This window comes from Allochromatium palmeri, assembly GCF_009720725.1.
Classification (GTDB): domain Bacteria; phylum Pseudomonadota; class Gammaproteobacteria; order Chromatiales; family Chromatiaceae; genus Thermochromatium; species Thermochromatium palmeri.
Map to the genome: position 1 here is coordinate 1 of NZ_WNKT01000002.1, position 115,343 is coordinate 115,343.

Consider the following 115,343-nt stretch of genomic DNA (forward strand, 5'->3'; position numbering starts at 1 on the left):
GATCCGGCCTCGCGCATGGTCGCCGACGGCGCCACCACCACCTTCACCGTCACCCCCGACAGCGGCTACACCGCTAGCGCCACCGGCTGCGACGGCAGTCTCTCCGGCACCACCTACACCACCGGCCCCATCACCGCCGCCTGTACCGTCAGCGCCAGCTTCGAGCAGGCCGGCTTGAGCGTCAGCGAGAGCGCTGGCAGTACCCTGGTCGACGAAGACGGCAGCAGCGACAGCTTCACCGTCGTGCTCACGGCCAAGCCCAACAGCGACGTCGTGCTCGACCTCAGCAGCGCCGACACGGGCGAAGCCACCGTCAGTCCCGCCACGCTGACCTTCACCAACGCCAACTGGGACGCGCCCCAAAGCGTCACCGTGACCGGTGTCGATGACGCCCTGGTCGATGGCGATCAGCGCACTGACATCACCCTCAGCGTGGTCGACGCCAGCTCCGACGATGCCTTCGACGGTCTCGCCAACGAGACCCTCAGCGTGACCACCACCGATGACGACACGGCCGGGCTCGACATCGTCGAAAGCGACGGCAACACCCAAATCCAGGAAAACGGCAGCAGCGACAGCTTCACCGTGCGTCTCACCAGTCAGCCGCTCAGCGCTGTCGTCCTCGACGTCAGCAGCCCGGACAGCGGCGAGGCCAGCGTGGATCCGGCCAGCCTGACCTTCACTAACACCAACTGGGATCAACCCCAGACCGTGACCGTCACCGGCGTCAATGACGACCTCATCGACGGCAACCAGACCACCCAGATCCAGCTCGCCGTCGACGCCGACGCCTCCGACGACACCTACGACGCGCTCGGCATCCGCCAGGTCGCTACCACCACCCTCGACGACGACACCGCCGAGTTCACCGTCGCCGAGACCGATGGCGACACCTTGATCAGCGAGGACGGCAGTACCGACAGTCTCAGCGTCGTGCTCAACACCCAGCCCGACAGCGACGTCACCATCGCCGTCGGCAGCGACAACACCGCCGAGGCCACGGTCAGTCCGAGCCGCCTCACCTTTACCAGCTCCGACTGGGATCAGGCGCAAAGCGTCACGGTCACCGGCGTTGACGATGCCTTCATCGACGGTCCCCAGGAGAGTCGACTCACCTTCAGCGTCGCCGCCGACTCCGATCCGAACTTCGTCGGGCTATACGACTGGGAGATCGGTGTCACCACCCGTGACGACGACACCGCCGGCTTCACCCTCAGCGAGACCGACGGCGACACCCAGGTCAGCGAGGGCGCCACCACCGACCTCATTGAGGTGGTGCTCAACGCCCGCCCGAGCAGCGACGTCATCCTCCTGGTCAGCAGCACCGACACCGACGAGGCCAGCGTCAGCCCGGCCAGCCTCACCTTCACCAGCGCCAACTGGGACAGTCCCCAACAGGTCGTGGTGACGGGCGTCGACGACACCCTCATCGACGGCGAACAGCGCACCCTGCTGACCTTCAGCGTCGATCCCGGCTCCGATACCGACTTCCTCGGCGTGGCCGACGAAGCGGTCAGCGTCACCACCAGCGACGACGACAGCGCCGGTCTCACCCTGACCGAGACCGCCGGCACCACCCAAGTCAGCGAGAGCGGCACCACCGACAGCGTCACCCTGGTGCTCAATGCCGGCCCCGCGAGCGACGTCGTCGTCCAGGTCAGCAGCGCCGACACCGGCGAGGTCACCGCCAGTCCCGCCAGCCTCACCTTCACCCCCGCCAACTGGGACCAACCCCAAACGGTCACCCTCACCGGCGTTGACGACAGCGCGGACGACGGCGACCAGACCACGACCGTCACCTTCGGCATCGATGCCGCCCGCTCCGACGACGCCTACGACGGCCTCGCCAACCGCGAGCTGCTGGTGGGCACCACTGATAACGACTTCACCGTCACCCCCAGCGCCGGCCTGAACGGGCGCATCAGCCCGGACACGCCCCAGGTCGCGACCGCCAATACGCAAGTCACTTTCACCGTCACGCCCGACAGCGGTTACACCGCCAGCGCCACCGGCTGCGACGGCACCTTAAGCGGGACGACCTACACCACGGGGCCGATCACCGGCGCCTGCACCGTCACCGCGACCTTCAGCCAGGACAGTTACACGGTCAACGCCACCGCCGGCGAGCACGGCAGTATTGATCCGGCCTCGCGCACCGTCGCCCACGGCGGCACCACCACCTTTACCGTCACGCCCGACAGCGGCTACACCGCTAGTGCCACCGGCTGCGGCGGCAACCTGAGCGGTAACACCTACACCACCGGCCCCATCACCGCTGCCTGTACGGTCAGCGCCAGCTTCAGCCTGACACCGGTCACCCACAGCGTCACCGCCACCGCTGGCGCCCACGGCGGCATTGATCCGGCCTCGCGCACCGTCGCCGACGGCGCGACCACCACCTTCACCGTCACCCCCGACAGCGGCTACACCGCCAGCGTGGGTGGCACCTGCGGCGGTAGTCTGAGCGGCAGCACCTACACCACCGGCGCCATCACCGCCGACTGTACGGTCAGCGCCAGCTTCAGCCTGACACCGGTCACCCACAGCGTCACCGCCACGGCGGGCGACCACGGCAGTATCGATCCGGCCTCGCGCATGGTCGCCGACGGCGCCACCACCACCTTCACCGTCACCCCCGACAGCGGCTACACCGCTAGCGCCACCGGCTGCGACGGCAGTCTCTCCGGCACCACCTACACCACCGGCCCCATCACCGCCGCCTGTACCGTCAGCGCCAGCTTCGAGCAGGCCGGCTTGAGCGTCAGCGAGAGCGCTGGCAGTACCCTGGTCGACGAAGACGGCAGCAGCGACAGCTTCACCGTCGTGCTCACGGCCAAGCCCAACAGCGACGTCGTGCTCGACCTCAGCAGCGCCGACACGGGCGAAGCCACCGTCAGTCCCGCCACGCTGACCTTCACCAACGCCAACTGGGACGCGCCCCAAAGCGTCACCGTGACCGGTGTCGATGACGCCCTGGTCGATGGCGATCAGCGCACTGACATCACCCTCAGCGTGGTCGACGCCAGCTCCGACGATGCCTTCGACGGTCTCGCCAACGAGACCCTCAGCGTGACCACCACCGATGACGACACGGCCGGGCTCGACATCGTCGAAAGCGACGGCAACACCCAAATCCAGGAAAACGGCAGCAGCGACAGCTTCACCGTGCGTCTCACCAGTCAGCCGCTCAGCGCTGTCGTCCTCGACGTCAGCAGCCCGGACAGCGGCGAGGCCAGCGTGGATCCGGCCAGCCTGACCTTCACTAACACCAACTGGGATCAACCCCAGACCGTGACCGTCACCGGCGTCAATGACGACCTCATCGACGGCAACCAGACCACCCAGATCCAGCTCGCCGTCGACGCCGACGCCTCCGACGACACCTACGACGCGCTCGGCATCCGCCAGGTCGCTACCACCACCCTCGACGACGACACCGCCGAGTTCACCGTCGCCGAGACCGATGGCGACACCTTGATCAGCGAGGACGGCAGTACCGACAGTCTCAGCGTCGTGCTCAACACCCAGCCCGACAGCGACGTCACCATCGCCGTCGGCAGCGACAACACCGCCGAGGCCACGGTCAGTCCGAGCCGCCTCACCTTTACCAGCTCCGACTGGGATCAGGCGCAAAGCGTCACGGTCACCGGCGTTGACGATGCCTTCATCGACGGTCCCCAGGAGAGTCGACTCACCTTCAGCGTCGCCGCCGACTCCGATCCGAACTTCGTCGGGCTATACGACTGGGAGATCGGTGTCACCACCCGTGACGACGACACCGCCGGCTTCACCCTCAGCGAGACCGACGGCGACACCCAGGTCAGCGAGGGCGCCACCACCGACCTCATTGAGGTGGTGCTCAACGCCCGCCCGAGCAGCGACGTCATCCTCCTGGTCAGCAGCACCGACACCGACGAGGCCAGCGTCAGCCCGGCCAGCCTCACCTTCACCAGCGCCAACTGGGACAGTCCCCAACAGGTCGTGGTGACGGGCGTCGACGACGCCCTCATCGACGGCGAACAGCGCACCCTGCTGACCTTCAGCGTCGATCCCGGCTCCGATACCGACTTCCTCGGCGTGGCCGACGAAGCGGTCAGCGTCACCACCAGCGACGACGACAGCGCCGGTCTCACCCTGACCGAGACCGCCGGCACCACCCAAGTCAGCGAGAGCGGCACCACCGACAGCGTCACCCTGGTGCTCAATGCCGGCCCCGCGAGCGACGTCGTCGTCCAGGTCAGCAGCGCCGACACCGGCGAGGTCACCGCCAGTCCCGCCAGCCTCACCTTCACCCCCGCCAACTGGGACCAACCCCAAACGGTCACCCTCACCGGCGTCGACGACAGCACGGACGACGGCGACCAGACCACGACCGTCACCTTCGGCATCGATGCCGCCCGCTCCGACGACGCCTACGACGGCCTCGCCAACCGCGAGCTGCTGGTGGGCACCACTGATAACGACTTCACCGTCACCCCCAGCGCCGGCCTGAACGGGCGCATCAGCCCGGACACGCCCCAGGTCGCGACCGCCAATACGCAAGTCACTTTCACCGTCACGCCCGACAGCGGTTACACCGCCAGCGCCACCGGCTGCGACGGCACCTTAAGCGGGACGACCTACACCACGGGGCCGATCACCGGCGCCTGCACCGTCACCGCGACCTTCAGCCAGAGCCGCTACAGCATTACCCCCGCAGCGGGCGCAAATGGCAGCCTCAGCCCGGCTGGGGCGCAAACCGTCATCCACGGTGCGACGACCACGTTCACGGTGACGCCCGCCAGCGGCTATGGCATCGCCAGCGTCAGTGGGTGCGGCGGCACCCTCAACGGCGGCCTCTACACCACCGGCCCCATCACCGGTGACTGCACCGTCAGCGCCAGCTTTAGCGCCACCAACACCACCACGGCCATCACGCGCGTCAACCCCTCGCCCTCCAAGATCGGTCAGGCGGTGACGGTGAATTTCGGTGTCACCTCAACTGAGACGGGCTTGAACGGCACGGTCATGGTGACCGCCCAGGACGGGACGACCTGTTCCGATGCGGTTACAACCGCCGGGACTAGCGTCACTGGCAGTTGTCAACTGACCTTCGCTACCGCCGGGGCCAAGACCCTGATCGCCCGCTACAGCGGCACGGCTGATTCCAGCGCCTCGGCGGGCACCAACCATCTGGTGGCGGACACTCCGACGCTGGCGACTCCGAGCCTCAACAGCGGCGTGGTCGGCGTGCCCTATGCGATGCAACTGGTCGCCAGCGGCGGGGTCGCGCCTTATACCTTTAGCTCCAGCGATTCGGATCTGGCTGGCACGGGTTTGACCCTGAGCGGCAGCGGCCTGCTGTCCGGCACCCCGGCCAGCCCGCAAACGCCCACGCTGACCCTCATCGTCACCGATGCCCTGGGCCAGACCAGCACGCGCGATTATCCGCTGACCCTGATCAACCAACTCACCGTCGCCACCACCAGCCTGCCCGACGGCTTGGTCAACGCGCCCTATATCCAGACCCTGGAAGCGGTCGGCGGGCAGACGCCCTACGTCTGGAGCCTCGCCAGTGGCAGCCTGCCAGTGGGCTTGACCCTCGACCCGGCCACCGGCAGGCTGAGCGGCACCCCGACCGCGATCGGCACCAGCGCCAGCTTCACGATCCGGGTCACGGATGCCGCCAACCGCCGCGCCGATCAGGCGTTGACCCTGACCACGACGGCACCGAACGTGGTGAAAACGGGTACGGTCGATGGCGCCGCGTTCACGGTATCGGGCAACCTGACACCCGAGGGCGGCGGGGCGACCTGCACCCTAGACGACCAGACCACCCGGATCGTCAATGTGGCGACACCGGGCGATCCCGATGCGCCACCCGTGGCGCCTGACGACACGACCCTGCCCTATGGCTTGCTCAAGTTCACCGTCCAGGGCTGCACCCCCGGCGCGACTCGGCTGACCGTGCGACTGGTCTATCCCGACGCCCTGCCGGTGGGGACGCGCTACTGGAAATACGGCAAGACCGCCGACACGCCGACCGACCACTGGTACGTCCTGCCCACGGCCGTCATCGCCGGCAACACCGTCAGTTTCAGCATCACCGACGGCGGATTGGGTGACGACGACCTGAGCGCCAACGGCAGCATCACCGACCCGGGCGGCCCGGGCGATCCGATTCTGACCATCGGTGGCACGCCGGGCGCGGGCCGGGTCGGCAGCGCCTACAACGCAGCGCTGACGGTGACCGACGGATCTGGCCCGAACAACTACGTTTGGAGTCTCGCTGCCGGCGGCCTGCCGCCCGGCGTGACCCTCAACGCCGTTACCGGCGCCTTGACCGGCACACCAACCCTGGCAGGCACCTTCAACTTCAGCGTGCAACTGGTCGATATCGGCAACGCCAACGCCAGCACCACGCGCGCCTTTGGCGTGACTATCGCCGCTGCTGGCGGCGGGGGCGCCGTCAACGGCACCTGCGGCAGCGCCCACAACGGCCTTTTCGACGACCTGCCGACCAACCCGAGCGCCCTCTGCGCCAGCGGTACCCCCAGCACGATCAGCGGCAGCGGCCCCTGGAGCTGGAGCTGTCTCGGCAGCAACGGCGGCAGTCCCGCCAGTTGTAACGCCAGCCTCGCGACTGTCGCCACCTATACCGTGACGACGAGCGCCCGCACCGGCGGCACTCTCAGCCCGCCCTCGCGCGTGGTGAATGCGGGCGACACCGCCACCTTCACCCTCATCCCCGCCACGGGCTATGCGATCAGCAGTGCCAGCGGCTGCGGCGGCACCCTGAGCGGCAGCACCTACACCACCGGCGCCATCACCGGCGCCTGTACGGTCAGCGCTACCTTCAGCCAAGTCAGCTACAGCGTCACCGCCACGGCCGGCGACCACGGCGGCATCGATCCGGTCGCGCGCACCGTCGCCCACGGCGGCACCACCAACTTCACCGTCACGCCAGACACCGGCTACACCGCCAGCGTCGGCGGCACCTGCGACGGCAGTCTGAGCGGCACGACCTATACCACGAGTGCCATCACCACCGATTGCACGATCGTGGCGAGCTTTAGTGCTGTGCCTACCGCAACCGCCATCCCCACTCTATCGACGTGGGGCATGATGCTGCTCATGGGGCTCTTGGTGTTGTTGGGAGCGGTTTGGAAACGACCGCCTGTTTGATCCCGCGCATGCCAAGCGTTCAGCGGGGCCAAAGCAAGACGGGGCCAGCGCTGGGAGTGCTGGCGTCCGGCGCACAACACCATGATCGACCGGCCTTGAGGACTGATCGCCTCCTAGCCGGCTGTGCGCTCGGCAATCGGCGGCTGTCCCGACCGCCGGTCGAAGATCACCAGCCAAGCCAGGGAGTCCACTTCGTCGAGCAGCAGCACCGCCGGTGCGCGGATCAATGCCGGCCCAGAAGTCCAGCATTGCCGTCAACCGATATTTCTTCTGGTCGATCAGGCTGAGGATCTCGTCGAGATCCCAACGCGACAGCGGCGGCAGACTGTAATGATCGTCGGTTCGATTCGGACCTTCGGTGTTGAAGAAGCGCATGGCGGGGTCTCCGCAGCCTGGCATCGAGTCACCTAAGGAAACACTGAACAATTCCTTTTTGGCGAAGGGGCCTGAGTGATATCCTTGCGCCCTGTGTTCGCCACCGAAGCCAGACGGCCATGCCCAAGAGACACGCCCCGAAGCAGAAGTACCAGATGCGCCGTGAACGGTTCTTGTCGGAGATGGAACAGGTGGTGCCGTGGTCGGCGTTGCTGGAGGCTGGAGCCGTCGTATTATCCGAACGCGGCGGGTCGGCGCGGGCGTCCGCCGGTGGGTCTGGAGCGGAGCTGTGAGTCGGTGCCGGATGCCACGACGCTGTTGAAGTTCCGCCGCTGGCTGGAGGCGCACGCGTTGACAGAGAGGATCTTCGAGACGATCAACACGCGGCTGAGTGAACATGGGCTGTTGAGGCGCCAGGCGACCTTGGTGGATGCCACGATCATCGCCGCGCCCTCCTCGACGAAGAACAAGGCGAAGGCGCGCGATGCGCAGATGCACGCCATGCGCAAGGGGAATCAATGGTACTTCGGGCTGAAGGCCCATATTGGGGTCGATGCTGAGTCGGGGCTGGTGCCTACGCTGACGGCCACACCGGCCAACACGGCCGATATCACCGAGACCTCCAAGCTGTTGCATGGTCAGGAGGAGGCGGTGTTCGCCGATGCGGGCTACATTGGAGCCGAGAAGCGCGAGGAGCTGGCCAAGTGCCAAGTCACCTGGTACATCGCCGCCAAGCGAAGCCAGGTGGAGGCCATCGAGGATGAAGAACTCAAGGGCCTGGTCAAGCACGTCGAGCGCCTGAAAGCCTCGGTGCGGGCGCGCGTCGAACATCCGTTTCACATCGTCAAGAACCTGTTTGGCTACCGCAAGGTGCGCTACAAGGGGCTGGCTAAGAACCGCGCTCAATTCCACGCCATGTTTGCGCTGGCGAACCTGGTGCGCGCCAAGTCGGCGCTGTTGGCCGCCTGACAGGGCCTTACCGCCGCAGATCAGACGACAAAACCGCCCACACGCCATCGAAGTGGACCAAAGCGGTGGCTGAATGGAGCGCGAAAGGCTCATGACAGAGCGACTGGAAACAAAATGTTTGTGAAAAATGGCACTTTAAGTGTTAACGAGTGGTGAGCGTGATTTGATCAGCGTTTCCCCAAAAGTAATTTGACCCTCCCATGAATCCAAGCCAAATTCAGGACTTCTTCCGTAACGACCGTTTCGCCGCCCATGTCGGCATCGAGCTGCTGGAGGTCGGGCCGGGGCGCGCGCGTGCCCAGTTGATGATCGACGACCGGCATCTGAATGCCGTCGGCGTGGCGCATGGCGCGGCCATCTTCAGCTTGGCCGATCTGGTGTTCGCGGTCGCCTCCAACTCGCATGGCACAGTCGCGCTCGGCGTGAACGTCTCGGTCTCCTTCATGAAGGCCGCAAAGCGCGGACGCCTGATCGCCGAGGCCGAAGAGGTCTCGATCAATCCCAAGCTCGCCACCTATCTGATCCGCGTCAGCGATGAGGCGGGGCAGCCCGTCGCGCTGATGCAGGGGACCGTCTATCGCAAGCAGGAGTCACTTGATGACTATGTCGGTCGCTGATGAACGCTCGCCCGCTGCCGGGATCGAGCCGCTGGACGAATCAGATGAAGAGGCCCGCGAGCCGACGGCCTTCGGCCTGATCGTCATCGGCGACGAGGTGCTCAATGGCGCGCGTGTCGATGCGCATCTAGCGGCCTTCAAGCGCCTGATCGGCGAGCGCGGCCATACCCTGGCCTGGTACTGGATGCTCCCCGACGACCCGGATGGGCTGACAGCGCATCTGCGCTTCTCGATGCGGCGGCCCGATCCGGTCTTCGTCTGCGGTGGCATCGGTGCGACCCCGGACGATCACACCCGCGCCTGCGCTGCCGCCGCGGCGCATGTCGAGCTGATGCGCCATCCCGAGGCCGCGCGTCTGATCGAGGATAAGTTCGGCGAGTCGGCCTATCCGCATCGCATCCTCATGGCCGATCTGCCCGCCGGGGCCGAGCTTATCCCGAATCCGGTCAATCAGATGCCTGGATTCACGCTGGCACGGCACTGGTTCCTGCCGGGATTCCCCAAGATGGCCTGGCCGATGGCCGAATGGGCGCTGGATCAGCACTTCGGGCGCTGTGTTCAGGTGCGCGAATCGGCCGTGCTGGTGCGCGGCGTGCCCGAGAGTCAGTTGATCCCGCTGATGCGTCGTCTGACGCTGGAGTATCCCGAACTCAAGCACTTCAGCCTGCCGCACATGGGCGATAATCCGCATATCCGGTTCGGCTTTCGCGGGCGCGATGGACTCGATGCGGCCATGCGCGATCTGCGTCAGGCACTCGATGAGGCGGCGATCGCCTATGTCGAGGCGCCGGACGAAGACACGTCGAGCGCCTGAGTATCGGCGTCGTCGTTCAGGAATGCCCGCTGTCGCGATAGGCCCGCTGCATGCGGCTGAGCTTGTCGATGCGGCTCTCGCCCTGAAGCTCAGCGATGGCCTCGCTCAGAGCCTGCCGCTGGGCGCTGGCGAGCGCGGCCACGGTCGCCTCCTGCCGGCGCACTGTGCGCAGACGCTCAGCATCCGATTCGCTCAGAGGTTCGTGCTCAGCGCGCTCGACGATCGACTCGATCAGGACGCGGCGGCGTTTCTGTAAACGCTCGACCATGTCCCAGTCGTCGCCCTGGGCAGCCGGCTTCATCTGCTCCGTTGCAGCGACCAGGTCAGTGATGAGATCTGTCAGATTGGCCATCTGTACCCTCCAGCGGTACCCGATCCAGGGGTGTCGGTTTAATATGCCAGCTTCGCTCACGCCCGACGAGGATCTCAGATGTCTACCCAGACCGCCATGCTGGAACGCCGGATCTCGCCTGCTCGCTTGTCTTTGCGCTTAGGTTTCCCGCCGCCTATCCTGACATCCGTTCGGCGTCTCCAGGTCGCGGTACTCGGCGTTGCACTCGTGCTGGCGCTCAGTGCCTGTGAACCCGCGAAGCCCACGGCAACCCAGCGCGAAATGCCGCCGCCGAGCGTGATCGCGGTCGCGGCCGAGACCAAGACCATCGAGCAGGAGGCCAGCTTCGTCGGGCGTGTGGTCGCGGTCAATCGGGTCGAGCTGCGTGCGCGGGTCGAGGGCTTCCTCAAGGAACGGCTTTTCAAGGAAGGCCAGACAGTCGCCGTTGGCGATGTGCTGTTCATGATCGAGCCGGATCAATACGAAGCCGTCGTCGAGCAGCGCGCCGCCGATCTGGAGAAGGCCAAGGCCGATTCGCAGAACGCCGATGCCCAGCTCGCGCGCGGTCTGGAACTGCTCAAGCAGAAGAACATCGCTCAGGCCAAGGTCGACGAACTCCAGGCCGCTGCCGCCGTCGCCAAGGCCAGTATCGCCCAGGCTCAGGCCGCCCTGAACGCCGCGCGCCTGGATCTGAGCTACACCCAGATCACCGCGCCAATCGCCGGGCGCGTCGGTCTGTCCAGCCTGAGCGTCGGCAATATGGTCGGCCCGTCCTCGGGCGTGCTGGCCACTCTCGTCAGCCGTGATCCGATCCATGTCCAGTTCCCCGTTACCCAGCGTGATCTGCTCGCGGCACGACAGCAGATCGCGGCCAAGGGCGGTGATCCGCGTCAGGTCGTGATCCAGGTGCGTCTGCCCAACGGCCAGCTCTACGCGCAGTCCGGGCACCTGGACTTCGTCGATGTGACGACCGATCAGACGACCGATTCGGTGACCCTGCGCGCCGAGCTGCCCAATCCCGATGGCACACTGGTCGATGGTCAGTATGTCGGCGTGGTGGTGCAGAGCGGCACGCCGGAGTCGGCGATCCTCATCCCGCAAGCCGCGCTCCAGATCGATCAGCAGGGACTCTATGTGCTGATCGTCGATACTGAGAGTAAGGCTCAGGTGCGCCGCGTCAAGACCGGCCAGTCCAGGGGCGCCGAGATCGTCATCACCCAGGGGCTGGCCGCTGGTGAGCTGGTCATCAGCGAGGGTGTCCAGGGCGTCACCCCCGGCCAGCCGGTCAAGGCGGTGCCGCCCCAATCGGTTAAAGCGGAGACACAGCCATGATCTCCGACGTTTTCATCGACCGCCCACGGCTGGCGATCGTCATCTCGGTGGTCCTGACCCTCGTCGGTCTGGTCGCCATCACCCAGCTTCCGGTCGCCCAGTTTCCTGACATCGTCCCGCCCCAGGTCTCGGTGAGCACCAGCTATCCGGGCGCGAGCGCGTCCGTGGTCGAGTCGACCGTTGCTCAGCCGATCGAGTCGCGCGTCAACGGCGTCGACAACATGCTCTACATGAAGTCGTCGAGCAACAATGACGGCAGCTATACGCTCACCGTCACCTTCGCGCTCGGCACCGACCCGGACATCAACACGGTCAATGTCCAGAACCGCGCCAATCTGGCCATGGCCCAGCTCCCGGAGGAGGTCAAGCGCCAGGGGCTGATCGTCAAGAAGAAGTCCTCGGCCATGTTGCAGGTGGTGGCGCTCTATTCGCCCAAGAACGCCTATGATGCGCTCTTTCTGAGCAACTATGCCGCCATCAACATCATCGACACCCTGGCGCGCGTGACCGGTGTCGGCGAGGTCGCGCAGTTCGGGCCGCTCGACTACAGCCTGCGCATCTGGCTCGATTCTGACCGGCTGACCGCGCTGGATCTGACACCCTCGGACGTGGTCTCGGCGATCCAGAGCCAGAACGTCCAGGCGGCGGTCGGGCGCATCGGCGCCCAACCCATGACCTCGGATCAGCAGTTCCAGATCACGCTCCAGACCCAGGGTCGGCTGAGCAGTGTCGAGGAGTTCGAGCAGATCCTGGTGCGTGCCAATCCGGACGGCTCGCGCATCCTGGTGCGTGATCTCGGGCGGGTGGAACTCGGTGCCAAGCAGTCCGATGCCGTCAGCCGGCTCGACGGGGGGCCCACGGCGGCCATGGCGATCTATCTGGCCCCTGGAGCGAACGCGGTGGCGGTGGCCGAGGGTGTCGACGCCGCCATGCAAAAGCTCGCCGAGCGCTTCCCGGACGATCTCGATTACGCGGTCGTCTATGACACCACGGACTTCGTCAAGGCCAGTCTGGAGAAGGTGGTCCACACGCTCTTCGAAGCCTTCGTGCTGGTCATCCTGGTGGTGTTCCTGTTTCTTGGCAGTTGGCGTGCGACCCTCATTCCGCTGATCGCCGTACCCGTGGCCCTGATCGGCACCTTCGCCTTCCTGCTGCTGATCGGTTTCTCGGTCAATACCATCTCGCTGCTGGCCATGGTGCTGGCCATCGGCATCGTGGTCGACGATGCCATCGTGGTGGTCGAGAACGTCGAGCGCCTCATGGAAGAAGAAGGGCTGTCGCCGCGCGAAGCGTCCAAGAAAGCGATGGGCCAGATCACCGGACCCATCATCGCCATCAGCCTGGTGCTGCTGTCGGTGTTCCTGCCGGTGGCCTTCATTCCGGGCATTACCGGGCAGTTGTTCCAGCAGTTCGCGGCCGTGGTCGCTTTCTCGATGCTGATCTCGGCGATCAATGCGCTCACGCTCTCGCCGGCGCTGTGCGCCATCCTGCTCAAACCGACCCATCACAGGCGCGGACCCATGCGCTATGTCCTGGGCGGCATCGACCGGGTGCGCGACGGCTATGCGTCCGTGGTGCGGCGTCTGGTGCGCTTCTCGCTCCTGGTGCTGGTGCTGATCGCCGGCGTTGGGCTGGCGACCGGCTGGCTGTTCAAGATCACGCCGACCGGCTTCCTGCCGACCGAGGATCAGGGCGCCTTCATGGCCCATGTTCAGTTGCCCGAAGGGGCCTCGGTCAATCGCACCCTGGCGGTCGTCGAGCAGATCGAGCAGATCGTACTCGCCGATCCGGCCGTGGAGCATGTCGTCGCCATCCCTGGCTACAACATCGTCGATGGCAGCATCCAGTCCAATGCCGCCGCGATCGTCGGCCGGCTCAAGCCGTTCGATGAGCGCACCACGCCCGACCTCAAGGCGCCGGCAGTCATCCGGCGCATCGCTATGGAGACGGCTGGGCTGCCAGCGGCGCGTGTCATGCCCTTTAATCTGCCGCCCATCGTGGGTCTGGGCACGGGCAGCGGTTTCGAGTATCAGTTGCTCGATCTCCAGGGCAGTGAGCCGGCCGATCTGGCGGCGGTGATGCGCGGTCTGGTGCTGGCCGCCAATCAGGATCCGATGCTCGCGCGTGTCTATTCGACCTGGAACGCCAACAATCCGCAGATCGATCTCAAGCTCGACCGCGATAAAGCGCAGACGCTCGGGGTGCCGATCAACAGTATCTTCAATGCGCTCCAGTCGATGCTCGGCGGCTACTATGTCAACGACTTCAACCGCTTCGGGCGGGTGTGGCAGGTCAAGATCCAGGGCGAGGCGTCCGATCGCGCCGCCTTCGAGGACGTCTACCGCATCCATGTCCGTAATACCGAGGGCGAGATGGTGCCGCTGCGCGCCCTGATGTCCGCTGAGCTGATCGTCGGCCCCCAGCTCATCCAGCGCTATAACAACTATCGCAGTGTCACGCTCCAGGGTGGTCCCAAACCTGGCTACAGCTCGGGCGAGGCCATCGACGCCATGGAGCGCGTCTCATTCGAGACCCTGCCGAACGGCTATGGCTTCGACTGGACCGGAACGGCCCTGCAGGAGAAAGAGGCCAGCGGCAAGACTTCGATCGTGCTCGGACTAGCGGTGCTCTTTGCCTATCTGTTCCTGGTTGGACTCTATGAAAGCTGGTCGATGCCGGTGGCGGTGCTGCTCTCGGTCACGGTCGGGGCGCTTGGAGCCATGGTCGCGCTCGTGATCGCCCAGTTGCCCAATGATCTCTATGCCCAGGTCGGACTCGTGGTCCTGATCGGACTGGCGAGCAAGAACGCCATCCTCATCGTCGAGTTCGCCATGGAGCAGCGCGCCTCGGGAAAATCCATCCAGGAGGCGGCCGCCACGGGCGCGCGTCTGCGTATCCGTGCCGTGCTCATGACCAGTTTCGCCTTCATTCTGGGACTGGTACCGCTGATTCTGGCCAGCGGGGCCGGGGAGGCCAGTCAGCGTGCGGTCGGCACGGCGGTCTTCGGCGGCATGCTGGCGGCGGCCATCATCGGCATTTTTCTGATCCCGATGCTCTATGTCGTCTTCCAGCGCCTGCGCGAATGGGTGCACGGCGGCGCATCCCGGCGCGACAGTGGTGAAGGCAGCGCCGTTCAGCCAAGCAAGACTCATTCATGAGCAGGCCTGAAATCCGCCCTGTCCTCGGCCTTGCAGGTGTCACGATCTCCGTTGAGCGTGTGCCGTTGTTTCTGGGCTGAACCGCCACCAATCCTGTCTATTGCATACTGTATCCATCAACCGACACGATCCTCATCAAATGACCATGCTGTATCGAACCATCAAACGTTTTGTCACACTCATCGCCACCAGTCTCGTTTTTGTCGCCTGCTCCCAGGCGGCCAGCCCGGATTTCAGCCCTGAGGAGGCGCTCGCCAAGACCCGCTCGGGCGAAATTCTGTTGATCGACATCCGGACCCCGCCCGAGTGGCGCGAGACTGGTGTGGCTCCCGAGGCCCATCGGATCGACATGACCGACCCCAAATTCGTCGAACGTCTGCTTCAGGAGATGGGCGGCGACAAGTCAGCCCCCATCGCCCTGATCTGCCGCACCGGCAATCGCAGTGGCTATGCGCAAAAGCAGTTGCAGTCCATGGGGTTCGACAACGTCCACAACATCCCCGAGGGCATGGCAGGCAGCCGCTCCGGTCCCGGCTGGATTCGTCGCGGTCTGCCGGTGGAGTCCTGCTCCAACTGTTGATCCGGCCCTCGCTCGATCCCTGTCCACCCATCCCAATCGCTGAAAATCACGCCTAAAAGGAAACTCGATGAACACCTCCTCTCTGTTGTTTGCCGCCGCTCTGCTTGCCACCGCCAGCCTTCCAGTCTGGGCCGCCAACCCCGAGGTCGCGCTGGATGTCAGCATCGACGGCAAGCCCGCCGGAACCATCACGATCGAACTCTTCGCCGACGTGGTACCCAAGACGGCCGAGAACTTCCGCGCGCTCTGCACCGGCGAGAAGGGCGAGGGGCTGGCCTATGCCGGCAGTCCCTTTCATCGCATCATCCCCGGCTTCATGATCCAGGGCGGCGACTTCACCAACGGCAATGGCACCGGCGGCAAGTCGATCTATGGCGAGAAGTTCGAGGACGAGAACTTCACCCTCAAGCACGAGTCGGCCGGCACCCTGTCGATGGCCAACGCCGGTCCCAACACCAACGGCTCGCAGTTCTTCATCACGGTCGATTCGACACCCTGGCTTGACGGTCGTCATGTCGTCTTCGGCAAGGTGGTCGAGGGTATGGACGTGGTGCGCGCCATGGAACAGCAGGGCAGCCGCTCGGGCCGCACTCAGACGCCGGTCATGCTCGAAGCCTGCCGTCAGCTCTAAACGACTCGGCCCTGTCATCGCTGGCGCGGTTCGAACGGCGATCCTTGTCGCGACGCGCCAGTCAGGCCGAGATTCAACGCACAGTGAGATAACCGGAGTGGCTCTGTATGCGTTCCAGACAGTTTCCAAGATGGCGGATCGCGTGAGCCTTGGCGAAGGCGATCCGGATTCTGCACGGACCGCGTAAAGCAGGGATATGATGCCAGCCCTATCGAAGTAACGAGCCCGTCCGCGCCATGCTGAATATCCAGAACCTCGCACGGACGGCGGGTGCTGGTTCGACGATCTGAGCGAGACGATTCTGGCCGGCCATCATCAGCCACGGCGAGTACGCTCGCGATGAGGCGGTGGATCGAGCGGGATGAGAGGAGTGCTCAGTCGCGCACGCGCAGAAAACTGGCGAAGCGAGGCACTCCGTTACGGGTACGACCATGATATTTGAAGGTCACTGTACGGCCGATGGGTGGGGGCGAGCGCCGTTCCGCATCGCTGAAACCAGTCCCGAGACGAAAGCGCTGTCCCGAGGGTTCTTCGACCAGGAGTGCGCCCATCATTCCCGCGTATTTGCCCTTGCCGGGCAGATGCGCGATCACCTGCGCTTCGGCATCCAGATAGAGCTTGACCTTGATGAGATCGTCGCTGCGCCCGGCGCGATAGGGGGCGTCCTCGTGATGCAGCATCAGTCCTTCGCCATCAGCCGCGACGATCGTTTCCAGGCGGGCCATCAGGTCGGCATGATCGGCGACCCGGAATTGCTCGACAGGGGCAATGTGTGGATTCTGCGTATCGGCCAGCAGGCGTTCGAGCGTCTGGAGCCGCTCGCCGAAGGGCGCCTCCATCCCAGGCAGATCGAAGACCCTGTAGCGCACCGCGCGCCAGGCATCGTGGTCCGGCTCCAGACGTCGCACCGTCCCTGACAGGGTCTCGAAGGTGCCACGTCCCATCCAGAGTTCGCCGTCCAGCGCGAGGGTTGGAAAGCCCGCCGTGAACCAGTCGGGCGCCGCGATCGGATGGCCGCCGCGCGTGATCAGTCGGCGGCCGTCCCAATAGGCGCGCACACCATCGAGCTTCTCGCTCACCCAGTAGCGCGAAAGATCGATGCCCTCGCGGTAGACATTGGCCAGGGTCAGTCCAGGTGGACTCGCGGGCTGTTCAGTCGCGGTTTCCGTCTCGGTGACGGATCGTGCTGACAGATCCGCCAGGGCCAGCGGTGCGCTGAGGGCCAGGAGTAGCGCCAGGAACGCCCCGCTCCAGACCAAGGAGCGGGCATGGCGTTCTCGGTGCGCAGACGCTCTGTTGTCGAACATGGCGGACAAGAAATGTAAGGATTCTTAGGTCATGACCCCAGGCGCAACGCTGTAGCTATCGAGCACATTGATGTAGTTGGCGCGCTCGAGCTCGGCGGGGTTGGGGACGCTGAGCGCGCTGACCCGACCCCGGAAATCCTCGACCGACTCGAAGCCCTGGTCCTCCATCCAGTCCTCGATACCGCGCAGGATCAGACCCGTATAGGCCGGACCCTTCTGCAGCAGCACACTGCACAGATGCACCACGTCGGTGCCGGCGAGCAGGAGCTTGATGGCGTCCTCTGCGGTATGGATACCGCCCGTGGCACCGAGCGAAAGACCCTGGATACGCCCATACAGGAGCGCGATCCAGCGCATCCCCAGTAGCGCCTCAGCCGATGTCGAGGGATGCAGCCGTGCCTGGAGTCGTAGACCATCGATGTTGATATCGGGCTGATAGAAACGGTTGAACAGCGAGACCCCATTGGCCCCGCTGGCCGCCAGTCGTCCGACGAAATGCCCGATGGAGCTGAAACTCGGCGAGAGCTTCATATTGATCGGGATCTGAATCTGGCCCCGCAGTTCAGTCAACAGATCCAGATAGCGCTGTTCGACCTGCGCGCCGCTCTGGCTGATATCGCCAGCGATATAGTAGACATTGAGTTCGAGCGCATCGGCGCCGGCCTGCTGGAGTTCGAGCGCGTGCTTGACCCAGCCGCCGGCCGTGACCCCATTGAGACTGGCAATCACCGGGATATCCAGACTCTCCTTCAAGCGCCGGATCTGTTCGAGATACCGCTCCAGCCCGTTTTCGAAGTCCTGATGATCCGGCAGGAAGCCGTCTGTGGACTCAGCGAATCCAGTCTCCTGATGATGCAGGAAGCGGGTCATGGATTCAGCCTCGGCGGTGATCGCCTCCTCGAACAGCGAATACATGATGATGGCCGCCGCGCCGTTGTCCTCCAGCTCGCGCGCCGAGCTCAGGCTCTTGGAGAGCGGCGAGGCGGATGGAACCAGGGGGTTCTTGAGAGGCAGTCCGAGATACTCAGTCTTCAGGTTCATGGCCGTCGAAACCTCGTGCTAGAGACGTTGAAATCGGACGGCGGACGGCTGGGCATACCGTCCGCCGCTACGCTTTACTCGGATGCCGGGCCTTTCTGGACGGCCAGATGCGCGAGCTGTTCATAGAGACTGAAGCGCGTGTTCACATGCTTCTGCGCCAGATCGAGGAAGCGCTCGGCGGCCTCGGGATGGGTCCGGGTCAGCAGACTGAACCGGGTCTCGGAGTTGATGAAGTCGCGATAGGGAATACTCGGCGCCTTGTTATCGATGATGAGCGGATTCTCACCGCGCGCGGTGCGGCGCGGGTCATAGCGCAGCAATGGCCAGTGTCCCGAATTGACCGCCATGTCCTGCTGGCGCAGGTTGTTGGACAGATCCACGCCATGGGCGATACAGGGCGAGTAAGCGATGATGATCGAGGGACCGTCGTAGGACTCGGCCTCCAGGAAGGCGCGCACCGTCTGCACGTCCTTGGCGCCGAAGGCAACCTGGGCGACATAGACGGTCTCGTAGGCCATCGCCATCATGGTCAGATCCTTCTTAAACGTCGGCTTGCCGCCGGCGGCGAACTTGGCCACAGCACCGAGCGGCGTGGCCTTGGACTTCTGACCGCCCGTGTTGGAATAGACTTCGGTGTCGAGGATCAGCAGGTTGACGTTGCGCCCGCTGGCGAGCACATGGTCGACGCCGCCATAGCCGATGTCATAGGCCCAGCCGTCGCCGCCGATGATCCAGACACTCCGTTTGACGAGCTGCTCGGCGAGTGCGAGCAGGGTGCGCGCCTCGGCCGAGTCGATCCCGGCGAGCTTGGTCTTGAGCGTCGCGACCCGTTCGCGCTGCTCGTGGATGCCGGATTCGCTCGACTGATCGGCGTGCAGCAGACCATCAACGAGCGTTTCACCGATCTGGCTCGCCAGGCGCACGACCAGTTCGTGCGCCTGCTCGGCTTGTTTGTCGACCGCCAGCCGCAGACCCAGACCGAACTCAGCGTTGTCCTCGAACAGCGAGTTGTTCCAGCTCGGCCCGCGTCCCTCGGTGTTGGCCGTGTAGGGCGTGGTCGGCAGGTTGCCGCCATAGATTGATGAGCAGCCGGTGGCATTGGCGACCAACATACGATCGCCAAAGAGCTGGGTCGCGAGCTTGATATAGGGCGTCTCGCCACAGCCGACGCAGGAGCCGGAGAACTCGAACAGCGGCTGCATCATCATCGCGTGCTTGATCTTGGTCGCGTCGAGCTGAGTGCGGTCATACTCGGGAAGCGTCAGGAAGAAGTCCCAGTTGACTTGTTCAGCGTGCTGAATGTCCTCGACGGGCACCATGTCGAGTGCCTTGTGATTGGGGTCCTGACGGTCGCGGATCGGACAGACCTCGGCGCACAGCCCACAGCCAGTGCAGTCGTCAGGCGCGATCTGGTAGGTGACGCGATAGCCTTCGGGGAAGTCCTTGCCCTTGATCGGGACATGCTTGAAGCTCGCGGGGGCGTGCTCGGTCAGCGCCAGCGGATAGACCTTGGCGCGGATCGCGGCGTGCGGACAGACCAGCGGACACTTGCCGCACTGGGTGCAGAGGCTTTCGTCCCACTTGGGCAGTTGCAGCGCCAGTTGGCGCTTCTCGAAGCGCGTGGTGCCGGTCGGCCAGGTGCCATCGGCGGGCATCAGGCTCACCGGAAGCCGGTCGCCCTGGCCGGCCATGAGTGTCGCTGTGACCCGGCGCACGAACTTGGGCGCGTCATCGGGCACCACGGATGGGCGATCGAAGGTACTGGTGACCTGCGCTGGAATCTGGACCTGGTGCAGCCCGGCAAGCGCGGCGTCGATCGCCTGATAGTTGCGATCGAGCAGTGCTTGGCCCTTCTTGCCATAGGTCTTCTCGACGGCGTGCTTGATGTGGGCGATGGCCTCATCTTTCGGCAGGATGCCTGAGATGGCGAAGAAGCAGGTCTGCATGATGGTGTTGATGCGCCGACCCATGCCAGTCGCCGCCGCGAGGCCGTAGGCGTCGATGACGTAGAAGGACAGCCCCTTGTCGATGATGGTGCGCTGCATGCGCCGTGGCAGGTCGTCCCACACCCGATCGGGCGGGGTGGCCGAGTTGAGCAGGAACACCGCGCCCGGACGCGCCTTGTCGAGCATGTCGTAGCGGGTCAAAAAGGTCGGCTGATGACAGGCGACGAAACTGGCCTCGTTGTCGCCGATCAGATAGGTGCTCTTGATCGGGTTGGGGCCGAAGCGCAGATGGCTGATGGTGACGGCTCCGGCTTTCTTGGAGTCGTACTCGAAATAGCCCTGGCCGTGGTTGGGCGTCTCTTCGGCGATGATCTTGATCGAGTTTTTGTTGGCCGAAACAGTGCCGTCCGAGCCGAGTCCGTAGAAGACGCAGGCGGTCACGCCCTGGATCGCGTCGGCTTTGAAATCGGGATCCCAGGCCAGACTGGTGTGACCGACATCGTCGAGGATGCCGACGGTAAAGGGGTTTTTGGGTGTCTCCTGGGTCAATTCGTCGAAGACCGCCTTGACCATCGTGGGCGTGAATTCCTTGGAACCCAGGCCATAGCGCCCGCCGATGACGCGCGGCATGGCTGGCAGTTCGCCCGCCGAGAAGGCGCGAGCCAGCGCGGTGAGCACGTCCTTGTAGAGCGGCTCGCCATCGGCGCCTGGCTCCTTGGTGCGATCGAGCACGGCGAGATGGGTGGCCGTGACGGGTAGGGCGGCGATGAGGGCCGAGGCATCAAAGGGGCGGAACAGCCGGACCTTGAGCAGTCCGACTTTTTCACCACGCGCGGTCAGATGCTCGACCGTCTCTTCAGCCGCACCGAGTCCCGAACCCATGAGCATCATTACCCGCTCGGCGTCCGGTGCGCCGACATACTCGAACAGCCGGTACTGGCGCCCGGTTAGGGCGGCGAACCGATCCATGACGCCCTGCACGATCGCGGGCGCGGCGGCGTAGTAAGGATTGACGGACTCGCGGCCCTGGAAATAGACGTCCGGGTTCTGCGAGGTGCCGCGCAGCTTGGGATGATCCGGATTGAGTCCGCGCTCGCGATGGGCCTTGACCAGGTCTTCATTGATCAGGGCGCGGATGGTCTCGACCGGCAGACGCTCGATTTTGTTGACTTCGTGCGAGGTGCGGAAACCGTCGAAGAAATGCACGAACGGCAAACGGCTTTCGAGCGTGGCGGCCTGGGCGATGAGTGCGAAGTCCATCGTCTCCTGCACCGAGCCAGCGCACAACATGGCGTAACCAGTGGCGCGACAGGCCATGACATCCGAGTGATCGCCGAAAATCGACAGGGCCTGAGCCGCCAGCGCGCGCGCCGAGACATGAAAAACCGTCGGGGTCAGTTCCCCGGCGATCTTGTACATGTTCGGGATCATCAGCAGCAGGCCCTGTGAGGCGGTGAAGGTGGTCGCCAGCGACCCGCCCTGGAGTGCGCCATGGATGGCGCCGGCGGCGCCGCCCTCGCTTTGCATTTCCACGACATCGGGGACCGTGCCCCACAGATTCCGGACCCCCAGCGAGGACCATTCGTCGGCCCATTCACCCATATTGGAGGAGGGCGTGATGGGATAGATGGCGATGACCTCATTGGTCAGGTGCGCGACGTAAGCGGCGGCCTCGTTGCCGTCGAGTGTGACCAGGCTCTTGTGCGACATCAGACTGTCCATTGGTGTGGGTGGAACGGGATGAGCGCGAAGCGGAATGCCAAGCGCGGCACTCAAGGGCACACTATAGACCGAAAACAGGTCGCGTTGGTGACAGCTCTCGACGAGCGGCGGCACGAATCGGCGTTATCCTGATCGAGATCAAGTGTGCGTGGTGCTGGTTTTGAGCGATGATCCGGCCTTGGGTTCAAATCTTGGGGGACAGAAATAGATGACTTTGGACGCGACGGGCACGCGCCTGCGCTTGCGGCCTCTGTGTCAGTCAGATCTGGACGCGGTGCTCGCGGTCGAGCGCGCGGCCTATGCTTTTCCCTGGAGCCGGGAGATCTTCGAAGACTGTCTGAGGGCGGGTTACAACGGCTGGCTGGGCGAGATCGACGCGACCATCGTCGCGCATGGTGTGATGTCGGTCGCGGTCGGCGAGTGCCAGATATTCAATCTCGGTGTTCATCCCGACTGGCAGGGGCGCGGGCTGGGACGTCAGATGCTGCGCCATCTGCTGAGGGTGGCGCGTCGGCGCGAGGCAACGACGGCTTTTCTGGAGGTGCGCGTCTCGAATACAGCCGCCCTGGAACTCTATCGCGCCGAAGGTTTTTGCGAGATCGGCTATCGGCGCAACTATTATCCGGCACCCAAGGGACGCGAGGATGCCGTGGTGCTGGCGCTCGACTTGATGGTGCTCAAATTTGCCGAGTCGCCGCGCAAGCTCGCTCAATGACTGCATCGGAAAGAAAATAACCGGCGGCTTTCAGATCCAGCAACAGGGTACGCACATCTTCGATCAGCCCCCGCCGCTGCGCCTCGACCAGTAATCCTGCCGTGCCCTTGAGCGGCAGGCCATAGACGTGGCGTGCGATGCGGCGTCCACGCTTTTCGTCGATGATCGCCATACACGGTGATAGGTGGCGCGCCAGCGTGATTACGGAGGCTTCACCGGGATCGAGTTCGACGACCAGCAATGGATCCGGCTCGGGCGCCGAGCGCACATGCGTACGCCAGCGCGATTCCGCAAGGCTGAGGCTTCCCGGTCGCCCAACTCCAGCCACGACGACTTCCTGGAAAACGACTTCCGGAATCCAGAACTCGGAAAACACGGCTTCCAGCAGATCGAGCCGCCCAATGAGGGACAGTGCGACCAACGGCCCGGCATTGATAACCGCGCGTTCGATGAGCATCAGGCGAACTCGTCGTCCAGGTCGTCGCTGCTCAAGTCGACCACTGGCACCCCGGCGCGGCTCGCGGCCAGCAGAAAGGCGACTCGCCCTATGCCGCACAGCACGGCGGCTTTGCCCGAGGAAATGCGTCCCTGCTCGAACAGCTTGAGCGCCAGCAAAAAGCGCGCCTCATCAGCAAAGCCGTCAGTCAATTCAGCGGGTGAGGGTAACCCAGCCATTGGTAGATCCAATCTCAAAGTGTTCATTGGCTCTGCTCATGATGGCATCCCGCCGGATTCCTTTCTGCCGGGAAAGTGCCGGGTTAAGGGGTTTTTTCCGTGCGCCCGATTAGGCCGCTCGAACCCCATCGAGCAGCTTGATGAAGTTGCGCTTGGCTTTGTAACGCGCGCGCAATCCTTCGACATACTCCCTGAACTCGGGCATACGATCCTGCTGCTTCATCAAATCGCCGACGCGCCGGATCAGTCGGATGGCGTCCTCATAAGCGCGGTTGTTGGTCTGCTCGATCGTGGGCTGGATGATCCGGCGGTAGATCTTCATAGCCTCGTCCGGCTGCCCGGCTTCCAGTTGACCGGCGAGCTGGATCAGCAATCGTTGGTCACAGGTACCACGCCCGATGGCTTCCAGTCCCGCCTCGGGATCCTCTTCCCAGAGCGCGATCTCGAACCGCGACGAATAGTTGGGCTCCGAAGGTCGGGGCCGCCATTGACTGGTCTTGGCGGCCTCGGCCTGCATGAGATCGGTGAGCCTGGACCGAGTGCGACACAGTGCTTGCAAAAGTAGCCATCGGCCGCGTGCGGGCAGGTACAGTCGTAACCCAGTCTGCCGTCAGCCTCCCAGAGTTCGACCTGATAGACCTCGGTGCCCTGGACCCTGGCTTTGATCCGGTCGCCCATCACATGCACCCGGCCGACCGCGTTGCCAGAGAAATAGCTCTCGCCACGCCAGAAGACCTTGCTGCCGGCCAGATCCATCAAGCTATCGACCGTGATGACGGTATCGAGCATGGTGATGATCTCCGAACTGATTTCAGACGCGCTTCATGCCGCAGCCATAGCGGTCGATTCCAACCTCGGCGGCGGTGACGGCGCGAAAGATCGCCCGGCCCTTGTTCATGGTCTCCTGCCATTCAGACTCAGGCACTGAGTCGGCGACGATTCCGGCGCCAGCCTGGATGTGCAGGGTGCCGTTCTGAATGACAGCCGTGCGGATGGCAATCGCCGTGTCCATATTGCCGTTCCAGGACAGATAGCCGACCGCGCCCGAATAGATGCCGCGCTTGACCGGCTCCAGTTCGTCGACGATCTCCATGGCGCGGATCTTGGGCGCACCCGAGACGGTTCCGGCCGGGAAGGTGGCGCGCAGCACGTCGATGGCGCTCAGTCCCTCCTTGAGCTGGCCGATGACATTGGAGACGATATGCATCACATGCGAATAGCGCTCGACGATCATCCGGTCGGTCAGACGCACACTGCCGATCTCGGAGACGCGCCCGGCGTCATTGCGCCCGAGATCGATCAGCATCAGATGCTCGGCCAGCTCCTTGGGATCGGCCAGCAGCTCGGCTTCGAGCGCCTGGTCCTCGGCCTCGGTGTGGCCGCGCCGTCGGGTGCCGGCAATCGGGCGCACCGTGACGACGCCGTCTTCCAGCCGGGTCAGGATCTCGGGCGAGGAACCGACGATCTGGAAATCATCGAGATCGAGGAAATACATATAAGGCGAGGGATTCAGACCCCGCAGCGCGCGATAGAGATCGAGCGGCGGCGCACCGAAAGGGATCGAGAGCCGCTGCGAAAGCACCACCTGCATACAGTCGCCGGCGAGGATGTAGTCCTTGATGCGCTCGACGGCCTGCTTGAACGCCGTCTCGGTGAAGCCTGAGACGAAATGCGATTCGTCGACATCACGCGGCGGGGCGCTCTGACCATTGGGGATCGGCTGGCGCATCAAGGCGTTCAGTTCGCCGATGCGCGCCTCGCCGGCTTCCAGGGTATCCCCGGCAGTCGGGTCCAGATGCAGGATGATGTAGAGTCGCCCGCTGAGGTTGTCGAACACGACCACCTCATTCGAAACCATCAACAGGATGTCAGGCGTGCCGAGTTGATCGGGATTGGGACAGACGGCGAGTTTCGGCTCGATATAGCGGATGGTGTCATAGCCGAAATAGCCAACCAGACCGCCGGTGAAGCGCGGCAGGCCCTCGATCTCGGCGACCTGGAACCGGCTCTGGTACTGCTCGACCCAGGCCAGCGGGTCGGTGCTCTCGGTCGACTCGATCACCTCGCCGTCGCGCTCGACCTGGATCTGATAACCGCGAATCTTGATGACGGTGCGCGCCGGCAGACCGATGATGGAGTAACGGCCCCATTTCTCGCCGCCCTGCACCGACTCGAACAGATAGGAATACGGCCCCTTGGCCAGCTTGAGATAGACGCTCAGCGGGGTTTCGAGGTCGGCGAGTACCTCGCAGGCGACTGGAATGCGATTGTAGCCCTGCTCGGCGAGGGCGTTGAAAGTCTTCGGGGTCATCGGGATCTCCGGACGCTGGGAAATGACTGGGGGTATGAACGCGACCTCAGCGTCGCCATCGCCAGGCTCTCATGCCCCCTCCCAGATTCAAATCGAACCCGAATTCCATCACCGGCTTGCCCTCGGTCCTGTCGCCTGTCGTCCTTAGCTTGCCAGCAACGCACGCAGCTCGACGAATGAATCGATCACGGCATCCGGGTTGGAGTCACGGATATCGATCCCGTGGTTGTAGCCGTAGCTGGTGCAGATGACTTTGAACCCGGCCGCGCGCGCCGCGTTCACATCGCTCACCGAGTCGCCGATCATCAGCGACTCCTCGGGCTTGATGCCGAAGTGACCGGCGGCATGGATCAGCGGCAGCGGATCGGGCTTCTTGCGCGGCAATGTGTCGCCGCTGATGACGATGCCGAAATAGTCGTGGATCCCGAGATGCTGGAGCAGCGGTTCCGTGAAGCGCGCGGCCTTGTTGGTCACGCAACCGAGTGGATAGCCGGCGGACTGAAGGAACTCCAGCCCCTCGCGCACGCCCGGATAGAGTCCGGAGCGGTTGAAGGTGTTTTCGGCATAGAGTTCGAGAAAGATCGGATAGGCGCGCTGATAGTCGGCCTCGTCCGGCTCGCCGTCGAGCTGGCCGATCAGGGCGCGGCGCACCAGACGCTCGATGCCGTTGCCCACCCAGGTGCGCACGGCGGCCTCGCCGCGCGCCGGGTGCCCGAGCCGCGCCATCATGGCATCGACGCAATAGGTCAGATCCGGAACACTGTCGACCAGGGTTCCATCAAGGTCGATCAGGATCATCTTTGGCTGCAACAACGGCAACGACATCAGCGGGCACTCCAGGGGCGAAAGGAATCAGCGACCGACGCTGGCGAGCGCGCGCCGCATCTCGGCGACGATGCTGTCGTAGCGGTTGGGGTCGGAGTCACGGCCATGACCGAAGAGACCCGAGCCGGAAACGAAGGTGTCGGCCCCGGCCGCCTTGATTTCGGCGATGTTGTCGGCCTTGACCCCGCCGTCGATCTCCAGCCGGATGTCGAGTCCGGAGTCGTCGATGATCTCACGCACCTCGCGCAGCTTGTCGAGCGCCGAGGGGATGAAGCTCTGACCACCGAAACCGGGGTTGACCGACATCAGCAGAATCATGTCGATCTTTTCCAGCACATAGTCAAGATAGGTCAGGGGCGTGGCTGGGTTGAACACCAGCCCCGACTTGCAGCCCGAGTCGCGGATCAGTTGCAGGGTGCGGTCGACGTGCTCGCTCGCTTCCGGGTGGAAGGTGATATAGGTCGCGCCCGCCTTGGCGAAGTCGGGGATGATCCGGTCGACCGGCTTGACCATCAGATGCACATCGATGGGGGCGGTGACGCCATGCTTGCGCAGTGCCTCGCACACCAGCGGGCCGATGGTCAGATTCGGAACATAGTGATTGTCCATGACATCGAAGTGCACGATGTCGGCCCCGGCGGCGAGGACGTTGTCGACCTCTTCGCCGAGCCGGGCGAAATTCGCCGATAGAATGGACGGTGCGATCAGATCAGCCGGCATGGTGTGTCCCCCAGATGACCCTGGACCGGGTCCGAATGCCCGTGCCAGGATCAGGATATTTGATGTTGTGGATGAGGATGCTCGGAAAGTCGCCAACTCTAACCCATGCCGAGCCGTTTTTCACTCGCGCTGAAGCGCGTCCGGCCCCATGTCAGGGGTCTCGGCTCGCACTCCGACAGTGTGCCAGACCCGGCACGCTCGACACTGACGGAATTTAGGTTTTTAATTTTTCTCATCTTTTGGAATCAGTCACCACTGGAGGGCAACCGCCATGCAATACAGACGTCTTGGCCGTTCGGACATCGACGTGAGCGCGCTCTGTCTCGGCACGATGACCTTTGGACAGCAGAACACCGAGTCCGAGGCCCATGCGCAACTGGATCTGGCGCTCGCCGTCGGGATCAACTTCATCGACACGGCCGAGATGTATCCGGTGCCGCCTATGGCCGAGACTCAGGGGCTGACCGAGACCCATATCGGCACCTGGCTCAAGGCGCGCGGCTGTCGGGAGCGGGTGGTGCTGGCGACCAAGGTCGCGGGTTCAGGCGACTGGCTACCGCATATTCGGGAGGGGAAGAACCGGTTGGACCGGCCCAATATCGAGGCGGCGCTCGACGCCAGTCTCAAGCGGCTCCAGACTGACTGGATCGATCTCTATCAGCTGCACTGGCCGGATCGTCGGACCAATTTCTTCGGCCAACTCGGTTATCAGCCGGTCGACGACAACACTAGCGTGCCCTTGCTGGAGACACTCGACGTGCTGGGTGATCTGGTCAAGGCCGGTAAGGTGCGCCAGATCGGGGTCTCCAACGAGACGCCCTGGGGGCTGATGCGCTATCTGGCGCTCGCCGAGCAGCACGGCCTGCCACGGATGGTCAGCATCCAGAACCCCTACAATCTGCTCAACCGCAGCTTCGAGGTCGGTCTGGCCGAGGTCGCCATCCGCGAACAGTGCGGACTGCTGGCCTATTCACCGCTGGCCTTCGGCGTGCTTTCGGGCAAGTATCTCAATGGCCAGCGTCCGCCGAACGGGCGCGTTACGCTGTTCGAGCGCTTCAGTCGTTACTCCAACAGCGAGGCTGAACGCGCTACGGCTGAGTATGTCGCTCTGGCCGAACTGCATGGTCTGGACCCGGCGCAGATGGCGCTGGCCTGGGTCACGGGCCGGCCTTTTGTTACGTCCAACATCATCGGGGCTACGACGCTCGCACAGCTTGAAAGCAATATCGGCAGTCTTGACCTGAGGCTCGACGATGCGGTGATCGCCGGGATCGAATCGATCCATACCAAGCAGCCGAATCCGGCGCCCTGAGGCTGATCGAGGTCGGCCATCGCCTCGTGCCCTGGATGTTGCGGTGGGCGTAGGGTCCGCATCGCGGACCCTACGCGGCTTCAACTGCCCTGTTGCGGTGTGCTCAAGACCTTGAGATTGACCCGTGCGATACCGCGATCAATGATGCCGAGTTCCTTGGCGGCTTCTTTGGAGAGATCGACGATCCGACCCTTGACGAAGGGACCGCGATCATTGACCCGAACGACGATACTGCGTCCGGTCTTGGCGTCTGTGACCCGGATCTTGGAGCCGAGCGGCAGTGTTTTGTGTGCGGCGCTCAGACGATTTTTGTTGTAGACCTGGCCGCTGGCGGTTTTGCGACCGTGCAGACTGTCGTGATAGTAGGAGGCGATGCCTTTCTGGACATGACCGATTCCGCTGTCGGCCGTGGCACTGCTAGCGAAAGGTATGAGAGCGGCCAGCAGACCGGCGGTGAGGAGAGTCTTGTTCATGGAGCCAAACCTTTGTTTTCGAAGGGCGCGCCCAAGCGTTCAGGCGCGATAAAACCCCTCTCTGACTTAAGAAAGGCGCCAGTTTAGGGGGAAACCCTATATGGGGTAAACCCTAATTTAGCTCGAAGAATCGAATTGTGTAATAAAGTGGTCCGTCACACCTCGCGGCTCACCGGCTGATCCACTCCATTGGTCTCCTGACAATCCATATCGGGCATGGGACCGATCAGGTCAGCCGACAGATGCGTCCAGGCGCTCATCAGCGACACCAGCACCGTGGCCAGATAGGGAATCGCCTGCACCACCAGCACTGCCACCCAGATGCGCACATCGAGCATGAAGGCGTCATCGCGCTGCATCACCGACACCCCCGCGAACAGGAAGGCGAAGGCCAGCAGCGCCTCCTCGCGCGCATCCGCCAGCGCGCGGATCACCGCCGGCGCCTCGGCCATCTTCGGCGTGCGGAAGAAACCGAGCTTGCCCGTCACCAGCCCGCCGAACATGGCACGCGCGATGGTATGCGAGAGCGCCAGCCCCGCCAGCCCGGCGGCCAGACTCTGACGCAGCGTCGCCGTGACCCGACGCCGATACAGAAACAAACTCTTGGACATCTTGAAGACGAAGAGCACCAGCGGCACCAGGGCCACCGTGATATAGGGCGGCGTGACGGTCTCCGGGAACATGACCATGGCCACCGACCAGCCCAGTGCCGCGAAGTTGAACAGCAGATTGAACCCGTCGGCGAACCAGGGCAGCCAGCCGGCGACGAAGTGATAACGCTGACCGAGCGCGAGCGAGGTTCCGCGCAGGCCGAGCAGTTCGCGCCGATGATGCAGCAGGGTGCGCACGGCGCCATAGGCCCAGCGATAGCGTTGCTTGCGAAAGTCAGCAAAGGTGTCGGGCATCAGACCCTGACCATAGGTACAGGGAATGTAGAGCGCCTTGTACCCGGCCTCGAACAGCCGCAGACCCAGCTCGGCGTCCTCGGTGATGCACCATTCAGCCCAGCCATCGACCGCGTCGAGCGTCCGGCGCCGGATCATGGTCATGGTGCCGTGCTGGATGATGGCGTTACGCTCGTTGCGCGTGACCATGCCGAGATGGAAGAAGCCTCGATACTCGGCCATGCACATGGCCTTGAAGGCGTTCTGATGGGCGTCGCGATAGTCCTGCGGCGCCTGGACGATGGCGACCTCGGGATCACCGAACGCCGGCACCAGATGACGTAGCCACTGGGGGCGCACGATGTAGTCGGCATCGATCACGGCCACGACCTCGGCGCGCGGGTCGGTCTGACGCAGAGCGAAGTTGAGCGCCCCGGCCTTGTAGCCGGCGAGCGGGTCGACGTGGAAGAAACGGAAACGCGCGCCGAGTTGCGCGCAATAATTGCGCACCGGCTCCCAGGCCGCCGGATCCTTGGTGTTGTTGTCGATCACCAGCACCTCGAAGTGCGGATAATCGAGCGCGGCCAGCCCGTCGAGCGTCTCCTTGAGCAGTTCGGGTGGCTCGTTGTAGGCCGGAACATGCACCGAAACGAAGGGCAGTCGGTCATCGGGCACCGAGCGCAGCGGAAAGGGCCGACGCCAGCGGCGCAGCCAGACTGACTCGGCCCATTCGTGCGCCTCGGCCATCAGCAGCACGATCACGCCGAGGCCGCCGATCAGGAGCAGCACGCCGACGATCGCCGTCGCTGGGGTCATGTACTGGCGCGTGTAGTCATAGATGATCCATACCGCGGCCGTCGAGATGGCATAGGTGATGAGCGCCAGGAAGCTCTTGCCGCGCTTGGAGAGCGTCGAACTGTCGCGATAAAGGAAGGCCAGCAGCAGCACGCCCATGACCACCGACAGCCCCGCCAGCTCGCGCCATTGCGGGATGCGCACCACAGGCTCGGTGAAGGTGAACTTGGGTTCACGGTTGGTATCGTAGACGCCCCAGTAGGTGCCGGTCGCGCCCTCGGTCTTGAGCTTCCAGGGCTGATCGAAGGCCTCCATGACGTAATAGACGTAATGCTCGGACTCGGCGGCGGCCAGAAAGCGGCGCAGGAAGCGGGTCTGATTGGCCAGCGAGGTCTCGGCACCGCGATTGCGCCGTCCGTTACTCGGCCAGCCGACCTCGCCGATGATGATCGGCTTGTTCGGATAGGCTTCCTTGACCTGGTTATAGCGGCTGATGGCATAGTCGACGGCCTGCTCCAGCGGCACGCCTTCCCAGTAGGGCAGCAGATGGATGGTGATGAAGTCCACATGCTCGACGAGCGTGGGATACTTGAGCCAGACGTGCCAGGGTTCGGCGGTGCTGACCGGCAGATAGGTGAGCTGACGCACCCGATCCAGATAATCGATCAGCTCCATGACTTCGACGTCGTCGCGCAGAATGGCCTCATTGCCGACCATGACCCGCACCACGTTGCGGTAGCCCTGAGCAAGAATGTCGCGCAGACGCGCCAGCTCCACCTCATTGGCCTCGGAGTCGGTGCCGATCCAGGCTCCGAGTGTCACGTTCAGGTCGTATTGAGCCGCCAGACGTGGAATCTCGGCGAGCGTGCTCTCAACCGTATAGGAACGCACCGCATGGGCGCGTCCATTGAGCAACGCCAGGTCAGCGTCGATGTCCTCGACGGAGGGAAAATGTTTCTGGCTCGGGTCATCGTCGGCGCGCATGGGCGAGAAGGAGAAGCCCTGGATGCGGGTCGGCCAGGCCGGCTCCTCGTTGGGACGGTTCAGGATCCACCAGGCCGAGATCGTGAGTACGGCGATCAGGATCGGGATGACGAAATTGACGGAGCGGTTCATGGGTGTCTGTCGGTCGGGTGCTATGGGCGGTCTGGGGTGGCGGGGAGAATGGGATAAAGACCCCAGCCAAATGACGGCTATGATAGCTTGATCCAGCGCCTTTCGAACGTCTGCAACGATGGATTTCGACCCGGGACGAGGTTCGGGCCAAGGGCGGCGCGGATGGATGTGAACGAAAATTAAGTTGGCGTCAATTTCACGATAAGACAGCCTTTGCGACACTCGCGACGAAGAGCGTTGGCCCAGTGCCGGCGGTTTGGGGCTTGAACGGGTTCGAGGACGCAAACACGATGCATATCCTGCTGGTCGAGGACGATCCACAGATGGCCGAGTATCTGCGCAAGGCGCTTGTCGAGGCGGGCGCCGTGGTCGATCGCGCGGCTGATGGACGCGAGGGTCTGCTGATGGCAGCCAGCAGCGACTATGACTTGCTCATCCTGGATCGCATGCTACCGGGACTCGACGGGCTGGCGATCGTTCGCACCCTGCGCGCCTCGGGCAACCGCACCCCGGTGCTCTTTCTGAGCGCGCTCGGCGAGGTCGACGATCGGGTCGAGGGTCTGCGCGCCGGAGGCGACGACTATCTCATCAAGCCCTTCGCCTTCTCCGAACTCCAGGCGCGGGTCGAGGCACTGTTGCGCCGTGGCACCGCCGAGGCTCCCGAGACCCGGCTGCGCGTGGCCGACCTGGAGATGGATCTGCTCAAGCGCGAGGTCACGCGCGCGGGTTGCCCCATTCAGCTCCAGCCGCGCGAGTTCCGGCTGCTGGAGTGTCTGATGCGCCACGCCGGACAGGTCGTCACCCGCACCATGCTGCTCGAACAGGTCTGGGACTATCATTTCGATCCCCAGACCAACGTTATCGATGTCCATATCAGCCGTCTGCGGGGCAAGATCGACAAGGACTTCGATCCGTCGCTGTTGCAGACGGTGCGCGGCGCCGGCTACCGGTTGCAGGCCGGATGAGGGCCACCGGCCTGGCGCGCCGGCTGCGCGTCCGACTCGCGCGCGTTCCACGCGGTTCCATCTTCCGGCTGGCGCTGCTCTATATGCTGCTGCTCGCCGGCTCGGTCGTCATCCTGCTCGGCTTCATCTACTGGTCGACCGCCGGCTACATGGATCGCCAGACCACCGAAACCATCGAAGCCGAGATCCGGGGTCTGGCCGAGCAGTACCGCCGTAGCGGACTGGTCGGCCTGACGGCGCTCATCAGCGAGCGCGTGGCGCGTGATCCGGTGGGGGCGAGCGTCTATCTACTGGTCGATGAGCACTTCGAGCGCGTAATCGGCAATCTGGACCGCTGGCCGTCCGAGCCGCCCGATGCCAACGGCTGGATTCGCTTCAGGCTGCGCGAATGGGGTACGGATCACACCGACGAGCACGAGGCGCACGCCCAGGTCTTTCTGCTGCGCAGTGGTCTGATGCTGCTGGTCGGGCGTGATGTCCGTGATCTGGAAGCGACCCGCACGCTGATCCTGGATGCCCTGACCTGGGGACTGGCGATCACGCTGGCGCTGGCACTCATCGGTGCCTGGCTGATGGGCACGACCCTGACTCGCCGGTTGGATGCGATCAATCAGACCAGCCGCGAGATCATGGAGGGCGACCTGACACGGCGGATTCCGCTCAGCGGCAGCGGCGATGATTTCGACCGGCTCGCCGCCGGACTCAACCGGATGCTGGAGCGCATCGAGGCGCTCATGGCCAGCGTGCGCCAGATTTCAGACAACATCGCCCATGATCTGCGCACGCCCCTGACCCGGCTGCGCAACAAGCTCGAACTGCTGGCGGCAGCGCTTCCGGAGTCAAGCGAGTCGCGTCTACTGGCCGAGGAGGCGATCGCCGATGCCGAGGAGCTGCTGGTGACCTTCAACGCCCTGCTGCGCATCGCGCGCCTGGAATCCGGCAGCCGGCGCGCCGCCTTCGGGCCGGTCGATCTGGTGCCCCTGATCGAGGATCTGGCCGAGCTCTACGAGCCGCTGGCCGCCGAGCGCGAGCAGCAGCTCGACTGGATGACCACCGCGCCCGCCGTGATCGTCGAGGGCGACCGCGATCTTCTGTTCCAGGTCATGGCCAATCTGGTCGACAACGCCATCAAGTATACCCAACCCGGTGGGTGTATCCAGCTCGCCGTCGAGGTGACGGACGGGCTGGCGCGGGTGCGGGTCGCCGACAACGGACCCGGCATCCCGCCTGAGTTCCATGAACGGGTGTTCCGGCGCTTCTTTCGCGTCGACGACAGCCGTGCCACGCCCGGCAGCGGACTGGGCCTGAGCCTGGTACAGGCCGTCGTGGCGCTGCATCGGGCGCACATCGAACTCTCAGATAATCAGCCGGGTTTGCGTGTCACCCTGAGCTTCGGGCGACTGGCTCAATAGGCCCGGCTCAAGTCGTCCTGTGAATTGCTCCAGGGACGTCCGAGGAACAGATAGAGTGCGCCATGGCCGCCATCCGCCTGACCATAGCCGAGATAGAGCGGCCCGATGATTGTGTCGGCGCCGACGAAGAGACTGCCGCCGACGCGCAGGTTGTCCAGCCTGATATTGCTGCGTTTGTCCCAGACATTGCCGGTCTCCAGCGAGCCGCCGGCATAGGTCTTGATCAGATCCGTGCCCAGGTCGCGCAGATAGATGGCGCGCACCAGTCCGAGATTGGCGCCCGAGAGTTCGTTCTGATTAAAACCCGAGAGATTGAGGAAACCGCCCAGCTGATAATAGGACTGTGGCGGAGCCGTGCCGCCGAAACTTCCGGCCAGTGTCAGCCCGGTCAAGAGACTGTTGCGACCCCAGCTCTGGGCGTGCAGCCAGTTCAGGCTGCCCTGGTCGTAGTCGTGCGAGGCGCCCAGCTCGCTACGCGAGCTGAGTGCCACGGCATCGAGCGACCAGCCGTGGCGTGGGAAGGTCAGGCTGTCGAGTTCGTCGACACTGAATCTCAGACTCAGCTCGCCGGCGTCGAAGTCGTAGTCCGGATAGGGGATAGTGCCGATGCGCTGCTCGGCGCGCCCATCGAACAGAGCATATCTCAACCCCAGACGTCCCCAGGTGTCCAGATTGCGCCCGAACTCCAGGGCGCCACCCGAGCGCCGGATCTGATATTCAGCGATCAATTGACTGTAGGCCTCGGGATCGAAGAGCACCAGATTGTTTTTCAGATAGCCCAGTCCCCCCATCACATACCATTGATCCAGTGGGTCGAGTGGCTGATAGATCGTGGTGTAGATCCCCGGTTCCTCGCCCAACTGGATCTGGGTGCGCCACTCGCCATTGAAGGCATTGAGCGGGGCCATGGTGTAGGCCAGACCGATGTTGAAGCGCGAATCACCGGTGGTGGTGGAGGAGAACTCCAGCCCGCCCTGGAGCGAGCTGGTACCCCAGGATTTTTCGCGTGCCGTGACCACCAGCGTGGCCTCGGAATCGGTCTGATCCTCCAGGTGATAGCGCACCGATTCGAAGTTGTCCTGATCGTAGATGCTCGCCAGTTGACGATCCAGGGCCGTCGGGTCGAGCCGGTCGCCGGGTTTGACCTCGAGACGCTCGCTGATGACGCGATCCGAGAGCCGCGAGTAGTTCTCGATGCGCACGGCACGGATGGTCGGGCGTGTATAGGGGGCCGGCTGATGGCGTTCGCGATAGACCGCATACTGGGCGCTCGGCAGGGCGAGCCGGGTCAGTTCAGGGCGCGCGTCCTCGGCGGAGTGCTCCCCGATGGCGATGGCCAGGAGCATCTTGTCAAAGTCGCTCGCCAGCACCTCGTGCCCGAGCGCCGGCGTGATCAGCAGATCGCGTGCCCCAAGCGTGGCGATCTGTTCCTGGGTGTTGCGCCAGGTCACCAGACTGGCGACCTGATCGAGCATGGCCAGAACATCGGAAATCTCATCGCGCTCGCGGCGTGGCCCGCCGACGTCGACAGCGATGACGATGTCGGCGCCCATGGCGCGCACCACACTCACCGGCAGGTTCATCGCCAGCCCGCCATCGACGAGCAGCCGATCGCCGATCTCGACCGGGGCGAAGACCGCCGGCACGGCCATGCTGGCACGCATGGCCGTGGCCAGATCACCCGTGCCCAGGATGACGGCCTCGCCGGTCACGACATCCGTGGCCACGGCACGGAAGGGGATACGCAGCGCGTCGAAGTCGTGGATACGACTCACCGGCAGGGTGTATTTGCGTAGCGCCAGCTCCAGCTTCTGGCCCTGGATGAGCGCTGGAACCAGATTGACCTTGCGCTCGCTTTCCTGAACGCCCGGACGGGCCTTGATCAGATAGTTGCGATCTTCCAGCTTACGGGGCATGCGCCGATCTTCCCGGTCGGCCTGGTCATTGAAGATGCCATCCCAGTCGATCTCCTCGATGGTCTGTTCGATCTCGTCCGGCGACAGGCCCATGGCATAGAGTCCGCCGACGATCGAACCCATCGAGGTTCCGGCGACGTAGTCGACCGGAATGCCCAACTCCTCGATCACTTTGAGCACCCCGACATGGGCCGCACCGCGCGCGCCACCGCCGGAGAGCGCCAGTCCGATCTTGGGCCGTTCGGCGGCAGCGACTTCAGGGGCGGGCAAGGCAAAGACGATAAGGACGATGAGTGGCGGGACGAACCAAGGGGTGCGGAAGAGCTTAGCAAGGTGCACGGCGGACATCTCCATCGGGTGCGATCAGTGATCGATCCAAAACCTAAAATCGCAAAGGCAAGAAGGAAACCATGATTCCTGAGTCAGGTCGAGCCTGGAGTCTGTGGTTCGCGTGTTGCGCTCAGGCGTAGAGCCGCACGGGCGCCATCGTTTCGGCCCACTGCCGCTCGTCCGGGTGCAGGCGCTGTTCCAGATCCTCGGGTTTGGCGGCTGGATCGTCGACCCATTCGCGCAGGAAGGTGCCGCCCGAAAGCAGATCGATGGCCAGCCGCTCGGTTTCATATTCATAATGAAAATGCCGCCAGAGCGGATAATCGGGATATTCCAGCCGGATGCACTTAAACAGGAGTGCGATCAGGCGATAGGGCTTGAAGCGCTCGTGCTGATAGGCGGCATTGTCAGTATGGATCTGGATTCCGGCGCAGCGCTGACCGGCATGCTTGTGGAAGGTCGGCTCGAACCCGCACGGACGGATGACTGCCCCCTGGAGCCAGTCGGCGCGTTCGCGCTCCATGCGCATGAGCAGGCGGTCCATGTCCAGATCGGGCGCGCCAACGAGTTCGAGCGCGGTGGTGGTGCCGCGTCCCTCCGAGAGCGTGGTGCCCTCCAGCAGCACGGTGCCCGGAAAACAGCGCGCCATGTTGAGACTGGAGGCATTGGGGCTGGGGTTGACCCAGGACAGCTCCATCACCGGCCAGCCATAGCCAGGCGCCTCACTCGGCCGATAGCCTTCCATGGCGACGACATGCAGATCGAGATCCAGATTCAGATCGCCGATGAACCATTTGGCCAGCTCGCCCAGCGTCAGGCCATGGCGCATGAGAATCGGCCCGGCACCGACGAAACTCTCCCAGCCCGGTTCCAGCAGACTGCCCTCGATCGGGCGCCCGGCTGGATTCGGTCGATCCAGCACCCACAGCGTTTTGCCATGAGCGGCACAGGCGCGCATCAAATACACCAGGGTCGTGACATAGGTATAGATGCGGGTACCGATATCCTGTAGATCGATCAGCAACACATCAAAGCTGTCGAGCATGGCGGGTGTCGGTTCGCGCACCTCACCATAGAGGCTATAGACGGGGATGCCATGCCTTGGATCGGTCTCGTCGGGCGTCTCGATCATATTGTCCTGTTTATCACCGCGCATCCCGTGCTGCGGGCCGAAGGCCGCGACCATATCGAGTTCGTTCAGACCCATGAGCGCATCGAGTGCGTGATGCCCATGACGGGTTACCGAGGCCGGATGGCCAAGCAGAGCCACGCGTCGCCCCCAAAGCGGTTTGCGCAGTTCGGGATTGTCGAGCAGACGGTCCAGGCCGAGTTTGATCATTGTGTATTTTAAAATCCTGTATTGTCGATTTAGAGGGTGGTCGGCTTTTCGAGTGTCAGGCATTGGGAGCAGACCACCAAATTTGAATCGGGCATATCCGAGCGGCCTCGATATGGCATAGAATAATGCCGATGCGCCGCTCTGATTTCCATTATGACCTTCCCGCCGAACTGATTGCCCAGCAACCGCTGCCCGAACGCTCCGGCTCGCGTTTGCTGGTTCTCGATGGTTCGGATGTCAAGCCACATGATCGGATGTTTACCGATCTGCCCGGTCTGCTCAAACCCGATGATCTGCTGATTTTCAACAACACAGAGGTCATGCGCGCCCGTCTGTTCGGTCACAAGGAGACCGGCGGACAGGTCGAAATCCTGATCGAGCGCCTGCTCGACGCGCACGAGGCATTCGCCCATGTCCGCGCCAGTAAATCCCCTAAACCGGGTAGCCGTATTCGCGTGAACGCGGGTGCCTGGTTGTCTGTCGTTGGGCGCGAGGGCGATTTATTCCGGTTGCGCGCGCTCGAAAGCGACTTCGGTGAACAAATGGCCCGGCATGGCCATATGCCACTGCCGCCCTATATTCATCGTCCGGATGAAGCACTCGACGAAACCCGCTATCAAACCGTCTTTGCGCGTCATGCCGGCGCGGTCGCGGCACCGACGGCCGCGCTCCATTTCGATGAACCGATGCTTGCACGGCTCGATGCGCTTGGGGTGGTCTGCGCCGAGATCACGCTGCATGTCGGGGCCGGAACCTTTCAGCCGGTGCGCGAGGATGATCTCGAACGCCATCAGATGCATTCCGAATGGCTGGAAGTCAATGAAACCGTGTGCGAACAGGTCGAGAAGACACGTGAACGGGGCGGGCGTGTCATTGCGGTCGGGACGACGAGTGTCCGCAGTCTCGAAACAGCGGCGGCTAACGGGACGCTGCGACCTTTTCAGGGCGAGAGTCAGCTTTTTATTCGTCCTGGTTATCGCTTTAAGGTCGTAGACGCTATGATTACGAACTTCCATTTGCCCGAATCGACGCTGTTGATGTTGGTGGCGGCTTTTTCAGGGTATTCCGAGATCATGCAGGCTTATCGTCACGCGATCGATCAGCGTTATCGCTTCTTCAGCTATGGCGATGCCATGTTCCTGACCCGTCGGGAGACAGCCTGAATATTTTCAGGTCGCTCTGGAATCTTTATTCCATTTTGTTATAAAATAATGACACCAAAATCATCACAGTATTCACCACTTAGGAGACATACCAGTGGAACATTCCAATCTCAGCCTTGAAGAAATCCAGCGTCAGTTACAGGAAGCGGATTCCAAGCGGAATCAGCTCGAAAAACTGCTCAATGACAAGCGCGAAGAAGGCAAGGGCGCGATCGTCGAGCAAATTAGAAATATCATTCTCGACAATGACTATGATCCTGAGGAGATCATGAATCTAGTCTTGCGCCGCCGTCGCAAACTCGTCAGCGATCGTCAATACCGCCGTTATGTCGATCCGGAGAATCCGAATAACTTTTATTCGCGCGGTGTCCTGCCCGGCTGGATGAAAGAGAAGATGGTCGAGCAGGGCTATGACCCGAGCTCGAAGGAAGACCGCGAAACCTTCAAGGCCAGCTCGCTGACCCTGGTCGAGGGTTGAGACGACCGCCACCGCTGACGTCAGCGACATGACATCGGCGGGTGGTCTGGATGTCCGCCTATAGGCTCGTATTTGGACGCGGTTCAGGGGCGATGCTCAGCATCCAGTGAACCGCGCCCGCCCAGCCCCTCCTGCTCGCGCCCACCGTATCTTTACGGATATACCGCACCCCGCTCTTGCTTTATCGTCCGCCTCAACACGAGGGATGGACCCCCTCTAAAGCTTCGCTCCGTCTACTGGAGCTAAGGACTGTCGAATCAGTTGTGCATTGATTTTTCGACCGTTTACTCACTCTCTTCAATGCGCTTTCCACGGAATTTGAACGATGAATATCTATGTCGGCAACCTGGCCTACAGCGTGACCCAGGAAGAGCTTCAAGAAGCCTTCGGTGCCTATGGTGAAATCTCCAGCGTGAACCTGATCACGGACAAGTTCACCGGTAGCTCCAAGGGCTTCGGCTTCGTCGAGATGCCGAACAACTCCGAGGCCGATGCCGCGATCAAAGCTCTGAACGAGACCCCGCTCAAGGGTCGCAACCTGAAGGTCAACCAGGCCAAGCCGCGTGGCGAGCGCCCGGCCAGCCGCGGACCGCGCTGGTAAAATTCTGATTGTCTCGGGGCGTGGCACGGTGTCCTGTGATGCCGATGTCCACGCCTCGATGCAGTTCCAGTCAGGCGTATTTAAAAAAGCGATTTCGATCTGTTACCGTTACGGCATTCGGTCCCTAGCTCGGATGTCGTTGAATGCCCCCTACCGTCTCGCCTTGCTCCGCTCTCATCTATCGCGTTCGTCCGGTCTCGCCTCGGGCGCATCTGTTCGAAGTCGAGCTCCTGATCGATCCGCCGCCCGCGGGGCCGCTCAGACTCTCCATGCCGGCCTGGATTCCAGGCAGCTATATGATCCGCGACTTCGCGCGCCACATTGTCGCCATTTCCGCGTTCGATGAGCGTGAGCAACCCCTGGCACTTGAGAAAACCGACAAGCAGACCTGGAGCCTGGCTGCCGTCGCGCGGCCATGCCGGATTCGCTATCGCGTCTTCGCCTGGGATCTCTCGGTACGCGCCGCACATCTTGATCTGACGCATGCCTATTTCAATGGTCCGGCGCTGCTGTTGCGTGTGCAGGGATTCGATGCCTGTCCCTGTCGGCTGGAACTCTTGCCACCCGATGATGAGTCCTGTCGCGACTGGCGGCTCGCCACGAGCCTCAACCCAATCAAGATCGATGCCAATGGTTTCGGCCTCTATGGCGCTGATGATTATGACGATCTGATCGACCATCCGGTCGAGATGGGGCGCGTTCATGAGCTGACGTTCGCCGTCTCCGGTGTCCCGCATCGGTTGGCCATCACGGGCCGACACTGGCTCGATGAGTCGCGTCTGATCGCTGACCTGACGCGCATCTGCGCCGAGCATGCCGCGCTCTTCGGCGAGCTGCAGATCGATCGTTATCTGTTCTTGGTCACGGTGCTCGGCGAGGGCTATGGCGGACTGGAGCATCGCTATTCGACCAGCCTCATCTGTGTTCGCGACGACCTGCCTCAACCGGGCGATGAAACGCCGACCGAGGGCTACAAGCGCTTTCTGGGTCTGTGCAGCCATGAGTATTTCCATCTCTGGCACGTCAAGCGGATCCGGCCGCGTGCATTGATGGAGTCCAATCTGGAGCAGGAGGCACCAACCCGCACGCTCTGGGTCTTCGAGGGATTCACCGCCTATTACGACGAGCTGGCACTGGTGCGTGCCGGCTGCATCGAGCCGACAGACTATCTCGGGCTGCTTGCCCAGACCCTGACCCGTGTGGCGCGCACGCCCGGACGGCGCGTCCAGACCCTGGCCGAGTCGAGCTTCGATGCCTGGATCAAATTTTACAAAGCCGACGAGAACGCGCCCAATGCGCTGGTGAGCTATTACGCCAAGGGCGCGCTGGTGGCGCTGATGCTGGATCTGACCATCCGGCGTGATACACAGGGCGCCTGTTCGCTCGATGATGTGATGCGCGAGCTGTGGCGTGTCCATGGACGTACTGGAGTTGGGGTTGAGGAGCGGGGTGTGGAGGTGGTCGCATCCGTCGTCACTGGACTGGATCTGACGGGATTCTTTGCGCAGGTCTTGGATTCGACCGCTGAGCTGGATCCGACTGAGCTGCTGGCGAGTGTCGGCATCGCGTTGCGGATGCGCCCGAGTCGGGACGACAAGGATCTCGGCGGCCATGTCGAGCGTCTTGAGCCGATCGAAGCCAAACCCAAGCTCACACTCGGGGTGCGTTTGCGTTCGGGCGAGACGCTGATTCAGAACGTGCTCAGCGATGGGGCGGGCGAGCGCGCTGGACTGGCGCCGGGCGATCAGTTGCTGGCGGTCGAGGGGCTGCGGGTCACGCCGGCTAATCTGGAGACGCTGGTCGCGCGCGCGGCGGGTCGTCGCGGTGCGCCCGTCGTCCTCCATGTCTTCCGGCGCGATGAGCTGTTGACCCTGACCGCGCATCCCCTGCCGGCGCCCGAGGATACCTGTGAGCTGAGTCTGCTGGACGATGTCCCGGAGGCCGTGAAACAGGCGCGCGCGCACTGGCTGTCGAGCGTCAGCGCCGGAGTCCGTCATGGATGAGCGCCAGCTCGCCCTGATCCAGCGTCTGTCAGACGGTTGTGCACATTCGGGTGAAGCCATCGCGCGTGACGTCGGCCTGACCCGCGCGGCCGTCTGGAAGACACTGCGCAAGACGGCCGATGAGTTCGGACTCGAACTGCTCTCAGAGCGTGGGCGCGGCTATCGGCTGGCCACGCCGCTCGAACTGCTCGACGCCGGGCGTATCCGTGCAACGCTGTCGGACGCGGGACGCAAGCGTCTGAGCCGACTCGACATCCATCCTGTGATCGATTCGACCAATCGTGAACTCATGCGCCTGGCCGCTGAGGGCGCGCCCTCCGGGGGCGTCTGTCTGGCCGAGCGTCAGACTGCCGGGCGCGGTCGGCGCGGGCGCGAATGGGTCTCACCGTTCGGAGTCAATGTCTATCTTTCGCTGCTGTGGCGCTATCCGTTTGCGCCGTCCAATCTGGGCGGAGCGAGTCTGGCGATTGGCGCGGTGCTGGCCGAGGTTCTGAGCGAACTCGATATCGAGGGGGTGGCGCTCAAATGGCCGAATGATCTGCTGTGGCAGCGGCGCAAGCTCGCCGGTCTGCTGCTGGAGGTGGCGGGTGAGTCTCAGGGGCCGTGCCATCTGGTGGTCGGACTCGGACTCAATCTGCGCATGACGGCCGGGCAGGGGAGCGCCATCGATCAGCCCTGGGCGAGTCTCGAAGAGGCACTCTACGGCGTCATGATCGAACGTAATGTCTTGGTGGCCTGCCTGCTGGAAGCGCTGCTGGAAGCGCTCGATCGCTATGGACGCGAGGGGCTGGCGCCTTTTCTGCCGCTGTGGCGTGCGCATGATGCCTATCTGGGCGAGCCGGTGCGGTTGTTGATCGGCGAGCGGGTCATCGAGGGTATCCACGCGGGCGTGGCTGAAGACGGGTCGCTGTTGCTGGATACGCCCGACGGACGCTGCGCCTTCCAGGCCGGTGAGGTCAGTCTGCGTCCACTGGAAACAGAACATTCATGAATCTGCTCATCGATATCGGCAACACCAATCTGCGCTGGACGCCGCATGGCGCCGGGACTGAGGCCGACTGGTCAGTCCAGATCGCACGTCATTCGGGCGCGATTCCGCTCGATCTACTGGCGACCTGGGAACAGATCCAGCCGCCCGAGCGCGTGATCGTCAGCCATGTCGGGGGACCGGCGGTCGCCGAAGCTCTGGGGCGGGTGACGCGCGCGCTCTGGCGGATCGAGCCTGAATACGTCCGCGTGGCGCCGCTCGCCGCCGGCGTGCGCATCGCGTATGAGCATCCCGAGCGCTTCGGCGTCGACCGCTGGTTGGCGCTCATCGCCGCCCATACCGAACGCCAGCAGGCCACGCTCATCCTGGATGCCGGCAGTGCGGCGACCTTCGATCTGCTGCTGGCCGATGGTCGTCATCTCGGCGGACTGATCCTGCCGGGGGTCGAGATGATGCGCACCAGTTTGCTGATGGGCACCCACATCCCGCGCGTCGAATATGAACCGACCGATGTCGATTGGGCCACGGATACCACCACGGCTGTCGCCGCCGGTAGTCTCGGCGCCATCGCCGCGCTGGCCAGCCGACTCCATGACCGGCTGGCCGAGGCGGCGGGCGAGTCACCCAGATTCATCCTCACGGGCGGTGATGCCGAGCGTCTGCGCCCCTATCTCGATCGTTCCAGTGAGACCATCCCCGATCTGGTGCTGCGGGGGCTGGTCGCGCTGACGGCCGAATCCGTATGAGCGAGTATCAGTACTACGAATTCCAGACCATCGACCACGCGCTGACGCCGGAGGAGCTGACTCTAGTCTTGTAAAAAATGCGCGAAAGTGCATAATTTTCTCATGGAAAGCACAATGAGCACAGGCAAGGCGGCGAAGCGGCTGGGTGTGTCGGTCAAGACGCTGCAACGCTGGGAGCGCGAGGGCCGGCTTATTCCGGTGGCGCGCACCGACAGTAATCGTCGTCTTTACACCGAGGCCCAATTGCGTGAGTTCATCGGATGGCGACAGGCGCCCGAGAGTCCATCGCGAGTGGTGGCCTATTGCCGAGTCTCATCGGCGGCGCAGAAGCCAGACCTGGCCAATCAGCGCCGGGTGCTGGAAGAGTTTGTTGTGGCGAGAGGTTTGGCGAACGTCGAGTTCATCGAAGAAGTGGGCGGCGGCTTGAACTTCAAGCGCAAGCGTTTTTTGGCCCTCATGGATGAGATCGATCAGCGGAGCATCAACACCCTGATCCTCGCCCACCGGGATCGCCTCACGCGCTTTGGGTTCGACTGGTTCGAGCATTACGCGAAGACGCATGGCTGCGAGATCCTGGTACTGAATCAGGAACGGCTCTCGCCGGAACAAGAGATGGTGCAGGACTTGATGACCATCGTTCATTGTTTTTCGTCTCGGTTATATGGATTGCGAAACTATCGCAAGACGCTCAACGAGGCCCTCGGTAAGGATCAGGGCCAGGCTGAATGAAAGTGACGCGAATTCTGCGCGCCAAGCGCCCGAACAAGGGCAAGGTCGCCGCCTTGCGCGAGCAAGCGCGCCGTCTCGGTCAGGTGCGCTCCGAGGTCTGGCAGCGGTTTGGGTCGATCAGTGGCGTGGGTCTGTCGGATCGCCGGATTCGCGATGCCTGGCTGCGGGAAGGGCGCACCTTTCCGGTCTCGGCCAATGCCTGGAAGGAAACCCTGCGCGATGCCAAGGGCGACATCACCGCCAACATGGAAGCGGCCAAGGTCAAGGCCCGGCGGCGCATCCGGCGTCATACTCAGAACAAGGCCGAACAGAAACGCCTGTTCAGCGCCCTCAAGGGCCACGGCTGGACCAGCGACCCCTATCTGCGCCGGATCATGCGCCAAGACTGGAGACGCGGGCGCAATCACACCCACAATCAGATCATTGTGCGCTCGGACAACTACACCACCTTCCAACTGGGTGGGCGCGCCTGGATCAAGATCCCTGGATTGGAGAAAGGCCAACGGATCGCCATTCCGCTGAACACCACGGTCGAGCCGACCGGCACCCTGCGGCTCATCCTCAAGGACGCGGGCCTGGAAGTCCACTATACGGTTGAAGCCGAGGTCAAACACGACTGTGGCGCGCGTACCCTGGGCGTCGATAAGGGCTACTCCGAGGTATTGGTTGATTCCGATGGCGAGCACCACGGCCAGGAATTGGGCGCGATCCTCACCGACGCCTCCGACCGCCTCAAGGCCAAGTATCAGCGCCGTTCCAAACTGCGCGCGCTAGCCAACCGCACCCGCAACCCGCGCAAACGCCAACACATCCGACAGTTCAATCTCGGGCGCAAGAAACTGAATCGGCAGATGGACCAGACCCAGGCGCGGATTCGCGATGTGGTCTTTCAAGCCGTCCATACGGTCGTGGACAAGGCCGCCGTCATCGCGGCTGAAGACCTCACCGCCCCCATGTCCGGCAAGTCCTTCGGCAAGAACGTCAATCGCCGGCTCTCCGCCTGGACGAAAGGCGTCATTGCCGAAGCGCTTGACAGCGTTTCAAGCCGTCGAGGTTCGACGGTCGTTCTGGTCAATCCAGCCTACACCTCGCAAATCGATTCCCGAACCGGATACCTCGACGGCAAACGGCAAGGGGATCGGTTTCACTGTTTCGACGGGGTGGTGTTGCAGGCCGACCAGAACGCCGCGCGCAACGTGCTGGCACGGTTGTCCGACCCGGACATCGAGCGGTTCACACCGTATCGGACGGTCAAGGCGATCTTACAGGCACGGACCGAGCGCCTCCGGTTGGGACTGCTCAACCCGGACTCCAGTTGCTCGCCCGCACGGGTGCTATCAACGGAGAGCGAATCGCCGAATGAGCACTTTCGAGTATGAAATTCGGAGCAGATGGATGAGTTGCGCCGCTACTCGACGCGCGCTGAAATCACGCCCACCCGTTTCTGCAACGAGTACAACTGGGGCGACTTCAAGGGCAATCCGCGCACCTGGATGGAACGCTGGTTCGACGCCTTCCTCTATGTGGCCAACTGGGGGACGCACTGGTTCATGCTGCGTCTTCCGCGCCGGCTGCTGGATTGGCGCGAGGTCTCCGAATATCTGCTCGAAGACGGAACGGAAGACAAGGCAGGCCACCGAGATCGGCTTCACAGAACCGGGCTGACCTGAATTTGATTGCGCCCGCCATGCTTGGCCGCGTAGAGAGCCTGGTCGGCTGCAATGAGCAGTTGCCCGTCATCGGCCTCCGGATGCTCGCCGGTTGAGGCGATGCCGGCCGACAGGGTGCAGCGAAACTCATGGCCATCGTGTAGAAACGGCAGCACTTCGAAGCGCGCGCGAATATCTTCCAACACGTTTTGCGCCATCTGAAGATCGCAATCAGGAAGAATCACTACAAATTCTTCACCACCATAGCGTCCGATGCCATCGGATTTGCGCAAGCGCTGCTTGAGCAGGTGGGCCAGGGCCATGATCACGCGATCACCGACGGCGTGCCCATAGCGGTCGTTGACCTGTTTGAAGCGGTCGATGTCCAGCATGGCCACCGCCAGCGGATGGCCGGTGCGTTGGGCGCGGGCGAGTTCGCGCACAATGCTCTCTTTGATGCGCGCGTGCTTGAGCAGCCCGGTGAGGCTGTCCTTGGTCATCAGGTTGGCCAGCTGGCGGAAACGCGCGGCGCGGACCCTGACCGCTGCCACCAGTTCGGTGTCTGAGATCGGCTTGGTGAGAAAATCGTCCGCACCACTGCGCAGGGCCTGAATCTGCTTCGCGCGGTCTTGCTCGGCGGACAGATACACGATGGGCAGGCCGAGCAGGTCATCGTGGTGGCGAATCACCGTGGCCAGCTCGGGGCCTGAGTAGTCAGGCATGTGCATGTCCATGAGCACCAGTTCCGGGTGGAAGGTCGCAACCGCCTCGATGACCTGCTCCGGCTCGCTCAAGACATCAACATCCATGCCGTCCGCGCTGAGCACCAGACGCAGATGCTCGGCCAGATCCCGGTCGTCATCGACGACCAGAACCCGATAGGGATCGGCGTGGCGCTCTTCCAGAATGCGTCCGATGCGGTCCACGAGACGCGGAATGTCGAGCGGCTTCAACATGAAGCCATCGACCCCGAGCCGCGCGGCGCGCATGCGCGACGGAAAGTCGCCATTGGCGGACACGAAGATGACCGGACAGTTCAAGGCCTGAAAGCTGGGGCTGGTCATGAGCGCTTCGACCGCGCCCAGATCCTCCGCGGTGGAATGCGGGTCCATCACCAGACAATCGGGACATTGATCCCGAACAGCGGCGGCGACCGCATCGAACCGGGTATAGAGGCGCGGCTCGTAGCCAAACTGCCCGAGCAGATGGACGAGGTGCTCACCCAGCGGAATCTCATCTTCGACCAGCCACACGGCGACCTTGCCGCCGTGGCCGAACGCTGTCGTTCTGGCGCTCGGCGCCTGTGCCACGGCCTGAGTCGGGGCCGTTTCACATTGGCTGAGATGGTCCACCAACGTGGCAACCGCGTCGGCGAATCGCCGTCGCTGGGCGACATCGAGCGCCACAACGTCTTGACTCAGCCAGCCGTTCGCCTCGATTTCGAGCGCGCGCGCCGCCTGGCTCAGCGTCTTGAAGCCGAGCGTCCCCCCCGCGCCCGCGATGCGATGCAGATGCTGGTGCAGCTGCTCAAGGGATGGGCGGACATCTGCCTCGCTCTCCAGACCGGCGGCCACCTGCGTTAATTCATCCAGTTCGCCGCGCACACGTTGCGCATAGACTTTGCCAAGCCGGGCAAGCGCGGCGGCCAGATCGACCGGAACGTCAGCCACTCGATTCCTCCCAGAGCGCGCGCACCTGGTTGGCCAGTTGCATGGGTTCAAACGGCTTGGCAATCACGTCCAGCGCCCCGAGAGACTTGAACTGCGTGACCTCTTGCGGCTGCACCTTGGCGGTCATGAAGGCGACGGGCGTCTGTGCCAGCGCCGGACGCTGGCGCAGCGCCGCAAGCGTGGACGGACCGTCCATTCCGGGCATCATGACGTCGAGCAGGATCATGTCGGGGTCGAAGTCTTCCGCCGCGGCCAGCGCCTCCTCCCCAGAGGAACAGATCTTGACGGTGAAGCCACCCACCACTTCCAGGGCGATCTTAGCCACGGTTTGAATGTCGGGCTCGTCCTCGACGTAGAGAACGCGTTGCAACTCGCTCATGACAATGCTTCCTGTTGTCTTCGAATGCGACCGCCAAGCGCGTCGAGTAGCGTCTTAGGCGTGATCTGGGATTTCAGCAGGACCGCCTCGACCTGCTCGGCCTCGCTCCGCGACACCTCCATACTCGACAGGATCAGGATCTGCGGCTGGGAGGATTGACGGCGAATCAGCGGCAGCAACTCCCAGCCCGAGCCGTCAGGCAGGTTCAGATCCAGAATCGTCAGATCGTACTCCGTCCCGGCCAGCAGGGCACGCGCTTCGGCCAGGGTTGCGGCATGATCGAATCGGTAGCGATGGCCGACCATGGCCTTGATGACATAGTGCAAATCCAGGTCGTCTTCAATATGAAGGATGCGCGGCGGGTCTGTCCGCTCGTCAGGCAACACCTGGGCCAGGGCGGAGACCAGACGCTGGTCGTCGAGTGGCTTCGGGAGCCATTCGACGAAGGACAAATCACCATCGATGGTCAGCTGGCCCTCGGCCATGCTGGCTGAAATCACAATGATCGGCAATTCTGCGGTACGCGGATTTTGACGGACCCGTCGGATCACTTCCAGGCCATGGATGCCCGGCAGTTGCAAGTCCAGAGTCATGGCGGCCACGTCCGCTTCGGCTAGACTGCGCAGGGCCTCCTCGCCACTGGTCGCGATGCGGCTGCGGTAGCCGGCCTGGGTCAGCATCAGGCTCAGCAACTGGGCGACGTCGGGATCGTCTTCCACCACCAGAACTGGCCGCTCATCGCTGGGACGGTCGGAGTCCGGCACCGGCTCGGTGCCGGCCCATCCGCGCGTCATGATCGGCAGTTCGGCCCAGAACGTGGCCCCTTCACCAAACACCGACTCGAACCCGACTGCGCCGCCCATACGCGCCATCAGCTCCTTGGTGATGGCCAACCCCAGCCCGGTGCCGCCGCGCTGCCGGGAGTCCGAGGCATCGGCCTGGGAGAACTTCTCGAATATTCGGGAATGGAATTCGCGCGGAATGCCCGGCCCGTGATCCCGCACCCAGATCCTGGCGTTGGTGCCGCGCCGCCGCACGCCGACCTCGACCGTGCCGCCCTCGGGCGAGAACTTGGCGGCGTTGGAGAGAAAATTGGCCAACACCTGCTGCAAGCGCTGGCTGTCGACCCGCACCGTGATCTCCTCGGCAATCCGCTCGGTCAGCTCAAGGCGTACCCCGCACGCCTCACCGTAGCTCTGATTGGCGCTCACCGCCTGCTCCACCAGGGGCATCAGTGCGGTCTCCTGCATGTTGAATTGCATCTTGCCGGCGGCGATCTTTTCCATGTCGAGCAGATCGTTGATCAGGTAGTTCAGGCGCTGGCTGTTCTTGTGCGCGATCTCCAGCAGCGGACGCATGGTCGCCGGCAGCTCGCCCATGGCGCCCCCGAGCAACAGACCCAGGGAACCGGAAATCGAGGTCAGGGGTGTGCGCAGTTCATGGCTGACCGTGGAGACGAATTCGCTCTTCATCCGTTCCACCCGCTTGCGCTCGGTGATGTCGCGCACCATGCCGATGTACATCGGTTGATCCTGACAACTGACCTCGGAGACCGCGAGCTCAATCGGGAAAACAGTCCCGTCCCGGCGTCGACCCTCCATCTCTCGATTGAAGCCAACCACCCGGGCCACCCCGGTGGTCAGATAGTGGCGCATGTAGCTGTCGTGGGCACGGCCCTGCGGCTCGGGCATCAACATGCCAACATTCTCGCCAATCACCTCCTCCGAGGCATAATCGAAGATTCTCAGCGCCGCCGGATTGGCCGAGGCAATCGTGCCCTCGCAATCGATGGTGATGAGGCCATCGACGATGTTGTCGACAATGGCCTGGGTCTGCTGGGCCTGATCGCGGATCGCCTGCTCAGCCCGCTTGCGCTCCGAGATGTCCTGGACGATGGACCAGATGCGGGTGCCGCCGGGATCCTCGATGGTCACGCCGTTCAACAGCACCGGGTAGCGGCGGCCGTCCTTGCGGATGTACTCCTTCTCGTAGGGACCGTAGCGGCCGGTGGACTTCAGGCTCGCAAGCTGGGCCTGCTCCTGGTCCGCGTACGCCTTTGGGGTGAGATCCCAGTAGCTCAGCGCGAGGAATTCCTCCCGGCTGTAACCGGTCGGTGCGATCAGGGCGTCATTGACCTCGATGAAATCGCCGCTGGCCATGTCGTTCAGAGCGATTCCCAGGGGCGAGAGCTCGAACAGACTGCGCAGACGCAGGTTGCTCAGTTGCAGGGCATCCTCGGCCCGTTTTTGCGCTGTGATGTCGGACTCGATGGCGATGAAGCCGTAGACCTGGCCATCGGCGTCCGTCAAGGGATTGCAATCGATGCTGATCCAGTAGGGCTCGCCGGCGCGGGTGTAGTTGAGGATGTTCTCGCTAAAGGGCTGCTGGACGGCGACGGCGGCGCGGATGCGCGCGATGGTGTCGGGATCGGTTTGAGGGCCCTGGAGGATCTCACCCGGCTTGCGGCCGAGCATTTCGTCAACTGGATAACCGGAAATGCGCGTGAAAGCCTCGTTCGTCCATTGCACCCGGCCCTCGGTGTCGGTGATGATGACCCCATTGGTGGTCTGACGGGCCACTTGCGAGAGTCGCTCCAGTTGCTGCGTGCGCAGTTCGACCTGTTCTTCCAGTCCGGCCTGGGTCACGCGCAGATCAGAAAAGCTGGCGGCCAGGCTGTGCGCCATGGATTGCAAACGCATCGCCAGGTCGTTGTACTCGCGCAGAGGATTGTTCGGCAGTCGCGGCTCCAGCCCCTGAGCCACCATCTCGGCCAGTCTTTCACCGAGGATTCCAAGCTCACGTAGCGGTCGGCTCAGCCAATGGCTGAGTAGGGCCGCCACTGAGATGCCGATCAGCAACAGCAGCACCAGAAACCCGAACAGCGTCACGCTGCCCGCTTCCAGGGCCGCCACCAGGGGCGCAGCCGGTGCCTCCACCACCACCTGACTCAGTCCCGCCACCGCGACTGGTGCCGTCAGCCGATACCGGCCTTGCTTCCAGCGCTTCATCAGCGGCAGCTCGCCGCCGGGCATCCAGACCCGCAGTTCTGCGGAAGATTCGATCAGGCGTCCCTCGACAGCGTCCAGGCTATTCACCTGACCGCGCTTAGCCAGGATCTCGCCGGCGGCATCGGTCACCGCGAGTCCCATCTCCGGTCTCAGCCGCTCCCGCGCCATGCCCTCGTCGAGGTCGAGATGTCCCTCGCTGGCGTTGCGTTCCAGGCGCAGCGCCAGATGATCGAGAATACCGGCCAATTCGATCCTGAGCCGTTCCTCCAGCTCGGCGCGTTGCTGATAACTCTTGTAGACGAGCGGCAGGCTGCCGGCCAGCAGAATGGCGACCAGCACGAGGTGGAAGATCAGGTCGCCCATCCGCAGGCTCCCCGGAACCCGGAATCTGGGCCACAGCAGGCGCACGCCGATCACCAACAGCCCAGCCAGCAGGGCGTTGAAGATGCCGTTCAGCGGCTGTTTGAGCGCGATCTGCAGCACGGCCGACCAGGGCAGGCCGATGAACTGGCTGTAGAACAGGATCACCAGCGGCGCGCCCAGGACCAGCCAGAAGGCCATGTCGGCCAGCACCAGATTGATCCGCCCGCGCCAGTACAACAGCCCCACCACCAGCGGCTCGAGCATCATGATCAGCATGGCATAGGGATGGCCCCAGAGCACCCAGGTGTAGAGTCCGCCGGCCAATCCGACCAGCATCGCGGGCAGAGGTCCGAGCACGACCACCGCCAGCATCGCGAAGACGGAGCCGAAGATAAACACCACGCCGAACGCCAAGGGCATGGCCGGGAGGTTGCCCAAAACGGCCAGCAAGGCCAGACCCAGGGTGGCCAGGATGGTGGTAGAGCGGTTCAGTGTCGGCTGTGGTAAGTGGGGCATACACGTTTACCGATCAGTCCTGTGTCCAGGAACGTTGTAGGCGTATCAATCCTGTCCGCATCATTCACGGCGGCCCGATCATAGCGGCAATTGATTTATTTTCATCAATAGAAAAAATCGATTTGCAAGATCCGGCCAAACGATTGGCCTTTGGCTGTGTCTATACCTATCCTCATTCTCAATCTCGACGCTCACTCGCGACACGAGACCACGGACTTCATGTCAATGAAACCACGAATGGAGGGCGCGATGGACAAAAACACAACGACGATAGCAGGCCGGTGCCCGGTACTGCACGGCGGTCACACAGCGGTCGGATCCTCGAACCTGGACTGGTGGCCGAAGGCGCTCAATCTCGACATCCTGCATCAGCACGACACCAAGACCAATCCGCTCGACCCGGACTTCGACTATCGCAAGGCGGTCAAGACACTCGACTTCGCCGCCGTCAAAAAGGATCTGCACGCCCTGATGACCAACAGCCAGGACTGGTGGCCGGCCGACTGGGGTCACTATGGCGGCTTGATGATCCGCATGGCCTGGCACGCGGCGGGCACCTATCGCATTGCCGACGGCCGTGGTGGTGCGAGCACCGGCAACCAACGCTTTGCACCGATCAACTCGTGGCCCGACAACGTCAATCTGGACAAGGCGCGCCGTCTGCTGTGGCCGATCAAGCAGAAATACGGCAACGCCCTCAGTTGGGCCGATCTCATCGTACTGGCCGGCACCGTTGCCTATGAATCCATGGGACTCAAGACCTTCGGTTTCGCCTTTGGTCGCGAGGACATCTGGCATCCGGAACAGGACACCTACTGGGGTTCGGAGAAGGAATGGCTCGCGCCCAGCGACAGCGCCAACAGCCGCTATTCCGGCGAGCGCGATCTGGACAACCCGCTGGCAGCGGTGATGATGGGGCTGATCTACGTCAACCCCGAGGGGGTCGACGGCCAGCCCGATCCGCTCAAGACGGCCCATGACGTGCGTGTGACATTTGAGCGCATGGCGATGAACGACGAGGAAACCGTTGCCCTGACTGCCGGCGGCCACACGGTCGGCAAGTGTCACGGTAACGGCGATGCCGCGCTGTTGGGGGCGGAACCCGAAGGCGCCGACGTCGAGGATCAGGGTCTGGGCTGGATCAACAAGACCACGCGCGGCATCGGTCGCGACACCGTGACCAGCGGCATCGAGGGCGCCTGGACCACGCATCCGACACGCTGGGACAATGGCTATTTCAACCTGCTGCTCAACTATGACTGGGCGCTGAAGAAGAGTCCGGCCGGGGCCTGGCAGTGGGAGCCGATCGACATCAAGGAGGAAGATAAACCGGTCGACGTCGAAGACCCGTCGATCCGCCGCAACCCGATCATGACCGACGCCGACATGGCGATGAAGCTGGATCCGGCGTATCGCAAGATTTCGGAGCGCTTCCACCAGGATCCTGAGTATTTCGCCGAGACCTTCGCGCGCGCCTGGTTCAAGCTGACGCATCGCGATCTCGGACCCAGGACGCGCTACATCGGCCCTTATGCACCCCCGGAAGACCTGATCTGGCAGGATCCGGTGCCGGCTGGACGCGCCGATTATGATGTCGCGGCTGTCAAGGCGCGGATCGCGACCAGCGGTCTGAGCCTCAGCGAGATGGTTGCCACTGCTTGGGACAGCGCGCGCACTTTCCGGGGGTCGGACAAGCGCGGCGGGGCCAATGGCGCGCGTCTCCGGCTGGCGCCGCAGAAGGATTGGGAGGGCAACGAGCCGGCGCGTCTGGCGCGGGTGCTGAGTGTGCTCGAACCCATTGCGGCTGAGACTGGCGCCAGTGTCGCCGATGTCATCGTGCTGGCGGGTGGTGTTGGGATCGAGCAGGCGGCCCAGGCGGCCGGGTTCGAGATCCAGGTGCCTTTTGCACCCGGACGCGGTGATGCCACGGCTGAGATGACGGACGTTGAGTCATTCGAGGTGCTGGAGCCGCTCCACGACGGCTATCGCAACTGGCTCAAGCGTGATTATGTGGTCAGTGCCGAGGAATTGCTTCTCGACCGCACCCAGTTGATGGGGTTGACCGCGCCCGAGATGACGGTGCTGATCGGTGGCCTGCGCGTCCTGGGCACCAATCACGGCGGCCGCCAGCATGGTGTCTTCACCGACCGCGAGGGTGCGTTGACCAACGACTTCTTCGTCAACCTGACCGATATGGCCTACACCTGGGTGCCGGTCGGCAATGACCTCTATGAGATCCGTGATCGCAAAAGCGGTGCGGTCCGGTGGACGGCGACGCGGGTGGATCTGGTGTTCGGCTCCAACGCGATCCTGCGTGCCTATGCCGAGGTCTATGCGCAGGATGACAACCGCGAGAAGTTCGTGCGCGACTTCGTGGCCGCCTGGACCAAGGTCATGAATGCTGATCGGTTCGATCTGGCTTGAGGGTGACGTCAATGCGCCTGCTTTGAAGGCGAGGTCGTTTGGGGTCGCTGGCTGTTCAGCGGCCCCGTTGGTTTTGGATCGACAGGATTGCGTTGGTCCATCAAGACAACAGCGTGTCTCGATCCCCGCCCTGCAAACCCGCCTCCAGTCGTTGCAACGCCTGCTTGACGTGCAACGCCAGTGCTGTCATCTCAGGTTCGTCTCCGCTGCTCACGGCTTCGGAGCGAATCAACCCCTCCAACTCAGCCGCGGCCCGCTGCAACTCGACCGCCCCCAGCGTCCCAGACGCCCCCTTGAGCGTATGCGCCAACCGCTGAGCCTTGTCACGCTCACCGGCCGCCAGATGCGCCCTGAGTTTGATCATATCGTCGCGATGCCCATCGACCAGCTTGTGCAGCAGACGCACATAGAGCTCGCGTTTGCCGCCGACGCAACGCAGCCCGAATTCCAGATCCAGCCCTGGAACCGCACGCAGCCCGTCTCGTTCAGTCGAGGGTTCTGGCTGAGCGGCTTGGGGTGACTCCGACAGATCCTGAACCGCGCGCGCTCCAGGCGACGACAGCCAACGCAGCAGACTCGCATAAAAGGTCGCCGGCTCGACCGGCTTGGCCAGATGATCGTTCATGCCCGCCTCCAGACAGGCCTGACGCTCCTGTCCGAGCACATTGGCGGTCATGGCCAGAATCGGCACCTCGCTCCAGCCCGGCAGCTGGCGAATGCGGCGTGTTGCTTCCAGTCCGTCCATCTCGGGCATCTGCACATCCATCAGCACCAGCCGATACCGTTGCTGGCCGGCCAGCTCGACTGCGCGCCGACCATTCTCGGCCAGATCCGCCACCAGATTGGCCTGGCCGAGCAGCTCCAGAAGCACTTCCTGATTGATCGCGTTATCCTCGACAGCCAGCAGGCGCCAGCCGCGAAAATCGCGCGCCAGAATCTCCTGAGCATCGAGTACGCTGGACCGCTCACCGCCGGACGGCGCCAGATCCAGATCAGGCCGCTTGATTAACCGCGCAGTGAACCAGAAGCGGCTGCCCTGACCGGGCGTGCTCTCCACGCCCGCATGGCCGCCCATGAGTTCAGCGATGCGCCGCGTGATGGCCAGACCCAGCCCGGTGCCGCCATAGCGACGGATCGGCGAGCCGTCGCCCTGCTCGAAGAGCGCGAACAGCCGCCCCTGCATCTCCTCGGGGATGCCGAGACCGGTGTCGATCACCTCGAACGAGATCAGCACGTCCTCGCTGCTGTCTTCCAGAACACGCGCCTTGAGCCGGATGCGCCCGCGTTCGGTGAACTTAAGCGCATTGCTCAGATAGTTGAGCAGCGCCTGACGCAGACGGGTGGCATCACCGTGCAGCACGGCGGGCAGTGGATCGGCGTCGACGCTATAGCTGAGCTGCTTGCTCTGCACCTGCTCGGCAATCAGGGCGCTGACCTGATCGAGCAGCACGCGCGGCGAGAAATCGGTCGTCTGCAACTCCAGCTTGCCGGCCTCGATCTTGGAAATATCGAGGATGTCATTGATAACCGAGAGCAGATGCTTGGCCGCGCCGTCGATCTTGAGCAGCCGGTCGCGCTGGATCGCGTCAGTGACCTCGCGTCCGAGCAGGTGGCTGAGTCCGATGATCGCGTTCATCGGCGTGCGGATCTCATGGCTCATATTGGCCAGGAACAGACTCTTGGCCTGACTGGCACGCTCGGCTTCCTGCTTGGCGAGCGCCAGTTCGGCTGTGCGGGTCTCGACCAGGGTCTCCAGATGCTCGCGATATTCGAAGAGTTCGCGCTCGGTTTGGCGTCGCTCGGTCACATCCGAGAAGATGACGGCGAAGGTGCCTACGCGCGGGCTATAGGCGTGGATCTGGAAGTAGCGCCCGAACGTACTGTCGAATTGTTCGAAACGAATGGCCTGACCATGCAGCGCCACCTCGCCATAGCGCTTGATCCAGTGGTCCTCGATACGGGGTATGACCTCGCGTACGCGCCGCCCGATCAGGTCGGCGCGTTGCAGTCCGGTCAGTGTCTCGAACGCCCGGTTGAGATCAAGGAATCGGTAGTCGATGGGATAACCCGTGTCGTCAAGGATGATCTCGTGCAGCGCGAAGCCCTCGCTCATCGACTCGAACAGTGAGCGATAGCGCGCCTCGCTCTGACTGAGCAGGCTGATCGACTGGGCGCGCTGCACCGCCATGGCGCAGAGTCCGGCCATCTGGAGTGCGAGGTTTTGATATTTGCGCAGATGCTGGCTCATGGCCAGACCGTCGATCAGGAAGACGCCCTGGGTCTCGGTTTCGTGCTGGAGGCGCAGCAAAAAGCCCTGGCCGGAGGCTGTCACCTGAATCATGGCCCGCTCTGGCGCAAAGTGACGCACCTCGGTCAGCGACTCGGGTGTGGGTCTGTCACCGAGTGTATCAGGGTGACTCGCTCGGATCTCGGTACAGGGCAGATAGAAACACAACGTCGGCGCGAAAAGTGCGGCGAAGATCTCCAGGATCTGGCCGATGACGCGACGCTCGCCGTCGGAGACCGAGAGACGCCCGACCAGATCCATCGCCATGGCGGTTTCGGCGAGTTGCTGCCGGGCGGCGTTGAGGCGGGCGGCGCTCAAGCGTTGCTCGACCTGATAACGGGCCCGCTCAGCGATCTGGATCAGGTTGAGTCGCAGATACCCCAGTCCGACGCGCTCACGCCGGGTCGGCAGCGCCAGATGCTCGGCGAGCGCCGCCAGATGCTCCTGGGCTTTTGGGTCACGCTCAGTATCGAGCAGAAGCAGACAGCTCGCACTCTCGCTGAAGACTGCGCGCGCCAGATTGCGGTCCGACAGACCGAGGCGTTCGAGATGTCGCGGCCAGGCGTTGAGCCAGCCCGGCGTGCAGAGATAGGCACCCTGCGTTAACCACTCATCGACCCAGGCCGGATCGGTCAGCAGATGGAAGCATTGATCGAGATGATGGAAGCTGAGCGCATCCGGCGACCGAGCCCTGAGCGAGACCGTGCGTTCGCGCTCGCGCATCAGCGGCGCGATACAGCAACCACCGATCCAGATCAGGGGTTCATCGCTCGGTACCCTGGCGATGCGTCCATCCAACTCGACAGCGCTCACGGGCGGGGAGCCGCAGCGGGTCGGGAAGGGGTGGAGTATCAAATGGGCGCATTCAGGCGCTCCGGCCAGTGCCGCTCGGGCCTCGGTGAAGAGGCTCGCGCACACGAACAGATGAACCGGCATATCCCAGCCGGAAGTCTGAGGGTCGAGTGGTCTGGTGCGTGAAGTCTTGGACAAGATGGATGTGCGCAGCCGGCGCCCGGCTCAGTCGGTATTGTCGTCAGCGAGTGGATAGCACCCCCAGCGTTTGACGGCGTGGGCGATGGCCATCAAGACGGCGTCTGGAACCTGCCAGGGGATTTCGCCGTGGTTGTCGGCCAGGATGAAGCCGCCACCGCGCCCCGCCGCCTGGATGGCGGTTTTGACCGCGGATTCGGCCTGTTCCGGTGTCCAGTGACGCATCTCGATCCCATTGAGATTGCCCAGCAACGACAGACGTCCCTGAGCGGCGCGTTTCAGCGCGCCCAGATCCTCGTGTGAACTCACCCCGATCACGGCCGCGCCCGTGTCGAATAGATCCGGCACGCGTGGCAGGATGCGGCCCGAGGCGAAATGCATGGCAGCCGGGGCCTTGAGCTGGGCGATGGTCCGGCGAGCGACCTCGCGACCGGTGGCTAGAAAGAGCTCGCGCGAGACGATGGTCACCGACGAGACCGGATCGAAATAACAGATGGCATTGGCGCCGGCCTCGACCTGAGCGTTGGCCCAGTCGACGCAGAAACGCTCGTTGAGCTGCATCAGCCGCTCGAACAGATCGCGCCGTTCGTGCATCAGGATCAGATAGTGCTCGAAGCCGAGTTGCATCACCGGCAGTGAGAAAGGCGACATCACCACGCCGATGATGGGCACCTCGCCGCACGCCTGCTCGGCCATCAGGCGCGTGGCGGCGAGTACGCGCTGCAAGCTCGGCGAGTCCTCGATACGCGGTACGCTCAGGCGTCGGATGTCTTCAGGATCCTGCACGATCGGAGACCCGGCATTGGGTGGACCATCGGTACGAAACAGCGTCGTGCCGCCCCAGGCCTCGATCTCGATGGCGGCATAGTGAAAATTGTAGAGACAGTCGTGACCGAACTTGGCGCGCAATCGCCATTGACCCTCGGCCACCTGCTCGGGACGGGCAAAATAGTCCTGGATCGAGCATCCGAGTTCACGCGCGCCCTGCATGACCGGGAACAGAAAGAGCGGCACCCGATCCGGTTCGCGCTGGCCGAGTGCGGTCAGGACGCGCTGCATGGAGGTCATGGGGGCGGGCGGACTCAGGGTTGTGGAGGGCTGACTCTGGTGCGTCATGGCTTCACTCCCAGACGTTCGAGGATGGGCAGAATGTCGCCCGCGCTCAGACCCACCGCGTCGGCGCCGACCTCGCGCCAGAGCTGATCATCGAAGCGATAGGGCGCGCCGCCCACCACGACACGCACGCCGGGCGCGACCTCCCGCAGCCGCTCGATCAGGGTGCGCACCCGCAGGGCCGCCGGCAGCATCAGGGTCGAGATCAGCAACACCTCGATGCCATCGGCACGCACCTGTTCAAGCAGGGTGTCGACGTCCTGGCGGCCATAGTCGTGCACCCGATAGCCGGCGGCGCGCAGCACGGTGCGCACGATCTGCTTGCCGAGCAGGTGATAGTCCTCCAGCACCGCGATGCCCAAGCGCGGCGGGCCATCGGTCTCCGGCAGGTCGTCTGACAGCGCCTCGCCAAAGAGTTCTTCGAGCAACTCCTCGCAGATCCGTCCACTCATATAGATCTGGGAGAGCGCGCAGTCGCCGCCCTCCCAGAGTTGGCCGAGTTCCTCCAGGGCCGGGCGGATCAGGATCTCGATCACCTCCAGCGGCGAATACTCGGCGCGGGCCTGCGCCAGCAGCTCCTGAGCCTGGACTCGGTTCAATGCCAGCAAGGCTTGAAGGAGCGCATCCGATGATGATGACATGAGTGACTATCCGCAATGAGTGAGCAAGGGGCATCCGATGCTGGATAACCAGGACTATCGAACCTAAGGGGCAAGTGACTCTACCCAAGCCCAGTAGCGATCAGTATACTGCCTCGACTCCCTTCACGCCCCGCCCGGGTGGCGAAATTGGTAGACGCAAGGGACTTAAAATCCCTCGACTTCGGTCGTGCCGGTTCGAGTCCGGCTCCGGGCACCATTCATCTTCTATACCGTTTGTGGGGTGTTGTCGACCGACAGGGTGTGGCCCAGGCCCGGCCGCGCCGCAAAGACAGGTCAACTACCCCGGCCTGAAGGCCGGAGCTTGAAAGAGCTGGGTTGACCAGGGAAAGCGGTGAAAACCCGCTGCGTTTGCAACAGGTCGCACAGACCGACTCCGAGGTGCTTCCTCAGCCTCGGACTCTCGAAGACCCGGATCATGCAGGCGAAAGGTAAAGCGTCGAAGGTTCGGGTCGCCGCCGCGAGGCGGGAGCCGGTTGCAGACATTCCCGAGGGGAGCGAGCCGCGAGGCTCCGTCACCAGGCCCGTAAGGGCGATTTTTGGAACCGATTGATGGCTGTATTCGTTCTCGACAAACAGAAACGTCCGCTGATGCCGTGCACGGAGAAACGCGCGCGGCTGTTACTGGAGCGCGGACGCGCGGTGGTCGTGCGTCTGGCGCCCTTCACCATTCGGCTGAAAGATCGAATCGGCGGGGCGATTCAACCGCTGCGCCTGAAGCTCGATCCGGGCAGTCGCGTCACGGGGCTGGCCCTCGTTCGCGAATCCGAGATCTGTGATCCGGAAACGGGCGCGGTCGAGCGCCTGGAGCATGGACTGTGGTTTGGGGAACTGGCGCATCGCGGTCAGGCGATCCGGGAGGCGCTGGAGCAACGGCGACATTACCGCCGGGCGCGCCGCGCTCGCAAGACCCGCTACCGGGCAGCGCGCTTCCTGAATCGCACCCGTCGCGCGGGCTGGTTGCCGCCGTCGTTACAGCATCGGCTCGACACCACCGTCAACTGGGTGGAGCGGCTACGCCGGCTCGCCCCGATCAGCGCCCTCAGTCAGGAACGGGTGAGCTTCGATACCCAGGCGCTCCAGAACCCGGAGATCAGCGGGGTCGAATATCAACAGGGCGAACTGGCCGGTTACGAGGTCCGTGAATACCTGCTGGAGAAGTGGAACCGGCGCTGTGCCTATTGTGGTGCGCGCGCTGTCGCGCTGGAAATCGAACACATCGTTCCACGCGCGCGGGGCGGCTCGGATCGGGTCTCGAACCTGACGCTCGCCTGCCGGCCCTGCAATGTCAGCAAGGGACATCAGCCGATCGAAACGTTCCTCAAGGGCCGTCCGGCGCTCCTGCATCAGATCCAGGCCCAGGCCCAAGCGCCGCTCAAGGACGCCGCCGCCGTCAATGCCACGCGCTGGGCGTTGTTCAACGCGCTCAACGCCACGGGCCTACCGGTCGAGACCGGCTCGGGCGGGCGCACCAAGTTCAATCGCACGCGCCTGGACATCCCCAAAACCCATGCCCTCGATGCCGCCTGTGTCGGCACCGTCGATCAGGTGCGCGACTGGAACCGCCCGGTCCTGGCCATCCGTGCCACCGGGCGCGGGGCCTACAGCCGCACACTCACGTTCAACAACGGCTTTCCGCGTGGCTATCTCATGCGTGAAAAGCGCATCCATGGTTTCCAGACCGGCGATTGGGTCCGCGCCGAGGTGCCCAAAGGAAAGAAGGCCGGCGTGCATGTCGGGCGCGTGGCCATCCGGCGCACCGGCTCGTTCAACGTCCAGACGCCCGGCGGCACGGTCGAGGGCCTTTCGCATCGCTATTGCCGTGTGCTGCAACGCGCCGACGGCTATGGCTACGCCTTTCAACCTAAACCAGACACGGAGGACGCGAGACGGGCGGCCTAACCGCGCTACGCGCGGTGCGCTATCCCTCCCCGCCCTGAAGGGACGGGGTTTCTCGCGCAAGACTGATGAGCGTCCCCGAGCTGAACGTCCAGATCCCGCGTCCATCCAACTGGCGCGATCGTCTCTACAACTATTATCTGCTCGTGCGTCTGCATCGGCCGATCGGCATCTTTCTGCTGATGTGGCCGGCGCTCTGGGCGCTGTGGCTCGCCGGTGACGGACAGCCGCCCTGGTCGGTGGTGCTGATCTTCGTGCTGGGCGTGGTGCTCATGCGTTCGGCCGGCTGCGCCATCAATGATTACGCCGATCGCAATTTCGATGGCCATGTGGCGCGCACCAATCAGCGCCCGCTAGCCACGGGGCAGGTCACACCGCGCGAGGCGCTCGGAGTCTTCATCGGACTGAGCCTGATCGCCTTCGCGCTGGTGCTGCAACTGAACTGGCAGACCATCGCCCTGTCCTTCGTGGCCCTGGCGCTGACCTTCGTCTATCCCTTCATGAAGCGCTTCACCCATGTGCCGCAGCTCTTTCTCGGCGCGGCCTTCGGCTGGGCGATCCCCATGGCGTTCACCGCCGTCACCGGCAGCATTCCGCTCTATGCCTGGGTGCTGTTCGTCGCCACGCTCATCTGGGCGCTCATCTATGACACCCAGTACGCGATGGTCGACCGCGAGGACGATCTCAAAATCGGGATCAAGTCGACCGCCATCCTCTTCGGACGCTGGGATCGGCTGACGGTCGGTCTGTTGCAGATCCTGATGCTCGGGCTGCTGGTCTGGATCGGCTGGGAGACCGGGCGGGGCGCTTTCTATCAGGCCGGACTGCTGGCAGCGGCCGCGCTGGCGGTCTATCAGCAAACGCTGATGCGCCAGCGCGATCCCAATCGTTGTTTTCAAGCCTTCCTGAACAACAACTACTTTGGCATGGCCGTCTTCATCGGTCTGGTGCTCGACTACACCGCCGCCTGAGTGCCGCTCCCCCGTGCCGGAGCGTGTGGATGGCTAAAAATCTTCATCGGCCACGGCGTAGATGCCGGGGGCGTTGCGGAAATAATTCTTGTAGTCCAGTCCATAGCCATAAAGATAGCGGTCGGGTACGCGGATGCCGACCACGTCGGCCTCGCAGGCATGTTCGCGTTCCTTCTCGACCAGCACCGCCGTGGTCAAGCTCGCCGCGCCGTCTTCCTGACACGCCCGCACGATGTGCTCCAGGGTGATGCCCTCGTCGAGGATGTCGTCGAGTATCAGCACATGCTCACCGCGAATGGCCTCGGATGGACGATGACGCCAGTTGAGTTCACCGCCGCGCGTGTCGCCCTGATAGCGGCTGGCATGGATGTAGTCGAGCCGTAGCTGGAAATCGAGCCGGGGCAGCAATAGCCCGGCGACGACAGTCGCGCCGGTCATGACGCAGAGCACCAGCGGATCCTTGTCGGCCAGACGCGCGGTCAGATCGGCGGCCATGCGGTCGAGCGCCGCCTCCATGTCATCTACCGTGGCCAGACATTCGGCGCGGCTGGCGACGGCGGCATAGGTCTGTGGGTCGAGCTTCATGGTGTGGTTCTTGGCTCCGGAGTCGTTGGATCGTCGAGCGGTAGCTCGAACGAGTCATGTGATTCGAGTGCGGCGATATGGCCCAGGGCGCGGCGCCATTCGGGGCTTTCATGCAAGCGGACGCGATCAAGCGGTTTGCGCCCGTGCATCCGCAGCAGCCGCAGACTGGTCGCCGGATCGCGATGGTCCCTGAAGGCTGCGAGGATGGCGGTGGCCGCCGGACGATTGTTGCAGATCAGGAGCATATCGCAACCGGCCGCGGCGGCCGCCTGCGCGCGCTCGACATGGTCGCCGCCGGCTCCAGCGGCCTCCATGTTCAGATCATCGCTGAAAATGACGCCCTGGAATCCAAGCTGCTGGCGCAGGATGTCGCGCAGCCAGATCGACGAGAACCCTGCTGGGCGTGCATCGAGGCGCGGATAGATCACATGCGCCGGCATCATGGCCTCCAGCCCCTGGTCGATGAGACGGCGGAAGGGCACCAGATCCTCCAACTCCAGATCGACGAAAGGCCGCTCGTCGCGTGGCAGCTCGGTGTGTGAATCAGCCTCAATCCCGCCATGTCCCGGAAAATGCTTGCCGACGCTGGCCATGCCGGCCTGACGCGCACCGCGCATCCAGCTCGCCGCCAGCTCGCTGACCGCCTGCGGATCGGCGGCGAAACCGCGATCACCGATCACACGGCTGATGCCGCGATCCAGATCCAGCACTGGTGCGAAGCTGAAATCCACGCCCACCGCACGCAACTCGGCAGCCATCAGCCAGGCGATGGACTCACAGACGGCGCGTGCGTGCGCTGGACGCTGACGATGGAGCTGGCCCAGACGTCCAGCCGGCGGCAGGCGCGTGAAGCCGTCGCGGAAGCGCTGTACCCGTCCGCCTTCCTGATCGACGCCGATCAGCAGCGCCGGCTCACGCAGGGCATGGATAGCCGCCGTCAGTGCCGTGAGCTGCTCGGGCGATTCATAGTTGCGCGCAAAGAGGATGACGCCGCCGACGGCTGGATGGCGCAACAGTTCGCAGTCCTCGGCGCTGAGCGCCGTTCCCGCGAGATCGAGCATGATGGGGCCGAGTGACATTCAGGGCCTCCCTTCGGGGCGTTGACGGTCAAAACAAGCGGTTGAGTCCATTGAGCGCGGCGACCCGATAGGCTTCGGCCATGGTTGGATAGTTGAAGGTCGTCTCGGTGAAATAGCGCAGGCTATTGGCAGCGCCGGGCTGGGACATGATGGCCTGGCCGATATGCACGATCTCGGCGGCCTGCTCGCCGAAGCAGTGGATACCGAGGATCTCCAGCGTCTCGCGATGGAACAGCAGCTTGAGCATGCCGACCGTGTGTCCGGTGATCTGGGCGCGGGCGATGCTCTTGAAGTCGGCCTGGGCGACTTCGTAGGGGATCTGGCTGGCGGTCAGCTCGTGCTCGGTGCGCCCGACTGAGCTGATCTCAGGCACGGTGTAGATGCCGATCGGGAATTCCTCGATCAGCGACCAGTCGCACTGGCCATCGGCGATATGGGCACCGACAAAGCGGCCCTGGTCATAGCTGGCGCTGGCCAGCGCCGGTGGACCCGCCACGTCGCCTACAGCATAGATGTGGGGCAGGGCGGTCTGATAGCTGGCGTTGACGTCGAGCTGGCCGCGCGTGTTGGGCGTCAGGCCGATGTCCTCCAGACCCATGTCCTGAGTGTTGCCGGTGCGGCCATTGGCCCAGAGCAGGATGTCGGTCTTGAACTTCTTGCCTGATGTGCAGTGCAGGACCACGCCGTCGTCACTGGTTTCGACTCGCTCGTGGGTCTCCTCGTGACGGATGACGACGCCCTGCTGACGCAGGTGATAGCTCAGGGCGTCAGTGATTTCGTCGTCGAGATAGGAGAGCAGACGCTCACGGGTGTTGACCAGATTGACCTTCACATCGAGCGCGCCGAGGATGGAGGCGTATTCGCAGCCGATGACCCCGGCGCCATAGATGGTGATCGAGCGCGGCGTATGGCTGAGCGCGAGCACCGTATCGCTGTCGCGCACGCGCGGATGGCCGAAGTCGACCTCGGGCGGACGATAGGGGCGCGAGCCGGTCGCGATGACGATGTGTGCGGCCCGCAGTTCGAGTAGGGTTCCGCCGGGGCGCTCCACCGCGAGTCGATGCGGATCGACGAAACGGGCACGCCCGAAGATCACCTCGACCCGGTTGCGTCTGTAGTAGCGATAGCGGGTGCGAACCTGGGCGTCGATGACGCCGTCGGCGGCGCGCAGCAGATCCGGGAACTCGGCCTCGATCTGATGCTGGGTATGCTGGAAGAGCGGATTGCGTCGATAGTCGGCGAGCATCTGGATCGAATGACGCAGCGCCTTGCTGGGGATGGTGCCCCAATGGGTGCAGCCACCGCCGACGGCCTGATGGGCTTCGATTACGGCCACGCGCTGGCCGGCCTTGGCCAGTTTCATGGCGGCGCCCTCGCCGCCGGGGCCGGTGCCGATCACGATGGTATCGAATTCTCGCTTGGTCATGTGGTTAATCATCCGCAAGGCGCTGGATACAGTAGAGATAGGCGCTGTCATCGAAAGGCACCCGCTGGTGCTGGACACGCCAGATGGCCTCGGCCAGACACTCCATGATGGCGTGCTCGACGCGATGCGGATCGCCGAGACGGGCGAGCAGGCGCTGATAATGATCGCGGATACCGCGTGGCTGGTCGATGCTGAGCTGTTCGAGGATGGCCAGATGCAGGCCGAGGTGGAGAAAGGGGTTGGTCTGGCCCAGTTCGGGTGAAAAATCCTGGTCGAGCGCGCGCTCGCCGTCTTCCAGGAACGGTCGGTATTCGGGATGACGGCGCATGATCTCGACGAGTTGGGATTCGAGCGGCTCCAACGTCTCCTGAGCGTTGGACTTGCGCCAGGCGTCCAGAAAGATCTGGCGGTGCGTCTGTCGGTCGGTGCTAAACATGATCAGTCGTGCTGGATGGATCTCGATGGGTTAGGGACTTGTCCGGATAGTCGCACAGATCGGCGATGAGACACGCGGTGCAGCGCGGCGTGCGCGCGGTGCAGACATAGCGTCCGTGCAGGATCAGCCAGTGATGAGCGTCATGCAGGAACTCGTCCGGGATCTGATCCAGCAGCCCCTGCTCGACCGCCAGTGGCGTCTTGCCGGGTGCCAGTCCGGTGCGGTTGGCGACCCGAAAAATATGGGTATCGACCGCCATGGTCGGCTCACCGAAGGCGGTATTGAGGATAACGTTCGCCGTCTTGCGGCCCACGCCCGGCAGTGACTCCAGCGACGCACGATCGCACGGAACAGCGCCGCCGTGGCGCTCGATCAGGAGCGCGCAGGTCTGGAGGATGTGGCGCGCCTTGGTATTGAACAGCCCGATGGTCCGGATATGCGCCTTGAGTCCGTCCTCGCCGAGCGCCAGGATCGCCTCGGGCGTGCCGGCACGCGCGAAGAGTCCGGACGTGGCCTGATTGACGCTCTTGTCGGTGGCCTGGGCTGAAAGCATCACGGCCACCAGCAACTCGAAGGGCGTGCGATAGATCAGCTCGGTCGTGGGATTCGGATTGGCGGCACGCAGACGGCTGAAGATTTGATAGCGTTGCTCGGCATTCATGGGTTGCATTGTATTCGGGACTGTCGTTTGATGCGTCATCATCGGTCCATAGAGTGATAATGTCGCCTGAATGAACCAAAAACGCGCTTTTAACTGGCTTTTATTGCTTCTGCTGATCCCCCTGTGCGTCTCCGCCGAGACCCCGGCTGTCGATGAGCCAACGGCCAGTCGCACGGTCGAACCGGTACGTCCGGCCTTGCCGACACCGCCGAACCGCCCTCGGCCCAGCCGTGCTGAGGTTCTGGCCATGATCCCGGATGTCGCGCGCCGTCACGGCGTCGAGGAGGCGCTGGTGCGCGCGGTGGTGGCGGCTGAGTCGAACTATAATGCCCATGCCGTCTCGCCCGTCGGCGCCGTGGGTCTGATGCAGCTCATGCCGCCGACCGCCGCCGACTATGGCGTGACCTCGGTGGCGGATCTGTTCGATCCCAGGATCAATCTCAACACCGGCACGCGCCATCTCAAGCGCCTGCTGCGCAAGTACAATGACGACTATGGACGTGTGATCATGGCCTACAATGCGGGCGAGGGCGTAGTCGATCGCACCAACAGCCAGGTCACCTATCTGGAAACGCTCAACTATACCGAAGCCGTCATCCGCAAGTATCGGCAACACGGCGGTACTGCACCGACGCAGGCCGCACTCACTCAGGTCCGGACACTGCGCGGTGTGCGCAATACCGGGCGGGCCCGACGTCTGTTGAAAAAATATCTCGACCCATCACTCTTGTCGCTCAAGGTCAAGCCGACGCTGGATGTGCGCTATCTCAATCCGGCGCTTCATGACGCCGGTCCCGAGAGTCGGCCCATGTTCGAATTGGATACGACCGTCATTCGCTGAAGTCCAGGACAGGATATGAATCAGACGCTCCAAAAATTGCGCCAGATCGCTCAAAACAGCACCATGAGCGATGCGGACAACTTCATCAGACAGCGTGAACTCCATGCCTCCTGCTCGGAACTGGCCGCCCCTCTGGTGCGCGCCTTTCGGGACGTCGAGGGCGAGTTCGTGCGTATTTCCATACTCAGCCGGATCTGGCCTGACGACTATGCGTGCCGCGACGACCGGGTCGCCGGGCTGCTGATGGCCTGGATCGGGCCGGAGTCAGCCCCACATGGGTTGAAGCTGGCGGTGCCCAATGGATTGCTCACCTTCGAGGTCACACTCAAGCGCGACGGTTCGGCGGTCTTCACCTGCGTGCGCGACACCCTCGGGCAGCGCCCCGCGATCATGGACTTCGCCAATCGTGATGACTGGCTGGAGTTTTTTTACAAATCCATCGCCGATCTAGTGGAACTTTGAACAGGAGCAACTGATGACTCGATTGAACACCAGAACACTGGTTCTCTCCGGCGTAGCCGCCACCCTTATCAGCGGCTGTGCCGCCGATGGTTCGGGCCTGACCGAGACTGGGCGTGGTGCGGTCATTGGTACCACCGCCGGTGCGGCGACCGGCGCCATCATCGGCTCGCTGAGCGGCGACGCGGGCAAAGGGGCGCTGATCGGTGCCGTCGGCGGCGCGCTGGTCGGAACCATGGTCGGTTCCTACATGGAGGAGCAGCAGCGCGACTTCGAGCGTCAGCTCGCGCCTGAGATCGCCGGCGGCGTCATCTGGGTGCAAAAGTTGCCCGATCATCAATTACTCGTGCGCATGACCGGCGCGACCGCCTTCGCGGTCGACTCCGATCGCATCCAGCCCGGTTTCTACAGCACGCTCGACAAGATCGCGGCCATCGTCAGCAAGTACGGCAAGACCCAGCTCGCCATCTCAGGGCATACCGACAATACGGGTGCAGCGGCTTACAACCAGACGCTCTCCGAGCAGCGCGCCGCCTCGGTCAAATACTATCTGGAGCAGCGCGGCGTGCTGCCGCAGCGCATCTATTCAGCCGGCTATGGCATGAACCAGCCCATCGCCAGCAACGCGACCGAGGAAGGACGACGGCTCAACCGTCGGGTCGACATTCTCATCATGCCGATCACCCAGGGCTGATCCAACGAAAAAACGCGGCCGAGGCCGCGTTTTTTGTCAGCAGGTGTCGGTAATCAGGACTGACAATCGTCGTCGGCCGTGCTGCGGCACTGATCGGACTCATACCAGAGCACATTGATGATGCCGAAGGCCAGCGCCAGCAGGACGCCGAGTATCCAGGAGAAGTACCACATGGCTCGTTCCTCGATGAATCAACGGATGGCTTGAACCTGTCGCCGGAACGTCGGCTGGGTCCGGCGACAGGGGGCCGTTCAATAGGCCAGATGATCCTGCGCGCGGATCTCTTCGACCGTCACCCGTCGCCACATTTTGGTGTAGGTCCAGGTCGTGTAGGCGATGATCAGGGGCACGAAGATCACCGCCGCCCAGAACATCACCGTCAGCGTCAGATGGCTCGACACCGCATCCCAGGCGATCAGGCTGCTGTTGGGATTGGTGCTCGACGGCATGATGAAGGGGAACATGGCTGCACCGGCAGTCATGATGATCCCGGTCAGCCCCAGGCTGCTGGCGACCAGACCCCAGCCGGCGCGGTTCGACATCGAAGCCAGCACCGCCAGTCCCATCCCCGCAAAGCCCAGCAGCGGGAACACCAGCGTCCAGGGATAGGCCGCGTAGTTGGCCAGCCAGGCGCCGCCATCACGCACCACTTCCTTGGTCAACGGATTGGGCGTGGCATCCAGTGCCGGCATCGAGACCACTGTGTAGCCGTCCACGCCGATGGTTAGCCAGACCCCGGCCAGAGCGAAGGCGACGATGGTTGCCAGACCCGCTTTCTTGGCCATCACCCGGGCGCGACCCGAGACCGGTTCGGCGGTGCGCAGTTGCAGCCAGATGGCCCCGTGCATGACCAGCATCCCGAGACTGATCAACCCGGCGAGCAGCGCAAAGGGATTGAGCAGCCCGAAGAAGCTGCCGCTGTAGTAGGGACGCAGCAGGTCATCGAGATGGAAGGGTACGCCCTGCAACAGATTGCCGAACGCGATGCCGAACACCAGCGCCGGCACGGCACCGCCGACGAACAGCCCCCAGTCCCAGGCATTGCGCCAGACTGGGCTGGCGATCTTGCTCCGGTAGTCGAACCCGACCGGCCGGAAGAAGAGCGCGAACAGCGCCAGCAGCATCGCGAAGTAGAAGCCCGAAAAAGCGGTCGCATAGACCAGCGGCCAGGCGGCGAAGATGGCTCCGCCGGCCGTGATCAGCCACACCTGATTACCGTCCCAGTGCGGGCCGACAGTGTTGATGATGACACGCCGCTCCTCGTCATTCTGACCGAGGAAAGGCAGCAGGGCGCCCACGCCCATGTCCAGTCCGTCAGTGACGGCAAAGCCGATGAAGAGCACCCCCACCAGCACCCACCAGACGAACTTCAGCGTTTCATAGTCGAGGATCATGATTGGATCTCCAGCCTAGTCGAGCGATTTCTGCGGAGCCGTGGCCGGAGTCATGCCACCGGCGTGACTGGGGTCGCGCTCGTGATGATAGCGTCCGGTGTGCAGCGAGCTTGGTCCCAGACGCGCGAACTTGAACATCAGGAACATCTCGATGATGAACAGTATCGTGTAAAAAATGATGAAGCCGGTCAGGCTGATGATGATGTCGTTGGCCGTCAGGCTGGAGACAGCGATCGAGGTCGGCAGCACCTCGCCGATGGCCCAGGGCTGACGTCCGAACTCAGCGACGAACCAGCCGGTCTCGACCGCGATCCAGGGCACCGGGATGCTGTAGAGAAACAGGCGTAGCAGCCAGCGCTTCTGTTCCAGGACACGCTTGGCGTTGTAGTAGAAGCCCAGCAGCAGCAGCAGCAGCATCCAGATCCCGGCCAAGACCATGACGCGGAAGGCCCAGAACAAGGGCGCGACCTCGGGGATGGAATCCTTGACCGCCAGTTGGATCTGCTCCTCGGTGGCCTCGGCTGGATTCTCGGTATAACGCTTGAGCAGCAGACCATAGCCGAGGTCAGCCTTGTGGTCCTCGAAGACGGCCCGATTGGCTGGCGTGTCCTCGCCACCGCGCAGACGTTCCAGATACTGATAGGCAATCATGCCGCTACGGATGCGCACCTCGTGATCGCGCATCAGATCCTTCAGGCCCTTGACTTCGGTGTCGAGCGAGCGGGTGGCGATGAGTCCTAACAGCCAGGGCACCTTGATGGCGTTGTGGGTCATCTCATCCTCGTTGCTCGGGTGGCCATGGAGGGTGAAGGCGGCGGGTGCCGGTTCGGTATGCCATTCGGCCTCGATCGCGGCGAGTTTGACCTTCTGTACGTCGCCAACCTCGTAGCCGGATTCGTCACCGAGCAGAATGACCGAAAAGACGGAGGCCAGACCAAAGCCGACCGCGACCGAGAACGAGCGCTTGGCGAACGCCAGATCGCGTCCCTTGAGCATGTAGAAGGCGCTGATGCCGAGTACGAACATGGAGGCGGTCACATAACCGGCGGCGACTGTGTGCACGAACTTGACCTGAGCGACCGGATTGAGCAGCAGCTCGGTGAAGCTGGTCATTTCCATGCGCATCGTCTCGTAGCTGAACTCCGAGCCGACCGGATTCTGCATCCAGCCGTTGGCGACCAGGATCCAGAGTGCTGAAAGATTGGAGCCAATCGCGGTCAGGAAGGTGACGGTCAGATGCTGGCGCTTGGAGAGCCGCTCCCAGCCAAGGAAGAACAACCCGATGAAGGTCGACTCCAGGAAGAAGGCCATGAGCCCTTCGATGGCCAGCGGCGCGCCGAAGACGTCGCCGACATAGTGGCTGTAATAGGCCCAGTTGGTTCCGAACTGGAACTCCATCGTCAGGCCGGTGGTGACGCCAAGGGCGAAGTTGATACCGAACAGCTTGCCCCAGAACTTGGTCATGTCCCGGTATATCTCGCGGCCGGTCATGACATAGACGCTCTCCATGATCACAAGGATCCAGGCGAGTCCAAGCGTCAGTGGAACGAAAAGAAAGTGGTACATCGCCGTGATGGCAAATTGCCATCGCGAGAGTTCGACCATGGTACTGTCGAGCATGAGCGAGTCTCCTGAGATCCGTGACAGGGTGTCGCGGAGGGTGGCTACATCGACGCTTGCCCCGTCGGGAGCCGGGAGACTCCGACGGGCCGCGCCCGTGGCGAGAGACTATACCGGATTGGGCTTCTCGGAAATAACGTGAATCATTGTTGCTCGACGACGGTGTGTTTGCGCGGATGCCGGGCCGGGTGGACAGAGGGGCTATTTCGGCGTCTCGACCTGGAGCTGAACCTGGGGAGCGGCCGCGCTGGACGCCTGTCCGTGCCGAGGCCCGTGAGCGTGACCGTGCTCATGCGCATGATCGTCGTCATGCGCAGCCGGTGCCGCTAAAGGCCGCCCCGCCGCGAGATCGGCGGCCGCGCTCACCGGATCGGTGGCGCTGGTCGCATGGACGGCGATGCCGTAGCGGGCCAGGCGTGCCCGAAAGCCTTGCCCGGCGCTCTGCGTCAGAATCGCATCGAGTCCGAGCTTGAACAGCGGATGGTCGTCGCCGTGATGATCGTGCAGCGAGAGTCCGGCGGGCAAATCCAGGCGCTCGACCTCGACCGGTTCGTCCTGGCCATCGGCCTCCAGGATGAGAAAACGCCGGGTCTTGCCGGCATGTCCGGTGATGGTGCGAAAATTCTGACTGGTGATGGCAATGCGCATGAAAGGCTCCGAAGTCGCTTTGATCTGTGAAAGGGAGGAGGGTGTCGTCGCATTCAGGCCGCTTCGCGCCGGCCCTTGCACAGACCCATGGCCCAATCCTCCATGACCGCATTGGCTACTGGCATGGGCGTTTCCATGAAGGTGACGAGGAAGCCCTGCTCGGTTTCGGCGATTCCGATCGAGCGTGGCCGGCAGGCCAGCAGTTCGGGCTTTGGCAGCGAGATACCGAAGCAGAACACCAGATTCCGGGCGGCGCGGATGCCCTCGCCGATGTGTCCCTCGGGCAGTGACCGTGTATGGGCGTAGTGATCGAACTCGGCGATGAAGACCGCGCTACGATGCGACTCGATGCAGGTGCGGAAATAGCCGCAGATCGCCTCGACCGAATCGAATGGCGTCTCCTCGCGCGCGATCTCCAGCGAATAGATGGGATATTCGGCGAATGAGAGTGATGGCTTCATGATCGGTCGTTGAGATCCTGGCCGTGGGCGACGGAATCATCTGAGATTAGCGGCTGGACCCTGTACGACGCATTGAAATCGATCAAGTTCGACCACGCCGCCGACTGGAAGCCGATGAGGCGTTTCAATCCTCCGCGAGCCGTCGCAGATTGGGGATGTCGAGCAGGAAGAGATTGGGCGTGGTCTCGACCAGGAGGCTCTGACGCTTGAACTCAGCAATCGTGCGGCTGGCCGTCTCGGTGGTGACGCCGAGCATGGCGCCCATGTCCTCGCGGCTGAAGAGCGGACACTCGCTGGTCTCGCGGTCGCGCACCAGGCGTAGCAGCAGACGCGCCACGCGCTGACGCGCCGAACCGGTCGAGAGTTCGGTCAGCCAGGCATCGGCCTCGGTCAGGGCACGCTGCCAGCGGGCCATGAGTTCATGATGCAGAGCTGGATTGACGCGCCCGAGTTCGCGCACCAGACGTGCCGGGAAGCGGCAGACCTCGGTGGCGTGCAGGGCGACGGCATCATGCTGATAGCGATCGTCGAGCAGCGATTCCAGACCCAGCACATCGGTGGAGCGCACGATCCGCACGATCCGCTGGCTGCCATCGGGCAGATACTGGACCAGCTTCAACATCCCGGTGCGGACAGTGAACAGATACTCGCCGGTGTCGCCGGCCAGATAGAGAGGCGCGCCGGGCTTGAGCGCAAACTGGTCGATCGGCTCATGGATGTGCTCGAAATCCGCTTCCTGCAGGCCGGAGAAGAGCACCGAGGTCCGCAGCGCGCAATGGAGGCAATTGGCCTCGCCGGACCAGGCCTCGCGGAGAGAGACTGTTTTCGTCATCGGTGTCGATGGGCTCCTAATCGGACCGCGTCCACACAAGGGCGGCGCGGCGTCGTGCCTGGGGGCTGTCCGCATCCGCGCCGGACTCTTCATGGTTGAGTCGACGCGGCTGGAACGATCGAAGTTACAATATTACTCGAAGTCGATGATCCAAGCGGGCTTGGCGTGTCATTGACAAAGCGCAACCAGATACTGTCAGTACTGTGCGCGTGAACCGATCGCGCAATACCGGTGTTGGCGCGTGCTCCGACAACATTCATCCTCCGTGATTCCCTGGAAACTGCATGACTCTGCTCAGTCTCGATTCGATCGGTCTTTCCTACGGCCTGCCGCCCCTGCTCGATGAAGTCTCCTTCGCCATCGAGCGCGGCGAGCGGATCTGTCTGATCGGGCGCAATGGCGCAGGCAAGTCGACGCTGTTGCGCATCGTCGCCGGCGAGATCCCGCCCGACAGCGGTCGCGTCCACGCCAGTCAGGGACTACGCATCGGGCGTCTGGCGCAGGAGGTGCCCGAGAACACCGACGCCAGCGTGTTCGAGGTGGTCGCCTCCGGACTCGGCGCGCTGGGCGCGCTGGCGCACGAATATTTCGCCCGCTCGCACGCGCTGGCCGCAGATGCCAGCGAGCAGGAGCTGGCGCGGCTGGCCGAGCTTCAGCATCAGCTGGAGGATCAGGGCGGCTGGGAGATCGAACAGCGCACCGAGCGCGTCATCTCGCGCCTTGGACTCGATGCCGAGGCACAGCTCAAGTCGCTGTCGGGCGGAATGCAGCGGCGCGTGATGCTGGCGCGTGCGCTGGTGGTCGAACCGGATCTGCTGCTGCTCGACGAGCCGACCAACCATCTCGACATCGACAGCATCGCCTGGCTGGAAGAATTTCTGGTCGGTTTTCAGGGCGCGCTGCTGTTCATCACCCATGACCGGCGTTTTCTGCAGCGGGTCGCCACGCGCATTCTGGAACTTGATCGTGGCCGGCTCACCGATTGGCCGGGCGACTATGCCAATTATCTGCGCCGGCGCGAAGAGCGGCTGCATGCCGAGGCCCAGGCCAATGCGCACTTCGACCGCAAGCTGGCCGAGGAAGAGGTCTGGATCCGGCAGGGCATCAAGGCACGGCGCACGCGCAACGAGGGCCGGGTGCGCGCACTCGAATCCATGCGCGATGAACGCCGGGAGCGGCGCGAGCTCCAGGGGACGGCGCGCATTCGTCTCAGCGAGTCGGATCGCTCGGGCAAGCTGGTGGTCGAGGCCGAGGGCGTGACCCAGTGCTGGGGTGACAAGACCGTCATCCGCGACTTCTCGACGCTCATCCTGCGCGGCGACAAGATCGGCATCATCGGACCCAATGGCGCGGGCAAGAGCACGCTGTTGAAACTCCTGCTCGGCAAGCTGGAGCCGCAACAGGGGCGGATCCAGCGTGGCGCTAATCTCCAGGTCGCCTATTTCGATCAGATGCGCGCTCAGCTCGATCCTGAAAAGACCGTCTGGGACAATGTCGCCGGTGGCAGCGATCAGGTCGAGGTCGAGGGGGCCAGCCGCCATGTGCTGTCCTATCTCAAGGACTTCCTGTTCACGCCGGAGCGCGCGCGCCAGCCGGTCAAGGCACTCTCGGGCGGCGAGCGCAACCGCCTGCTGCTGGCCAAACTCTTCACCCGTCCGGCCAATCTGCTGGTGCTCGACGAGCCGACCAATGATCTCGACACCGAGACCCTGGAGCTGCTCGAAGAGCTGTTGCTGAACTATGCCGGCACATTGCTGCTGGTCAGTCATGATCGCGCGCTGCTCGACAATGTCGTCACCAGTACCCTGGTGTTCGAGGGTGAGGGTGTTGTGCGCGACTATGTCGGCGGCTACGAGGACTGGCTCAGACAGCGTCCGCGTCCGGTCGCATCGGCCGCAGCACCCAAGTCGGGCGCGCGTCCGCCTGAGACCCAGACGGCTGAATCCAAGCCCAAACCCAAGCGCGGGACGGATAAGCTCAGCTTTAAGGAAACGCGCGAACTGGCCGAGCTGCCGGGACGTATCGAGTCACTGGAGCAGGAGCAGAGCACACTGCACGCCCGTCTGGCCGACCCGGCGCTCTATCAGGGCGATGGTGCTGAGGTCGTCACCGTCAAGGCGCGTCTGGAAGCGGTCGACGCCGAGCTGGAAGCGGCCTATTCACGCTGGGAGACGCTGGCGGCGCGCGAGTGACGCACCTGGCCCGAACATCCATATCCATATCCCTATCCATCCATTCGGAGTACGTCCATTGAAATTCACGGTCGAGGAATTCCGTGCCTGGAAACACAAATGCGTGACCCTGCTCGGCATGTCCGGGGTCGGCAAGACCCATCTCTCGGCGCTGCTGCGCCGCAGTGACTGGTTCCATTATTCGGGCGACTACCGCATCGGCACCCGTTATCTCGATGAGCCGATTCTGGATCTGATCAAGTCGCACGCTATGCGCGATCCCTTCCTGCGCGATCTGCTGCGCCGTGACTGGATCACTATCCGCAACGTCATCAAGATCAACGATCTCGGACCTGTGCTGAGCTTCATCGGCAAGCTCGGTAATCCGGAGCAGGGCGGACTACCGCTCGACGAGTTCAACCGTCGTCAGGCGCTCTATCGCGAGGCCGAGATCGCGGCCATGCTCGACCTGCCTGAGTTCGTGCGCAAGGCTCAGGAAATCTACAACTACGCGCATCTGGTCAACGATGTCGGCGGCAGTCTGTGCGAACTCGACGAGCCGCGCGTCATCGACATGCTCGCCCGGCACAGTCTCATCCTCTATATCCGTGTGCCCGAGGTCGACGAGATCAAGCTCATCGAGCGCGCGCAGGCCGATCCCAAACCGCTCTACTATCGTCCCGACTTCCTCCAAACGGCCGTCAAGGACTATCTGGAGCTGCGTCAGCTCGACTATGTGGCTCAGATCGACCCGAATGATTTCACGCGCTGGGTCTTTCCGCGCCTGTTCCACTCGCGTGTGCCGCGCTACGAGGCCATCGCCCGTCCGCATGGCTATACGGTGTCCTCGCAAGACGTGGCGCAGGTGCGTGATGAGGCCGATTTTCTCGCGCTGGTCGAGTCGGCCATTGCCCGGACCGCTTGAAAACCGATCGGTTCGGCAGGATGTTCGCGCTTTCAGAGCGCGTCGAACCGAATGCGCCTGTCGAACCGAGCCATGCGAACGACCGCTGATAACTGAACGCCGCTGTTATGCCCATCGTCGCTCACAATGACCTGCCCACCTTCGCGCGCCTGCGTGAAGAGGGCCAACAGATCCTCGATCCGAATCTTGCGCTCCATCAGGACATCCGCGAGCTGCATATCGGTCTGCTCAACATGATGCCGGACGCGGCCCTGGCGGCGACCGAGCGCCAGTTCTTCCGCCTGATCGGCGAGAGCAACCAGATCGCGCAGTTCTATGTGCATCCCTTCACGCTCAAGGAGCTGGAGCGACGCCCCGAGGCGCGTGCCCATATCGAGCGCTATTACGAACCCTTCGAACAGATCCGCGCTGAGGGACTCGATGCCCTGATCATCACCGGTGCCAATGTCACCGGGCCGGATCTGTCGCTGGAGCCGTTCTGGGAGCCGCTCATCGAAGTCGTCGACTGGGCCTATGACAATGTCTGTTCGACGCTCTGTTCCTGTCTGGCGACCCATGCCGTGATGCAGTTCCGTTATGGCAAGCGGCGGCAGCGCCAGCCGGCCAAGCGCTGGGGCGTCTTTCCGCATCATGTACTGGCGCGCGCTCACCCACTGGTGGCTGACGTCAACACCCGTTTCGACGTACCGCATTCGCGCTTCAACGACATCAGCCACGCGCAGTTCGTTGGTGCCGGTCTGCATGTGTTGGTCGAAAGCGAGGAGGCCGGTGTCCATCTCGCGGTCAGTCCGGACGGATTTCGACAGGTCTTCTTCCAGGGCCATCCCGAGTACGACACCATCTCCTTGCTCAAGGAATACAAGCGTGAGGTCGGGCGCTTCGTCGCCGGAGCCCGGCCCGACTATCCGCCCTTTCCGGACAACTACTTCGGACTCCAGGCGCGCGCCATCCTCGACGAGCATCGCGACCGCGTCATCCGCGCGCTCGACCAGAGTCGAACGCCACCCGAACTGCCCGAACGGCTCATCACCGCCAGTCTGCACAATACCTGGCACGACACGGCCGAAGGCGTCATCGGCAACTGGATGGGGCTGATCTATCAGGTCACACACCACGATCGTCGTCAGACCTTCATGGCGGGTATCGATCCGAATGATCCGCTCGGACTGGGCTGGCGCTGAGTCGAGCGCGATGGTGTGTGATTTCAGCCACGGATGGCCGCTGATCGAGTCGCGCCAAGCCTCTGGATCGACAATTCAGTCAGCGTGCAAGCCGCTGAACAGTTCGATGTGTTGTAAAAGAAAAACATAAATTTTGATGTCCTGAAGGCATTGGTAAATTCCACACAGAGCACGCTGGATTTCAAAATCGCTTAACAGATCACGTTTTTTGCACAAAATCCGGACGAGCGGCGGTTGTTGTTTGTTGCATTCATGTACTAGAATGAACCCATGGACTGCTGCATGCGGCCGAAATGCAACAAATTCTGTTGCGCGCATGACTCGATTTCGGCTTGATGACCCCTGCTCAGTGGTTTTCCGGTGTGTGGTAGCCGTCTTCATACATTGATATTTTTCGACACGAAGGCCAGGACATGTTCGAATCAAACCAAAATACGATCCGCTACAAGTGGGATTCCACCACCTCCACCGGCTACCAGTTACGCTTCGACGCCGAGGGCGCGGCCAAGGGCGGCCACTGCTGTTTCCATGTCGAGGACTGGAACTGCCGCACCGTCACCAACGAGTGGCCGTGCCAGGATCTGACCGAGGCGCTGGAAGTGTTGAATCATTTCTTCACGGTTGATATCCAGCAGGAGCACGAGCGCCTGAGCGCCTGGTTGCCTGCCGAATATCGCGCCGCCGCCTGATCCCATCTCCGCTTCACACGCTCGAACAGGCCGCCTCGCGCGGCCTTTTTGTTGCTCGCTCGACAGATACTCGAAATACTGAGTATTGAGCCGGTTTGAAACCACGGGCACTTGAATATTAGAATGTGGCGATTGTCTCGTCCGTCATCCTCCGCTAAAGGTGCCCCCATGCAGGATCCAGCCAGTCATTCGGACAGCCTCGTCGGTCGCGTCGAGGTCAAGGAGACGACCTGTTACATGTGCGCGTGCCGGTGCGGTATCCGGGTGCATCTGCGCGATGGCGAGGTGCGCTACATCGACGGCAACCCCAATCATCCGCTGAACAAGGGCGTGATCTGCGCCAAGGGCAGCTCGGGGATCATGAAGCAGTACTCTCCGGGTCGACTCACCCAGCCGCTGCGGCGCAAGGCCAACGCCGAGCGCGGCGAGAGTGCCTTCGAGGTCATCTCCTGGGACGAAGCCTTCAAGATGCTCGAAGAGCGGCTCACTAAACTGCGCGCCGAGGATCCGAAGAAATTCGCGCTCTTCACCGGCCGCGATCAGATGCAAGCCCTCACCGGTCTGTTCGCCAAGCAGTACGGCACGCCCAACTATGCGGCGCATGGCGGCTTCTGCTCGGTCAACATGGCCGCCGGAATGATCTATACCATCGGCGGCTCCTTCTGGGAGTTCGGCGGGCCGGATCTGGATCGCGCCAAGCTGTTCGTGATGATCGGCACGGCCGAGGACCATCATTCCAATCCGCTCAAGATGGCGATCTCGGAGTTCAAGCGGCGCGGCGGGCGCTTCATTTCGGTCAACCCGGTGCGTACCGGCTATTCGGCGATCGCCGACGAATGGGTGCCGATCAAGCCGGGCACGGATGGCGCGCTCATCCTGGCCATCACCCGCGAGATCCTCGACAAGGGGCTGTTCGACCGCGACTTCCTGGTGCGCTACACCAATGCCGCTGAGCTGGTGATCGACGATCCGAGCCGCGACGATCATGGGCTGTTCTATCGTGCCGAGATGCACGTCGAACCGGACTGCTTCGATCCGCAGAACAAGCTGTGGTGGGATCGCGACATCGACGGCCCGATCAGCACCCATACGCCTGGAGCCGATCCGCGCCTGATGGGCAGTTACGTCCTGCCCGACGGTACCCCGGTCAAGCCGTCGTTCCAGTTGCTCAAGGAGCGTTTGGAACAGTACACCCCCGAGTGGGCCGCACCCATCACCGGCATTCCGGCTGAGACCATCCGCCGGCTGGCGCACGAAATGGGCGTGACCGCGCGCGACCAGAAGATCGAGCTGCCGATCAAATGGACCGACTGCTGGGACGAGGAGCACGAGACCGTCACCGGCAATCCGGTCGCCTTCCATGCCATGCGCGGACTGGCCGCGCACTCCAACGGCTTCCAGACCATCCGCGCGCTCGGCGTGCTGATGACCATGCTCGGCACCATCGACCGTCCGGGCGGCTTCCGTCACAAGGCACCCTATCCGCGTCCAATCCCGCCCTGCCCGAAGCCGCCGCACGGTCCCGAAGCCGTGCAGCCGAACACCCCGCTCGACGGCATGCCGCTCGGCTGGCCGTCCAAGCCCGAGGATCTGTTCGTCGACGCCGAGGGCGAGGCGGTGCGGCTCGACAAGGCGTTCTCCTGGGAGTATCCGCTCTCGGTGCATGGCCTGATGCACAACGTCATCACCAACGCCTGGCGCGGCGATCCCTATCCAATCGACACGCTCTTGCTGTTCATGGCCAACATGGCCTGGAACTCGACCATGAACACGGTCGAGGTGCGCAAGATGCTGGTCGACAAGCACCCGAACGGTGAATACAAAATTCCGTTCCTGGTGGTGTGCGACACCTTCGCTTCCGAGACCGTGGCCTTCGCCGATCTGGTGCTGCCGGATACCAGCTATCTGGAGCGCCATGATGTGCTCTCCATGCTCGACCGCCCGATCTCGGAATTCGACGGTCCGGTCGACTCGGTGCGGATTCCGGTCGTGCCGCCCAAGGGCGAGTGCAAACCGTTCCAGGAAGTGCTGGTCGAACTCGGCTCGCGCCTCAAGCTACCGGCCTTCACCAATGCCGATGGCAGCCGCAAATATCGCAACTATCCGGATTTCATCGTCAACTACGAGACGTCACCCGGATCGGGCATCGGCTTCCTGGCCGGCTGGCGTGGCAAGAGCGGCGATCAGTTCCTGAAAGGCGAGCCGAATCCGCACCAGTGGGAGATGTACGCCCAGAACGGCTGTGTCTTCCACCATGAGCTGCCGCGCAGCTATCAGTACATGCGCAACTGGAACAAGGGCTATCTGCACTGGGCGCGCGCGCACGGCATGATCCGCTATGCCGAACCGATCACCCTGCATCTCTATTCCGAGATCTTGCAGCGCTTCCGGCTCTCCGCTCAGGGCAAGCGTCCCGGCCGCCAGCCACCCGAGCGCCTGCGCCAGCGGGTCGAGACCTATTTCGACCCCTTGCCGTTCTACTATGAGCCGCTGGAGTCGCGCTTCACGGATACGCAACGCTATCCGCTCAACGCGCTCACCCAGCGTCCGATGGCCATGTATCACTCCTGGGACAGCCAGAACGCCTGGCTCAGGCAGATCCACAGTCACAACTATCTGTTCCTCAGTCCCAAGGTCGGTCTGGCCCAGGGCTTCGCGGATGGTGACTGGGTCTGGGTCGAGTCGCCGCATGGCCGGGTGCGCTGCATGTGCCGCTTCTCCGAGGCTGTGGAGCCGGGCACCGTCTGGACCTGGAACGCCATCGGCAAGGGCGCCGGCGCCTGGGGGCTGGCTCCCAATGCCGACGAAGCGCGCAAGGGCTTCCTGCTCAACCACGTCATCGCCGAGGAACTGCCCGCGCACGAGGCCGGCGAGCATCTCTCCAACTCCGATCCGGTGACCGGGCAGGCGGCCTGGTTCGACGTGCGGGTGCGGGTCTACAAGGCCGAGGCCGGTGAACCTGAGATCACCTCGCCCCAGTTCAAGCCAATGCCGCGCCTGCCTGGGCAGGAGAAGAAGCGCGGCAAGTGGCAGGCCTATGTGGCCGGTATGTTCGGGAAGCAATCATGACTCAACTCGCCCTCGTCATCGATCTCAATGTCTGTGTCGGCTGCCACGCCTGCGTGACCTCCTGTAAGGAGTGGAACACCTCGGGCTGGGCCGGTCCCCTAGTCGACCAGAACCCCTATGAGGGTTCACCGACCGGCACCTTTTTCAACCGGGTGCAGACCTTCGAGGTCGGCACCTTCCCCAACACCGAGACGGTGCACTTTCCCAAGAGCTGTCTGCACTGCGAGGAGCCGCCCTGCGTGCCTGTGTGTCCGACCGGCGCCTCCTACAAGCGTCCGGACAACGGCGTGGTGCTGGTCGACTACGACAAGTGCATCGGCTGCAAATACTGCTCCTGGGCCTGCCCCTATGGCGCGCGCGAACTCGACGAGCAGCAGAAGGTGATGAAGAAATGCACGCTCTGCATCGATCGCATCACCGACGCCAAGCTCTCCGAGCGCGATCGCAAGCCGTCCTGCGTGCTGGCCTGTCCGGCCAATGCGCGTCTGTTCGGCGACGTGCATGATCCGGACTCCGAGGTCTCGATTGCCATCCGCGAGCGTGGCGGCTATCAACTCATGCCCGAGTGGGGGACCAAGCCGGCCAATCATTATCTACCGCGCCAGAAGACCCGGATGCACATCGATCCCGAGGAACTCACGCGCGTCGATAATCCCTTGCGCCGGGAAGACCTCACCGATTACACCGGCGAGGAAACCCTCGACGACGTGGCCTGGTAATCCGCCCTTCAGGATCGAATCCCATGCATCCAGCCTTCTCAGTCATCTTTCTGACCACGCTGATCGGTGCCGGTCAGGGTCTCTATCTGGCGATGGTCACGGGCCAGCTCTATGCCCTGGCCCGCTTCCTGCCCGCTCAGGCCGACCAGTTCTATGCTATCGGCAGCCTGGTCGCGCTGCTGCTTCTGATCGCGGGGCTGGCGGCGTCTTTCTTCCATCTCGGGCGACCGGAACGGGCCTGGCGCGCGGCGGCGATGTGGCGCACCTCCTGGCTCTCGCGCGAGGTCATCGTGCTACCGATCGTCATGGCACTGGTGTTCGCCTATGGCATGGCGCACTGGTTCGAGTGGACCCAGCCGCTGTTTCAGGTCGGCGAGGCGCTCCAGGTCGACCTGACCCTGCTGCTCGGCGTGCTCGGGACGATTGCCAGTCTGGCGCTCTTCGTCTGTACCGCCATGATTTATGCCGCCGTGCGGTTTTTGCAGGAATGGCATACGCCGCTCACGGTCAGCAACTTCCTGTTTCTGGGTGCGGCCTCGGGTTTCATGCTGGCGGCGGCGTATTCAGCCTACATCGGCAATCCGCTGGTAACCTTCTATGGCACCTGGGCGGTGATCCTGACCCTGGTCGCTCTGGCCTCGCGCCTGGCCCATCTGCGCCGCAACGCCCGGCTCAAGTACAAGAGCACGGTTCAGACCGCCATCGGCGTGCGCCATGCGACCGTGATCCAGAAGGCGCAGGGGGCCACGGGCGGTAGCTTCAATACCCGCGAGTTCTTCCATGGTCGGAGCCAGTCGCTCGTCGGGCGGCTGCGCTATGTCTATCTGGCACTGGTCTTCCCGATTCCGGTGCTGCTGATCGGTCTGTCCTATCTCATCGGCTCATCGAGCCTGCCGATCATGGCGTTCTTCGTCCAGTTCGCCGGGCTGCTGATCGAGCGCTGGTCGTTCTTCGCTGAGGCGCGCCATCCGCAGAATCTCTATTATCAGTCGGTGGCTTGACCCTCATCGCCGCTCTGCGCCGGCGGACTTGGGCGATAGGTGAGCGACGACTCGCCCGCCGGCCATTGTCCCTTGAGTTGGTTGGTCGCCTCCGGGCCACTGAAGCTCAGAACGCTGTATTTGCCGTAGTGCGGCAGCTTGCGCGCCAGGGCGGGCAGGGCACTCGGCTCGCGCGTGGCCATCCAGGCAACCGGGCGCTCCGCCATCCAGCGGGTCAGCACCGGGCTGTCGGTCTTGGGATCGAATGTCGCGTTCATCTGGCTCGGCTCGGACGTTAGCGTCAGCCTGGAGGCTGTGCCGTCGTCCAGAGTCAGGGCGAAATCGGTGGCGTCACGCGCGAAGGTCGCGAGATGACGGTTCTCCCAACCGAGTAGCCAGACGGGCCGATCGTCCGGGAGTCGCTCGACCGCCTGATCGTCGTCGATCTGCCAGCCGGGATGTCCCGCGCGCCAGCTCTCGGCCAACTGGCGATAGCCTGACTGGAGTGCTTCCGGGGCCGCAGCAGGAATCAGGATGAGTCCCTGTTCGGCCCCGAAGAGGTTGCTCAGGGTCACGGGCAACTCGCCTGGGGCCAGGGCGCGAAAGACCTCGAAGTCCGGGTCGAGGCGCAGACGCACGGGCGCGGATCGGAGTGCGATCTCGAACCGGGTCTCGCGCTCGCGACTGATGATCGTCTCGATCACGGATTCGCCCGAGTCGAGATCGATGACGACCGAGAGGCTGAGCGGGAAAGGCGGTCCGGACTGAGTCTGTCGAATCCGCCCGCTGATCCGATAGCCCTCCGGAGTGCTCCGCGTCTCGACCTCGTCCAGCGCCAGACTGGGTGCTCCGGCGCGTTCGACCCAGGCGGCGAAGAACGCGCCCAGATCACGGCCACTCACATGCTCGAAGGCACGGCGCAGATCGGCATAGCCGGCGGCCCGGAAGCGATTGTCGGCATAGAAGCGCCGCAGACCCTGGATAAAGGTCTCATCGCCGAGTTCGCGTCGCAGCATGTGGAAAACCATGGCCCCTTTGTTGTAGCCGATAGCCTGACTATCCGCTCCATGCCGCTGCACGAACTCGGTCAGCGGAAAATCCCGCCCCTGACGCACATAGTCGGCGAAGCTCTTGAGCATGTCGCGCCGACCCTCGACTCCACGCCCAGCACGCTCCATGAGCCAGTAGTCGGCCAGATAGTTGGTCAGACCCTCGCTCCAGTTGCCCGATTCATAGTCCACATAGACCCCGTTGCCCCACCAGTTGTGCAGGATCTCGTGCGGGTAGGAGGTCTGGAGGATGAAGGGCAGGCGGATGACCCTGGGGCCGAGCAGGGTGAAGGAGGGCATGCCATAGCCCGATTCCCAGAAATTCTCGACCAGCGCGAACTTGGCGAAGGGGTAGGGACCGATGAGGTCGGAATAGACGGTGAGATACTCCAGCGTGGCGTCCAGATAACGCTCGGCCAGTGCGGCGTCCGGCTGGCGCAGATAGACTTGGGCTTCGGCCGGTACGCCATCGGCACGCTGGCGATACGCCTGGAAACGGCCGGCGATCAGATAAATGTCGTCCTGCGGTTGCGACTCGGACCAGCGCGCGTGCCCCGTGGCCGGATCGGTCGTGCCTGAACCCTGGCTGATCGCCGACCAACCCTCGGGGAGTTGGATGTCGAGCTCAAACGCCTGATGGCTCTCAGGAATACGTGGATACCAGCCACTATTGCCGTCGAGAAAGACCCCATCCGGCGCGATGGTCCCGCGCGACCACTGATGCGCGCGCCCGAGACTTTCGTCGATACGCTCCAGGTCGTGCTGGATGCGCCCGCCATAGGCGAGCGTGACGGGGTCGGGCGTCTCCAGGTGCAAGCGATACTCTGTCAGATGGCCGAACGCCGAAACGCGCGTCAGGGTCGCCTTGCCTGCGATGATCTTCGGGTCGAGTCCAGTATGCAGGATCAGCGACCACTGGCTTTTCGACTCGGGAAACCGCATCTGGTCCCTGACCTCGATGTGTCCCTGTTCGGGGGCGAGCTGGACGTCCAGTTGGTGCTGGATCAATGTTTCCGAGGCGCTCGCCTGACTGATGGCGGGTAGCTGAGCAGCGAGCATGAGCAGCCCAAAAAAGAGGACTTTGGGTTTCGGTGCGATTGCAGCGCGCAGATCGAGCCAGTTGCTTACAATGTTGTCAGCCATGATCGACTCCTGTTTACGCGATTTTTGTCAGGCTTAAACGATTGTGTTTCGCCATCTGTGATGGCTGTTCCCCGATATACCCGACCGACTGTCATGCCTGTGACCAACGAAAATTTCGATGATGGAGCCACGCTCCTCGTGTTTGCCCACCAAGACGATGACTTGCTCTGGATGCAGCCTTTCCAGGATTCCGCAGCAGCCCTACTGCTCGCGGCGGCTCCACCTGCACCGGCCCACGCCGCTGTGGTGGCGCAGCATCCTCAATCCTATCGCGAGCGATGGCATAGCCTCTTTTCCGGCACGACAACGGATCAGGAATGGTTCGACATCTTTGGTCTGTGCGACCGCTGCGAGCGCGATAAGGACTGGAACTATGAGCGGATCCTCTCAGCCGTCGATTCCTGGGTCTCCAGGCCCGATTTCAGCCGGATCGTGACACACAACAATTGGGGTGAGTATGGACACATTCATCATCGATGGGTGAACAGGGCGGTCAGGGAGCTGGCCGCGCGATATGGGAAGGATGTCTGGGTGCTCAACACAGTGGTGCTCTTCCACGCGGACGAGGCCGTCTATCTCGATCTCGGTGATTGGAACCTGCCGGCGTTTCGAACCCGCTTTTCCCCGAATGTCTTCTTCGATATTCGTGGCATCTACCAGCGCACGGAGTTCGACGCCAGACCAGCCGGACTGAACACCTGGACTTGGTTCGACGGTGAGGATCAGTATCCGCATGGTGAACGAAACTTCGTCAAGATCGTCGAGCGAGGAATCGACCAAACTCAGTCGAATCCGCTGGTCCAAAAGACCGTCGCTGCCCTCGAACAGACTGTTCCCATTCGTGAAGCCTGCATCCATTGATCCTTAGAATCCAAATGGTCCGCAAATTTTTTTCCTATATCTTTCTCGTCCTTTTTCTATTGGGGACGATCGAACTGATGAGCTTCGGTTTCTTCCAGGTCTTTCAGGATCGTTTCAGCTTCCTGGATACCGAACTGTATCGTCTATCCAATGCCAATCTTCCGCTGGTCGAAAAAAATTTCGATGCGCGTCTCGGCTGGAGCGAGCATTACCCAACACCGCAAGGTGAGCGCCCTCGATCGGGATCCCGGCACGATGGGACGGCGCTCATGTCGACCTATGGGGATTCATATACCCATTGCGACGAGGTCGATGACGATCAGACCTGGCAGTCCTTTCTCGCAGACAAAACAGGCTCTGAGGTTTACAACTATGGCGTCGGTGGTTTCGGGACCGGTCAAGCGTATTTGAGATTCAATGATGAGTTCGCCACCCATCGAACCCCTGTAGTAGCACTCGGCTTGATCACCGAGAATATCAATCGGGTCGTCAATGTCTATCGTCCTTACTATTATCCAGGCACCCAGCTACGCTTTACAAAACCGCGCTTCATCGAGCGCGACGGCGATTTAGTGTTACTGGAAAACCCCATCCAGGACAAGGCCGAGCTGCCAAGGCTCATGGACGACGCCTTCCTGCGCACGGTCGGCCGGCACGACTGGTGGTTCAATCGCGACGAGTATCCGGTTCTGGGCTTTCCCTACAGCGCCATCCTCCTTAATCAGCGTATCTGGAAGGAAGCCATTTCAGGCAAGATGGAACGCCCGGTGACCGACATGAATCCGCGGCCCTGGGAAGAACTCTGGGAGCAGGAAGAACCACGTTCACTCATGTTCGCCATCTTCGACCGCTTTTTCGTCGATGCGCGGGAACTGGGCTCGCATCCGCTGCTGCTGATCCTGCCGCAGCGTGAGGACGTCGAGGAGCGGCTGCGTACCGGACGTCTGCCCAACGCGGTGCAGCGGATTCTCGATCATTGCGAAGCACGCTTACTCGACTGCATCGAGATGGTTTCAGTCTTCACACAGCATCTAGAGGCCGAAGAGGCGCCGTCGCTCGATGACCTCTTCCTGCTCGCCCATGTCTCGCCTGAAGGCAATCGCCTGATCGCCCAGCGGATTGCCGACTGGCTGCGTGAACGGGATTGGCTGGACAAAAAGCCGGAATGAGTTCAGAAAAGCGTATAGATGAAGGGCGCCACGGCTGAACCCTGAGCCAGGATAAACAGGGCACTGAGCAGCATCATGACCACCAGGATGGGGATCAGCCAGAACTTTCTGCGCTGGCGCATGAAATCCCAGAGGTCTTTGAAGAATTCGAGCATCAGAACGGGCGCTCCATGGATTGAGGGAGGACGGACGGGCTGGCCTCGCGATAGCTCGTCGCATTCCGGTCGAGCGCCCGCCGCATGGGGTCATGGCCAAACAGACGCATCACCAAGCCAATCGGGGTGAAAAGGGCCAGATAGATCACGGACAGCAGAATGGGTGTGACGATGCGGTTGGCGAACTGGCCGAAGCGCATCCATCCGCGATAGACCGGTCGCAAACTTTTGGGGCTTGCCAGCGCCCAGACGGCCAGAATGGCGGCGATCACCCAGGGCCAGAGTGGAAGCCTTGCCTCGGCCAACCAGGGTAGCACGAGGCCGAATAGCGCCGCGAGGAGTCCACCCGTGATGAGTCCGAAACGTCTCAGGCCAGCGGTGTCAATTTCTGGAATGGGATGCATGTCGTGTCGTTCTCAGTCCAATTCGAATTGACTAAGCCAAGCGTCGTCACGCGCCGTCGGTCTCTGCTCATGCTTTGCCAGCACGTGGTTGCCTAAGACCAGATAGTCCATCTCGGTGTGCATGAAGCAACGAAAAGCGTCCTCCGGGGTGCAGACGATAGGCTCGCCACGAACATTGAATGAAGTGTTAATGAGCATAGGGCAGCCCGTGCGCTCCGCAAAAATCTCGATGAGCCGGTGAAAGCGAGGGTTGGTCTCGCGATGCACGGTCTGGATGCGCGCCGAATGATCCACATGGGTGACGGCCGGTATCTGCGAGCGCTGGACCCTGAGCTTGTCGATGCCGAAGAGTGAAGCATCATCGGCTCCAGTGTCGAGACGCCAGGACGGTTGCACGGCCGCCGTGATCAGCATGTAGGGGCTTGGCCCTGAATGCTCGAAGTAGTCCGACACCCGCTCGGCGAGCACGGCCGGTGCGAATGGGCGGAATGACTCGCGATACTTTATCTTGAGGTTCATCACTGACTGCATGCGCGGACTGCGTGGATCGCCCAGGATGGAGCGCGCACCGAGCGCCCGGGGGCCAAACTCCATGGGGCCCTGGAACCAGCCAATGACCTTCTCATCCGCCAGCAGTTCGGCCACGCGCGTCATCAGGGTCTCGTCGTCGAGACGCTGGTTCGGAATGGACGAGGCGTCGAGAAAGGCGGCGATCTCGTCATCCGAAAACTCAGGCCCCAGATAGGCCCCATGCATGGCGTCGCCCGCCGCCGGAATGCGCGGATGGTCGAGGTACTGGTGCCAGACCGAGAGCGCCGCGCCCAGTGCAGCGCCGGCATCGCCGGCCGCCGGTTGGGTCCAGATGGACTCGAAGGGGCCTTCGCGCAACAGACGCCCGTTGGCGACGCAGTTGAGCGCAACGCCCCCCGCGAGACAGAGATGCGCAACACCGAGTTCCTGATGGACCGTGCGACCGAGCCGAAGGACGACCTCCTCCGTTACGGCCTGGATCGAGGCGGCCAGATCCATCTCGCGCTGGGTGATTTCGGCCTCAGGCCGGCGTCGCGGACCGCCGAACAGCCGCTCGAAGCGCCGGTTGGTCATGGTCAGGCCCTGAGCGTAGTTAAAGTAGCGCATGTTCAGGCGGAAGGTGCCGTCCTCCTTGAGGTCGAGCAGCCGTTCCAGGATGAGATCCTTGAAGATCGGTTCTCCATAGGGGGCGAGCCCCATGAGCTTATACTCACCCGAGTTGACCTTGAATCCAGTGAAATAGGTGAAGGCCGAATAGAGGAGTCCGAGCGAGTGGGGGAAGCGAATTTCCCATTTGGGGGTCAGTCGGTTGCCCTCTCCCAGCCAGACCGAGGTCGTAGCCCATTCGCCGACGCCGTCCATGCAGAGTACCGCCGCACGCTCGAAAGGGCTCGGGAAAAAGGCCGAGGCGGCATGGGATTGATGGTGCTCGGCGAACAGCAGCGGGGGCAGTTTCTGCTCGGGGATCGTGCCGATGGCGGCCAGCTCCTGCCTCAGGAGACGTTTAAGATCCAGCTTCTCATTTAACCAGACCGGCATCGACGTCAGAAAGGAACGCAGACCGCTCGGTGCATAGGCGAGATAGGTTTCGAGCAGTCGCTCGAACTTGATGAGCGGCTTGTCGTAGAAGACGATGTGGTCGATGTCAGCGAGGCTGATGCCTGCTTTCTGCAGACAGAAACGGATCGCCAGAGCTGGAAACCCAGCATCGTGCTTCTTGCGCGAAAAACGCTCCTCCTGGGCGGCGGCCAGGATCCGGCCGTCACGAACCAGGCAGGCTGCGCTATCGTGATAGAAGGCTGAGATTCCCAGGATATCCATGATCAAACCGTACGTTGTGGGCATTTCGCGCCTTGGTCCACGAAGGAGCAAGCGACCCAGTATTGAAAAAGATTGCGATTATCTGCTGAAAAGTCTTATTTATTCAAGCTATTGCAGTCTGCTGATATAAAGCAAATAGCTGGTAAGGATGCCGATATCGCTGAACAGGCGTTGGCGCGGGACGCAACACGATCATAACGGACGCGTTTTAGCGTCCAAGACGACGGGGGAGTGCATGTTGCACCGAATCCATGACAGACTAACGTTAGCGGCCATACTCGTGACCGCCAGTATCCTGGCGCTGGCTGAGGAGTCTCCAATGTCGCCCGCGACGATGGCCGATGGGACCAGCGCGCTTCAGGGTAACCCGACACGGGTGCTGGAGAGCGCGCACCTGACCGACATGTACGCACTGATCGAGCGTCTGGCCGACCAGCGCGTCATCTTCGTCGGTGAGCAGCACGATCGTTACGAAGACCATCTCAACCAAGCCGCCATCATCGAAGGTCTGCTGGCGCACGGCCGCTCGGTGGCGATCGGCATGGAGATGTTCCAGCAACCCTATCAGTCTGCACTCGACGCCTATGTCGCCGGCGAGATCGACGAGGCCGAGCTACTGCGCCGCACCCAGTATTTCGACCGCTGGCGCTTCGACTACCGGCTCTATCGTCCCATTCTGCGTCTGGCGCGCGCGCATCGGATTCCGGTGATCGCGCTCAACCTCGAATCCGAACTCACGCGCCAGGTCGGTGATGGCGGCATCGCCAGCCTGAGCGAAGCCGACCGCGCACGCCTGCCCGAAATCGACCGCTCGGACGCAGATCACCGCGCGCGGCTGGAGGCGATCTTCAAGCATCATCCGGCCGAACAGCAGGGTGATTTCGAGCACTTCCTGGAGGTCCAACTGCTCTGGGACGAGGGCATGGCCGAGCGCGCCGCGCGCTACCTGACCGAGCATCTGGACGCAACCTTAGTCGTCATCGCCGGCGGTGGGCATGTCGAATACGGTCAGGGTATCCCGAAGCGGCTCGCACGCCGTCTGTCCGTTCCCATGACGACCCTGCTCAATGGTCAGGGTCGCACGCCTGATCCCAATACGGCTGACTTCTTCCTCTATCCCGATGCCGTCGAGCTGCCAGCCACAGGCAAGCTGGGCGTGATGCTCGGCCAGCCAGCGAAAGACGGCGGAATGCCGATCGAGGGCTTTGCCGAGGACAGTGGTGCGAAGACGGCGGGTCTGCAAGTCGGCGATCGTCTCGTCCGGGTCGACGGACAGCCGATCGCAAGCTATGCCGACATCCGTCTTGCCCTGCTCGATGCCGAACCGAATGGCAAGGTCAAGGTCGAGGCTATCCGCTCGCGTCGGCTCGGTAGCGACGAGCGACTGACAGTCGAGATCGAACTACGTTGAATCGACTGGACTATACTTCGATGCGCGCCTGATGTGCGCAAAGGTCATGATGTCTTCAATCAGAGCCGAGGGGGATAGACAATGAATACCGATATCTCAATGTGTCGAATCTCGAGCCTGCTACTCGTCGTCGCTGGTTTGACCGCCGAATCCGCCGGTGCAGACAGCCTCCTGTTTCCCGTGCTGGTCAGCAATGCTCCAAACGTGACCACGATCGCCTCGGTCGTGGATGGACCCACCGCCGGCGGGGGAGCAACGCATCTGACGTATATCTATCGCTACAAAGACGCTTTTGACTCCTCCGGGGTGGCGAATAGGAATGGAAACTGCTCGACCAGAACCCTGACCCGCTCCTCGATCAGTGGTGACGTGGTCAGCTTCGATGTCGCCGGCGCCTTCGAGGGCGGCAATGCCCTGTTCGGAGATGCCAATTTCTATGGCGGGGGCTTCGGGCTCGGCGTGACCGGACCACAGCGCGGCTATCTACTGGTGGCGAACACGAATTCCACGGGCGTGCCTCTGGTCGTGGGGGACGACTTGGATCTGTCCGGTGAGTTTGCTGTCATGGAGATCGCCGGCGGCGCAGCCTGGGGCGGGAAAGCCATCAATGACGTCAATCGGGAAGACTTCGATTTCATCAACGCCAATATCGCCGGCGGTGGCGTCTATTCCGCGTTGCCCTCGAACGGGTCGGCTTTCCGTCGTTTCACTTTTGCGCCACCCAGCGAATGGTCCACACGCTTCTTCGTGACACCGATCGGCGCCAACATGGATTCAGCTCAATTGACGGCTCCCGTATCCGTAGCCGATCTCTATGACCGGGATGGTCAATCCCGCTCCTTTACCTCCATCGTTTTGAGCGTAACCTGTACGGCGGCCGTCGACTTGCGGGATCTGGTCGACAGCAGTACCTGGGCAGCGGTTGAGAATACCGGTGGTTGGGCCTCTTTCGGGACCAACGATGCCGTCGTCTACAAGCTCGAGTATTCCTCGGATCCACAATACAACGGAACGGTCAACAATGGGTTCCTGCTCAGTGATTCTGCGCTTCCCTAGTTGACTGGGGGTTCTCGCTCTTCGACAGAAAAGAGGGTTTCCCTCTTTTCTGTTTTTTATCGGCATTTTTTGGTTCTTCAGGGTGCAGCATGCGTGATCGGAATCCTTGCAGGGCAGGCAGATCGATAGCGATGGCGCTTGCATTGAGCTGCTCCGGTGCCCTGGCGGAATCCATGTCTCGTGGCGGTCCCGTGGACATCGGGGTCGAACCCCTGCTCGACGGCGATAGGGCCGCTTACGTCGGCCAGGACGGTCTGTATTCGATCACAACGGGACTCGCGTCTCCACAGCCGATCGGGCCGCGTCTCGAATCGACGCGAGTTCGCGTGTTGAGTCCCGGACTGCATGTTGCCGGCGGGCGCTCGACGGCGGTTTGGCTGGAAAAGTGGCCCGAGGGCAATCGGTTGCTCGCATCCGCTTGCGGCGACGGCAAAGCCTGTTGGGAGGCGGTCGACGCGATCGCGGACAAGATCGGTTCGACCCTGGTACGTCTGGAGCCGGTCGGCGATGGGCTCTATGCGATCGATGCGACCCCAGGCCGACAGCCGGTTTTGTCGTTGACTCGCCTCTCTGATTCAGGCGTATCCCGTCAAAGCTTGCCGGTCCCGAATCTCGATAAGTTGGGCGAGATCTCGACGCTGTCTCTGGATGGGACGCTGTACATCTTCTTCAATGGTCGCCGGATGGGGCGTGAACTCATCGGGGCGCTCGCATACGATACCCGGTCCGAAAAAGTCTCCTCACTGGAGACTGTGATCGAAACGCCTTTCACGCCGCTGATCGAGGCGCTGGTCATCGCGAAACGCCCCGCGCTTCTGTTCAAGGCCTATGAGCAAGGCCATTTCTCCCTGAATCTGGCCGTGCGCGAGGCCGATGGCTGGCGCGTCTCGCCGGTCGCCGGGGCTGATGGACTCGATGTCGCCCGTCTCGACTGGCACGTCTGGCCGGACGCCAGACTGCTCGTGGTGTTCAGCGGTGAGCAGCGGGAAAGAACCAAACAAAGAGTCTATGCCGCGCTCAGCGATGACCTGGGCGCTCACTGGCGAACGCGGCAATTGGACAGCGCTGAATTCGCCAATACCCGAGCCTGGCTTCCGCGTCTGACCGTCGATGGGGAGCGCGTGGCCGTGGTGTGGGAGGATTCGCATGACATTCGCGCGCGTATCCGTATGCAGCTATCCAGGGATCGAGGCGAGCACTGGCTCGCGCGGGACATCCCACTGTCGGTTCAGGGTGCCTATGCCATGCGCCCCCGGATCGAGCATGTCGGCAACGAACTCTCCGTGGCTTGGCATCAGTATCGCTCGGATAAGCGGGATCGAGCGGATCTGATCCTGCGAACACTGAGCTGGGACGAAGCCTGGGCGATGGCAGGCCAATCCGAAGCGACATCCGTGCCGGCCGACAGGAAGCCGGAACTGGAGAGTGCCGTGCATGCGGCCTGGAAGGCGATCACGGCCGGGGATCAAGCGGCTGTCTATGAAGCCTATGATCCGTTCTATCGGGCCAAGTTGGATTTCGAGCGATACAGATCCAGCGTGACTCCTTTCACGCTCCAGGGATACGAGATCCAGGATCTGGTCGTCCAGGGCAACGAGGCCCAAGTAACCATTCTGGCCGACATCCCCGCCGCCCGAGCGGACGAACGTTCCAAGGGTTCAGGTTCATCCGTTCGTTATATGATCCGGGAGACCTGGCTCCATGTCGATGGACGCTGGTATCGGAAGTTCGTCGACGATCTCTCCGGAGCCAGCGCCATCGCTTATTAGTCTTCGTAGCGTATTGCGTACATGGCCGTAATGACGGCTATCCCGCACCACCTCTCTACAGGCCAAGCCCAACTTGACTCCGACTTCCCGAAAGACCCCAGAACTTCTGGCCCCGGCCGGCACGCTGCGCAATCTGCGCTATGCGCTCGCCTATGGCGCGGACGCCGTCTATGCCGGTCTGCCGCGCTACAGTCTGCGCGTGCGCAACAACGACTTCGATCTGGCCAATCTGGCCGATGGCCTCGCCGAGACACATCGCCAGGGCAAGCGGCTCTATCTGGCCGCCAACCTCATGCCGCACGGGGCCAAGCTCAAGACCTTCATCGACGACATGCAGCCCATCGTCGAGCTGGGGCCGGACGGACTGATCATGGCCGATCCGGGCTTGATCCTGCTCGCGCGCGAGCAATGGCCCGAACTGCCGATCCATCTCTCCGTGCAGGCCAACACGGTCAATGCGGCCGCCGTGCGCTTCTGGCAGCAGCAAGGACTCAAGCGCGTCATCCTCTCGCGCGAATTGTCGCTCGCGGCCATCGCCGAGATCCGTGACGCCTGTCCCGACATGGAGCTGGAGGTCTTCGTCCATGGCGCGCTCTGTATTGCCTACTCGGGACGCTGTCTGCTCTCGGGCTATTTCAATCATCGTGACGCCAATCAGGGAGCCTGCACCAATGCCTGCCGCTGGGAATACCGGCTGGGCGCAACGGATGACGAAGCGGCATCAGCGCCGCGCCATCCAGCCGCCGAGTCAGTCTATCTGCTGGAGGAGGCCCAGCGCCCGGGCGATTACATGCCGATCTTCGAGGACGAGCACGGTACCTATATCCTCAACTCACGCGATCTGTGCGCCATCGAGCATGTGGCGCGGCTGGTGGACATGGGGATCGACTGCCTCAAGATCGAGGGCCGTACCAAGTCGCACTACTATGCCGCACGCGCCACCCAGGCCTATCGTGCCGCCATCGACGATGCCCTGGCCGGACGGGCCTTCCGTCCCGAACTCAAGCGCGATCTGGAAGGGCTGGCCAATCGCGGCTATACCGAGGGCTTCTATCGCCGCCACGCCCCCGCCGAGACCCAGAACTATGCCGATGGTGTCTCGCGCAATCAGCGCCAGATCTTCGTCGGCGATGTGCGCGATGCTGAGCCGGGCTGGGTCGAGGTCGAGGTCAAGAATCGTTTTGAACTCGGCGATAGGCTGGAGCTGATGACGCCAAGCGGCAACCACAGTTTTCAGCTGGCATGCCTGGAAAGCCTGACCGGCGAGCCGCTGGAGGTCGCGCCCGGCTCCGGCTGGCGGGTGCGAATCCCTGTATCCGAGCCGGTCGGTGACAGCGCCTTACTGACGCGCGCCCTGGAGCCGACCTGAGCGGCCGATGCAACCGCTAACGAATCCAGTCGATGAGGTTCATGAGCGGATCTTCGCCCGTCTCAGGGCCGATGACGCGCCCGTGCACGCTATGGCCTGCTTCCAGGACTGAGTCGGGATCGCCGCTGATGAGCGGATGCCAGTCCGGTAGCGACTTGCCCTCGGCCAGGCGCCGGTAGGCACAGGTCTCTGGCAGCCACTTGGGCCAGGCCAGCACCTGGGGCACGATGGTCACGCAATCGGGCATTAGCTGGGCGCGGTCGGCATAGTGACGACAGCGGCAGGTCTTGAGGTCGAGCAGCGCACAGGCCACACGCGAGTAGACGATATTGCCGGTCTCCTCGTCCTCGAACTTTTCCAGACAGCACTTGCCGCAGCCGTCGCACAGCGACTCCCATTGCTCGGCGGTCATTTCCTTGAGCGGCGTGGTTTCCCAGAAGGGTTGTACAGATTCACTCATCGATCAATACCAAAAGACAGGACGTTATGGCCGCCCAAGATACACCAACCTTGATCGAAGGCTTCGCTGATGCGCTCTGGATGGAGCGCGGCCTGAGCCAGAACACGCTCGCTGCCTATCAGTCCGATCTGCGCGCCTTTGCGCACTGGCTGAACGCCGAGCACGGACGCGCGCTGATCGCTGCTGAGCGCGCTGATCTGCTCGACTATCTGGCCCGGCTCGCCCAGCAGGGCCGCAATCCACGCTCCAGCGCGCGTCTGCTGTCCTGTCTGCGTCAGTTCTACCAGCACCTGCGTCGGCGCGGTCTGATCGAGATCGACCCCAGCGCCCGCGTCGACTCGCCCCGGCTCGGACGCCCGCTGCCCAAGAGTCTGAGCGAGGCCGATGTCGAGGCGCTGCTCCGTGCGCCCGATACCGAGGACGCGCGTGGCCATCGCGACCGCACCATGCTCGAAGTCCTCTATGCCAGCGGTCTGCGCGTGAGCGAGCTGGTGAACCTCACGCCCAGTCAGGTCAGTCTGACGCAGGGCGTGGTACGCATCCTCGGCAAAGGCGGCAAGGAGCGTCTGGTGCCGCTCGGCGAGGACGCCTGCGACTGGTTGCGCGACTATGCGCGTGGTCCGCGGCTGGACATTCTCGGCGCACGGGTCAGCGATTTTCTCTTTCCGACCAGCCGCAGCGACTGCATGACGCGCCAGGCGTTCTGGCAGCTCATCAAGCGCTATGCGATCCAGGCCGGGGTTGTGCAGCCGCTCTCGCCCCATACCTTACGTCATGCCTTCGCCACCCATCTGCTCAATCATGGCGCGGATCTGCGCGTGGTGCAGATGCTGCTCGGCCACAGCGATCTCTCAACCACCCAGATCTATACCCATGTGGCGCGCGAACGGCTCAAGCAGCTCCATGCGCGTCATCATCCGCGTGGCTGACGGCGGACTCGATCGCAGGCGCCAGAACAGCGTTGAATGGGTTAAGATCAGACCATTCGTCACTCAACACCATTGCCGAGAGTCTTTCTGTTATGCCTTCCTTCGATGTCGTCTCCGAAATCGATCTGCAAGAGGTGCGCAACGCGGTCGATCAATCCAACCGCGAAATCGGCACCCGCTTCGATTTCAAGGGCGTCAACGCCAGTTTCGAGCTGAGCGAGGACAAAATCCTTCTGACCGGCGAGCAGGAGTTCCACCTGCAGCAGATGATGGATATCCTGCGCCAAAAGCTGGTCAAACGCGGAATCGACCTGGCGAGCCTCGACCCCGGCGAGCCTGTGACCAACCTGAGCAGTGCGCGTCAGGAGGTCAAGCTCAAGCAGGGCGTCGACTCCGACACCGCCAAGACCCTGGTCAAGGCCATCAAGGCGAGCAAGGTCAAGGTGCAGGCCCAGATCCAGGGCGATCAGCTTCGCGTCACCGGCAAGAAGCGCGACGATCTCCAGGAGGTCATCACGCTCCTGCGTGGCGATGACTGGGGGCTGCCGTTACAGTTCAACAATTTCCGCGACTAGGATTTTTGATAGCCATGAATAGATTGACTCAACGCCTCCTGATCGCTGCCGTACTCGCCTGCTCCAGCACCCTGGCCCTTGCCTCGCCTGAGCAGAAGATCCGTGCAGCGCTCAAAGAGGTCGCGCCGGATCTCGAGGTCACTAACATCCAACCGGCCCCGATCAAGGGACTCTACGAGGTCATGGCCGGCACCGATTTGATGTACATCACGGCCGATGGCCAGTACTTCATTAGCGGCCCGATCGTCAATCTCAAAACGCGCGAGGATCTCACCGAGCCGCGTCTGACTGAAGCGCGCAAGCGGCTGATCGATGCTGTTGGCGAGAATGAGATGGTGGTCTTCGGCGACAAGGACGCCAAGCACACCATCACCGTCTTCACCGACATCGAGTGCGGTTACTGCCGCAAGCTGCACAGCCAGCTCGCCGACTACGAGAAGGAAGGCATCCGGGTGCGCTATCTGTTCTTCCCGCGTGCGGGTAAGGGTAGCCCGGCCTTCGACGAAGCTGTTTCCGTGTGGTGCGCCGGTGACGAAGCCGCGCGTCGCACAGCCATGACCAAGGCCAAGTCCGGTCAAAAGATCGAATCCAAGACCTGCGACAACCCGGTCGACGAACACATGGCGCTCGGCGCCGAGCTTGGACTGCGCGGCACCCCGGCGATCATCACGGAGACTGGCGAGATGATCCCCGGCTATGTTGAACCCAAGCGTCTGGCGGCCAAGCTCAATGGCCAGTCCGGCGGCTGATCGCCTATCCAGCCCGAGCGTGTCGTGATGGATGTCAAGCCCGTCAGTGCCTTTGAACTGGACTTCGTCTGGCGTACCGATCAGGGACGGGTGCGCCAGCGCAACGAAGACGCGGTCATTGTGCGTCCCGAGTTCGGCCTGGTCGTGGTCGCCGATGGGGTCGGTGGCGCCAGTGCTGGTGATGTCGCCAGCCGCCTGGCGACCGAGACCATCGCCGAGCGTTTTGGCCGGCGTGTCGGGGCCAGCGCCAATGCCGAGAAGGCGCGACTCTATCTCCAGGCGGCTGTCGAGGAAGCCAACATCACCATCCTGCGCTACGCTCGGGAGAATCGCGAATGTACCGGGATGGGAACGACCGTGGTCGTCGGCGCAGTCGGTCGTGACTGGCTGGCCTTCGCCCATGTCGGCGACTCGCGTCTCTACCGACTGCGCGGCGAGGAGCTGGTCCAGCTCTCGCGCGACCATTCGTTCATCCAGGAAGTCGTCGACCAGGGGTTCTTCAACACGCGCGAGGATGCCAAGCGCTATGGCATCGGCGAGAACATTCTGACGCGCGCGCTGGGCTCTACGCCGAGCGTGGCTGTTTCATCCGATGTGATCGCGATCGACAGCGGCGATCTGTTTCTGTTCTGCACCGATGGACTGAGCGGTCTGGTTCCGGATGACTGGTTGAAGCAGATTCTGAGTTCGATCGAGGACGACGTGCTCGAATCGGCCGCCGATGCCTTAGTGGGGCTGGCCAATGAGCGTGGCGGAAACGACAACATCACGCTCGGCCTGTTGCGTGTCGGGGAACGGGTGGCCGTCTGAGGGCCGGATGTTCGACCGACCGACCAGGCTATTCCTCATCCTCGGCGGTTTCTTCGTCTGCAATGCGTTGATCGCCGAGTTTCTGGGGGTGAAGATCTTCGCCCTCGAAGCGACCCTGGGACTGGCACCCCTCGACTGGAATCTCTTCGGTCAATCCGGTTCACTGAGCTTCACCGCCGGCGTGCTGCTGTGGCCGGTGGTGTTCATCATGACCGACATCATCAACGAGTACTACGGCCGGCGCGGCGTGCAGCTGCTCTCCTATCTGACGGTCGGGCTCATCCTCTACGCCTTCGTTTTCGCCTATCTGTCGATCGGGCTGGCGCCGGCCGACTGGTGGGTCGGCATCCAGTCCGCGCAGGGCGTGCCGGACATGCAGGCGGCCTTCAGCGCCATCTTCGGTCAGGGCATGTGGATCATCGTCGGCTCGGTGGTCGCCTTCCTCATTGGCCAGCTCGTCGATGTCACCGTCTTCCATCGTGTCCGACGTTTCACCGGCGAACGCTATATCTGGGCGCGCGCGACGGGGTCGACGCTCGTCTCACAGCTGATCGACAGCTTCGTGGTGCTCTATGTTGCTTTCGTGCTGGGACCGCAGAAATGGTCGCTGGAGCTGTTCCTCGCGGTGGGCACGGTGAACTATGTCTACAAGTTCGTCGTCGCTATCGCGCTCACGCCCCTGATCTATCTCGGACGCACCCTGATCGATCGCTATCTGGGGGCTGAATGCTCCAGAACGCTCCGCGAGCGCGCGGCGGCTGATAGGGTCGCTGGTGCGTGAAGCAGGTCGCGAATCAGCACTCGGTCTCAGCATCTTCGGCCCATCTGGACTAAGATTGAATCAAGGCAATGATTTTTGACGGAGGAACCGAAATGATCACTGGAATCGTCGGCCAAGCGGGTTGGATGGGGATGCAGCGCGGCATGGATGGCTTGAGTCAGAACGCCAGCGAGATCGCCAGCCTCAATGTCAATTCAGCGGGAGGCGCCTCGGTGAGCGACATCAGCGCGCCGCTGGTCGAGCAGGGCGAGAATCTGCGTCAGGTCGAAGCCTCGGCCAAGGTGCTGCAATCCTCGACCGAAGCCTTCGATCATTTGATCGATATCCTCGCCTGATCGATGACCCGCTCATAGAAGTTCAGCAGACGCTCGGCCAGCACCGGGGCTGACCAGTCATGTGCGTGTTCAATCGCCTCGCGCGCCAGCCGTTTGCGTAGCTCCGGCTCCTTCAGCACCCGCACAGCCTTACTCGCAAAGTCCGCCTCGTCCTCCTCGGCGATCAGCGCGCCCTGTCCATCACCCAGCACTTCCTTCGTGCCCATGACCGCCGTCGAGACCACGGGCACGCCGAGCGCCATGGCCTCCAGCAGCACCAGTCCCTGAGTCTCGGTGCGTGAGGCGAAGAGAAAGGCCGCTCCGGCCCGATAACAATCCTCCAGACTGCCATCGCGATTCAGATAGCCCAGAAAGCGCGTGTTGTCGGCCAGGCCCAACTGCTCGGCCAGATGCTCCAGATCGCGCTGGGCCGGACCCGCGCCGGCGATCACTAGCAGTACGTCCGGCACCTCGGTCTTGATCCTGGCCAGCGCGCGCAGGATGAACTCGATGTTCTTCTCGAAAGCGAGCCGGCTCACAAGCACCAAGATCGGGCGCTCGGGCGGGATGTCGTAACGCGCCCGAAAGCGCTGACCATCACCCTGACTGAACTGATCCAGATCGATTCCGGTCGGAATGACCTCGGCCGGGGTCTGGATGCCATAGTCCCTGAGCACGTCGAGCATGGCCTGAGACGGCACCACGAGCGCATCGACGCCATTGCATTGACTGGTCGAGAAATGGCGTGCCGCGCCGCGCATCCAGCGCGCCGGCACCCAGGGCACATAGTGATGCAGATACTGCTCGAAGAAGGTGTGATAGCTCTCGACCACGGGCAGTTCGAGCCGCTTGGCCAGTCCCAGTCCCGAATAGTGGGCGATGAAGGGCGTCTGGATATGGACCAGATCGAATCCGCGCCCCTGGAGCATCTCGGTCAGACGGCGGATCCTGAACGGCTGGAGGATGCGATCCTCGGGGTCGATCGGCAGATAGCGCGAGGGGATGCGGATGATCTCGAACGACTCGTTCGCGCTCGTATCATAGTTACTCGAACCATAGTCGGGCGCAATCAGCGTGACTTCGTGTCCTTTGGCGCCGAATTCACGCGCGAAGGTCTGGATCGACGTCGAGACGCCGGTCACGCGAGGAAAATAGACATCCGAGATCATCAAAACGCGCATGGATCATTGGCCCGAAACCGAAAAATTCAGCGATCATACCGGATAAAGGCGCGTTTGCGCCTGATCCATTCGCTCGATCGGGTGTCGGACGAGCCGGCCTGTGGGAGCGCGTAGCCAGCCGGATTGACAGACTGATCGCGATGCGTGTTGTCACGGAATCGTCATCTTGTCTTCATACAATGGGAACCAGCCGTGACGACAATACAGCCCTGTGCGATTTCGTCCATTTGCAGGAGATTCCCAACGTATGAACAAGACTCTGATCGCCGCGGCCGTGACCCTGGCCGCGACCACGCTCTCGACCCAAGCCATGGCGCGCGACACCATCAATATCGTCGGCTCCTCGACCGTGTTCCCCTTCTCGACCGCCGTGGCCGAGACCTTTGGTCGCACCACGAGCTTCAAGACGCCCAAGGTCGAGTCCACCGGCACCGGCGGCGGCATGAAGCTGTTCTGCGGCGGTGTGGGTGTCGACTATCCCGACATCACCAACGCTTCGCGTGCCATGAAGGCCAGCGAGTTCGACGCCTGTCAGGAAGCCGGCGTCAAGGAGATCACCGAGGTCAAGATCGGCTATGACGGCATCGCCATCGCCAACTCCAAGTCAGCCGGCGCCTGGGATATGACCCTCAAGGACATCTATCTGGCACTCGCCAAGGACGTCCCGGACGGCAAGGGCGGCTTCATGGCCAACCCCTATCAGACCTGGAAGGATGTCAACGCCGATTTTCCCGAGATCAAGATCGAGGTGCTGGGTCCGCCGCCCACCTCCGGCACCCGTGACGCCTTCGTCGAACTGGCCATGGAAGGGGGTTGCAACAGCATCCCCGAGATCAAGGAACTCAAGAAGACCGACAAGGACAAGCACAAGGCTGTCTGTCACGGCATTCGTGAGGACGGCGCCTACATCGAGGCCGGTGAGAACGACAATCTGATTGTGCAGAAGCTGGTGTCTAATCCGAGCGCGCTCGGTATCTTCGGCTACAGCTTCCTGGATCAGAACGCCGACAAGGTCCAGGGTGCCAAGATCGATGGCGTCGAGCCGACCTATGACAGCATCTCCGATGGCTCCTATCCGGTCTCGCGCTCGATCTACTTCTATGTCAAGAAGGCCCATGTCGGCACCATTCCCGGCATCGAGGAGTTCGTCACCGAGTTCACCAGCGACAAAGCCTGGGGGCCGGAAGGCTATCTGGCCGACAAGGGTCTGATCGCTCTGCCGGATGACGAGCGCGCCGCCGTCGCCGAGGCCGCGCAGTCGCTCAAGCCGATGGAAAAACCCGCCAATTAAGGCGGCTCCGAACACCTCCCGCTCGTTGCCGATGCCCGGTTCACTTGGGCATCGGCCTTTGCATTTCACACCAAGACGAGATACCGATGTACTCCTGGATCCTCATGCTCGTCGTGCTCGCGGCCATGGCCGGGGCCTATCAGATCGGGCGCCGGCGCGCCATCGCCAGCGCCGGCGGTCCGACCCGGATCAAGCAACTGCATTCGCTGCCGACCTACTACGGACTCTATGCCGCGCTCTGGGCCGGGCTGCCCGCCTTACTGCTGATGGGGCTGTGGGTCGGACTCCAGGATCAGATCGTCATCGGTCTGGTGACATCGCATCTTCCCAATGAAATGGTTGCAGGACTCTCTGATGGACGCCTGGGACTCCTGATCAACGACATCCGCAATCTGGCCACCGGCAACATCGTTTCGGCGGAGGTCACGCCTGAGATCCAGACCGCGGCGGATCAGTACAATCGCTTGAACCGCCTCGCGCAGTGGGCGATGTGGGCCGTGGTGCTGGCCGTGGCGCTGGCCGGTCTGGCCTATGCCTGGATGCGGACCCAGCCGCGCCTGCGCGCGCGCAACCGGGTCGAATCGACCTTTACCGTCATTCTGATCCTCTTTTCCTCGATCGCGATCCTGACCACGCTCGGGATCGTGCTCTCGGTGCTGTTCGAGTCGCTGCTGTTTTTCCAGAAGGTCTCGCCGCTCGAATTCTTCTTCGGCACCAACTGGAGTCCGCAGATCGCGCTGCGTGCCGATCAGGTCGGTGCCTCGGGAGCCTTCGGCGCTATTCCGCTGTTCACCGGCACCCTGATGGTGTCGCTGATCTCGATGCTGGTGGCCGTGCCCATCGGGTTGCTGTCAGCGATCTATCTGTCCGAATATGCCCATCGCCAGGTGCGCGCCATCGCCAAGCCGACCCTGGAGATCCTGGCCGGCATTCCGACCGTGGTCTATGGCTTCTTTGCCGCCCTGACCGTGGCGCCCTTCATTCGTGATCTGGGCCTGAGTCTGGGGCTGGACGTGGCCTCCGAGAGCGCGCTCGCCGCCGGTCTGGTCATGGGCATCATGATCATTCCCTTCGTCTCCTCGCTGTCGGACGACGTCATCAACGCCGTGCCCCAGTCGCTGCGCGACGGCTCCTATGCCCTGGGCGCGACCCAGTCCGAGACCATTCGCCGCGTCGTCATCCCGGCCGCGCTGCCGGGCATCGTCGGTGGCATTCTGCTCGCCGTCTCGCGTGCCATCGGCGAAACCATGATCGTGGTCATGGCCGCCGGACTCTCGGCCAACCTGACCGCCAATCCGCTCGACAGCGTCACCACGGTAACGGTGCAGATCGTAACCCTGCTCACCGGCGACCAGGAGTTCGACAGCGCCAAGACGCTCGCCGCCTTCGCCCTGGGACTGACACTGTTCCTGGTGACCCTCACGCTCAACGTGATCGCCCTGTCGATCGTGCGCAAGTATCGAGAGCAATATGAATAATCCAGCCGACACGACGCCGCCGCGTCGCGCCATCGACATCGTCAACGCCTCGCTCAAACGCCGCTATGCCCGCGAGCGCCGCTTCCGGTGGCTCGGGGCCACGGCGGTCACGCTAGGCATGGTCTTCGTGGTACTGCTGTTCGCCGACATCATTCTCAAGGGCTACACAGCCTTTCAGCAGACCTATATCCAGTTGCCGATCGAGCTGGCCGCCGCGACCATCGACCCAGACGGCACGCGTGACCCGGCGACATTGGCGCGCGCTGATTACATGAAGCTGATCCGCGAGGCGCTGCGCGAGCAGTTCCCCGAGGTCAGGGATCGGCGCGACCGGCGACGGCTGAATTCGATGATCAGCGTCGGCGCCCCCGATCTGCTGCGCGAGCGGGTGATGGCCGATCCGGCGTTGATCGGCACCACCCAGGAGCTGTGGATCCTGGCCGACGACGACATCGACATGCTGGTCAAGGGCTACATCGACCGTAACGCGCCCGAGTCCGACCGGCGCGTCAGTGATCAGATGATCGGCTGGATCAACCGACTGGAGGCCGAGGGCCGGGTCGCCAAGCGTTTCAATACCATTTTTTTCACCCACGGCACCTCGCGTGAGCCGGAACTGGCGGGTATCGCCGGGGCGCTCATGGGCTCGTTCTATACCCTGGCGCTGACCTTCCTGCTGTCGTTCCCGATCGGCGTCGGCGCGGCGCTCTATCTGGAAGAGTTCGCGCCCAAGAATCGTTGGACGGATCTGATCGAGGTCAACGTCAACAATCTCGCCGCCGTGCCCTCGATCGTCTTCGGTCTGCTGGGACTGGCGGTGTTCATCGGCTTCTTCGGCGTGCCGCGTTCCACACCCCTGGTCGCGGCGCTGGTGATGACGCTCATGACGCTGCCGACCATCATCATCGCCAGCCGGGTGGCACTCAAGTCGGTGCCGCCCTCGATCCGCGAGGCGGCGCTCGGTGTGGGCGCCTCACCCTTGCAGACCCAGTTCCATCATGTACTACCGCTGGCCTTGCCCGGCATCCTGACCGGCTCGATCATCGGCATGGCGCGCGCGCTCGGCGAAACCGCGCCACTGCTGATGATCGGCATGATCGCCTTCATCGTCGACATCCCCAAGGGGTTCACCGATGCGGCGACCGTGCTGCCGGTGCAGATCTTCCTGTGGGCCGACAGTCCCGAGCGCGGATTCGTCGAGCGCACCTCAGCGGCCATCATCGTGCTGCTGGCCTTCCTCTTCGTCATGAACCTGGCCGCCGTACTGCTGCGCCGCCGGTTCGAGCGGCGCTGGTAGGGCTTGAAATCCATCGTTTCGAATCGCCTCAAGCACTCTGGTGCGCTGACGCGGTTCGAGCTAGAGGCTTTGTTATGAACACCATGGTTGAAGTAATGGACAAGACGACTGGCGCCATCAGCTCCGCCGACTTGGCGCAAGACCGGCCGTCTGCGGCCACTGTCGGCGACGTCACGGTCGCCGACCCGCGCATGACCTGCCGCGACGTCGATGTCTGGTATGGCGCCAAGCAGGCCATCAAGGGCGTGAGCCTGGACATCGGCAAAAACGAGGTGCTGTCGATGATCGGCCCCTCGGGCTGCGGCAAATCGACCTTCCTGCGCTGTCTCAATCGCATGAACGACACTATCGACGGCTGTCGGGTCACGGGCTCGATCAAGCTCGACGAACAGGACATCTACGACAAGGCGCTCGACCCGGTGCCGCTGCGCGCCCAGGTCGGCATGGTGTTCCAGAAGCCCAATCCCTTCCCCAAGTCGATCTACGAGAACGTCGCCTATGGGCCGCGTATCCATGGTCTGACCAACAACAAGGCCGAGCTTGATGAGTTGGTCGAGAGCAGTCTGCGCAAGGCCGGACTCTGGAATGAAGTCAAGGACCGGCTCGATCAGCCCGGCACGGGGTTGTCGGGCGGTCAGCAGCAGCGACTGTGCATCGCCCGCACCATCGCCGTCTCGCCCGAGGTGATCCTGATGGACGAGCCGTGCTCGGCGCTCGACCCCATCGCCACGGCCATCATCGAGGAGCTGATCGACGAGCTGCGCGCCAACTACTCGATCGCCATCGTCACCCACTCGATGCAGCAGGCCGCGCGCGTCTCACAGCGCACGGCCTATTTTCATCTGGGTGATTTGATCGAGGTCGGCGAGACCAATCAGATCTTCACCAATCCTCAGCACCGGCTGACCGAGGATTACATCACCGGGCGCTTCGGTTGAAGCGCGCGCGGAGTCGAGGATGAGCGACACTGCCGTCGACAAGCCGGCCGGCGATCTCATGGCCGGTCATACCGTGCGCCGCTACGACCAGGAGCTGGCCAAGCTGCGCGCCATCATCCTGCAGATGGGCGAACACGTCATCGAGCAGACCCAGGCGGCGGTGGCGGCGCTGATCCAGGGCGACGAGCCGCAAGCCTATCGCGTCCTCGATCGCGAGCCGCAGATCGACTATCTCTCGCTCGATGCCGATGAAGAGGTGTTCCGGGTCATCGCCCGCCGTCAGCCGACGGCCGTGGATCTGCGCATCGTGCTGGCGCTGTCCAAGATCGCCGGCGAAGTCGAGCGTGCCGGCGACAAGGCGGCGCGCATCGCGCGTCAGACCCTGGAGCTACGTCAGCAAGAGCAGGACGGCGAGCTGCTCGTCGAGCCGCTGCGTGTCGCCTTCCAAACGCTCGACGACAAGGCCTGCTGCATGTTCGAGCGTAGCGTGCGCGCCGTCACCAGCTTCGATGTGACACAGGCGCTGGTCATCTTCGAGGACGAGCCGGCGCTCTATGCGGCCGCGAGTAATCTGCGCGATCTGCTGGGCGAGTCAGGCGACGACGGCCTGGTGCCACGCCAGGCCATCACGCTGTTCCACTGCGCTCAGGCGCTCAAGCACATCGGTACGCACGCCTCCAACATCGCCGAGCAGGTCATCTATGTCGCGCTCGGGCAGGACGTGCGTTATCGCAATCGCGAGATCCTGATCGAGACGCTGCGCCATCGCGGCTACTGATCGACGCCATCGTCCAGGCGGTTTACTCTGTCTGGATTCGGCCCAAGCGGCCACCATCGATCAGGACGCCTGATGAACGAAACACTCAAGACCATCCTGGCCGAAGCCATGCGCTTAGGGCAGGATGGTCACCTCCATGAGGCGGCAGCCCTCATCCAGCGCGAGCTGCACCTGCCGCACGCCACGCCCAAGGCGCCTGAATCAACGCCGGATCGCACCGATCACAACCGGGTCATCGACGGCGACTTCGAGGTCATTGAGGACACTGGCCCCAAGGAAGGACACTTCATTCACGGTCGCTATAGCCATGGGTCGGAGTCGCGCGAGTATCGTGTCTATGTCCCAGCCAACGCCGACCACGCCGCGCGGCCACTGATCCTGATGCTGCACGGCTGTCAGCAGGATGCCGATGACTTTGCGCGCCTGACCCGTCTGAACCAGCTAGCCGATACACTGGGCTTCATCGTCCTCTATCCAGCGCAGTCGCGCGCCGCCAATGCCGCCGGTTGCTGGAACTGGTTCCTGCCCGAGCATCAGCGTCCCGACCAGGGCGAAGCGGCGCTGCTTGCGGCCCTGACACACGAGATCGTCGCTCGCCATGGGGCTGATCCGCGCCGTCTGTACGTCGCCGGTCTGTCAGCCGGTGGCGCTATGGCTCTGACCCTGGCCGCGACCTATCCAGAGCTTTTCGTCGCCGTCGGCGTGCATTCCGGGCTACCGTATGGACTGGCGCGCGATCAACTGTCGGCACTGACGCTCATGCATCAGGGACCGTCCGCCGCCGGGGCGATGCCGATGCTGAGTGGTGGCGGTGTGCCGGTGATCGTTTTCCAGGGTGACTCGGATCTCAGGGTCAATCCGGTCAATGCGTCCTGGATCATCGAACAGGCGCTGTCGGGCGCTGACGCCGCGCGTACCGAGCGGGAGCAGGGGCGGGCATCGGGCGGTCTGGACTACACCCGTACCCGCTATCTGGGTGAGGATGGATCGACCCGCGCCGAACTCTGGGTGGTTCACGGCGGCGGGCACGGCTGGTTCGGCGGCGATCCGGCCGGCTCCTTCGCCGAACCCAGGGGACCGGATGCCTCACACGAGATGCTGCGCTTCTTTTTGAGCCGGGCGGCTGTCTGAAGCGCCTGCCCGTCGCTCAGGACGAGCGATCACGCTCGCGGATACGCACCTGCTCGCCATTCTCGACGACGCGCCCGCGTGAGCCGTTGAGCCTGGTGGCCTGACGTCGGGTCGAGCGCGCCGTGCCGAGCTGGTCAGGGATCGCGGGCAGATGCTGACCATAGCGGCGTGAATCGGCCACCAGCTTGGAGGCGGCCAGGATTTGCGGGACGTACTGACGGGTCTCGTTCGGCAGGTCGAGCGACCAGAAGTCAGTCGGTTTGCCCGCGCTACGGTTGGCCTTGATCGCCGATGACACGCAACCCGGACCACAGTTGTAGGCGGCCATGGTCAGCTCCCAGTCGCCATCGAAACGTCTGTTGAGCTGCTCCAGATAATCCAGCGCCGCGCGGGTCGAGGCGACCACATCGCGCCGTTCATCGATACGGCCATCCAGGCGCAGACCCATCTCGCGCGCGGTCGAAGGGATGAACTGCCACATGCCGGCGGCGGCCTTGGGCGAGGTAGCGGCCGGGTCATAGCGGCTCTCGACATGCGGCAGCAGCGCCAGTTCCATCGGCAGGCCGCGTCGTTCGATCTCGGCGACGATGGTCGGCAGATAGGGCGAGGCGCGTTGCGAGAGCCGCTCCAGATAGCGCGGGTCGCGGCGGAAGCGCTGGAGCGTGGCGTCGATGCTCGCATTGGCCTGGAGGTCGAGCTGCATCCCCGAGCGCACGCGCTGCCAAAGATCGCCCCGCGCGCCCCGCGCCCCGCGCTCAACGACATAGGTTCGGCCTCTCACCACTACATCGGTGGCGGGCCTGACATAGCCGTATTCACGCGCCGAGACCACACCCTCGTAAGTATCCTCAAAGCGATTCTGCTCGGCGAGACCGCTGTTGTTGGCGCAACCGGTGAAAAAGGGCAGGGCGAGGGCCGATAGCGCGCACACCATCGGCCCCAGAAGCTTGACTTCTGGCATGTAAACCCCGAACAAATTGATGTAACTCTCTGAATGAGCGAAACATTATTAAAATTGTCCGGCTATAATACGCAAAGGAGACAATGAATTCCAGGAGCAGGCGTCCGCTTCGAGGCGCTGCGTGCCAGGACAAGCGGCCTCGATCGCGGTTACCATGGTCGCCCCGACGAGGCCCAGGCATGACCACAGATCCACTCCAGCCCGACCAATCCCATGATCCATTGCACGCGTGGTATCGCTCGGCGCTTGGCACCGAGGTGGCGCGGATCGAGTGCGATGGCGTGCAGCGTCTGCTCGCCAATACCTTTGGCTACTACCTGATCCAGATCGGCGCAAACGAGTGTTTCGGTCAGGCACTGGCCGCGAGCCGCATCCGGCATCGCATCCTGCTGTCAGGCGCCGGATCCGCCCACGCCTTCCAGGGGCCGACTGTCATCGGCGAGCCGACCGCGCTGCCGCTGGCCTCCGACAGCCTCGATGCCATCCTGCTGCCGCATGTGCTGGAGTATTCCGATCAGCCCAGGGTGATTCTGTCCGAGGTCGAGCGCGTACTCATTCCCGAGGGCCGGCTGATCCTGCTGGGCTTCAATCCGCTGAGTCTCTGGGGGCTGGGCGGTCTCTGGCCACCGGCGCGCGGCCGTGCGCCCTGGAATGGACGCTTGCGACTCGCCGCCCAGGTCGAGCACTGGCTGACCGAGCTGGGCTTCGAGATCGAAGTCTGCGAGACGGCGCTCTTCTGTCCGCCGTTCGTCTCACCCAAGGGGCGGCGCTGTCTGGCCGTCGAGTCGCTCGGGCGGCGCTTCTGGCCACTCTTCGGCGGGCTGTATACCATTCGTGCCGTCAAGCGGGTCGCCCCCCTGACTCCGATCAAACCCTATCGCACCAAGCGCCGCGTCCTGCTACCGGGCGGTGCCGTGCGTCCCACGACCCGAGGAACGGGACATGTCTGACTGTGTCGAGGCCTTCACCGATGGCGCCTGCAAGGGCAATCCCGGTCCGGGTGGCTGGGGGGTGCTGCTGCGCTGGGGCGAGGTCGAGAAGGAGCTGCACGGTGGCGAGTACGAGACCACCAACAACCGCATGGAGCTGATGGCCGTGATCATGGCGCTGGAGTCGCTCAACCGTCAGACCTGTATCCAGATCACCACCGACTCGCAATACGTCAAACGTGGAGTCGGTGAGTGGATGCCGCGCTGGAAACGCAACGGCTGGCGCACGGCGGATCGTCAGCCGGTCAAGAATCGCGATCTCTGGGAGCGTCTGGACAAGGCGCTCGGCCAGCACGCCGTGAGCTGGCGCTGGGTCAAGGGTCATGCCGGACACGCCGAGAACGAACGCGCTGACCAGCTCGCCAATCAGGGCGTGCCACGCACCAGAGGGCGATGAGCATGCGTCAGATCGTACTGGATACCGAAACCACCGGCCTGGAGCCGCGCGAGGGGCACCGGATCATCGAGATCGGCTGTGTCGAGCTGATCGACCGGCGTCCGACCGGTCGTAATTTTCACGAATATCTCAATCCGGACCGCCAGATCGATGCCGAAGCCGAGGCCGTGCATGGCATCAGCAACGCCTTCCTCGCCGACAAGCCGCGTTTCGCCGAACTCGCCGCACGGCTGGTCGCCTATCTGCGCGGTGCCGAGCTCATCATCCACAATGCGGCCTTCGACGTCGGCTTCCTCGACCACGAGCTGAACCTGTGGCGCGGCACCGAGGCCCCGCGCATCGCGGATCTGTGCACCGTGACTGACAGCCTGCTGATGGCGCGCAAGCTCCATCCGGGCCAGCGCAACGGACTCGATGCGCTCTGCAAGCGCTATACGATCGACAACTCGCATCGCGCCCTGCATGGCGCGTTGCTCGACGCCGAGATCCTGGCCGACGTCTATCTGGCGATGACCGGCGGCCAGGTTTCGCTGTATCTCGGTGGTGAGGGGATGGATGGCTCGGGCGTAGGCGAGGGCGCGCTGCATCGCGGTCGCCTCGACCCCGATCGCCCACGCCTGCGGGTCGTAAGCGCGACCCCGCCTGAGCAGGAGGCGCATCACGCCCGGCTGGAGGCGATCCAGTCGGCGAGCGGCGCCTGTGTCTGGCTCGCCGGTGCGCCTTGATCAGGTCTGCTGTTGGCGCTGCGGCGCCTGGCGCCGTCCTGGACTTGCCCCATCGATGATCTCTTCCAGCCCCTGTGGATCGAGCAGTTCGATGTGTTTACGCTCGACGCGCACCAGCCCATCGTCCTGGAAGCGGGTGAAGAGACGGCTGACGGTCTCGACGGCCAGCCCCAGATAGTTGCCGATCTCGTGTCTGGACATGCTGAGATGAAAATCCGTGGCCGAGAGTCCGCGCTTGTGCAGTCGCTGCGAGAAGCTGAGCAGAAAGGCCGCGAGCCGCTCCTCGGCGTTCTTCTTGCCGAGCAGGAGCAGCATGTCGGTGTCCTGGCCGATCTCTTTGCTGAGCAGCCGGTACATCTGGTGCTGGAGGCTGGGGATGAGCGCCGTCAGCTCCTCCAGCCGTGCGAACGGGATCTCACAGATGGCCGAGGTCTCGAGCGCGCTGGCCGAGCAGGCGTGCTCGCCCTTGTCGATGGCATCCAGACCCATGATCTCGCCGGGCAGATGGAAGCTGAGCACCTGTTCGCCGCCCTCACAGCTCGGGGCAAAGGTCTTGAGCGAGCCGGTCTTGACGACGTACAGCGAGCGGAAACGTTCGCCCTCGCGAAACAGGACGTCACCGCGATGCAGCGGGCGCGCCCGCTTGACGATGTCGTCGAGCCGTTCGACGTCCTCGGGCGTCAACCCCATGGGCAGGCAGAGTGAGGAGAGGGTGCAGTAGCGGCAGGCCACGCGGATAGATTCGATCGAGATCACTGTACTCTGATTCAAGACACCGTCCTCGCTCCTCAGCCCGACCTGACCAACGGGCGCTATGATTTTGTTTTTGATCCAGATCAAGTGCCGGCGTTTTTAACCCGATCGCCATCGGAACTCAAGTGCTTATGTTCAAGCCGCTTCTTGGGCCGCCGGCCGGACCGGACGTCGGCCATGCAGGATCAGATTGAGCCGATGCGGCGATTTTGGTAGTTTGTTCCGGCATCCGAGTCGTGACTCTCGACTCACTACGACCCTCCCTCGGCTCCCATTCACTATGACAAAGTTCATCTTCATCACCGGCGGTGTGGTTTCATCGCTGGGCAAGGGCATTGCATCGGCCTCGCTGGCCGCGTTGCTGGAAGCGCGCGGTCTGCGCGTCACCATGATCAAGCTCGATCCCTACATCAACGTCGATCCGGGCACCATGAGCCCCTTCCAGCACGGCGAGGTCTATGTCACCGACGACGGCGCCGAGACCGACCTCGACCTGGGCCACTACGAGCGCTTCCTGCGCACGCGCATGGGGCGCAACAACAATTTCACCACCGGCCAGATCTACGAGAGCGTGATCCGCAAGGAGCGCCGTGGCGACTATCTCGGGCGCACCGTGCAGGTCATCCCGCATGTGACCGACGAGATCAAGGCCAGCATCCGGCTCGGGGCCGAGGGGACCGACATCGCCATGGTCGAGATCGGCGGCACCGTGGGCGACATCGAATCGCTGCCGTTCCTGGAGGCCATCCGTCAGATGCGGGTGGAAGAGGGGCCGGAGAACTCGCTGTTCATGCATCTGACCCTGGTGCCGCACATCCGCACCGCCGGCGAGATCAAGACCAAGCCGACCCAGCATTCGGTCAAGGAACTGCGCTCGATCGGCATCCAGCCCGACATCCTGCTCTGTCGCGCCGAGAAGCTGCTGCCGGACGAAGAGCGGCGCAAGATCGCGCTCTTCACCAATGTCTCCGAGAAGGCGGTCATCTCGGCGGTGGATGCCGACAATATCTACCGCATCCCGCGTCTGCTCCATGCCCAGAGCCTCGACGAGCTGGTGGTGCGTCAGTTCCATCTCGACGTCCCCGAGGCCGATCTCGCCGAATGGGATCGGGTGATGGACGGCTTCGATCATCCCGAGCAGCCAGTGCGCATCGGCATGGTCGGCAAGTATATGAATCTGACCGAGGCCTATAAGTCGCTGTCAGAGGCGCTCGCCCATGCCGGCGTGCACACCAGCACCAAGGTCGAGATCGTTTATGTCGACTCCGAGGTCATCGAGCGCGAGGGCACCGCGTGTCTCGACGGACTTGATGCCATCCTGGTACCGGGTGGATTCGGCGAGCGCGGTATCGAGGGCAAGATCATTGCCGTGCGTTATGCGCGTGAGCAGCGGGTGCCCTATCTCGGCATCTGTCTCGGGATGCAGGTCGCGGTCATCGAATACGCCCGGCACATGGCCGATTTGGAAGGGGCGCACAGCACCGAGTTCAACCGTCAGACGCCGCATCCGGTCATCGCGCTGATTACCGAGTGGCGCGACGAGCAGGGGCGGATCGAGACGCGCTCGGAGACGGACGATCTGGGCGGCACCATGCGGCTCGGCGGTCAGAATTGCCGTCTGGAGCCGGGCAGTCTGGCGCGTTCGGTCTATGGTCAGCCCCAGGTGCGCGAGCGTCATCGCCATCGCTATGAGTTCAACAACGCCTATCTCGACACGCTGAAGGATGCCGGGTTGCGTTTCTCGGGCTGGTCGCTCGACAACAGGCTGGTCGAGATCATCGAAATCCCGGATCATCCCTGGTTCATCGCCTGTCAGTTCCATCCCGAGTTCACCTCGACGCCGCGTGATGGACATCCGCTGTTCGAGGGCTTCGTGCGCGCGGCGCTGGTGCAACGTCAATTCAACGGAGATCGGAGCGCATGATGCATCTGGCCGGTTTCGAGGTCGGTCTCGACCGGCCGCTGTTTCTGATCGCTGGACCCTGCGTCATCGAGAGCGAGACGCTGGCGCAGGAGACGGCCGGGGCGCTGAAGGAATTGACCGCGGCGCTCGGGATACACTTTATTTATAAGTCCTCGTTCGACAAGGCCAATCGGTCGTCGGGGGCGAGCTTTCGCGGGCCGGGGCTGGAGGCGGGGTTGCGTATTCTGGACTCAGTGCGCGCGACCATCGGCGTGCCGGTGCTGACGGATGTGCATGAGGACACCCCGCTTGCTGAGGTCGCGGATGTCGTTGATGTGCTCCAGACACCGGCGTTTCTCTGCCGTCAGACCAACTTTATCGACGCGGTCGCCAGCCAGGGGCTGCCGGTCAACATCAAGAAGGGCCAGTTCCTCGCCCCCTGGGACATGAAGCATGTCGTCGAGAAGGCACGCGCGACCGGCAACGACCAGATCATGGTCTGCGAGCGCGGGGTGTCCTTCGGCTACAACAATCTGGTCTCGGACATGCGCTCGCTTGCCGTGATGCGCGAGACCGGCTGCCCGGTGGTGTTCGACGCTACGCATTCGGTGCAACTGCCGGGCGGGCAGGGCACGAGTTCGGGCGGGCAGCGCGAATTCGTGCCGGTGCTGGCGCGCGCGGCGGTTGCGGCGGGTGTCGCCGGACTGTTCATGGAGACGCATCCAGATCCTGACCGCGCCTTGAGCGATGGCCCCAACGCCTGGCCGCTCGGGCGGATGCGTGAATTGCTGTCGACCCTTATTGAGATTGATCGATTGGTTAAGGTGGCTGGATTCGTTGAGCAGGGGTAGCCGTCTGTCGTAAAAAATAGTCTATCTGACACGGCCGCATTGCAGCGGAACGCACTTCGCTCACCACTAAATTAGGCGTTCTATCGTGCTGCAATGATTGAATCGTTTGCAAATCAAGCCACCGAAGATATCTTCAACGGCGTGAATTCGCGAGATGCCCGCAAAGCCTGCCCCCAAAACCTCTGGGGCATCGCGATTCGCAAACTCGATCAGCTTGATTCGGTTCAAAGTATCGAGGAATTGCGTATTCCACCAGGGAATCGGCTCGAAGCACTCTCTGGAAATCGAAAAGGTCAATTTAGTATTCGCATCAACGAGCAGTACAGGGTTTGTTTCGTTTGGGGAGAAAAAGGCCCCGGCAAGGTTGAAATCACCGATTACCACTGAGAAGCGTCATGATTCGCGTCCCAACTCACCGGCCGCCGACACATCCAGGTGAAATGCTCAAGGAGGAGTTTCTTGAGCCCATGCAGATCAGTCAACGTGATCTGGCGAATGCCATTCATGTGCCTTATCAAAAAATCAATGAATTGG

Annotated in this window: 97 protein-coding genes, 1 tRNA gene and 2 pseudogenes (1 of these 100 running past the window's edge); 60 read left to right on the forward strand and 40 right to left on the reverse strand. The window is 63.0% G+C overall.

What is annotated here, in order from left to right; genetic code table 11:
• The first annotated feature begins 15 nt into the window (after positions 1–15).
• The 4 genes and pseudogenes from GJ668_RS01370 to GJ668_RS01385 all read left to right on the forward strand — a co-directional run bounded on the left by GJ668_RS01370 (position 16) and on the right by GJ668_RS01385 (position 9,939).
• Positions 16–7,164, forward strand: coding sequence for a beta strand repeat-containing protein (locus tag GJ668_RS01370; protein ID WP_222930736.1), 7,149 nt, complete (start codon positions 16–18; stop codon positions 7,162–7,164).
• A 494-nt stretch (positions 7,165–7,658) separates the two neighbouring features.
• Positions 7,659–8,508: pseudogene (locus GJ668_RS01375) on the forward strand (IS5 family transposase).
• A 200-nt stretch (positions 8,509–8,708) separates the two neighbouring features.
• Complete coding sequence (locus GJ668_RS01380) at positions 8,709–9,125, forward strand: PaaI family thioesterase (RefSeq protein WP_155448330.1); 417 nt, start codon at positions 8,709–8,711, stop codon at positions 9,123–9,125.
• Positions 9,112–9,939, forward strand: coding sequence for a competence/damage-inducible protein A (locus tag GJ668_RS01385; RefSeq protein ID WP_425482465.1), 828 nt, complete (start codon positions 9,112–9,114; stop codon positions 9,937–9,939). Before GJ668_RS01380 ends, GJ668_RS01385 begins: the two co-directional genes overlap by 14 nt.
• Before the next feature lie 16 nt (positions 9,940–9,955).
• On the opposite strand, the gene GJ668_RS01390 is transcribed toward GJ668_RS01385, so the two are convergent.
• On the reverse strand, positions 9,956–10,291 hold the full coding sequence (locus GJ668_RS01390) for a flagellar protein FliT (protein WP_155448331.1): 336 nt from the start codon (positions 10,289–10,291) through the stop codon (positions 9,956–9,958).
• 78 nt (positions 10,292–10,369) lie between these two features.
• Here GJ668_RS01390 and GJ668_RS01395 point away from each other — a divergent pair, with 78 nt between their 5' ends.
• The 4 genes from GJ668_RS01395 to GJ668_RS01410 all read left to right on the forward strand — a co-directional run bounded on the left by GJ668_RS01395 (position 10,370) and on the right by GJ668_RS01410 (position 15,971).
• Positions 10,370–11,602 (forward strand): efflux RND transporter periplasmic adaptor subunit, encoded by a 1,233-nt coding sequence (locus GJ668_RS01395; RefSeq protein WP_155448332.1) that lies wholly within the window; start codon positions 10,370–10,372, stop codon positions 11,600–11,602.
• A complete protein-coding gene (locus GJ668_RS01400; protein ID WP_155448333.1) occupies positions 11,599–14,760 on the forward strand; it encodes an efflux RND transporter permease subunit in 3,162 nt (1,053 codons plus the stop codon). Before GJ668_RS01395 ends, GJ668_RS01400 begins: the two co-directional genes overlap by 4 nt.
• Positions 14,761–14,899: 139 nt before the next feature.
• Positions 14,900–15,340, forward strand: coding sequence for a rhodanese-like domain-containing protein (locus GJ668_RS01405; RefSeq protein ID WP_343032161.1), 441 nt, complete (start codon positions 14,900–14,902; stop codon positions 15,338–15,340).
• 67 nt (positions 15,341–15,407) lie between these two features.
• Positions 15,408–15,971 (forward strand): peptidylprolyl isomerase, encoded by a 564-nt coding sequence (locus GJ668_RS01410; RefSeq protein ID WP_222930737.1) that lies wholly within the window; start codon positions 15,408–15,410, stop codon positions 15,969–15,971.
• Between the two features lie 374 nt (positions 15,972–16,345).
• On the opposite strand, the gene GJ668_RS01415 is transcribed toward GJ668_RS01410, so the two are convergent.
• The 3 genes from GJ668_RS01415 to nifJ form a co-directional block, all read right to left on the reverse strand.
• Positions 16,346–17,278 carry a DNA ligase gene (locus tag GJ668_RS01415; RefSeq protein ID WP_155448334.1) on the reverse strand — a complete coding sequence of 311 codons (933 nt, stop codon included), beginning with the start codon at positions 17,276–17,278 and terminating at the stop codon, positions 16,346–16,348.
• A gap of 24 nt (positions 17,279–17,302) precedes the next feature.
• Complete coding sequence (locus GJ668_RS01420) at positions 17,303–18,319, reverse strand: dihydroorotate dehydrogenase-like protein (RefSeq protein ID WP_155448335.1); 1,017 nt, start codon at positions 18,317–18,319, stop codon at positions 17,303–17,305.
• Positions 18,320–18,393: 74 nt separating this feature from the next.
• On the reverse strand, positions 18,394–21,975 hold the full coding sequence (gene nifJ, locus GJ668_RS01425; RefSeq protein ID WP_155448336.1) for a pyruvate:ferredoxin (flavodoxin) oxidoreductase: 3,582 nt from the start codon (positions 21,973–21,975) through the stop codon (positions 18,394–18,396).
• A gap of 220 nt (positions 21,976–22,195) precedes the next feature.
• Between nifJ and rimI the strand changes: the two genes are divergently transcribed.
• Positions 22,196–22,702, forward strand: coding sequence for a ribosomal protein S18-alanine N-acetyltransferase (gene rimI / locus GJ668_RS01430; protein WP_155448337.1), 507 nt, complete (start codon positions 22,196–22,198; stop codon positions 22,700–22,702).
• Here the strand turns inward: rimI and GJ668_RS01435 are convergent.
• From GJ668_RS01435 to rpe, 7 genes and pseudogenes are all read right to left on the reverse strand, one after another.
• Entirely contained in the window at positions 22,665–23,159 is a 495-nt protein-coding gene (locus tag GJ668_RS01435) for a PIN domain-containing protein (RefSeq protein ID WP_155448338.1), read from the reverse strand. The two genes, rimI and GJ668_RS01435, sit on opposite strands and share 38 nt — an antisense overlap.
• Complete coding sequence (locus GJ668_RS01440) at positions 23,159–23,377, reverse strand: UPF0175 family protein (protein WP_246194584.1); 219 nt, start codon at positions 23,375–23,377, stop codon at positions 23,159–23,161. The genes GJ668_RS01435 and GJ668_RS01440 overlap by 1 nt, the downstream gene beginning before the upstream one ends.
• A gap of 109 nt (positions 23,378–23,486) precedes the next feature.
• Positions 23,487–23,936: a hypothetical protein gene (locus GJ668_RS20470; RefSeq protein ID WP_246194585.1), complete on the reverse strand. Its 450-nt coding sequence runs from the start codon at positions 23,934–23,936 to the stop codon at positions 23,487–23,489.
• A gap of 23 nt (positions 23,937–23,959) precedes the next feature.
• Positions 23,960–24,166 (reverse strand): annotated as a pseudogene (locus GJ668_RS21185) (SWIM zinc finger family protein); the annotation flags it as partial.
• A 22-nt stretch (positions 24,167–24,188) separates the two neighbouring features.
• On the reverse strand, positions 24,189–25,688 hold the full coding sequence (trpE, locus tag GJ668_RS01455; protein WP_155448342.1) for an anthranilate synthase component I: 1,500 nt from the start codon (positions 25,686–25,688) through the stop codon (positions 24,189–24,191).
• Positions 25,689–25,832: 144 nt separating this feature from the next.
• The gene (locus GJ668_RS01460; protein WP_155448343.1) at positions 25,833–26,513 is read right to left on the reverse strand and encodes a phosphoglycolate phosphatase; all 681 of its coding nucleotides are present in this window, start codon (positions 26,511–26,513) and stop codon (positions 25,833–25,835) included.
• Positions 26,514–26,540: 27 nt separating this feature from the next.
• Positions 26,541–27,233 carry a ribulose-phosphate 3-epimerase gene (gene rpe, locus GJ668_RS01465; protein ID WP_155448344.1) on the reverse strand — a complete coding sequence of 231 codons (693 nt, stop codon included), beginning with the start codon at positions 27,231–27,233 and terminating at the stop codon, positions 26,541–26,543.
• A gap of 271 nt (positions 27,234–27,504) precedes the next feature.
• Between rpe and GJ668_RS01470 the strand changes: the two genes are divergently transcribed.
• On the forward strand, positions 27,505–28,545 hold the full coding sequence (locus GJ668_RS01470; protein WP_155448345.1) for an NADP(H)-dependent aldo-keto reductase: 1,041 nt from the start codon (positions 27,505–27,507) through the stop codon (positions 28,543–28,545).
• 80 nt (positions 28,546–28,625) lie between these two features.
• Here GJ668_RS01470 and GJ668_RS01475 read toward each other — a convergent pair whose 3' ends face one another.
• Both GJ668_RS01475 and GJ668_RS01480 read right to left on the reverse strand, forming a co-directional pair.
• Entirely contained in the window at positions 28,626–29,018 is a 393-nt protein-coding gene (locus tag GJ668_RS01475) for a septal ring lytic transglycosylase RlpA family protein (RefSeq protein ID WP_155448346.1), read from the reverse strand.
• Positions 29,019–29,173: 155 nt separating this feature from the next.
• Entirely contained in the window at positions 29,174–31,813 is a 2,640-nt protein-coding gene (locus GJ668_RS01480; protein WP_155448347.1) for a glycosyltransferase, read from the reverse strand.
• A 290-nt stretch (positions 31,814–32,103) separates the two neighbouring features.
• Here GJ668_RS01480 and GJ668_RS01485 point away from each other — a divergent pair, with 290 nt between their 5' ends.
• Complete coding sequence (locus GJ668_RS01485) at positions 32,104–32,778, forward strand: response regulator transcription factor (protein ID WP_155448348.1); 675 nt, start codon at positions 32,104–32,106, stop codon at positions 32,776–32,778.
• Positions 32,775–34,190 carry a sensor histidine kinase gene (locus GJ668_RS01490; RefSeq protein ID WP_155448349.1) on the forward strand — a complete coding sequence of 472 codons (1,416 nt, stop codon included), beginning with the start codon at positions 32,775–32,777 and terminating at the stop codon, positions 34,188–34,190. Before GJ668_RS01485 ends, GJ668_RS01490 begins: the two co-directional genes overlap by 4 nt.
• Here GJ668_RS01490 and GJ668_RS01495 read toward each other — a convergent pair.
• Both GJ668_RS01495 and GJ668_RS01500 read right to left on the reverse strand, forming a co-directional pair.
• A complete protein-coding gene (locus GJ668_RS01495) occupies positions 34,184–36,454 on the reverse strand; it encodes a patatin-like phospholipase family protein (RefSeq protein WP_155448485.1) in 2,271 nt (756 codons plus the stop codon). The two genes, GJ668_RS01490 and GJ668_RS01495, sit on opposite strands and share 7 nt — an antisense overlap.
• A gap of 112 nt (positions 36,455–36,566) precedes the next feature.
• Positions 36,567–37,775 carry an exo-beta-N-acetylmuramidase NamZ family protein gene (locus GJ668_RS01500; protein WP_155448350.1) on the reverse strand — a complete coding sequence of 403 codons (1,209 nt, stop codon included), beginning with the start codon at positions 37,773–37,775 and terminating at the stop codon, positions 36,567–36,569.
• A 131-nt stretch (positions 37,776–37,906) separates the two neighbouring features.
• Between GJ668_RS01500 and queA the strand changes: the two genes are divergently transcribed.
• The 9 genes from queA (at position 37,907) to GJ668_RS01545 (ending at position 46,153) form a co-directional block, all read left to right on the forward strand.
• Positions 37,907–38,938 (forward strand): tRNA preQ1(34) S-adenosylmethionine ribosyltransferase-isomerase QueA, encoded by a 1,032-nt coding sequence (gene queA, locus GJ668_RS01505; RefSeq protein ID WP_155448351.1) that lies wholly within the window; start codon positions 37,907–37,909, stop codon positions 38,936–38,938.
• Positions 38,939–39,032: 94 nt separating this feature from the next.
• On the forward strand, positions 39,033–39,416 hold the full coding sequence (locus GJ668_RS01510; protein WP_186342821.1) for an H-NS family nucleoid-associated regulatory protein: 384 nt from the start codon (positions 39,033–39,035) through the stop codon (positions 39,414–39,416).
• A 325-nt stretch (positions 39,417–39,741) separates the two neighbouring features.
• A complete protein-coding gene (locus GJ668_RS01515; protein ID WP_155448352.1) occupies positions 39,742–40,017 on the forward strand; it encodes an RNA recognition motif domain-containing protein in 276 nt (91 codons plus the stop codon).
• Positions 40,018–40,160: 143 nt separating this feature from the next.
• Positions 40,161–42,020, forward strand: coding sequence for a M61 family metallopeptidase (locus tag GJ668_RS01520; protein ID WP_155448353.1), 1,860 nt, complete (start codon positions 40,161–40,163; stop codon positions 42,018–42,020).
• Positions 42,013–43,011, forward strand: coding sequence for a bifunctional biotin--[acetyl-CoA-carboxylase] ligase/biotin operon repressor BirA (gene birA / locus GJ668_RS01525; RefSeq protein WP_155448354.1), 999 nt, complete (start codon positions 42,013–42,015; stop codon positions 43,009–43,011). The genes GJ668_RS01520 and birA overlap by 8 nt, the downstream gene beginning before the upstream one ends.
• Positions 43,008–43,754: a type III pantothenate kinase gene (locus GJ668_RS01530; RefSeq protein WP_155448355.1), complete on the forward strand. Its 747-nt coding sequence runs from the start codon at positions 43,008–43,010 to the stop codon at positions 43,752–43,754. The genes birA and GJ668_RS01530 overlap by 4 nt, the downstream gene beginning before the upstream one ends.
• Before the next feature lie 102 nt (positions 43,755–43,856).
• Complete coding sequence (locus GJ668_RS01535) at positions 43,857–44,483, forward strand: IS607 family transposase (RefSeq protein WP_155448356.1); 627 nt, start codon at positions 43,857–43,859, stop codon at positions 44,481–44,483.
• Positions 44,480–45,862: an RNA-guided endonuclease TnpB family protein gene (locus tag GJ668_RS01540; protein ID WP_155448357.1), complete on the forward strand. Its 1,383-nt coding sequence runs from the start codon at positions 44,480–44,482 to the stop codon at positions 45,860–45,862. The genes GJ668_RS01535 and GJ668_RS01540 overlap by 4 nt, the downstream gene beginning before the upstream one ends.
• 12 nt (positions 45,863–45,874) lie before the next feature.
• Positions 45,875–46,153 carry a hypothetical protein gene (locus tag GJ668_RS01545; protein WP_155448358.1) on the forward strand — a complete coding sequence of 93 codons (279 nt, stop codon included), beginning with the start codon at positions 45,875–45,877 and terminating at the stop codon, positions 46,151–46,153.
• Here the strand turns inward: GJ668_RS01545 and GJ668_RS01550 are convergent.
• Genes GJ668_RS01550 through GJ668_RS01560 form a run of 3 tightly spaced genes read right to left on the reverse strand, consistent with a single transcriptional unit; the run spans position 46,132 to position 52,068 of the window.
• The gene (locus GJ668_RS01550) at positions 46,132–47,802 is read right to left on the reverse strand and encodes a diguanylate cyclase (protein ID WP_186342822.1); all 1,671 of its coding nucleotides are present in this window, start codon (positions 47,800–47,802) and stop codon (positions 46,132–46,134) included. The genes GJ668_RS01545 and GJ668_RS01550 overlap by 22 nt on opposite strands.
• The gene (locus GJ668_RS01555) at positions 47,795–48,181 is read right to left on the reverse strand and encodes a response regulator (RefSeq protein ID WP_155448359.1); all 387 of its coding nucleotides are present in this window, start codon (positions 48,179–48,181) and stop codon (positions 47,795–47,797) included. Before GJ668_RS01555 ends, GJ668_RS01550 begins: the two co-directional genes overlap by 8 nt.
• On the reverse strand, positions 48,178–52,068 hold the full coding sequence (locus GJ668_RS01560; RefSeq protein ID WP_155448360.1) for a PAS domain S-box protein: 3,891 nt from the start codon (positions 52,066–52,068) through the stop codon (positions 48,178–48,180). Before GJ668_RS01560 ends, GJ668_RS01555 begins: the two co-directional genes overlap by 4 nt.
• A gap of 249 nt (positions 52,069–52,317) precedes the next feature.
• Between GJ668_RS01560 and katG the strand changes: the two genes are divergently transcribed.
• Positions 52,318–54,492: a catalase/peroxidase HPI gene (gene katG, locus GJ668_RS01565; RefSeq protein ID WP_155448361.1), complete on the forward strand. Its 2,175-nt coding sequence runs from the start codon at positions 52,318–52,320 to the stop codon at positions 54,490–54,492.
• A 100-nt stretch (positions 54,493–54,592) separates the two neighbouring features.
• Here the strand turns inward: katG and GJ668_RS01570 are convergent, their stop codons facing one another.
• From GJ668_RS01570 to GJ668_RS01580, 3 genes are all read right to left on the reverse strand, one after another.
• Positions 54,593–57,715: an ATP-binding protein gene (locus tag GJ668_RS01570; protein WP_186342823.1), complete on the reverse strand. Its 3,123-nt coding sequence runs from the start codon at positions 57,713–57,715 to the stop codon at positions 54,593–54,595.
• Between the two features lie 81 nt (positions 57,716–57,796).
• Positions 57,797–58,885 (reverse strand): uroporphyrinogen decarboxylase family protein, encoded by a 1,089-nt coding sequence (locus tag GJ668_RS01575; protein WP_155448363.1) that lies wholly within the window; start codon positions 58,883–58,885, stop codon positions 57,797–57,799.
• The gene (locus tag GJ668_RS01580; RefSeq protein ID WP_155448364.1) at positions 58,882–59,523 is read right to left on the reverse strand and encodes a cobalamin B12-binding domain-containing protein; all 642 of its coding nucleotides are present in this window, start codon (positions 59,521–59,523) and stop codon (positions 58,882–58,884) included. Before GJ668_RS01580 ends, GJ668_RS01575 begins: the two co-directional genes overlap by 4 nt.
• A 132-nt stretch (positions 59,524–59,655) precedes the next feature.
• Here GJ668_RS01580 and GJ668_RS01585 point away from each other — a divergent pair.
• The 3 genes from GJ668_RS01585 to ubiA all read left to right on the forward strand — a co-directional run bounded on the left by GJ668_RS01585 (position 59,656) and on the right by ubiA (position 62,411).
• Positions 59,656–59,740 (forward strand) — tRNA-Leu (locus tag GJ668_RS01585).
• A gap of 353 nt (positions 59,741–60,093) precedes the next feature.
• On the forward strand, positions 60,094–61,443 hold the full coding sequence (iscB, locus tag GJ668_RS01590) for an RNA-guided endonuclease IscB (protein ID WP_155448365.1): 1,350 nt from the start codon (positions 60,094–60,096) through the stop codon (positions 61,441–61,443).
• 65 nt (positions 61,444–61,508) lie between these two features.
• The gene (gene ubiA, locus GJ668_RS01595; protein WP_155448366.1) at positions 61,509–62,411 is read left to right on the forward strand and encodes a 4-hydroxybenzoate octaprenyltransferase; all 903 of its coding nucleotides are present in this window, start codon (positions 61,509–61,511) and stop codon (positions 62,409–62,411) included.
• Positions 62,412–62,444: 33 nt separating this feature from the next.
• Here the strand turns inward: ubiA and GJ668_RS01600 are convergent, their stop codons facing one another.
• From GJ668_RS01600 to nth, 5 genes are read right to left on the reverse strand one after another with little or no spacing between them, the layout of a single operon-like run.
• Complete coding sequence (locus GJ668_RS01600; protein ID WP_155448367.1) at positions 62,445–62,996, reverse strand: hypoxanthine-guanine phosphoribosyltransferase; 552 nt, start codon at positions 62,994–62,996, stop codon at positions 62,445–62,447.
• Complete coding sequence (nagZ, locus tag GJ668_RS01605) at positions 62,993–64,075, reverse strand: beta-N-acetylhexosaminidase (RefSeq protein WP_155448368.1); 1,083 nt, start codon at positions 64,073–64,075, stop codon at positions 62,993–62,995. The genes GJ668_RS01600 and nagZ overlap by 4 nt, the downstream gene beginning before the upstream one ends.
• 28 nt (positions 64,076–64,103) lie before the next feature.
• A complete protein-coding gene (gene sthA, locus GJ668_RS01610; RefSeq protein ID WP_155448369.1) occupies positions 64,104–65,501 on the reverse strand; it encodes a Si-specific NAD(P)(+) transhydrogenase in 1,398 nt (465 codons plus the stop codon).
• Positions 65,502–65,505: 4 nt separating this feature from the next.
• Positions 65,506–65,937, reverse strand: a complete 432-nt coding sequence (locus GJ668_RS01615) for a DUF1841 family protein (protein ID WP_155448370.1) — start codon at positions 65,935–65,937, stop codon at positions 65,506–65,508.
• On the reverse strand, positions 65,930–66,598 hold the full coding sequence (gene nth / locus GJ668_RS01620) for an endonuclease III (RefSeq protein ID WP_155448487.1): 669 nt from the start codon (positions 66,596–66,598) through the stop codon (positions 65,930–65,932). The genes GJ668_RS01615 and nth overlap by 8 nt, the downstream gene beginning before the upstream one ends.
• A 70-nt stretch (positions 66,599–66,668) precedes the next feature.
• On the opposite strand from nth, the gene GJ668_RS01625 reads away from it, so the two are divergent.
• Genes GJ668_RS01625 through GJ668_RS01635 form a run of 3 tightly spaced genes read left to right on the forward strand, consistent with a single transcriptional unit; the run spans position 66,669 to position 68,592 of the window.
• Complete coding sequence (locus GJ668_RS01625; protein ID WP_155448371.1) at positions 66,669–67,439, forward strand: lytic transglycosylase domain-containing protein; 771 nt, start codon at positions 66,669–66,671, stop codon at positions 67,437–67,439.
• Between the two features lie 15 nt (positions 67,440–67,454).
• Positions 67,455–67,901 (forward strand): hypothetical protein, encoded by a 447-nt coding sequence (locus GJ668_RS01630; RefSeq protein ID WP_155448372.1) that lies wholly within the window; start codon positions 67,455–67,457, stop codon positions 67,899–67,901.
• Positions 67,902–67,914: 13 nt separating this feature from the next.
• The gene (locus GJ668_RS01635) at positions 67,915–68,592 is read left to right on the forward strand and encodes a YiaD family glycine zipper/OmpA-like lipoprotein (RefSeq protein WP_155448373.1); all 678 of its coding nucleotides are present in this window, start codon (positions 67,915–67,917) and stop codon (positions 68,590–68,592) included.
• 53 nt (positions 68,593–68,645) lie between these two features.
• Here the strand turns inward: GJ668_RS01635 and cydX are convergent, their stop codons facing one another.
• From cydX to GJ668_RS01665, 6 genes are all read right to left on the reverse strand, one after another.
• The gene (gene cydX, locus GJ668_RS01640; RefSeq protein WP_155448374.1) at positions 68,646–68,765 is read right to left on the reverse strand and encodes a cytochrome bd-I oxidase subunit CydX; all 120 of its coding nucleotides are present in this window, start codon (positions 68,763–68,765) and stop codon (positions 68,646–68,648) included.
• Positions 68,766–68,843: 78 nt separating this feature from the next.
• On the reverse strand, positions 68,844–69,986 hold the full coding sequence (cydB, locus tag GJ668_RS01645) for a cytochrome d ubiquinol oxidase subunit II (RefSeq protein ID WP_155448375.1): 1,143 nt from the start codon (positions 69,984–69,986) through the stop codon (positions 68,844–68,846).
• Between the two features lie 15 nt (positions 69,987–70,001).
• Positions 70,002–71,606 (reverse strand): cytochrome ubiquinol oxidase subunit I, encoded by a 1,605-nt coding sequence (locus tag GJ668_RS01650; RefSeq protein WP_155448376.1) that lies wholly within the window; start codon positions 71,604–71,606, stop codon positions 70,002–70,004.
• Between the two features lie 201 nt (positions 71,607–71,807).
• On the reverse strand, positions 71,808–72,254 hold the full coding sequence (locus GJ668_RS01655) for a NifB/NifX family molybdenum-iron cluster-binding protein (RefSeq protein WP_155448377.1): 447 nt from the start codon (positions 72,252–72,254) through the stop codon (positions 71,808–71,810).
• 53 nt (positions 72,255–72,307) lie between these two features.
• Entirely contained in the window at positions 72,308–72,715 is a 408-nt protein-coding gene (locus GJ668_RS01660; RefSeq protein WP_155448378.1) for a DUF6858 family protein, read from the reverse strand.
• A gap of 124 nt (positions 72,716–72,839) precedes the next feature.
• The gene (locus GJ668_RS01665) at positions 72,840–73,547 is read right to left on the reverse strand and encodes a Crp/Fnr family transcriptional regulator (protein WP_155448379.1); all 708 of its coding nucleotides are present in this window, start codon (positions 73,545–73,547) and stop codon (positions 72,840–72,842) included.
• Between the two features lie 284 nt (positions 73,548–73,831).
• Between GJ668_RS01665 and GJ668_RS01670 the strand changes: the two genes are divergently transcribed.
• From GJ668_RS01670 to soeC, 7 genes are all read left to right on the forward strand, one after another.
• Positions 73,832–75,739, forward strand: coding sequence for an ATP-binding cassette domain-containing protein (locus tag GJ668_RS01670; RefSeq protein WP_155448380.1), 1,908 nt, complete (start codon positions 73,832–73,834; stop codon positions 75,737–75,739).
• A gap of 58 nt (positions 75,740–75,797) precedes the next feature.
• The gene (locus tag GJ668_RS01675) at positions 75,798–76,643 is read left to right on the forward strand and encodes an ATPase (RefSeq protein WP_155448381.1); all 846 of its coding nucleotides are present in this window, start codon (positions 75,798–75,800) and stop codon (positions 76,641–76,643) included.
• A gap of 107 nt (positions 76,644–76,750) precedes the next feature.
• Complete coding sequence (gene metA / locus GJ668_RS01680; protein WP_155448382.1) at positions 76,751–77,824, forward strand: homoserine O-succinyltransferase MetA; 1,074 nt, start codon at positions 76,751–76,753, stop codon at positions 77,822–77,824.
• 413 nt (positions 77,825–78,237) lie between these two features.
• Positions 78,238–78,513 (forward strand): hypothetical protein, encoded by a 276-nt coding sequence (locus GJ668_RS01685; RefSeq protein WP_155448383.1) that lies wholly within the window; start codon positions 78,238–78,240, stop codon positions 78,511–78,513.
• Between the two features lie 168 nt (positions 78,514–78,681).
• On the forward strand, positions 78,682–81,582 hold the full coding sequence (gene soeA / locus GJ668_RS01690; RefSeq protein WP_155448384.1) for a sulfite dehydrogenase subunit SoeA: 2,901 nt from the start codon (positions 78,682–78,684) through the stop codon (positions 81,580–81,582).
• Complete coding sequence (gene soeB, locus GJ668_RS01695; RefSeq protein WP_155448385.1) at positions 81,579–82,301, forward strand: sulfite dehydrogenase subunit SoeB; 723 nt, start codon at positions 81,579–81,581, stop codon at positions 82,299–82,301. Before soeA ends, soeB begins: the two co-directional genes overlap by 4 nt.
• A gap of 23 nt (positions 82,302–82,324) precedes the next feature.
• On the forward strand, positions 82,325–83,302 hold the full coding sequence (gene soeC, locus GJ668_RS01700; RefSeq protein ID WP_155448386.1) for a sulfite dehydrogenase subunit SoeC: 978 nt from the start codon (positions 82,325–82,327) through the stop codon (positions 83,300–83,302).
• Here the strand turns inward: soeC and GJ668_RS01705 are convergent.
• Entirely contained in the window at positions 83,287–85,473 is a 2,187-nt protein-coding gene (locus tag GJ668_RS01705) for a M1 family metallopeptidase (protein ID WP_246194587.1), read from the reverse strand. The genes soeC and GJ668_RS01705 overlap by 16 nt on opposite strands.
• A 93-nt stretch (positions 85,474–85,566) precedes the next feature.
• Between GJ668_RS01705 and GJ668_RS01710 the strand changes: the two genes are divergently transcribed.
• The gene (locus tag GJ668_RS01710) at positions 85,567–86,334 is read left to right on the forward strand and encodes a hypothetical protein (protein WP_155448387.1); all 768 of its coding nucleotides are present in this window, start codon (positions 85,567–85,569) and stop codon (positions 86,332–86,334) included.
• A 77-nt stretch (positions 86,335–86,411) separates the two neighbouring features.
• Entirely contained in the window at positions 86,412–87,503 is a 1,092-nt protein-coding gene (locus tag GJ668_RS01715; protein WP_155448388.1) for an SGNH/GDSL hydrolase family protein, read from the forward strand.
• A gap of 2 nt (positions 87,504–87,505) precedes the next feature.
• Here GJ668_RS01715 and GJ668_RS20055 read toward each other — a convergent pair whose 3' ends face one another.
• Genes GJ668_RS20055 through GJ668_RS01725 form a run of 3 tightly spaced genes read right to left on the reverse strand, consistent with a single transcriptional unit; the run spans position 87,506 to position 89,937 of the window.
• Positions 87,506–87,658, reverse strand: a complete 153-nt coding sequence (locus GJ668_RS20055; RefSeq protein WP_186342824.1) for a DUF5989 family protein — start codon at positions 87,656–87,658, stop codon at positions 87,506–87,508.
• Positions 87,658–88,062 (reverse strand): SxtJ family membrane protein, encoded by a 405-nt coding sequence (locus tag GJ668_RS01720; RefSeq protein WP_155448389.1) that lies wholly within the window; start codon positions 88,060–88,062, stop codon positions 87,658–87,660. Before GJ668_RS01720 ends, GJ668_RS20055 begins: the two co-directional genes overlap by 1 nt.
• 12 nt (positions 88,063–88,074) lie before the next feature.
• Entirely contained in the window at positions 88,075–89,937 is a 1,863-nt protein-coding gene (locus GJ668_RS01725; RefSeq protein WP_246194588.1) for a carbamoyltransferase family protein, read from the reverse strand.
• A 295-nt stretch (positions 89,938–90,232) separates the two neighbouring features.
• On the opposite strand from GJ668_RS01725, the gene GJ668_RS01730 reads away from it, so the two are divergent.
• The 4 genes from GJ668_RS01730 to trhP all read left to right on the forward strand — a co-directional run bounded on the left by GJ668_RS01730 (position 90,233) and on the right by trhP (position 95,518).
• Positions 90,233–91,324, forward strand: coding sequence for a ChaN family lipoprotein (locus GJ668_RS01730; protein WP_246194589.1), 1,092 nt, complete (start codon positions 90,233–90,235; stop codon positions 91,322–91,324).
• 81 nt (positions 91,325–91,405) lie between these two features.
• Positions 91,406–92,380, forward strand: coding sequence for a hypothetical protein (locus tag GJ668_RS01735; protein ID WP_155448392.1), 975 nt, complete (start codon positions 91,406–91,408; stop codon positions 92,378–92,380).
• A gap of 173 nt (positions 92,381–92,553) precedes the next feature.
• The gene (locus tag GJ668_RS01740; RefSeq protein ID WP_155448393.1) at positions 92,554–94,149 is read left to right on the forward strand and encodes a hypothetical protein; all 1,596 of its coding nucleotides are present in this window, start codon (positions 92,554–92,556) and stop codon (positions 94,147–94,149) included.
• Between the two features lie 73 nt (positions 94,150–94,222).
• Positions 94,223–95,518, forward strand: a complete 1,296-nt coding sequence (gene trhP, locus GJ668_RS01745; RefSeq protein ID WP_155448394.1) for a prephenate-dependent tRNA uridine(34) hydroxylase TrhP — start codon at positions 94,223–94,225, stop codon at positions 95,516–95,518.
• Positions 95,519–95,534: 16 nt separating this feature from the next.
• Here trhP and GJ668_RS01750 read toward each other — a convergent pair whose 3' ends face one another.
• A complete protein-coding gene (locus GJ668_RS01750) occupies positions 95,535–95,978 on the reverse strand; it encodes a YcgN family cysteine cluster protein (protein ID WP_155448395.1) in 444 nt (147 codons plus the stop codon).
• Positions 95,979–96,004: 26 nt separating this feature from the next.
• Here GJ668_RS01750 and xerD point away from each other — a divergent pair, with 26 nt between their 5' ends.
• The 6 genes from xerD to GJ668_RS01780 all read left to right on the forward strand — a co-directional run bounded on the left by xerD (position 96,005) and on the right by GJ668_RS01780 (position 100,157).
• Entirely contained in the window at positions 96,005–96,907 is a 903-nt protein-coding gene (xerD, locus tag GJ668_RS01755) for a site-specific tyrosine recombinase XerD (RefSeq protein ID WP_155448396.1), read from the forward strand.
• 92 nt (positions 96,908–96,999) lie between these two features.
• Positions 97,000–97,482: a YajQ family cyclic di-GMP-binding protein gene (locus GJ668_RS01760; protein ID WP_155448397.1), complete on the forward strand. Its 483-nt coding sequence runs from the start codon at positions 97,000–97,002 to the stop codon at positions 97,480–97,482.
• A gap of 14 nt (positions 97,483–97,496) precedes the next feature.
• Positions 97,497–98,231, forward strand: coding sequence for a DsbC family protein (locus GJ668_RS01765; RefSeq protein WP_155448398.1), 735 nt, complete (start codon positions 97,497–97,499; stop codon positions 98,229–98,231).
• Between the two features lie 27 nt (positions 98,232–98,258).
• The gene (locus GJ668_RS01770; RefSeq protein ID WP_155448399.1) at positions 98,259–99,041 is read left to right on the forward strand and encodes a PP2C family protein-serine/threonine phosphatase; all 783 of its coding nucleotides are present in this window, start codon (positions 98,259–98,261) and stop codon (positions 99,039–99,041) included.
• 7 nt (positions 99,042–99,048) lie between these two features.
• Entirely contained in the window at positions 99,049–99,822 is a 774-nt protein-coding gene (locus tag GJ668_RS01775) for a queuosine precursor transporter (protein ID WP_155448400.1), read from the forward strand.
• 92 nt (positions 99,823–99,914) lie between these two features.
• Entirely contained in the window at positions 99,915–100,157 is a 243-nt protein-coding gene (locus tag GJ668_RS01780; RefSeq protein ID WP_155448401.1) for a hypothetical protein, read from the forward strand.
• Here GJ668_RS01780 and GJ668_RS01785 read toward each other — a convergent pair.
• Complete coding sequence (locus GJ668_RS01785) at positions 100,133–101,317, reverse strand: glycosyltransferase (protein ID WP_155448402.1); 1,185 nt, start codon at positions 101,315–101,317, stop codon at positions 100,133–100,135. The two genes, GJ668_RS01780 and GJ668_RS01785, sit on opposite strands and share 25 nt — an antisense overlap.
• Positions 101,318–101,564: 247 nt before the next feature.
• Between GJ668_RS01785 and GJ668_RS01790 the strand changes: the two genes are divergently transcribed.
• The 6 genes from GJ668_RS01790 to GJ668_RS01815 all read left to right on the forward strand — a co-directional run bounded on the left by GJ668_RS01790 (position 101,565) and on the right by GJ668_RS01815 (position 108,230).
• The gene (locus tag GJ668_RS01790; protein ID WP_155448403.1) at positions 101,565–102,608 is read left to right on the forward strand and encodes a PstS family phosphate ABC transporter substrate-binding protein; all 1,044 of its coding nucleotides are present in this window, start codon (positions 101,565–101,567) and stop codon (positions 102,606–102,608) included.
• 86 nt (positions 102,609–102,694) lie between these two features.
• Positions 102,695–104,086, forward strand: coding sequence for a phosphate ABC transporter permease subunit PstC (gene pstC, locus GJ668_RS01795; protein ID WP_155448404.1), 1,392 nt, complete (start codon positions 102,695–102,697; stop codon positions 104,084–104,086).
• Positions 104,079–105,383: a phosphate ABC transporter permease PstA gene (pstA, locus tag GJ668_RS01800; protein WP_155448405.1), complete on the forward strand. Its 1,305-nt coding sequence runs from the start codon at positions 104,079–104,081 to the stop codon at positions 105,381–105,383. The genes pstC and pstA overlap by 8 nt, the downstream gene beginning before the upstream one ends.
• Positions 105,384–105,478: 95 nt before the next feature.
• The gene (gene pstB / locus GJ668_RS01805) at positions 105,479–106,321 is read left to right on the forward strand and encodes a phosphate ABC transporter ATP-binding protein PstB (protein ID WP_425482464.1); all 843 of its coding nucleotides are present in this window, start codon (positions 105,479–105,481) and stop codon (positions 106,319–106,321) included.
• A 19-nt stretch (positions 106,322–106,340) separates the two neighbouring features.
• The gene (gene phoU, locus GJ668_RS01810) at positions 106,341–107,099 is read left to right on the forward strand and encodes a phosphate signaling complex protein PhoU (RefSeq protein ID WP_155448407.1); all 759 of its coding nucleotides are present in this window, start codon (positions 106,341–106,343) and stop codon (positions 107,097–107,099) included.
• Positions 107,100–107,171: 72 nt separating this feature from the next.
• Complete coding sequence (locus GJ668_RS01815) at positions 107,172–108,230, forward strand: extracellular catalytic domain type 1 short-chain-length polyhydroxyalkanoate depolymerase (RefSeq protein ID WP_155448408.1); 1,059 nt, start codon at positions 107,172–107,174, stop codon at positions 108,228–108,230.
• Positions 108,231–108,246: 16 nt separating this feature from the next.
• Here the strand turns inward: GJ668_RS01815 and GJ668_RS01820 are convergent, their stop codons facing one another.
• Positions 108,247–109,191 (reverse strand): transglycosylase SLT domain-containing protein, encoded by a 945-nt coding sequence (locus GJ668_RS01820; protein ID WP_155448409.1) that lies wholly within the window; start codon positions 109,189–109,191, stop codon positions 108,247–108,249.
• Between the two features lie 179 nt (positions 109,192–109,370).
• Between GJ668_RS01820 and GJ668_RS01825 the strand changes: the two genes are divergently transcribed.
• From GJ668_RS01825 to dnaQ, 3 genes are read left to right on the forward strand one after another with little or no spacing between them, the layout of a single operon-like run.
• Positions 109,371–110,141, forward strand: coding sequence for a methyltransferase domain-containing protein (locus tag GJ668_RS01825; protein WP_155448410.1), 771 nt, complete (start codon positions 109,371–109,373; stop codon positions 110,139–110,141).
• Positions 110,134–110,577, forward strand: a complete 444-nt coding sequence (gene rnhA, locus GJ668_RS01830) for a ribonuclease HI (protein ID WP_155448411.1) — start codon at positions 110,134–110,136, stop codon at positions 110,575–110,577. Before GJ668_RS01825 ends, rnhA begins: the two co-directional genes overlap by 8 nt.
• A gap of 2 nt (positions 110,578–110,579) precedes the next feature.
• Positions 110,580–111,302, forward strand: a complete 723-nt coding sequence (gene dnaQ, locus GJ668_RS01835) for a DNA polymerase III subunit epsilon (RefSeq protein WP_155448412.1) — start codon at positions 110,580–110,582, stop codon at positions 111,300–111,302.
• Here the strand turns inward: dnaQ and fnr are convergent, their stop codons facing one another.
• Positions 111,303–112,073 carry a fumarate/nitrate reduction transcriptional regulator Fnr gene (fnr, locus tag GJ668_RS01840; protein WP_155448413.1) on the reverse strand — a complete coding sequence of 257 codons (771 nt, stop codon included), beginning with the start codon at positions 112,071–112,073 and terminating at the stop codon, positions 111,303–111,305. It abuts the gene before it with no gap.
• Positions 112,074–112,335: 262 nt separating this feature from the next.
• On the opposite strand from fnr, the gene pyrG reads away from it, so the two are divergent.
• From pyrG to GJ668_RS01860, 4 genes are all read left to right on the forward strand, one after another.
• Positions 112,336–113,979, forward strand: a complete 1,644-nt coding sequence (gene pyrG, locus GJ668_RS01845) for a CTP synthase (RefSeq protein WP_155448414.1) — start codon at positions 112,336–112,338, stop codon at positions 113,977–113,979.
• Complete coding sequence (kdsA, locus tag GJ668_RS01850) at positions 113,976–114,809, forward strand: 3-deoxy-8-phosphooctulonate synthase (RefSeq protein ID WP_222930738.1); 834 nt, start codon at positions 113,976–113,978, stop codon at positions 114,807–114,809. The genes pyrG and kdsA overlap by 4 nt, the downstream gene beginning before the upstream one ends.
• A gap of 93 nt (positions 114,810–114,902) precedes the next feature.
• On the forward strand, positions 114,903–115,196 hold the full coding sequence (locus tag GJ668_RS01855; RefSeq protein ID WP_155448415.1) for a type II toxin-antitoxin system RelE/ParE family toxin: 294 nt from the start codon (positions 114,903–114,905) through the stop codon (positions 115,194–115,196).
• Between the two features lie 8 nt (positions 115,197–115,204).
• Positions 115,205–115,343, forward strand: partial view of a HigA family addiction module antitoxin gene (locus GJ668_RS01860; protein WP_155448416.1) — the start only. The gene runs 179 nt beyond the window's last position; the window shows 139 of its 318 coding nt (coding positions 1–139); it begins with the start codon at positions 115,205–115,207; the stop codon falls past the right edge of the window.

What these genes read in the sequence shown, in the direction of transcription:
- GJ668_RS01685 (WP_155448383.1), top strand. Translation starts at nt 78,238, where the DNA reads ATGTTCGAATCAAACCAAAATACGATCCGCTACAAGTGGGATTCCACC.
- GJ668_RS01650 (WP_155448376.1), bottom strand. Translation starts at nt 71,606, where the DNA reads ATGCTCGACAGTACCATGGTCGAACTCTCGCGATGGCAATTTGCCATC.
- GJ668_RS01400 (WP_155448333.1), top strand. Translation starts at nt 11,599, where the DNA reads ATGATCTCCGACGTTTTCATCGACCGCCCACGGCTGGCGATCGTCATC.
- birA (WP_155448354.1), top strand. Translation starts at nt 42,013, where the DNA reads ATGGATGAGCGCCAGCTCGCCCTGATCCAGCGTCTGTCAGACGGTTGT.
- GJ668_RS01470 (WP_155448345.1), top strand. Translation starts at nt 27,505, where the DNA reads ATGCAATACAGACGTCTTGGCCGTTCGGACATCGACGTGAGCGCGCTC.
- GJ668_RS01715 (WP_155448388.1), top strand. Translation starts at nt 86,412, where the DNA reads ATGAGCTTCGGTTTCTTCCAGGTCTTTCAGGATCGTTTCAGCTTCCTG.
- GJ668_RS01370 (WP_222930736.1), top strand. Translation starts at nt 16, where the DNA reads ATGGTCGCCGACGGCGCCACCACCACCTTCACCGTCACCCCCGACAGC.
- nth (WP_155448487.1), bottom strand. Translation starts at nt 66,598, where the DNA reads ATGAATGCCGAGCAACGCTATCAAATCTTCAGCCGTCTGCGTGCCGCC.
- rpe (WP_155448344.1), bottom strand. Translation starts at nt 27,233, where the DNA reads ATGCCGGCTGATCTGATCGCACCGTCCATTCTATCGGCGAATTTCGCC.
- GJ668_RS01410 (WP_222930737.1), top strand. Translation starts at nt 15,408, where the DNA reads ATGAACACCTCCTCTCTGTTGTTTGCCGCCGCTCTGCTTGCCACCGCC.
- GJ668_RS01395 (WP_155448332.1), top strand. Translation starts at nt 10,370, where the DNA reads ATGTCTACCCAGACCGCCATGCTGGAACGCCGGATCTCGCCTGCTCGC.
- GJ668_RS01475 (WP_155448346.1), bottom strand. Translation starts at nt 29,018, where the DNA reads ATGAACAAGACTCTCCTCACCGCCGGTCTGCTGGCCGCTCTCATACCT.
- GJ668_RS01515 (WP_155448352.1), top strand. Translation starts at nt 39,742, where the DNA reads ATGAATATCTATGTCGGCAACCTGGCCTACAGCGTGACCCAGGAAGAG.
- GJ668_RS01440 (WP_246194584.1), bottom strand. Translation starts at nt 23,377, where the DNA reads ATGGCTGGGTTACCCTCACCCGCTGAATTGACTGACGGCTTTGCTGAT.
- GJ668_RS01625 (WP_155448371.1), top strand. Translation starts at nt 66,669, where the DNA reads ATGAACCAAAAACGCGCTTTTAACTGGCTTTTATTGCTTCTGCTGATC.
- GJ668_RS01760 (WP_155448397.1), top strand. Translation starts at nt 97,000, where the DNA reads ATGCCTTCCTTCGATGTCGTCTCCGAAATCGATCTGCAAGAGGTGCGC.
- ubiA (WP_155448366.1), top strand. Translation starts at nt 61,509, where the DNA reads ATGAGCGTCCCCGAGCTGAACGTCCAGATCCCGCGTCCATCCAACTGG.
- sthA (WP_155448369.1), bottom strand. Translation starts at nt 65,501, where the DNA reads ATGACCAAGCGAGAATTCGATACCATCGTGATCGGCACCGGCCCCGGC.
- GJ668_RS01500 (WP_155448350.1), bottom strand. Translation starts at nt 37,775, where the DNA reads ATGATCAAACTCGGCCTGGACCGTCTGCTCGACAATCCCGAACTGCGC.
- GJ668_RS01815 (WP_155448408.1), top strand. Translation starts at nt 107,172, where the DNA reads ATGAACGAAACACTCAAGACCATCCTGGCCGAAGCCATGCGCTTAGGG.
- GJ668_RS01520 (WP_155448353.1), top strand. Translation starts at nt 40,161, where the DNA reads ATGCCCCCTACCGTCTCGCCTTGCTCCGCTCTCATCTATCGCGTTCGT.
- cydX (WP_155448374.1), bottom strand. Translation starts at nt 68,765, where the DNA reads ATGTGGTACTTCTCCTGGATACTCGGCGTCCTGCTGGCGCTGGCCTTC.
- iscB (WP_155448365.1), top strand. Translation starts at nt 60,094, where the DNA reads ATGGCTGTATTCGTTCTCGACAAACAGAAACGTCCGCTGATGCCGTGC.
- GJ668_RS01415 (WP_155448334.1), bottom strand. Translation starts at nt 17,278, where the DNA reads ATGTTCGACAACAGAGCGTCTGCGCACCGAGAACGCCATGCCCGCTCC.
- GJ668_RS01710 (WP_155448387.1), top strand. Translation starts at nt 85,567, where the DNA reads ATGCCTGTGACCAACGAAAATTTCGATGATGGAGCCACGCTCCTCGTG.
- dnaQ (WP_155448412.1), top strand. Translation starts at nt 110,580, where the DNA reads ATGCGTCAGATCGTACTGGATACCGAAACCACCGGCCTGGAGCCGCGC.
- nifJ (WP_155448336.1), bottom strand. Translation starts at nt 21,975, where the DNA reads ATGTCGCACAAGAGCCTGGTCACACTCGACGGCAACGAGGCCGCCGCT.
- soeB (WP_155448385.1), top strand. Translation starts at nt 81,579, where the DNA reads ATGACTCAACTCGCCCTCGTCATCGATCTCAATGTCTGTGTCGGCTGC.
- pstC (WP_155448404.1), top strand. Translation starts at nt 102,695, where the DNA reads ATGTACTCCTGGATCCTCATGCTCGTCGTGCTCGCGGCCATGGCCGGG.
- GJ668_RS01490 (WP_155448349.1), top strand. Translation starts at nt 32,775, where the DNA reads ATGAGGGCCACCGGCCTGGCGCGCCGGCTGCGCGTCCGACTCGCGCGC.
- GJ668_RS01735 (WP_155448392.1), top strand. Translation starts at nt 91,406, where the DNA reads ATGAATACCGATATCTCAATGTGTCGAATCTCGAGCCTGCTACTCGTC.
- soeA (WP_155448384.1), top strand. Translation starts at nt 78,682, where the DNA reads ATGCAGGATCCAGCCAGTCATTCGGACAGCCTCGTCGGTCGCGTCGAG.
- nagZ (WP_155448368.1), bottom strand. Translation starts at nt 64,075, where the DNA reads ATGTCACTCGGCCCCATCATGCTCGATCTCGCGGGAACGGCGCTCAGC.
- pyrG (WP_155448414.1), top strand. Translation starts at nt 112,336, where the DNA reads ATGACAAAGTTCATCTTCATCACCGGCGGTGTGGTTTCATCGCTGGGC.
- GJ668_RS01790 (WP_155448403.1), top strand. Translation starts at nt 101,565, where the DNA reads ATGAACAAGACTCTGATCGCCGCGGCCGTGACCCTGGCCGCGACCACG.
- cydB (WP_155448375.1), bottom strand. Translation starts at nt 69,986, where the DNA reads ATGATCCTCGACTATGAAACGCTGAAGTTCGTCTGGTGGGTGCTGGTG.
- GJ668_RS01630 (WP_155448372.1), top strand. Translation starts at nt 67,455, where the DNA reads ATGAATCAGACGCTCCAAAAATTGCGCCAGATCGCTCAAAACAGCACC.
- metA (WP_155448382.1), top strand. Translation starts at nt 76,751, where the DNA reads ATGCCCATCGTCGCTCACAATGACCTGCCCACCTTCGCGCGCCTGCGT.
- rimI (WP_155448337.1), top strand. Translation starts at nt 22,196, where the DNA reads ATGACTTTGGACGCGACGGGCACGCGCCTGCGCTTGCGGCCTCTGTGT.
- GJ668_RS01615 (WP_155448370.1), bottom strand. Translation starts at nt 65,937, where the DNA reads ATGTTTAGCACCGACCGACAGACGCACCGCCAGATCTTTCTGGACGCC.
- xerD (WP_155448396.1), top strand. Translation starts at nt 96,005, where the DNA reads ATGGCCGCCCAAGATACACCAACCTTGATCGAAGGCTTCGCTGATGCG.
- GJ668_RS01725 (WP_246194588.1), bottom strand. Translation starts at nt 89,937, where the DNA reads ATGCCCACAACGTACGGTTTGATCATGGATATCCTGGGAATCTCAGCC.
- GJ668_RS01485 (WP_155448348.1), top strand. Translation starts at nt 32,104, where the DNA reads ATGCATATCCTGCTGGTCGAGGACGATCCACAGATGGCCGAGTATCTG.
- GJ668_RS01600 (WP_155448367.1), bottom strand. Translation starts at nt 62,996, where the DNA reads ATGAAGCTCGACCCACAGACCTATGCCGCCGTCGCCAGCCGCGCCGAA.
- GJ668_RS01720 (WP_155448389.1), bottom strand. Translation starts at nt 88,062, where the DNA reads ATGCATCCCATTCCAGAAATTGACACCGCTGGCCTGAGACGTTTCGGA.
- GJ668_RS01460 (WP_155448343.1), bottom strand. Translation starts at nt 26,513, where the DNA reads ATGTCGTTGCCGTTGTTGCAGCCAAAGATGATCCTGATCGACCTTGAT.
- GJ668_RS20055 (WP_186342824.1), bottom strand. Translation starts at nt 87,658, where the DNA reads ATGCTCGAATTCTTCAAAGACCTCTGGGATTTCATGCGCCAGCGCAGA.
- GJ668_RS01660 (WP_155448378.1), bottom strand. Translation starts at nt 72,715, where the DNA reads ATGAAGCCATCACTCTCATTCGCCGAATATCCCATCTATTCGCTGGAG.
- queA (WP_155448351.1), top strand. Translation starts at nt 37,907, where the DNA reads ATGCGCCGCTCTGATTTCCATTATGACCTTCCCGCCGAACTGATTGCC.
- rnhA (WP_155448411.1), top strand. Translation starts at nt 110,134, where the DNA reads ATGTCTGACTGTGTCGAGGCCTTCACCGATGGCGCCTGCAAGGGCAAT.
- GJ668_RS01665 (WP_155448379.1), bottom strand. Translation starts at nt 73,547, where the DNA reads ATGACGAAAACAGTCTCTCTCCGCGAGGCCTGGTCCGGCGAGGCCAAT.
- GJ668_RS01730 (WP_246194589.1), top strand. Translation starts at nt 90,233, where the DNA reads ATGTCGCCCGCGACGATGGCCGATGGGACCAGCGCGCTTCAGGGTAAC.
- GJ668_RS01770 (WP_155448399.1), top strand. Translation starts at nt 98,259, where the DNA reads ATGGATGTCAAGCCCGTCAGTGCCTTTGAACTGGACTTCGTCTGGCGT.
- soeC (WP_155448386.1), top strand. Translation starts at nt 82,325, where the DNA reads ATGCATCCAGCCTTCTCAGTCATCTTTCTGACCACGCTGATCGGTGCC.
- GJ668_RS01825 (WP_155448410.1), top strand. Translation starts at nt 109,371, where the DNA reads ATGACCACAGATCCACTCCAGCCCGACCAATCCCATGATCCATTGCAC.
- phoU (WP_155448407.1), top strand. Translation starts at nt 106,341, where the DNA reads ATGAGCGACACTGCCGTCGACAAGCCGGCCGGCGATCTCATGGCCGGT.
- GJ668_RS01535 (WP_155448356.1), top strand. Translation starts at nt 43,857, where the DNA reads ATGGAAAGCACAATGAGCACAGGCAAGGCGGCGAAGCGGCTGGGTGTG.
- GJ668_RS01480 (WP_155448347.1), bottom strand. Translation starts at nt 31,813, where the DNA reads ATGAACCGCTCCGTCAATTTCGTCATCCCGATCCTGATCGCCGTACTC.
- GJ668_RS01670 (WP_155448380.1), top strand. Translation starts at nt 73,832, where the DNA reads ATGACTCTGCTCAGTCTCGATTCGATCGGTCTTTCCTACGGCCTGCCG.
- GJ668_RS01385 (WP_425482465.1), top strand. Translation starts at nt 9,112, where the DNA reads ATGTCGGTCGCTGATGAACGCTCGCCCGCTGCCGGGATCGAGCCGCTG.
- GJ668_RS01570 (WP_186342823.1), bottom strand. Translation starts at nt 57,715, where the DNA reads ATGCCGGTTCATCTGTTCGTGTGCGCGAGCCTCTTCACCGAGGCCCGA.
- GJ668_RS01750 (WP_155448395.1), bottom strand. Translation starts at nt 95,978, where the DNA reads ATGAGTGAATCTGTACAACCCTTCTGGGAAACCACGCCGCTCAAGGAA.
- GJ668_RS01380 (WP_155448330.1), top strand. Translation starts at nt 8,709, where the DNA reads ATGAATCCAAGCCAAATTCAGGACTTCTTCCGTAACGACCGTTTCGCC.
- GJ668_RS01390 (WP_155448331.1), bottom strand. Translation starts at nt 10,291, where the DNA reads ATGGCCAATCTGACAGATCTCATCACTGACCTGGTCGCTGCAACGGAG.
- GJ668_RS01575 (WP_155448363.1), bottom strand. Translation starts at nt 58,885, where the DNA reads ATGACGCACCAGAGTCAGCCCTCCACAACCCTGAGTCCGCCCGCCCCC.
- GJ668_RS01555 (WP_155448359.1), bottom strand. Translation starts at nt 48,181, where the DNA reads ATGAGCGAGTTGCAACGCGTTCTCTACGTCGAGGACGAGCCCGACATT.
- GJ668_RS01740 (WP_155448393.1), top strand. Translation starts at nt 92,554, where the DNA reads ATGTCTCGTGGCGGTCCCGTGGACATCGGGGTCGAACCCCTGCTCGAC.
- pstA (WP_155448405.1), top strand. Translation starts at nt 104,079, where the DNA reads ATGAATAATCCAGCCGACACGACGCCGCCGCGTCGCGCCATCGACATC.
- GJ668_RS01580 (WP_155448364.1), bottom strand. Translation starts at nt 59,523, where the DNA reads ATGTCATCATCATCGGATGCGCTCCTTCAAGCCTTGCTGGCATTGAAC.
- trpE (WP_155448342.1), bottom strand. Translation starts at nt 25,688, where the DNA reads ATGACCCCGAAGACTTTCAACGCCCTCGCCGAGCAGGGCTACAATCGC.
- GJ668_RS01495 (WP_155448485.1), bottom strand. Translation starts at nt 36,454, where the DNA reads ATGTCCGCCGTGCACCTTGCTAAGCTCTTCCGCACCCCTTGGTTCGTC.
- GJ668_RS01705 (WP_246194587.1), bottom strand. Translation starts at nt 85,473, where the DNA reads ATGGCTGACAACATTGTAAGCAACTGGCTCGATCTGCGCGCTGCAATC.
- GJ668_RS01765 (WP_155448398.1), top strand. Translation starts at nt 97,497, where the DNA reads ATGAATAGATTGACTCAACGCCTCCTGATCGCTGCCGTACTCGCCTGC.
- GJ668_RS01775 (WP_155448400.1), top strand. Translation starts at nt 99,049, where the DNA reads ATGTTCGACCGACCGACCAGGCTATTCCTCATCCTCGGCGGTTTCTTC.
- GJ668_RS01780 (WP_155448401.1), top strand. Translation starts at nt 99,915, where the DNA reads ATGATCACTGGAATCGTCGGCCAAGCGGGTTGGATGGGGATGCAGCGC.
- GJ668_RS01855 (WP_155448415.1), top strand. Translation starts at nt 114,903, where the DNA reads ATGATTGAATCGTTTGCAAATCAAGCCACCGAAGATATCTTCAACGGC.
- GJ668_RS01785 (WP_155448402.1), bottom strand. Translation starts at nt 101,317, where the DNA reads ATGCGCGTTTTGATGATCTCGGATGTCTATTTTCCTCGCGTGACCGGC.
- GJ668_RS01420 (WP_155448335.1), bottom strand. Translation starts at nt 18,319, where the DNA reads ATGAACCTGAAGACTGAGTATCTCGGACTGCCTCTCAAGAACCCCCTG.
- GJ668_RS01820 (WP_155448409.1), bottom strand. Translation starts at nt 109,191, where the DNA reads ATGCCAGAAGTCAAGCTTCTGGGGCCGATGGTGTGCGCGCTATCGGCC.
- GJ668_RS01405 (WP_343032161.1), top strand. Translation starts at nt 14,900, where the DNA reads ATGACCATGCTGTATCGAACCATCAAACGTTTTGTCACACTCATCGCC.
- GJ668_RS01635 (WP_155448373.1), top strand. Translation starts at nt 67,915, where the DNA reads ATGACTCGATTGAACACCAGAACACTGGTTCTCTCCGGCGTAGCCGCC.
- GJ668_RS01540 (WP_155448357.1), top strand. Translation starts at nt 44,480, where the DNA reads ATGAAAGTGACGCGAATTCTGCGCGCCAAGCGCCCGAACAAGGGCAAG.
- kdsA (WP_222930738.1), top strand. Translation starts at nt 113,976, where the DNA reads ATGATGCATCTGGCCGGTTTCGAGGTCGGTCTCGACCGGCCGCTGTTT.
- GJ668_RS01560 (WP_155448360.1), bottom strand. Translation starts at nt 52,068, where the DNA reads ATGCCCCACTTACCACAGCCGACACTGAACCGCTCTACCACCATCCTG.
- GJ668_RS01530 (WP_155448355.1), top strand. Translation starts at nt 43,008, where the DNA reads ATGAATCTGCTCATCGATATCGGCAACACCAATCTGCGCTGGACGCCG.
- GJ668_RS01655 (WP_155448377.1), bottom strand. Translation starts at nt 72,254, where the DNA reads ATGCGCATTGCCATCACCAGTCAGAATTTTCGCACCATCACCGGACAT.
- GJ668_RS01435 (WP_155448338.1), bottom strand. Translation starts at nt 23,159, where the DNA reads ATGCTCATCGAACGCGCGGTTATCAATGCCGGGCCGTTGGTCGCACTG.
- GJ668_RS01545 (WP_155448358.1), top strand. Translation starts at nt 45,875, where the DNA reads ATGGATGAGTTGCGCCGCTACTCGACGCGCGCTGAAATCACGCCCACC.
- pstB (WP_425482464.1), top strand. Translation starts at nt 105,479, where the DNA reads ATGGACAAGACGACTGGCGCCATCAGCTCCGCCGACTTGGCGCAAGAC.
- katG (WP_155448361.1), top strand. Translation starts at nt 52,318, where the DNA reads ATGGACAAAAACACAACGACGATAGCAGGCCGGTGCCCGGTACTGCAC.